Genomic DNA, 115,343 nt, shown 5'->3' with positions numbered 1-115,343 from the left:
GCAGTTGTTGATGTGCTTGCGCTGATAAGTGAAAGCCGCTCAATATTAAGCGGCTTGGTAGTTAGAGTTTGATATGTGCTGGTGGGGTTTTATTTTGTCTAATTGCAAGTATGGCTTGCGGCAGTAAAGACATGATGATCATGCCGATCATTAGGCTGTATTGGAAAGGCGTAAAACTTTCACCTAGCAACACTAAGCCAGACAGTATTCCTGCAATAGGGTTGGCAATCCCACCGAAGGTAAAATCCACCACCGACATGCGCTGCAGCAGCCATACATACATCCCATAACCTAGTGCAGTATTTAGTCCCACCACCCACAACAAGCCTGCTAAATTGGTTGAAGAGAAACCTTCAATCACCGTTAGGTATTTGTCTGGTTCGATAGCAGCATGCACGCTAGAAGCAATAAACAAGATGACGCCACCTAGAATCAGTTGCCATGTTAGCACCGTCCACCAATGCATACGGTTGCCAAGCGATTTGGTGATCGAGCTACCTATCACAATGCAAAGAATGGCGGCGAACATCGCACCAAGCCCAAGCGGGTTTAAGCTGATTGAACTTGGATCAAACAGCATCCATGCAAGTGCAATTAAAGCAGCTCCACATAGTGATTGAATGATCCCTGGGCGCTGTTTGTTGATCAGCCAGTTGTACAGCATGGCAAAGACAGGCACTGAGATCATCCCCACCCCTGAAATTGCAGAAGGTAAGGTCAATGCCATAACAAAAATCAGACCAAAGAAGGTGGCGATGTTAATTAGCCCCAGACCAAATAGAGTCTTCCAGTCATCCTTTTTAGGCAAGCTTGGTCTAAATGCCAACAACAGTAATCCCGCCGGCAATGCGCGAATCGCACCCAGTAATAATGGGGGCCAATCAGCAAGAGTAAACTGCGTCACTGCATAAGTGGTTCCCCAAAAGAACGCCGGAATCATGGCAAGTAGTATATTCATTGAATTTATCTTTACGTTAAGATACTTTTGTGTCAAAGGTACGCCTAAAATCTATGTTTGTAAAGTATCTTTATGTTAAGATATTTAATCAGCATTAGTACTGGAGAATAATATTCATGGACGCTATCGATAGAGTGGTAGAACAATGGGCAAGGGAAAAGCCGGATCTAGAAACTGAGCCAATGGCGATCATGGGTCGTTTGATGCGCATTGCTAAATATATGGAAACGGAAGTCGCTCGTCTGCATAAGAGTTACGATCTGAAGCTAGGTGAGTTTGACGTGCTGGCGTCTTTACGTCGAAGCGGCAAACCATATCGCTTAACCCCTTCAGAGTTAATTGATTCGATGATGCTCACCTCGGGCGCAATGACTAATCGCTTAGATAAATTGGAATCGAAAGGGTTAATTTGCCGTGAGCACAGCAAAGAAGATCGTCGCAGTGTCACCGTTGAACTGACAGAACAAGGCTTTACTTTGATTGATCAAATCATTGAAGAGCATGCCGCAGTACAAATTAAGCTAGTTAAAGGCATGAGTGCAAGTCAGAAGAAGCAAATGAATATGCTCCTAAAAGGCTGGTTAACTCAGTTCGAGTGATCCTCTTTAGTTCTAAGGATTGGCGTGCATCAATATTCACTTGAAATTTCCAACTTTATATAGCGGATTCCGGTATTGCTGAACCTTTGTATCGATAAAAAAAGGCCGCTTACTGAGGGTTTAAATGTAAGCGGCTATACCAATGGCAAGGTTTTAAAAATGGCCGAATTACCTTTGAGGAGTTTTCGGCAACAGGAACACCCCGTTAGGGTTAATAGTTAAGTAGGCATGGTCGGCGTAGCTCGCATCGAATTGCGATGAGTTAAGCTGCAGCAGCAATTCGTGGCCTTGCCACTGTACGACCACCTCATACATCGAGCCCATATACGCAAAGCTGCTGACTTGGCATTGCTGACAAGCGTCGCCTTCTTCCGTCAGTAGGATAGCTTCTGGTCGTACACCAATTTCGTAGTCACCAGCCTCAATACCTGTCACATTGTTTTGGTTGGCTGTTAAGCGATAGCCATGAATATCGATATATTCGCCATCGAACTCACCACTAAACATGTTGGCTTCACCCATGAAGTTTGCCATAAACATTGATGCAGGATGTTGATACAACTCTGTTGGTGTACCTTGCTGCATGATGTCACCGTCTTTCATTACGATAACCGTATCAGACACTGCGAACGCTTCCGCTTGGTCATGAGTCACGTAAAGTGAGGTGATATTAAAGCGCTGTTGCAGTTCACGGATGGTCTCACGCATATTGCGGCGCAAGTTAGCATCAAGGTTACTCAGCGGTTCGTCGAACAGCAGTACTTTTGGTTTGAGTACCAGCGCACGTGCAAGTGCGACACGCTGCTGTTGACCACCAGAGATTTGGTCAACGTAGCGTTCACCAAAACCTTCGAGATCGACCAGTTTTAGTGCATCATTGACGCGTTGCTTGATCTCGGCTTTTTCCATCCCGAGCATTTTAAGACCATAGCCGACGTTATCTGCCAGTGACATGTGCGGGAAGAGGGCATAGGACTGAAACACCATACAGATGTCACGGTGTTGAATCGAAGTGTTAGTGACATCTTCACCGTCGATAAAAATCTGTCCGCTGGTTGGTTTCTCAAGACCCGCGACCAAACGCAATACCGTGGTTTTACCGCAGCCAGAAGGACCTAATAGAGTGACGAGTGCGCCTTTTTTAATCTCAAGGTCTAAATCGCCGATAACGGTCTTATCCCCAAAGCGCTTGCAGACATTTTTAAGGACTACAAAGTTTTCTTTTTCCATGAGTTATATCTCCAATTGCTACTCTTGGTTATTGGCTTTGGAACGCGAGACGCGCGCTTCACCGACAAGAAAATCAAAAATTAAAATAATGGCTAACATGACAACAATCAGAATTGAGCCATAGGCGATGGCAATGCCGTATTCACCATCCTCAACACGGTTAAGAATGTATGAGGTTGCGACGCGAGTTTCTGGGGTCACCAAGAAAATGATCGCACTGACGGTCGTCATCGCTCGCACAAAGCTAAACACCAGGGTGGATAGAATCGCTGGGCGCAGTAGCGGCAATAGAATATGGGTAATAGTTTTGAGCGAGTTGGCGCGCAGACTGAGCGAGGCCTCATCTAGCGCTTTATCAAGCTGACCAAGCCCTGCAATGCCCGAACGAATACCGACAGGTACGTTACGCATTACCATTGAAATCACCACGATGGCTGCGGTACCAGTTAGATACATGGGCGCATCGTTAAACGCTAAGATGTATGACACACCTGCTACCGTTCCCGGGACAGCAAAACAAAGCATAGTGGCAAATTCGATAACCTTCTTACCATGGAACTGCTGACGCACCACGATGTAAGCGATAAGCAGACCAAAGAAAGCGGTCAGTGGCGCGGCGACACCAGCGTAAATCATAGTGGTGATAAGCGATGGCCATGCCCCTTCACTAAAGCCACTGCCGAATAGGTTGAGGTAGTTAGCGAACGTTAAGCTGTAATCCACCCCCCAGTTCACGGTGAAGCTGCCGTAGAAGATGCTGCCGTAAAGTAGGATGTTGAATGCCATCCAGAAGTAGAGCAAACCTGATACGGTGTGTTTTAAGGTCGTTGGCAATGGCTGTACGTCACCACGGTATGACTTACCCGAAATCGTCACGTATGAGCGTTTACCAATCCAGAGGTATTGAACAACGAAGATCGCTAATGAGAACAACAGCAAAACTGCGCCAAGTGTACTTGCTGAAGCATAGTCGAGCTGCGCACCGGCAATGTAGAAGTAGATTTGCGTCGCCAGCACGTCAAAGCTACCGCCAAGAACTAATGGGTTACTAAAGTCAGCCAGTGACTGAACAAAAATAATCAAGAAACTGTTGGCTAACGCTGGTTTAAGCAGCGGCATAACGATCTTGAAGAAAGTCTGATAGCGGTTGGCACGCAAGGTGTAAGATGCTTCTTCTAATGATGGGTGCAGTGATTTCATCGCGCCATCTAAGATCATAAATGACATCGGAGCAAATGCTAGCACTTGTGCCAGCCAAATCCCGGTAAAGCCATACAACCAGTTAGTTTGTTGTAAGCCAAACCAGTCAACCATCAGTTCAGTAATATAGCCGGAACGACCGAGCATTAAGGTTACACCCAGACCGACCACAAATGGTGGGGTAACAATAGGTAAAATTGAGAAAATACGCGCAATGAATGCACTGCGTTCAGCAATACGCGTAGTGTAAATTGCGAAAATCAAGCCGAAGAAGGTTGCACCAATACCCACCGCAACACCCAGACCAACCGAGTTAAATACGATACGGATAATATGGGAACTACTAAGAATATCGACAAACTGCCAGGCAACAAAATTGCCCATGTCATCTTCGAACATTGGCACGAAGATGGCGAAGCTAGGGTAGATGATAAAGACAGTGATGAGCAAAATGATCGAAATCAGCGAGCCAATAACAAAGACGTCACCGCCAAGGTATTCTAAGCGCGAGAAGGCGAGAGTCATCACGGCGCCAAGCACGATAAACAGGGCGATGGTCGCATACCCCATCCCTTGTTCGGTGTACCAAGATGAGATGACCACAAACAGCATACAAAATGCCGAATAGCCAATATCAAATTGATGACGAAGTTTTGCGTATTTGTTTTGCGCTTGAATCGGGCGCAGCAACAAGACTGCAGGTAGGGCGAACCATAACCACGAAATATTAAAACTGCTCCAACCCATGGCAGCACGAAACTCATCCGAAGTTGAGTCGAGCAATCCATAGTCGAGAGCGAAAACAGGAAGAAGGACGAAAGCTACTACTAAGCTCACTAGCCAGTAAAATACTGGATCGCGCTTAGTAGATTCAGGGCTAATGTGCGCGGTGAGTTCGTTCATAATAAATACCTAGATTCATGAGCGAGTAGGGTGATGGCGAATACCATCACCCACACAGTTGGATTATTGACCCATCTTGACGACGTTAACCCACTTGTTGATCAAGCGTTTACGTTCGTCTGATGAACCATATGTCTCCATGTCGTAGTCAATGAGCTCAAGTGTGTTTGGATCAAGAGCGTTTGGTGACTGTTCTGCGGTTGTATTGGTTAAGATTTGGAAAGATTTACCTTTTTTCCATGCAGTTTCCTGACCTTCTTTCGATAGCACGAAATCAAGGAATTTCTGTGCGTTGTCTAGGTTACGCGCACCTTTGATGATACTTACGCCACCAATTTCGTAGCCGGTACCTTCACAAGGTGAGATCAGCTCAAGTGGTGCACCTTTTGATTGCTCTAGAGAGTAGTCGTGTAAGAAGCCGATACCGATAGCCACTTCGCCACGCGCTGCGTTACGAGAAGGGGTAACACCAGATTTGGTGTATTGAGAAACGTTTTTGTCTAGATCTTTAAAGTAGTTAAACGCTTTGTCTTCATCCCAAAGTTGGATAAAGGTTGCGAGCGCAGTATAAGCAGTACCAGAGCTTTGTGGGTCAGAGATTTGGATTTCACCGGCGTATTCCGGCTTGGTTAGGTCGCTCCAACAGCGTGGAATTTCAAGCCCTTTTTCTGCCAAGCGGTCTTTATTGACACCAAAGCCAAGAATACCCATGTAAACTGCCGAAGAGTAGTTGCCCTTGCGTTTGGCTGGATCTTTGAAGTCATCCATGATGAATTCAAGTTGAGGAGATTTGTAAGCGTGTAACAGATCCATCTCACCACCTTGAGATTGAGGATCGAGTGTGCCGCCATACCATACGTCTGCACGTGGGTTCTTCTTCTCAGCGTCGATTTTTGCCAAGGTACTGCCAGAACCGTTACGGACAAATGATGTTTTTACATCGTATTTTTCAGAGAAAGCTTTGGTTGCTGCTTCACACATAGCATTGGTCGCACTGCAGTAAACGACCAAGCGACCATCTGCCATGGCTTGCGGAGTTGCCATTGCCGCACCAAGGATGCAGGCTGAGAGTAAGCTGCGTTTTGTTCCAACTTTCATGTTATTTCCTCTTGTTGTATCCAACTGTAGGGTTGGTAAGTCCTTGCGGTATAAAAACAACGAGAGGGAATTTATTAAGTTAGGTTATAGCTATCCCTGCCCGTTGCTGAGCTTTAACAAAAGGAAGGATCAACAAGCCAATTAGTGCTGCCGAGAGCGTAATTACGCTGAAAAATCCTTCCCAGTTAAACTGGTCAATTATCAGTGCGAGTGGGTAACCCGCTAGCGCAGCACCAATGTAGGCAAATAGACCTACAAAGCCTGTCGCGGTGCCAGCCGCATCTTTGTGTGAACACTCCGCCGCGGCCATACCAATCATCATCTGTGGGCCAAAGACAAAGAAACCAATCGCAAAAAAACAGCCTGACAAAATGACGAAATTGTCTAGTGGGGTGAGCCATAACGCGGCAACAGAAACAAAGATCCCCAGTGCGAACAACAAAATCATTGGTGCACGATTACCGTGAAAGAATTTGTCCGAACCCCAGCCACCAAACAGTGAGCCAAGAAATCCACCAATTTCAAACATGGCGACCACGCCATTGGCACTAAATAGCTGGTATTGGTGGCGCTGAGTTAGATAGAGGTTGCCCCAATCATTGATTGCAATGCGTACCACATATACCAGCAAGTAAGAGCTGCACAGTAACCAAATGTATTTGTTACCCAGTACGTAGGTTTTCACTACTTGCCAAAATGGCAGCCCTTTACCTTCAGCCTCATGCACTTTTTCCAATTGGTCGTCTCGCCATTCGCCAACGGTAGGTAACCCCATTGAACTGGGTTTATCCCGCAAGCGAAAACAGAGCACAATCCCCACTAGAATTGCCAACGAGCCGGGAAGAATAAAGCCAAAGCGCCAGCCCCAAGTGACCGCAGCGAAACCAATACTGATTGGAATGATCGCGCCACTCAAGTTGTGGCAAGTATTCCAAATTGACCACCAAAAACCCCGTTCAGAACGTGAGTACCAACTGGTCAGCAGCTTGGCACATGGTGGCCATCCCCAACCCTGAAAGAACGCGTTTAATGTCCAAAGCACCGCGAAGGCAAACAGGGAAGAACTCAGACCAAAAGCAATATTGATAACACCGGTAAAGATCAGCCCAAGCCCCATAAAATAAGCAGGCTTGGTCTGGTCACTTACCATGCCAGAGAGAAACTTAGACACGCCATAAGTGATGTAAAATAACGTTCCCAAAATACCAATATCGGCCGTGTCTAAACCTAAATCGGTGATCATACTTGGCATCGCAAAGTTCAGGCTCTTGCGAGTAAAGTAGAAAACGCCGTAGCCAACATACATCACCATCATTAAGTGAAGCCGCCAGTAACGGTAAGTTTCGTCAATCTGATTTAGGTTTTTGTTCGCTGTTAACACGAGCTCCTCTCCTTGGCATGAAAGAATGGTAACCAAGCCATAACTGAAATGAATTGGACGGTTTTATATATCACTAGGAAAATTTCCTAGTTTGGCGGAGGTGTTTTGTGTTTTGTGGGTAAGTTAACAAATATTCGGCTACCCAATGAGTTAGAAGTTATGCTCATGGTGCCACCGAGCGCACTAATTCGCTCTTCAATGCCTTTTAAGCCTTGCCCTTTGAGTCGCCAGTTATCAGGCAGACCAATGCCGTTGTCCCGCAGTTCGAGGCTAAAGCGATCGCCTGGCACTAATGACAGTTGCACTTGAGTCGCCTCTGCGTGCTTACAGGTGTTATTCAGTAGCTCTTGTACGATGCGGTAAAGTGTTACCGCAGTAATGTCATCGAGACGGTCGGCAAAGATGCCAAAATTGAGGCGAAAATCGATGCCGCGTTCATCAAAGCGCATTTCTGCTGCCAGTTGGCGAATAGCACTCTCGAGCCCGAGTTCATCGAGCGCGTGAGGACGAAGCTGCTTAAGCAGTTGCCGAGTGGAATTGTGAATTCGCAGCGCGAGTTCATTAGTGGTATTAGCGATGTTGATTTGCTGTTCATCTTTAGCAAGCCGTTTGGTCAGCATCGACTGAATTTGAATTGCTGTAATATTTTGCCCGATTTCATCATGCAGCTCACGGGCAACCGATTTGCGAATATCTTCTTCTACGTGAACCAATTGTCTGGCTAACTGTTGTTTGCTTGCCAGCTCTTGCTCTAACTTTTTATTGGCTCGGTGAAGCTGCTGGGCGAGGAAGTATTGTCTGCTGATAGCAATACCTAGCCCTAAGCCAATCAGAGCCTGAGTAGAGATAAAGGTTTGCAGTTCTAAATCACTGTCAAATGACCCAGTGACTTGGCGCGCAGTCGATAGGAGAATACTGTTCATCACGCTAGCAAGCACGCCACCTTGCCAGCCATAGCGATAAGCCATAAAGATATTGGGCAGTAAAAAGATCAGTAGTGCCAGCGGTTTCATCTGCTCAAGTAGGGTGAGCTCAGTAAACAGACCAATAGCGAAAAAGAGCAAACACCAAACCAATGCCGAAGCACGTAGCGACACCTCTTGATGAATTAGAGTTGGTGTAAGCGGTTGCCATACTTGGCGCAGTAAATAGTCATAGACGAGATAAATAAAGGGTGCGAGGAGTATGCCGCCAGTTAAGGCTGCGATGGCTCCTTGAAACGCATATACCGCGCCTAATCCAATTGGTTTAGTGAGCAGAAGCAGAGCGAAACCACACGCCAACGCATAGGCTATGGCGAGACCAGACAAGGCAAGCAGTCGTTGCCAATAGATCTGCAATGGTCGCCAAATGGTTTGGAATATAACTGCAATGGCGTGGTTAAAGCAGGCAAACAAGATCAACAAATAACTGTACGCAGCCTCATTGGTGAGTTGAATCAAACTCCATACGAGGATAATTTCAGCTGCGGTGAACCAAGGCCATAGCTTACGCGTGGTTAAAGTGTAAACGGCCAGTTTAAAACCGGTTGGCAACAATAAGCCGGCCAACAGAATGTCATGAGAAAGATAGAGGCTGACATTCCATAGGCAGAACCAACAAATTACGTAACCAAGAATCGCAAAAGAATAACTAAAACCATGAGTTAGAATCAGTTTCGGTAAATGTTTTCGCCGGGCGACTTCACTCATACTGCTTCATCACTCAGCAATTTGTGCTGCAGTGCAAAGCGAATTAGATCAACGTTATTGGACAGATTCAGCTTACTCAAAATATTGGCACGATGAACGTGAATGGTTTTGTGGCTAATCGAAAGTTTGTTACCGACCTCTTTAACATCGAGTCCCTGAATTAAATGGTCAAATACCTCACGTTCGCGCTTAGTCAGCTCTTTAAGTACCGAAGGCGAAGAAGAGGCGTTACTCAGATTGATGAGTGCATCAGTACATAAATAGTGATCGCCTGCCGCGACTTTGCGAATAGCGGTGACTAACTCTTCAGGTCCACAACGCTTTGATAAATAGCCAAACGCGCCCACCTCAATCGCTTTACTCACAAACGAAGCGGAATCATAAATGCTGAGAATAATCGCTTTTAATTCAGGCTGTTTTTTACGCAGTTTCTCTAATAGAACTAAACCACTTTCATCAGGCATTGAGATATCAATCACCGCGACGTCAATATTGGATGCCGATAGCACGCGATACGCCTCATGAGCGTTATCAAATTCACTGTGGATTTTTATGTCTGGTTCACATGCCAATAACTGGGCAAAACCTGAGCGAACCATAATATGGTCATCGACAAGAGAGACTGAAATCATAGCGACATCCTTGATGGGAACGCTTGATGATTACAAATCCTTACAGGTGTTTCAAAATCTACACCGAACAATGTGATGATGGTCTAGTATTGGACCTTCTAAATAAGTTGCTGATTTTTAGATAGTTCGCCAGTTCAATAGCGATTTCATGACTAACAATAGACGTGAGTTAATTCTCGTTTTGCCTAAATAGCCAGAGCTTGGGACAAATGTCCTATTTGTTCGACCAATGAGTTTCTAGCATCTGCCTCAGTTTAGGAGAACGCTATGAACCACTCACCAACCCATTGCCATGTAATGGCAAAGCCCAGTAGCTCAAAATGCAATATTGACTGTAGTTATTGTTTCTACTTGGAAAAGCATCATTTATATCCAGAGCCAAGTCAGCGGCAATATATGAGCCTCGAAACGCTCGACCTTTATGTCCAACAACATATCGAAGCGCAGGCAGGTGAGCAGGTGGTGTTTGCTTGGCAAGGTGGTGAGCCAACTTTGCTTGGATTGGCGTTTTATCAACAAGCCGTGAAATTGCAGCAACAATACAGCAAAGGTAAGGAGATAATTAACACCTTTCAAACCAATGGGATTTTACTTGATGATGAGTGGTGTCAGTTTTTTAAGCAAAACAACTTTTTAATAGGTATATCGATTGATGGACCTCGCGAGCTTCACGATCAGTATCGACGTACTAGGAGTGGTAAGCCAACTCACCATTTAGTTGAAGCGGCGATAGATATGCTTAAACGTCATCAAGTCGATTTTAATACCTTAACGGTGGTGAGCAACGTGAACGTTGAGCACCCGGAAGAAGTTTATGACTACCTAAAACAGTTGGGTAGCCAACATATGCAATTCATCCCTTTAGTTGAGCGCAAGGCAGAAGTGACGACCCAAGATGGTCTTACGTTGCTTCATCCTAAACGTTTAGAAGCGACTCGAGTGACGAGTTGGAGTGTAGATGGGGAAAAGTTTGGCCTGTTTATGTCCACAATTTTCCACCACTGGGTGCGTGCTGATGTTGGACGAGTTTGGGTGCAATGGTTCGAAAACACTTATGCCTTAACCGCTGGCGAGTCAGCGCAAATCTGTGTCTTTTCTCCAACCTGTGGTAGTGCGTTTGCCTTGGAGGCGAATGGCGATGTGTATGCTTGCGATCACTACGTTTACCCCGAGTTTAAGTTGGGTAATATCGGGCAAATTAGCTTATCTACTTTAAATCAAAGCCAAACTAATCGCACGTTTGCTCAAGCTAAGCAAACTCAGCTATCGGCGGAATGTCGTGGGTGCCAATACCTTTCGCTCTGCAACGGAGGCTGTCCTAAACACCGGTTTGCTTTGTCGAGAGCACAACGCGCTGAGCAAAATTATTTATGCAAAGGCTATAAGACTTTTTTCTCCTATAGCGCACCTTATCTTCAACTAATGAAACAATTACATGAGGCTGGCTACCCTGCATTTGCCATCATGGACATCATTGCACAAAAAGAAAAAACACGGAGTAAATCATGAAGTTTAAGCTCAATGCGATGACCAGTGCTTTTGCACTGGGCGCGCTGACATTAAGCTCTATTGCGGTTGCTGAACCAAAACAAGAACAGCCTAATATTATCGTTATTATGGCTGACGATCTTGGTGAGTGGGCATCTAGCTTACGCAATGAGAAATACATCGAAACACCAAACCTAGAATACCTAGCGGAAACTGGGGTGCGCTTTGAAAACGGCATGACGCCAGCACCAGTAAGTAGTGCGGCGAGGGCGTCATTCCACACCGGAAAAATGCCATCTCAACATGGTGTATATGACTTCTTAGCGGAAAATCCAGAATTTGATGCTAATTGGCTGGATGGTGAAAAACTGCTTTCTGAACGCATGCAAGATCTAGGTTATCGCACCGCGCTGATTGGAAAATGGCATGCTACAACAGATAGTAAATATCCAATTCGCGGTTTTGATCGTTGGTTAAGCTATGACGCACTGAAAAGTGGTTGGAAAAATCAATATCTACACAGTGGTACCGTACTCTTTTCAGATGATGGTCGAGAGGTTGAGCATACCGGTATCCAAGCTCAGTTTTTGACAAAAGAGACGCTTAAGTTTGTCGACCAACAGAGCGACAAGCCTTTTTTTGTTAGCTTGAACTACGTAGAGCCTCATTTCCCGTTCGAAGGTCTACCTGAGCGTTTGGTTGAAAAATATCGCCCGATTGCCCACAAAGTGGTTTCCTTCGGTGGCAACTCGGTATTGGACAACATGAGCGACTTTACCTTAACGCCAGACAACCACGAAGAGACGTTAGCGCAATACCTTGCGGCTGTTACACTGCTTGATGATCAGTTAGGCCAATTGCTTGATGGTTTAGAGGGACGTGGTGTGCTCGACAATACTATGATTGCATTTGTGTCAGATCACGGCTTGTTGATGGGGCAGTATGGTTTATACGGTAAAGTGAATGCGAGTTTCCCATATAACTATTATGAAGAAACAATCCGAATTCCCTTTGTGATAAAAGCGCCAGAGCATATGGCTCGTCCTAAACAGGTGCGTGGTGAATTTGTCAGTTTGCTCGATTTACACGCAACAATTTTAGATGCTGCGACGCCTGGCAAAGCGTACGATTATAGCTATGGCCCAGGCCAGTCATTACTTGATATGATGAAAGGGGAAAGAGTACGTAACTGGAAGGAATACCATATCGCTGAACGTGGTAATTCACGCATGATCACTAACGGTCACTGGAAACTGGTTCGTTACTACAAAAAAGATGGTACTCCTCAAGATAACTGGTATGACTTAAGTAACCCTATGGGTGAAAGATATCTGTCTGAGCCTCCTCAGCAAGCGCTACAAGATAAAATGTCACAAGAGCTGGATAACTTTTTTGCTCAATATTCAACCGATGAATATTCTGGTTTGAATACTTGGAAGATGGCTTACCCGAATTTTACCTCTGAAAACATTCTTAACCACGAACGCTGGAACTAAGAGCGAAAGCTCGTAGATTAGAGTGAAGCGACACCTTGAGTGTCGCTTTTATTTGTCTGCTTCTTCACTGAGAACCTGCTTGAGCGCATCAGTGTCTAATATTTCAATCTGCTTTCTATGTACTTTGATTGCCGAGCGTAACTCTAACTGTTTTAGTATTCGGTTGTAGACTCGCAAACTAGTACCAAGGCGTTCACACTCAAGGCTTTTGTTGATCACATAGGCTTGGTTTGGTGTCTGGTTCGCATAGTTTAGTAAATCATCAGCGACGCAATAGGTAATGGAATGAAGGATATTACGCGTCATCCTCTCAACTGATAAATACCATTTAGAGGTGAGATGCTTAAACGTATGAGCGGCAAGTTCTGGCGTGTGACAAACAAGATTATGAAATGCTTTGCCATCGAGAATATAAGCCTGACAGTCTGAATCAGCGATCACCGAATAGAAACACGGCTTGCCAGAAAATAGTTCCATTAGCCCCAGAAATCCGTTGTGTTTGAAGCTGCCTAACTGATAACGATGTCCACTCTCTGACGTTCGGGATAGAGAGATCGTGCCTTGGATAATAAACAACACTTCACCGATTTCGTCACCTTGATTCATGACTTTTTGTGCTTTGGATAAGCGTGTTTGACGAAACTTCAATGAATGAGCATTGCTTTGTAACAACGCTAGGATTTGGTCTGAATGATAGATATCAGAATCGATAGTCAGCAAGGTAAGTATGCTCCTGCACAAGGAAATGCTACGTTAATCGAGGCGGCAAGAGTATAACTTGGGTGGATAAAAGAGAAAAAGTTTGAGCTCTAATAGAGAGAGCCTGAGCAAAAAAACAGACTCTCAATGTGTTACTGGTTGCTTAGTCTTCCTGCGGTTCAGGACAACTAAAACCTCTAAAGATGTTGGCCAACGTAATGCTTGCGAATAGCACAATCACTAGCGATAAGTGCCACGCTTGGCTGAGGCCTAATTGGACTAACGCCATGCTGACAATTGACGATACCACCATTTGACCACCGCCCGACATGGCTGCGGCTGCGCCTGCGTGTTTTCGATACGGCAGCATGACCATCGCTTGGGCAGTCGGCATGGCAATACCGTTGCCAAGAATCATCATCAGTTGTCCCAGCATCAGATAAAGCGGCTCGACAGGGCAGAAGAATAGCCAAGTTGCGGCACATAAATGCAATACCGGCGTCCAAAACAGCATTTTTTTACTGCCAATAATGGGGCGGATGCGATTGCAAATACTGGTACCCGCAAGCATCCCAAGGGCTGGGATGATCGCCCACATCGCGTATTCGTCAGATGTCATGCCAATTTGGTTCTGCATAATGAATGGCATCACTGAAACCGTGGTGATCATCAAAGCGAAGTTGAGCCAACCAATGCTGGCAAAGCTCATGAAGTAACGCGAAGTGATAAGCTCACGGTACTGCAGCAGCATTTTCTTCGCAGAGGGTACTTTTGAACGTTGTGCAACGGTTTCTTGAAAGCGAAAAGCGATAATGATCCAAGCCAGCGACACATAGCAAAGCAATGAGATAAACACCATGCTCCAGCCGAAATGGAAGTTAATAAAACCGCCAATTACCGGTGCAAATAGCGGGGTAATCGAGGCTGCCATCGCAATGTAAGACATGGCTAGCGGTAGATCCGGTCCATTAAAGCGATCGCGGGTCGAGGCGCGAGCAAGCACAGCGCAGCAGCCAGTCCCTAACCCTTGTAGAAAACGACCGGCAATCATACCGGTAAATGAGTCACTCAAGCAGATGATCATCACCAAGCCAGTCATGGCGATCAGTAGCCCACTTAGCAGTACAACTTTGCGCCCCAGCGCATCAGATATAGGGCCATAGAGGAACTGCGATGGACCAAAGCCAAGTAAGTAGATACTCACTAACAACTGCGCTTGATCAAGTGAAATAGAGAAGTCTTTCGCGATCCAAGGCAGAGAAGGGAAAACTAAGCCCATGCTCAATTGCCCAACACTAATGATCAGGCAGGCGAGCAGTATGGTTTTGATATCGAAAGCTTTATTCACGATTCGTCACCACCACGCTGGTGGATGTGTCCACGGCGTCTCAGTCCGCCTTCATCATCAATTTGGTTAAGTTTGGCTTTCACTCGTTTCACCGTAGACAGGCTCACATCACACTGTTCGGCAATACTTTGTAGTGTGTGTCCCTCTAAGAGTAAGGTGGCGATTTGTTTGTGCTTAGCGCGATCCGCTGGACGTCCACGGAACTTTTTCTGCCAAAGCTGAGGATCATTTTTGATCGCTTGGCGTCCTTGTTCGGCAGCAAAAAGGCGATGCATGGTTTGTACTTTCTCATAGCCGAATAGCAAACTGAGTAGGGTCTCACTCTGTTGGGAATTTGGCTCAAAGCAAATGGGTTCACACATCAATTGCAGTGTTACCCCTTTGTTTAAAAGCAGCCTTACGGTTGCGTTCACTTGGCTAAAGTCTTTGCCAAATGCGGTTAGCCACCAGACGACGACTGTATCGCCATCCTGAAGGGCATCAAACATCTGCTTAAATGCTGGTCGCTCTAGTGGAGGGACAAATCCACGAACTTGGTCTTCGATGTGTTTAGCTTCAGGGGCAAACGCGCGCAGCGCGGCAACATGCTCTTGATAGGCTTGATTCTTGGGCGAAAAGCGGGTGTAGAGATACTGCGTCATCGTTATACCTCAACGACTAAAATGGGTCATATGCTGTTATGGGTCATAATATAGTCCGGCTCATAAATAATTACAACACCAAACGAGCCATTGAAGGACAAAATAAGAGCAGGTTAAGGATGATAAGTAGACAACTAAAGTATTTTGAATGGAAGTGTAAAGCTTGAGATAATCAACAAAAAGTTTTTGTAAAAACAATAACTTTGTACAGAGTTTACTCAAACTGTCGTGTGAGAAATTTCTTACGTCAGAACTGATTGGTAATGGTTAACTAATTGTGCGAACGCCAATACAATACGCGCGTTCTTATATTGGTTGTTATACATGAAGAAAATTTGTTTATTCCCGTTGTTGGCTCTTTCTTTGCCAGCTTTTGCTTCTCCATACGTTGGATTAGAAATGGGACGCGCAGTCCCTCACCATGATATCAAAGTCGTTGATAGCACGAAAAATGTTAGTGTTAGCCCAGACTCTGACGATATATTTTTAGGGCTAAATGCTGGTTATGTGTTGGATAAGAGTTGGGCGGTAGAATTTGGTTATCAGAAAAATCAATACACCGGTACTCACAATACACATTATCAAACGACGCTAGAGAGCACGCAGTTTGTCCTTGCTCCGGTATACAAAATGTCTTTGACTAACGATCGCGAATGGGATCTAAAAGTGAAAGTAGGCGCGACATACACTCAGTACGATTTCACCGGCAAGAATACCGTTGCTAGCGGTTCAAAAAGCAGTAATGAGCTTGGATTGATTGGTGCGGTTGGCGTAGAGTACGAGTTAATGCCAGAGCTTGGTGTTGGGGTTAACTATAAATACCAGTCTGACAGTTTCTCGAGTGCTAGTTACTGGACAGTTTCGACTAATTATTATTTCTAGTTCTTGTCCTCAATGTAAGAAAAGCCCGATCTGGGCTTTTCTTATTTCTTGTTGCAGGATTAGCCTTGAAGTTTAAACTCTCTTAGCATCCGACTTTGACTCTCAGACAACTCTGAAAGAAAACTTGATGCTTGGCTCGATTGTTCAATACCTGTGACGTTTTGTTCAATCACATCTTTGATGCCGTTGAGTGACGAACTTATCTCTTCTGCCGCATGGGCTTGTTGCTGTGCTGCGACCGACATTTCGGCTGCGCTGTTATTGATACCAGAGACCGAACTTTGAATCGATGCTAGCTTATCAACCGCTTCCTGTGATGATTGATGAACGGTAACCACTCGCTTCAAACAGCTGTTCACTCGTCCTTGCGCCAAATCTGAATTTTCTTGTAATTCGGAGATGATATTTTGGATACGCCCGGTTGATTGCTGTGTCTTAGCTGCTAAAGCGCGCACTTCATCGGCAACGACTGCAAACCCGCGACCATATTCACCGGCTCGGGCTGCTTCAATTGCGGCGTTCAGCGCAAGCAGGTTCGTTTGCTCAGAGATGCTGTTTATTACCCCAGCAACTTCGCCAATGCTATGACAGCGTTGTTTCAACTCTTCAACCACTTCCGCAGTTTCATTGAGTTCCGATGTTAGAACTTCGGCGTAGCGTTTGTTTTGCTCAACAATTTCATGTCCGTCATAACAAGCTTCAAGCGCAGACGATGCATTTGACTCAGTATGTTTAGCGGTTTTTGCTACCACACTTGATGACGTCGACATTTCAGTTACCGCAGTCGCAATTTGATCCACTTGGCTACTTTGTTCTTCGGCATTGGCGGATGCTTCAGTCATGACCGCGGCAAGTTGAGTCGAAGATGAAGAAACCTCATTGCTTTGGTCACGGACTTCGTTGATGACTTTCGACATAGTTAGAATCGATGCTTCCATATCTTGTGCCAGTTTGGCGAACTCATTACGTCCTTTAATTTGAGAGTGGACAGAGAGATCTTTTTTCGACATCGCACCAAGAGAGGCTGACAACCGTTTAAAAATATCAAGAATATGATGGGCCAAGTAGAGCGTCATAATAGTCGCGACGGTCGCAGCGAATAACCAAGCTGCGATTTGGATCAGGCGCAGTTGTTCAATTGCGTCGTTACTGGCCGTGGTTGCTGTTTGTCGATGTTCTAAACTGAGTTTAACGATATTATCGATCTGCTCTCTTACATTCGCAGCGTAATCTAGTCGACGGAGCTCAATTTGCGCATCTTGTTGCAATAACTCTATCGCACCATTCATGGTGTTGGAGAATTCATCAAAAGTAAACGCTTTGAAATCCGCAACTGCCGGCACATAGCTAAACTGATTTAATGTTTTTTCTGCATTAGTGTGGAACATCTTCATTAAGTCGATTTCCACTAACTGATGCATAGAGATGATTTGTGAAAGGCGAGAGTAGAAGTAGTCTAAGTTGTTGACAAGCTTTTGTCCTTCAACGGTCCAGGTAAAAGTCTCAAGGTCATCATTGTTTTCAGCGTACTCATCGACTTTGTTGACCATATAAAATAATGGTTTCCACATTTGTGGCGTCTCGAGCCACCAAAGGTCGTACACTTTTTGATAATTGTCCGAGGATTGTTCAAGTAAGTCTTTATACGCAGCCATTGACTCAGTGATTTGGGCAATAGCGACGCGCTCTTGTTGAGTTTCAAGCGTTGATTGAGAGAAATATTGTTCAATGATTACGTTGATGTTCTGAATTTCGCTATCGATCTTCTCCATTTGATCCGACATGCTATTTACATCTCCGCCGAACATATCGCGAGTCAGTATTCGAACATTTGCCCAACTCTCATCAAGTCTTGCCGCGGCTTCGGATCTTTCGACCTGCTGAGTCACAATGTCAGATTGGCTTTGTACGTGATTTAAGTTCATGTACATCAACACTAGAACGCCGGCAAAAAGAGTAAGAGTAAGAGCCAGAGGGATTAGCAGCAGCGATTTTAGCGAAAATGTGGTGACCCATTTGGGAATATGTTTAGTCATTTGTTTCTACATCCATATTTGTAACATATTGAATTTGAGTTCGTTCTTATGATCAAGATCTGCCTTCTTAAGGCTATGACGACTATTATTTTGTACTTCATGTCAGAAAATACTGACTGCATGAAACGAGAACCAACAATTAAAATTGTTCAAAACAATAACTATTTGAAGTGATAGCGTTTTGAAAGTTGAATGATAAATACTGTTTTCCCTTAAGATTTAAAACATCGATAGATATAAATATGCGTGTGATTTTATAGCGCTTTGATGCAATTTGGCTTTACTTGGGCTCAGCAATGATAAGGTGTCTGTCAGCGTAAGCTTATGGCTCTAACGGTGTTTTATATAAAACCGAGCGATTGAGCGTTGGTGCATATTGTGTTTTTTTTGTATCGATAAAATTTTTAAATAGCCTAAAAGCTGAATGATAGAGAGTTGCACTTCGTACGTGAATTCAAGGGCGAGTTTGTTTGGTTCGTACATCCCGTCAACGATTGTGGATTTAGAGCCATTAGATCTTCAAATCGTTGTCTTGTCTTCAAACCAAGCAATTCCAAGTATCTTGAGGTTACTTGAGTATATACATATGTGTAATTGAGCTAGTCATTGGAACGCAATATTTTTTCTTTGATTCAAAAATTAATATAGTAAATGACTTGTTCTTTTATATTGTTGATAACTAATCAAAAATATTATTTTGAATAAAAGAATAAATAATAGTGCGCAATATCACCAAAATGGCTTTAACTGTGATACTTACGACATCTTTAATTCATATTTAGGACGGTTTTTTATCCAGATCACATTTGCTGTTTATTTCAGTGTATTAATTACTCTGCTTGTATAATACTGAAACCGTCAACCCACTAATTGCTTTCAACGAAGGAACATAAGATGAAAATGTGCCTCAATATGCAATATGAAATATGGCTAACATCGTTAGCTTGGTACACACGCGACCACACGCTATCTATCTTACCTTCTTCTGATCACATCTAGGGCAGCCTTGCCTCGTCAGGCTTGTACTAGCTTGATGGTTCAACTACTCAAAATCTGAGCGCATTCAAAATACAATTTCCTCCAATTGATTGTATTCGGCTTTCTATTAGCTTTTGTTTTAGTTGTTTAAATTAAATCAGTTAAAATTTATCGCTAAATTAATATTTAATTAATTTGGTCTGAAACTCTACATCTTAATTTTAATAAAGATGCGAGTGATTATATTTAAAATAAAGTGCGTATGCACAATATAGAAATAAAAGGTATTATCATGGAAAACTTCAAACACCTACCAGAACCATTCCGTATTCGCGTTGTTGAGCCAGTAAAACGTACTACACGTGAGTACCGTGAAGAAGCGATCTTAAAAGCGGGTATGAACCCATTCTTGCTAGACAGTGAAGACGTGTTTATCGATTTGCTAACCGATAGTGGCACTGGTTCTATCACTCAACAAATGCAAGCAGCAATGTTACTTGGTGATGAAGCATACAGCGGCAGCCGCAGCTACTACGCGCTTTCTAATGCAGTGAAAGAGATCTTTGGTTACGAGCTAACCATCCCTACTCACCAAGGTCGTGGTGCGGAGCAGATCTACATCCCTGTGCTTATCAAGAAAGCGGAAAAAGAGCGCGGTCTAGATCGTTCTAAGATGGTTGCGCTATCTAACTACTTCTTCGACACCACTCAAGGTCATACTCAAGTTAACTGCTGTGTGGCGAAGAACGTATACACTGATGAAGCTTTTGATACTGCAGTAACAGCAGACTTTAAAGGTAACTTTGATTTAGAGAAGCTAGAAGCAGCAATTCTAGAAGCAGGTCCAAACAATGTACCTTACATTGTAAGTACTATCACATGTAACTCAGCAGGTGGTCAGCCGGTATCTATCGCTAACTTGAAAGCTGTGTACGAATTGGCGCAAAAACACGGCATTCCTGTGATTATGGACTCTGCACGTTTTGCAGAAAACGCATACTTCATCCAACAGCGTGAAGAAGGCTACAAAGATTGGACTATTGAGCAAATCACGTACGAAACATACAAGTATGCTGATGGCCTAGCAATGTCAGCTAAGAAAGATGCAATGGTACAGATGGGTGGTCTACTTTGTTTTAAAGATGAATCATTCATGGATGTGTACACTGAGTGTCGTACTCTTTGTGTGGTTCAAGAAGGCTTCCCAACGTACGGTGGCCTAGAAGGCGGCGCAATGGAGCGTCTAGCTGTTGGTCTACGTGATGGTATGCGTCAAGAATGGCTAGCTTACCGTATTAACCAAATCGAATACTTGGTAAATGGCCTAGAAGCGATCGGTGTAGTTTGTCAGCAAGCTGGTGGTCACGCAGCATTCGTTGATGCAGGTAAACTGCTTCCACATATCCCTGCGCACCAATTCCCAGCACACGCTTTGGCTTGTGAGCTATACAAAGTGGCAGGTATCCGTGCAGTAGAAATTGGCTCAATGCTACTAGGTCGCGACCCAGCAACTGGTAAGCAGCATCCGTGTCCAGCTGAACTGCTACGTCTAACAATTCCTCGTGCGACTTACACGCAAACGCACATGGATTTCGTTATCGAAGCATTCCAAAAAGTAAAAGAAAACGCGAAGAACGTGAAAGGTTTGGATTTCACATACGAACCAGCAGTACTTCGTCACTTTACTGCTCGCTTGAAAGAAGTTGAGGCAGAAGTAACAGCAGCTCCGGAAAACAAAGAGTTAGCTGAAGCGTAATGTCATTGGCGTGCCCAAATTGGGCACGCCATATCTTAAGCCCCATTATAAAAAATCACTTAGCTTAAGAGACAGTCTTATCCAATAACGTGAAATATAACAAAGAGAAATACATATGAAAGGATCTCCCTCACTATTAGGTGGCTCGTGTATTATCGCCAGTGTGTGTGTAGGCGCGGGTATGTTAGGGCTCCCAAGTGCAGGTGCTGGCGCATGGACTACTTGGTCTGTCATTGCAATTACATTAACAATGGCGATAATGACCATTTCTGGCTGGATGCTACTAGAAGCGTTTAAGCACTATGATTTAAAAGTTTCATTTAACACGGTAACCAAGGATATGCTTGGCTCAGGTGTTAACAACTTCAACAACTTAACTGTATATTTCGTTGGCGGCATCTTGTTGTACGCTTACATCACCTCTTCAGGTCTGATTCTGGAAGGGATGCTAGGTGTTAACAGCAAAATTGCGTCAATCTTGTTTGTATTAGTTTTCTCGACCTTTGTTTGGCACTCAACTCGAGCTGTGGATCGCATCTCCGTTGTTCTTATCGCTTTCATGATTTTTAGCTTCGTGTTTGGTGTGTCTGGCATGGCGCTAAACATCGACCTTGCCGTGTTATTTGATACCGCCAATAAACAAAGCAGTTATGCACCTTTTGCAATGGCGATGCTACCGGTAGCGCTAACCTCTTTTGGTTACCACCACTCGGTATCTTCAATGCGTGCATACTATGGTGAAGAGCGTCGTGCTAAATACGCGATTCTAGGCGGCACCGTTATCGCTTTGACACTATATCTACTTTGGATGGTTTCAATCTACGGTAACTTACCGCGTAACCAGTTTGGCCCTGTGATTGAGCAAGGCGGTAACGTAGATGTACTTCTATCTGCCTTAGGTTCAGTGATTGCTTCTGAGAATGTGGCTAACGCTATCAACAGTTTCTCAATGGCGGCGTTATTGTCATCATTTATCGGCGTAGGTTTAGGTGTTTTTGACTTTATTGCTGACTTATTTAGATTTGACGACACTAAGCAAGGTCGCACTAAGTCGTGGGCTGTGACATTCTTCCCACCACTAATCATGTCGCTACTGTTCCCATTCGGCTTTGTTATCGCGATTGGCTACGCAGGCGCAGCGGCGACCGTTTGGGCATGTATTGTCCCTGCGATGCTGGCGTACAAATCTCGTGCTCGCAAAGATGGTCATGAGGGCTTTATGGCGCCGGGCGGTAATGTAATGCTTGTTATCGTTATTGCCTTCGGTGTGCTAACTGCGATTTTCCACATCCTATCTATGCTCGGTATGTTGCCAGCCTTCCTGGGCTAAACCTTAGTAGGTGAAAAATAGACCCTAATGGGTTCTTGTGTGGAGTCGGGTACTTATCTCACGGTAAGTACCCTTTTTCATTTTAGAATCTACTTAAGCCGCAGAATCACTAGGCTGTTTAACACGTAACTTGTTGCGGTTATCACGGCTTGAGAGAATGAGTTCATCACCCATCACCATAGATTCTGATTTTGCTAAGCGGTCGTAAAGTAGAACATTCACAGAAGCGGCGAGGTTCATGCAGCCAACCGTTGGGACATATACGACGTGATCGGCGCGATCAGCAATCTCTTGAGGAATAGATCCATCTTCTGGGCCAAAAATATACACCGCTTTTTCTGGGTGTTGAAACTGAGGCAGTGGTGTCGCACCTAGCGCCAGTTCAACGCAGACAATTTGAGTATCTTGTGGAATTGCGTCCAGAATACAGTTTACGCCTTGTAGTGGCGTGTGTTCACGGACACTTTTTGTATCGGTCGCGAACTTTGCAGCACGATCATAGCGAGTACCTGTATAGAGTACTTCGTTAGCTTGATAACAACCTACCGCTCTCATTACCGCACCCACATTTTCGGGGCTTTTAGGGTTAATTAGCCCGATTATCGCTAGGTTGTCTTTCATTGGTTTTTCTCAAACAAGTGTGCAGTTTAGATCTGCGAAAGGGCGGCATTTTAGCAAAGCCAATCAGATTGCAAAAGCAAAAGCCTTCGCCTAACGTTTGTTACGCAAAGTCACTGGCTTTAATATAAAAAAAGCGATGCTTTGAGCATCGCTTGATAGAAGAGAATTGCAGCGCTTAACTACGTTCGCGCTTAACGATTTCAAATTCAAATTCATCTGGGTAAAGCACTACGCCTTCACCTTCTGCGTCAGGGAAAACGACGATAGAAAGGTCGTCTTGCTCTAGACCCATAGTCCAGCGGCTTTTCCATTTCGCGATTGAGATTGGCTCAGCAGTAAAGCCTTCCCATTCTTCAGTTGCCCACTGCAGAGCGTGCTCTTCAGTTGGCCATACTGGCACACATTCTTCATCATCGGTGTTGAGTAATACGCTGCCATGTTCATCGATTAACAACCAGATTTTCTTTGTTTCTGCAGATGTTTTGAAGAAGATATTAAAGCGTTCCATCGGATCGCGCGGAATGGTTACAGAAGCTGAATCACTCATAAATAGCCTTTTAGTCAAGATTGCCTTAGCAGTATATCTTGCTTTACTCAAAAGGGGCAGCGAAAGGCGAACCAATTGTGGATAACAACTGCAACTTATCGTTTCGACAATTATTACTTTCTGACTACTTGCGTTCTTTACGTATCGTAGTGAGGAAAGTGAAGAAATTGAGGCATTTCTAGCAAGAAAAAAGCCCCTTAACTGACGAATGGCGCTAAAAAGCAACGCCGTATCGTGATTGGGCGAAAAAATAAAGTGGAAATGCTTCGAGTAATTAAATGAGTGTGGGTTTGTTGTTGTTTTTCTGACCAGTTAAGTGTGTAGGATATTTCCTGCATAGACGGTGTTTTGAGAGGAACAGGGCTGTTTGTTTTTTGTACGGATACAAAGCTAAAGTGTCGTGAGCTAGTTTGAGATTGTCATAATACAAACTCGCGTTTTTGAGGCGACGAAAACGTGAATTTCAAAGTAATAGCAGTTCTCTTGATGATGGTTTCAGCAGCACCCATCTCAACTTATTACGCTGTATCAATTCTGGACGACAATTTAGTGCAACGCTTAGCCATAGTGATGTCATTCATTGCAATGTTGCTTTTCGCCTTATTGGTGCGAGCTAAACTTAAGCAAAAAGAACTCAATGATGATGTCGCTAACTTTCTGATGGAGCTTCATAGTTCTTATATCGCCTCATATGAAAGTTTAAAACGTAATGTGGCGAAGACAGAAGAGTGCTTCCTTGATTTAGAGCAGATCTCGGCCTCTACCGTTGAGCTCTCTTCAACATCGCAAAGTGTGAGTCATGAAGCGGCAGTTGCACATGAAGCAACGGAAGCAGTACTGAATAACCTACAAAGTGGCCGACGCTTAATGGAGTATGACAGTCAAATTGCTCAGCAGGTGTTTACATCGATCAGCGATTCTGCCCCTATTTTCAATCAGCTATTTGAGTGCTCTAACAACATTAATGGTGTGGTAGATACGATTAACCAGATCTCGAGCCAAACGGCATTGCTCGCATTAAATGCTTCAATAGAAGCAGCGCGAGCAGGGGAGCATGGTAAGGGGTTTTCGGTGGTAGCAAGCGAGGTGCGTAAGCTTTCGTTGCAAACACAGCAGAACACCTTGGCGATTAAAGAAGCTGTTGAAAGGCTAAATACTTTCAGTGGTAAAGCGCAAGATCATATCAATAAAAACCAAGCGATAATTAAGAAATCATTTGCTTTGTCCAAGCAGCTAAATGAGGCATTCGAAGTGATCAATAATAGCACTGAGAAGCTGGCTTCTATTAATGCAGTGGTTCATGAAACCTCGACCAGTCAAACTGTCGTTGCGACTGATCTTTCGCAGCGAATTGAAGATTTACATGGCAAACTCAATATGAATTTAGCTTCCGCTAAGACAATTCAAGATAAGAATGAGTACATTAAGTCTTTGGTCAAAGAAATGAAGCAATTTGCAATTGAGAACCGAGAAAATGCTTCGCTTTAGTGGTCGTAAAGGTGGGCAAACTGCCTGTCTTATCATTGGTGTTGCGCTCGCTATGCTTTGGACTCAACCGGCGCTAGCAAGTAACAATAACTGCGAAAACTTTACGGTTTTATTTGCTCAACGGGACTTTGCTAAAATTGAAGGGATGTTTAAGCGAGCGGCTCAAGAACTCGGATATCCTGACTCTTCAGTGTACTTAAATCAGTTTTATGCTAAATCGCCAAGAGAGCAGGTCATGGAATTGAGACGTGTCTATCGTGGCTGTTATTCACTGAAAAACAAAGATGAGTTATTGGTGAATTTGTTGAGGTAGTTAGATTAAGCGGAGCATATGCGTTTGCTCCGTTTCTTATAGCAATTAACACAAAAGCAGCCGTCTCAAACTGACTAATTTTTCCCACTGCCGCAAGACTGCCTGATCATCAATTTGGGAGGGTAAATTAAGCTTTTGATTTCATTGCTTTGCCCAGCCATCTTCGAAAGTATTAATTCTCCAGCTGCCACACCGATTTGCTGCGCCGACACTGAGACTGTGGTGAGGCTGGGGGATGTGTCAGCTGCATCTGGAACATCGTCAAAGCCTACTACCGCGATATTTTTCCCGACATCACGTCCCATCGCCTTCGCTGCGCGCATGACACCAAAAGCAACAATGTCTTGATACGCAATTACCGCACTAATCTCAGGGTGTTTTTGCAATAGCCGAGTCGTTGCGTTGGCGCCTTCTGCTCGGTTGGCACCACAACTGACAATATAGTTTTCGTTTGGAGAGATGCCGTATTCGATTAGTTTCGACATATACCCACCGAGTCTTTGCGAACGAGTTTGCGAATTTAGTGCGCCGCCAATAAAGGCGATGTTGCGATGCCCCAATCGCAACAGATGTTCAGTTGCCATTTGCACGCCCATGAAGCTATTCGTTCCGACATAATCGAATGATTCATCCATCATCGGCCTCACTGCCAATACGATAGGAATGCCTCGTTTTTTCACGGTACGCAGAAAACCCATATCGGTCTCCTTGGCGGCGCAAAGCACCAAACCTCCAGCATTTTGACTGATGAGTGAATCGATAAGCTTATTTTGTTTGGCGACGTTGTCTTCTGTGTTAGCTAAGAACAACAATGAATCATGGGCTTCAAGTAAGTGGCTGAGGCCTGCAATAAGTTCAGCATAGAAGGGGTTAGTGATATCAGGGATCAGTAAGCCAACCAAATTACTTCGTTTATGGCGCAAATTTGCTGCGGATTGGTTATAGATATAACCAAGTTCATCGATCGCATTTAAGACTTTTTCTCTTGTTTTTTCGGAGATACGCCCTTTGTTTGTTAGGACCATAGAAACGGTAGCGGTCGATACTTGGCAGTATTTTGCAACGTCGGAGATAGTGGCTTTTGACATAGGCGAACTCTAGGTTAATCGTTTAACCTATTTTTACTCGAATTTTCCCCGTTCCTGCTGTGATCATAGTAACAATTCAAGCTTTGTTGTCTGAAGTTAACTGCTTTTCGATAGGTTAACCACGTTAACCAATTTGAGGTTACTTATTAACCTTGATTACTATCGGGCTAGAAGCAGTAACCGGAAGATTTCAGATGTATTTAGACCGCACTCCCAACTATGACAAGTTTCCTCATGTAGAGGTTCTGGGATATGACGATCAAGCGTGGCAAGGTTGGACCGACGTCATCACCCAACTTCGATCTCGAGTGAAATCGAGTCGTCATGTGTTGATCATTGATACCTATCATGGCGTGGATCACCAAGAACTATTGGAACAGTTAATTGCTAAACTGGACTGTGAGCACGTGTTCTTTACTGACGATGCTAAGTTGAGTGAAGAAGAGATTGTTACCAAGCTTGATCGCCATATTACCGAAGATCGTGTTTTTGGTGTGATGGCTCCCCACAAGTTGGTAGAATTTTTCCATCCACACAAACTTGAACTAATAAGCCAGCAAATAGCAGCAATATCGACAGGCCTAGTGGTGGTTTATGGTCATGGTGCGTCGTTATTTGCGAAGGCCGATACTCATGTCTACGCTGATTTGGCTCGTTGGGAGATCCAACAGCGCTTTAGAAGTGGCAAGCTAGGTAACTGGGGCGCAGACAATACGTCTGAAGATATTTTGCGTCGCTACAAGCGAGCGTTCTTCATTGAATGGCGCGTCTTCGATCGCCATAAGGCTCAATTCTTACCGAAGACAGATTTTTTCCTCGATACCAACAATCCACAGAAGATAACACTGATTACCGGACAGGCTTTGAACGCCGGTCTTCAGCAAGTGACTGAGCAGCCATTTCGTGTTGTTCCCTTTTTTGACCCTGGCGTATGGGGTGGACAATGGATGAAAGAGGTCTGTGAGCTTGATGAAGATAAGCCGAACTATGCATGGTGTTTTGACTGCGTACCGGAAGAAAACAGCCTTGTTCTAAAGTTTGCCGATTTATTGGTTGAACTCCCTTCTCAAAACCTTGTACTTCTGCAACCGCAAGCCCTATTGGGTGAGGAAGTGCACGCAAGGTTTGGTGCTGAGTTTCCAATTCGTTTTGATTTTCTCGATACCATGCAAGGCCAGAACTTGAGTCTGCAAGTACACCCTCTAACCGAGTATATCCAGCAAGAATTTGGAATGCATTATACCCAAGATGAAAGCTACTACATGCTGGAGGCGGATGAAGATTCGTGTGTCTATCTAGGGACGAAAACGGGCGTGGATCCTGATGAAATGATGGACGCGCTGTATGAAGCACAGCGTGGTGGCCCAGCGTTTGACGATCAAAAATTCATCAATCAATTCCCAGCTAAAAAGCATGATCATTTCTTGATCCCTGCCGGTACGATTCACTGTTCAGGTAGCAATACCATGGTGCTTGAAATTAGCGCCACCCCTTACATCTTTACGTTTAAGTTATGGGACTGGGGGCGACTAGGTTTGGATGGATTACCAAGGCCTGTGCATTTAGATCATGGTAAAGAGGTTATTCAGTGGGACCGTGACACTCAGTGGGTAGAGCAAAATCTCGTCAATGCTATTACGCCGATCAATGAAGGTGATGGCTGGAAAGAAGAGCGTACCGGTTTACATCAACGTGAGTTTATTGAAACTCGCCGTCATTGGTTTACCAAGTCTGTTTGTCACAACACGGATGGCAAAGTCAATGTATTGAACTTAATTGAAGGACGTGAGGCGATTGTCACAAGTCCAGCCAATAAATTTAAACCTTTCGTTGTGCATTATGCCGAAACCTTTATTGTTCCAGCGAATGTGGGTGAGTACCACATTGCGCCTTATGGTGAGAGTGAAGGGTATGAAATTGCGACAATAAAAGCGTTTGTTAGAAGCTAGTTTTTCTATTTTAAAGAACAAGGAACCAGTATATGAATCATTCAATATGGGGATTTTTTCAATCTCTCGGTAAGACGTTCATGCTGCCAATTGCTTTGCTCGCATTCTCCGGTATTTTACTGGGTGTGGGAGCTGGCTTTGGTGGCTCTGCTGTTCAAGAAGCTTTGCCATTTTTAAGCGCGCCATGGCTACAAGCTATTTTCACCTTTATGGTCAAAATTGGTTTGGCGACGTTTATCTTTCTACCTATATTATTTGCAATGGCCATTCCACTAGGGTTGGTTAAAGAAGACAAAGGCGTTGCGGCACTATCTGGTTTCGTCGGTTACTCGGTCATGAACTTAGCGGTTAATACTTATTTAACTGTATCTGGAGGGATTGAAGGTGCGACTATCAAAACTATTCTCGGTATAGAGACGATAGATACGGGCGTATTAGGCGGCGTTATTACCGGTATTATCGTTTACAAGCTGCATGAGCGTTTCCGTGAGATCCAATTCCATGATGCTTTTGCATTTTGGAGCGGCGCGCGATTTGTACCCATTATTACCACCATCGTAATGTCTGTCGTTGGTCTGGCGGTACCATTTATTTGGCCACCAGTGCAGGCAGGTATCAACTCGATCGGACAATTGATTGCCGTATCAGGTCCATTTGGTCCATTCCTTTACGGAACGAGCGAAATGTTATTGCTTCCATTTGGATTGCATCACATCGTTTCTTCAATGGTGCGTTTTACCGAAATCGGTGGCTCGCAAGTTATTAATGGTGAAAGTGTTCACGGCGCACTAAACATATTTTACGCTCAGTTAGGTGCAGACTTACCAATCTCCTCGTCTGCGACTGCATTCTTGTCGGGCGGCAAGATGCCAGCAATGTTGTTTGGTTTACCGGGTGCGGCGTTCGCAATCTACAAATCGGCTCGATTAGAAAACCGACCAGCGATTAAGGGATTGATTATTTCAGGTATCATCGCGTGTGCGGTAGGTGGTATTACCGAACCGATTCTATTTATGTTCCTGTTTATCGCGCCTGCTTTGTACGTCGCACATGCCTGTTTTTACGGTCTAGGCTTCTTGGTCATGAACTTAGTTAACCATACTATCGGTAATACAGATGGCAACGTGATTGATCTGTTTACTTTTGGCATGCTGCAAGGAACACATACTGGATGGCTACATTTGTTGTGGATTGGTCCGTTGTTCTTCTCTCTTTACTACTTCACATTCCGTTGGGCAATTGAAAAGTGGGATATCATGACCCCAGGACGTGCGGCGGATGAAGATTGCAGCCAAATGGAAAAGGTCTCAACCACTAAACAGGCGGGTGAGTTGAAAGCAACACAGTTTATTGATGCGATGGGTGGTAAAGAGAATATTGCTTCACTCGACAACTGTATTACGCGTTTACGTATGACGGTACATGACATGGAGAAGGTCTCTGATCAGCAACTGAAAAAGTTAGGGGCGCTTGGTGTGATTAAACTTGATAGCCAGGCGATACAGGTGGTTATTGGACCTCAGGTGCATATGCTGAAAAATGCGATGGGTAAGTTGTTAGTCTAGTTTGTACTCAAGAGCCATAGTGATATGGCTCTTTTCTTTTAGAGTTTTGCTATGTTTGATAAAGAAATTGATCGACGAGGTACTTATTGTACTCAATGGGATTACGTGCAAGATAGATTTGGTGAAGCGGATCTATTGCCATTTACGATCTCTGATATGGATTTTGCTGCGCCTGAGTGTGTACTCAACGCGATTAATGAGCGAACAAAACACCCAGTTTGGGGCTACAGTCGTTGGAACCATGATGACTATAAAGATGCGGTAACGTACTGGTTTAAAAAACGTTTTGATGCTCAATTTGACCGTGAAACTTTGGTGTATGGTCCGTCAGTGATCTATATTATTTCACAACTGATCCGCCAATGGAGTGCGGAGCACCAAGGTGTGGTGATTCACACTCCAGCTTATGATGCATTTGGTCATATGCTCACGGGCTTGAATCGTCAGGCTGTGAAATGTGAACTGTTTAAGTCAGGGACAAAATATGAAAAGGATTGGCAACAATTTGAAGTATTGTTGGCTAAGCCTGAAAACACAATATTGCTACTGTGTAGCCCTCATAATCCGACTGGAAAAGTTTGGACTCGTGAAGAGCTACAACGCATTGCTTTGCTCTGTGAACGCCATCAAGTCGCAGTAATTAGTGATGAAATACATATGGATATCAGCTTTCAACCCCATACGCCATGGCAAGGATTTTCAACTAATGAACGGTGGGCATTAGTAAGTTCAGCATCGAAATCGTTCAATATTCCCGCCTTGAATGGTGCCTATGCTTTTATTGCTGATACGGAGTCTAGGGAGCGTTATCTTGTTAATTTAAAGCAAGTTGATGGATTGTCTTCCCCGCCTATTTTGGGCGTACTTGGTTTGATGGCGGCATATAATGATGGTGAGCAATGGCTAGACGAACTGAAAGATTATTTGTTGGATAACCACCAATATGTAAAGCGGACTCTTGAGCATAACTTCCCGCAACTGAGCTACGATATTCCAGAAGCGACCTATTTAGCGTGGATCAATTTAGCGCCGCTGAATATCGATATGGAGGAGCTAAACATACGCTTAGTGAAGCAGTACAAAGTGGCTATTATGCAAGGCTCTCACTATGGCGAGCAAGGGCAGAGCTATATTCGCATGAATTTAGGTTGCAGCCGCCGCAAAGTAGAGCGTGGCATTGAAGCCTTAATACAAGCAATTAACGATCTTATTCGTTAGGTTTGGTTAAACGAAAAGGCGAGTATAAGTTACTCGCCTTTTCGACATTCTAGAGGATTTACTTATCACTCAGCGCAATTTTGCCCGCTAAACCAATCAGTAATACCCCAGACACACTTTCAAGCGCGCGCGAGTAGCGCATCGAGTTATTGGTGAATTTGTTGAGACAGTTCAACTGCTGAGTGAACAATGAAGCTATTGCGAAAGCGGATAAAAGTAGAATTGTGATCAGGGTTACATCATCGACACGAGTTTATATGCGGTGAGATCGACAAACGCTATACAGACGTATGTTTGTGGATATATTTTGATTGGGGAAGTCCGGTGCAGCAACAAAAGCACTTTGATAGATTTGAACAACATATGCGTCAACGCTTCGTTATTAGTGATGAAGAGTGGCAGGCTTTTGTTGAACAAGGTTCGCCGAAATCTTTTTTGAAAGGGGATTCCCTTTTTATCGCAGGCGAAGTTGTCGACAAGGTACGTTTTGTCTTTCAAGGCACTTTATGTAATTTCTACCTTACATCTGAAGGAAATCGTCGCAATAAATCTTTTCTCCAACAGGGGGACATTTCTGCATGCCTTTCTTCTTTTGCACGAGATTTACCTGCGCGTTTTTATTGCGAAGCTCTCTCTGATGGTGAGTGCTTCGAAATATCGGCAAAAGCGTTAAAAACACTGAGTGGAAGCTGTGTTGGGTGGCAGAATGCTTTCTCTTCCATGGTTACGGATTTGGCATTGAAAAAAGAGGCACGTGAAGCCGATTTACTTCTACTATCTCCAACAGAATTGTATCTACAATTTATTTTCGATTCACCCAAATTGGCGCAATCATTAACCAATTATCATATTGCTTCCTACTTGGGGATTACCGAAGTCTCTCTTTCTCGCATTCGCGCCAAACTCGGCGTACAAAACGCCTATCAGCGGCAACCGCACAAAGATGTTTGACTTTAACGTTTGTTAAAGTTTTGTCGATCTAAGCTCGCTATTCTTCCTTTCTATACAGAGGAATAGGGAGTCAACATGGAACTTTCGAACAAATACATCGTGCTTACAGGGGGGACGTCAGGGGTAGGGCGACAACTCGTCGCACAACTGGCTCGTGACAATCAGTTGATCGTTTTAGGTAGAGATCAAAAGAAGCTGCATGCTCTCAAAGATCAATATCCAACGATCATGACTTATCAAGTTGATTTGGAAAGTGTCAGACATGTCCACCAACTAGGCCAAGAACTTGCACAAGATCTGCCGAAAGTTGATGTATTAATCAACAATGCCGCAGTGCAGTTTATGCCACAAATTCATGAAGATACCTTTGTTTTCGCCACAGTAGAGCGGGAAATAAACACCAACTTCACCTCTGTTTGTGCCTTGATTCATGGGTTACTCCCCGCTCTAAGTAAGTCTAAACCGGCTCGAATCGTTAACGTGAATTCGGCGCTGGGTCTTGTACCTAAAACCTCCTCGGCTGTGTATTGCGCCAGCAAAGGCGCACTCAATATCTTTTCACAAAGTTTGCGCTATCAATTTGAGAACTCGGCAATTCGAGTTCAGCAAGCATTTTTGCCCTTGGTGGACACTGATATGACGAAAGGCAGAGGGAAGAATAAGATGTCCCCTGAATCGGCTGCGTCCGCCATCATTAATGGTATTGAGAAAAGTGAGAAAGATTTTGATATCGGTGCGATTCGTTTTTTACGCGTATTGCTCGCTTTTGCACCGAATGTGGCGCGCCGGATCCTCAAGAGAACATAGCAAGCGCTAAAAGTTAAGCGCTGCAGCACCAAGTTTTTCTAGTGCGAGTGTCAGTGCACAGGCACCTCTTTTCCTCACTAAATCAAGATTCGTTATCCTTAAGGAGTAAATATGGCACCTTTACTTAAACTGATGGGCATTATGGCGTTATGCTTTGCTTCCACCTTCATTTTAGCCAATGCGATGGGTTGGCTGACATTAGATCAGATCGAAGTTTGGTTAACAGAAGCCAATACGTTGAGTATTGGTACAGTCGCTTTGGTGGTTGTCTTCCTGTTGTTTCTCGACTTGTTTATTGCCGTTCCCACGCTTTCTATCATGATGTTAGGTGGTTATTTTGCTGGTGTTTATATCGGAGGCTTGGCGGCTTTCACTGGGACTTTACTCGCGGGCGCTGGTGGCTATATTTTGAGTGACCTGTTTGGTGAGAAGATCGTCAACATAGTAGTAAAAGATGTGCAGCAACGTAAGGAACTACGAGAAAAATTCAATCGTCACGGTGTTTTGATGATTCTTCTTTCTAGAGCAATGCCAATTCTTCCTGAAGTCACTGCGTGTATGTCTGGGATAAGCCGAATGTCATTTATTAAGTTCATGCTCGCGTGGTGTACGGTCAATTTACCCTACAGCTTTATTGCCGCTTATGCAGGTTCAATTAGTTCACTGGAAAATCCGACGCCAGCAATCATTACCGCAATTTCTTTGACTGTATTTTTTTGGTTAGGTTGGGGATTGCTTGATCGTTATGCTTTGAAGCGCAGTTCGATACCGTAAACCATGGCGCATTCCCTAGTGCCTTGGGGGTATTCGAGTGTCAGTGCATCGCTGGGGATCGTTAGCATTTATGATCACTTATCACTCAGCGCAATTTTGCCCGCTAAACCAATCAGTAATACCCCAGAAACACTTTCAAGCGCGCGCGAGTAGCGCATCGAGTTGGGGTGGCTGAATAGCCAACTGCCTAATGTCGCGTAGAGCAAATTGCAACCCGTTGCCAGAGCGCTAAAAATTAGCCCGAGCATCAGCAGTTGTGTCGATGTTGCCCCTGCTGATATATCGATAAACTGCGGTAAAAAAGAGAGAAAGAATAAGGCGACTTTCGGGTTGAGTACACTAACTACAACACCTTGCATAAACACGTTTCGGTTGGATTCTGTTGATTGGTTCATCTGTAAACTGCTGTCACCACGCCAAGCGGACAGCAGAGCTTGCACACCTAAGTAAACGAGATAAGCGGCGCCGAGCCACTTCACCGCAGTAAAAGCCAATGCCGAGCTAACAATAATCGCCGAAAGCCCGAGGCATGCGGCGAGCGTGTGGACAAAATAGCCAGCACCCAAACCAAGTGCGGCTTTGATGCCTGTGGTCATTTTGCCTTTCATCGTATTCGAGACAATGTAGACGACATCAGGACCTGGAATAAGGTTGATCGTCAAACAGGCCACGGCAAATAAAAGTAGTGTGTTGATATCCATATATAACCTTCCTTGCACTGCTATCATAGGGTTTGATTAAAAAACAATCAACCTATCCAGTTCTCTACTATTTCTCATTGATGAAGAGAGTATTACTTAACGTTATTGATGATTTAACCAATTAATAGATGCCTGTACTTTGTTGGTAGTTATATTAATAGTTGGGGAGGGAATTAATCATGCTGGAAGACTAGGTATTTAAGTTTGGTGAACTACTATTGGATTGATGGGCGCTGAGTAAAGGGGTGAATCGTAGTGAAAGCACCGAGCGTAAAGTTATGGGTGATGGCAAGTAACATAATGCTATATGTCTCTTCATTACGCGCGGGAACAGCACTGATACTGCCGGGGCAACATCAAGATGGTGTGGATTTAAGCGGGCGCCCAATCACAGCCAGTGAGGTGATTAAGTGGGAGTTGCGACATGCAGATATCGTGTTTGGCTCATATGCGAACAAAAGTGATAACGAGCGCACCAAGGCGGTTGGTTACATGTACAACCAGAAGCTTGAATTAAACAGTGGAAAGCTAGAGAACGACTTGCGCAACTATGCGGAGTTAAACGGTCTCAATTATGAAGACTTCTTCCTCCATTTCTCTGAAGATACGGTTTTAGCGGAAATTGAGCCTTCTCATGGTGAGAAAACCATTCTAAATCGTAAGCCGATGATCGTTGGCTATACCACGAGCAGTGATCACGCCGGTTTTTGGCTATATCAGCAATCACCATGGGATGCGGATGTGTTCGAGCATCATAGCAAGGGAGGCGCGCTGTATATCTATCATGCAGAGATGTTTGATCAAATCGAGCTTAATTTTAGCCAGCTTGGCAGTGGTGGTTCATTTATCGTCGAGTACCCCTCACGAGTTGATGCGCGCGGACAAGTGTCGGCTTGGTCACGATTCGATCTCCGTCATGATAGTACGCAAACCATGACTCAAAATGGCAATCTTGTATGGCAATTGCCCAGCGACTGGGCGCGAGCGAGCACTCATGATGGCAGTGGAGCCAGTTATGGTAGCGGGCAATATTTTGGTTCTACGTTTCTGCGAGATGGTGGTCGGCTCTATGCGGTGAGAATTACTTGGCAAGGTAGTGAGCAAGATGTGCGCCCAAGGCTTAAAGAAGTCAAACTCAAAAATAGTTTCCCTGTGGTTAAACTCACTGATGCACCCACACATACACCAAGTGGCAGTGAGATCAAAACGTGGCGCAAGGTGCGTGGTTTTGATGTCTCAGCGGATCTCAATCAAGACAACTACCTTTCTTGGAATGAATACAAAAATCGCAGTAATAAAAATGCTACGGCGCGCTTTAGATGGGAATCTCGGGTGATTCCATTTGGACGAATGTGGAGCCAGAACTCATCATGGGCAATCACCAATATAGCCAGTTTAGGCTTCCTTGATGCGATGTATGATTTCTACTCAGTTGAGTGGGCGGAGCAAGGGCTTAATGGTGCATACAATGATGATACCAATAAGTTAATTGGTGCTAATCAGTTTACGGTTTACTCCGGCGGGACGGTGACTGAGCTCGGTCTGGTAGTTGATAGCGATGCGGCGGACTCTCTGTATAAGCAGCAGTTTTCTTCTTTTCTCAATCGTCTCGCACAGAGAGAAGCCGAAGCGTTGATTGGGTTGAATATCGGTGCTGCCAACCTTTATGGACGTAATGGTCAAAATCATTTGGTGGATGCGGGCTCACTCTATTTACGAGAGCATTACTTGTTTCCATCTACAGGATTTACCGGTTACGCAGGCATCGCTAAGTTTTGGGACAACTCAGCACTGGCTGAGCAGGGAAATAGCGTAATTTTTCAAGCGACGACCCGCTACGGAAGAGTTCAATATTTTGGTAACAGCCAAGAGAACTGGCAGCAAGATCAATACTCAAGCTTGGCGGCGTTTTATCTTAATTTTTACCCACAATACAGCTATTTCAATCAGTGGAATAACGACTTTATTTATGGCAGTGACAACACCACCGAGAGTAATTTCTGGCAGGCTGGTGTTGCGAAAAACGTTGCCTATCAGCCAGCGGCGCTGCAAGCGATTGATATTGGTGAGCCCGCCAATACAATTCCGGATGGATACCAAGCTATTCCATTGATGATGTCTACACTGACTCCTACGCCTGCCGATTACACAATTGTCGGAGATTCGACCGCAACGTCTGTTGTGCATGCTGATCTACCTAATGGCGCGACGCAGTTGCTTCCTACCTACACTTACTTTGCCTATCAATCTGAGCGTCAAGTGGTGACTGGGGCACCCGAAGAGATGGTGCTTGCACGCGAATTCAGCAAAGGAAGAGTGCTTTATCGTACCGACTTTTCTGGACGTAATGCCGATTACTACTCAGCAGAGCCAATCACGATTACCTTGCCACAACCGATGCGCGTGGTCGATAGCCAAGGCAACATAGGCGATTATGTTTCACAGGTAGAGATTGGTGGTTATCAGGGGATGATATTGCTCTATTAACGCTAGTGTTTTCAAATGGGCTCTCCGATGAGCCCGTCACAGTATGCTTTAACGCTATATTAAGCTGAAATTTGGTTAAACAATCGGACTAGCGAGAAGGTTAAAAAATCTGGTCGAGCAATAAGTTTGTTTCGGTTTGCACAATGCCTTTGATTGAGCGAATCCGCACTAATAATCCACCAAGCACCGAGAGGTTTTCCGCTTGGACTTCAGCTATCAAATCCCAATGGCCATTGGTGTGATAAACCGAAATGACTTCATGGAAGGCTTCTAACTCTTTGAGTACGTTAGCTTCATCTTTAGCTTCAACAGAAATACTCATAATGATCTTTACTGTGTTCGCTTCCACTTCCGCCTCATGTTTGAGTTTGACGGTATAACCGAGGATCACCTCTTCTTTCTCTAACTTGTTAATTCGGTTTTGCACCGTCGCTCGCGAGACTTTGAGTTTATTAGCCAGATTCACAACTGACATGCGGGCATTTTTTCTCAATAGAGCCAATAGTTGGCGATCAATATCATCTAGGTTACTCATTGCAAAACTCAAAATAGAAAGCGGTTTTAGCATAATGCCACTTTTACCTATCAAAATGCTAATTATGCTTAAACATTTGTGCATTAGTCTGTCTTTTTGTTGGCTCTACTTAGACTTAAAATGGTGGTGAACCATATAAAAACAGCAACAATTTTCCCTTGTCATCAGAGTCGTGCCTGCGTATCTGCACTGTGATGCGACCATATTTAGCAAGGGAACAGTGAGACTTAAGATGACATTATTTCTAGATGTAGATGCACTATCCAAATTAGTAAAAGCTCAAGGTTGTGAAACCTTTATGGGCGGTTTACTTGAGTACATGCAACAGGACTTTTCTCGTTGGGAAGAGTTCGATAAATCTGCTCGCACGGCGGCGCACAGTGAAGTGGGCGTGATTGAGCTTATGCCAGTAGCTGACCATCAAAACTACGGCTTTAAATTTGTAAATGGTCACCCATCAAATCCGAAGCATGGCTTATCCACGGTGATGGCGTTTGGCGCATTAGCCGATGTGGCGACAGGCTACCCTCGTTTATTGTGTGAGATGACCATTTCGACCGGTCTTCGCACTGCGGTTACTTCGGTAATGGCGGCGAAAGCGTTAGCTCGCCCTGATTCTAAAGTGATGGGGTTGATTGGTTGTGGCGCACAAAGCGAGTTTCAATCGATCGCTTTTCATAAATTACTTGGCATCACTGAGCTACGTATCTTTGATATTGATAGCGCAGCGATGGATAAATTGGCGAATCACTTACTAGCATACCCAGAGCTTAAAGTGGTTGCGGCAAACTCAGCTAAAGAGTGTGTTCAAGGTGCAGATATCGTCACAACCGTAACGGCGGACAAAGCTTACGCAACTATTCTGACACCAGATATGGTCGAGGCGGGCATGCACATTAACGGTGTGGGTGGTGATTGTCCGGGCAAAACTGAGCTGCATATTGATGTACTGCGTGCAGGCAAAATCTTTGTTGAGCATGAGCCACAAACTCGTGTTGAAGGAGATATTCAACAACTGCCTGCCGAGCATAAGGTGAATCCATTGTGGGAAGTAATTGCAGGCAAAGCACAAGGGCGTGATAGCGCTGAGCAAATTACCATTTTTGATTCAGTAGGCTTCGCACTCGAAGATCTTTCGGTACTGCGTTACACCTATGATTTGGCAACTGAGCTAAATATCGGCGAGCAGATCGAAATTGTGCCGCGCATGGCAAACCCGAAAGATCTGTTTGGCTTGATGATGAGCCGCTAGACCTAATGATTGCTGAATTGAAGTTATAACCAAGGCGAACTGAAAAGTTCGCCTTTGCTTTTATAAGCGCTGACAAGTTAGTATGGAAAATTGCATCAGCCCGCGATGGACCGCCAAATGACACCTCAAATCAAACATGAAATGACCTCGACCGTTTGGGGTATGCTTATACTGCTTTCAATATTGTGGGGCGGGTCCTTTTTCTTTGTCGGCGTCGCAGTCAATGAATTGCCACCGTTGATTATTGTCACGTTGCGCGTGAGTTTAGCCGCACTGACGCTTTGGGTAATCGCACTGCTCACGGGGCATCGCCCGCCTAAAGATTACCGTGTATGGGCAGCCTTTCTTGGTATGGGGCTTCTCAATAATGTGATTCCATTTCTGCTGATTGTTTGGGGGCAAACTCAGATTGCTTCTGGTTTAGCGTCAATTCTAAACGCCGCGACGCCAATATTTGGCGTGGTGGTCGCAGGTCTCTTTTTACCGGATGAAAAGCCCACACCGCTGAAAGTATTGGGGGTGGTGATTGGCTTTATTGGTGTGGTGACCATGATAGGTTTACCGGCGTTGGGCGGCGAAAGTCCTTTGCTGGCACAATTGGCGATATTAGGCGCAAGTACCAGTTACGCGTTTGCCAGTGTGCATGGTCGACGCTTTAAAGCGATGAAGATCAGCTTAATTATGTTGGCAGCCGGGCAGGTGACCGCATCCAGTCTGGTTTTATTGCCTGTCGCACTGGTGGTAGAAAGCCCAAGTTTGTTTGCCAATGTAAGCTTGCATACTTGGTTGTCAATTTTGGGTCTTGCTGTGGTCTCGACCGCGTTGGCTTACATGCTGTACTTTAAAATCTTAGAGCTTGCTGGTGCGACGAATGTTTTATTGGTAACGCTATTAGTGCCAGTTTCTGCAATTTTACTTGGCGTCGTATTTTTGGATGAATCCTTGCAGCCAATCCACTTAATTGGCATGGCGCTCATCGCGCTGGGCTTGTCAGCTATTGACGGGCGACTTTGGCAAAAGCTGCGGAATTGAGCGCGAGCAAACTAGCCTTGGTTACAACGTCATGACTCATGATGTTGTCAGTCAGGCATGTTAATAGGTAATGCGCTGGTATGTTTGACCTCATCCAAGACAAATAAAGTCTGTGCTTCCCTGACCTCGGGGAAGCTACGCAGCTCTTTTAAGATAAACTGTGATAACTCTTTGTTCGTACGAGCGACCACTTTCATTAGGTGGTCATAAGGACCAGATAGTGAGTAACACTCTAAGATGAGTGGGTGTTCGCACGCCGCTTTTTTAAACTCATCAAATGCGGCTTCATTTCGCTGATCGATACTGACCTGAATAAAAGCCGTGACACCAAATCCTGCTTTCTCGGCATCCAACATTGCACCGTACTGTTTGATCACTCCGGTTTCTTCTAATTGCTTGGTGCGTCTTAAACACGTGGATTCAGACATATCCGTGGCTTTAGCCAATTCAACAATGGATTTTCTACCATTCTCTTGCAGATGAGAGAGTATCTTTTTGTCTTGTTTAGTTAGCATGACGTAATCCTTCAAAATGACAGGTGGATATGAATGAAGCCACCATAATAGCTTGAATTAGAGGCGACTTTGACGACTAAATTCACATCTTTTCGCATAAAATCTATTCAGCGTTACGGATTAAACAAGGAACAATTAATGGCAACAGAAAAGTTTTTCCACGTGGGTGAATTAAACGCAGAGCAACCACAACCGACTCAATATGAACCATCAAAGTTTGCGAAAGCGCGCCATCCAGAGCCTTATCGTTTTGAAGTAAACTTAACCGCTGAAGCGGGTGATATGCAGAAAAAAACCGGCGTCGTGTCCGTCAATATTCCCGGTTTTAGCCCAGTAAAGCTCTATTGTGATGAACAGCCACCAGTGGGTAATGATACCGCGCCGCCACCGCTTGCATTCTTTTCTGCCGGGATTGGTTTCTGTTTGATGACACATTTAACCGACATTCTGAATGCGCGTAAAATCCAAGTGGATTCACTGAAGTTAGAGCAACGTATTGTGTTTAAAACTAATCTAGGTCACATGCGCGACCACGGTTACATGACCGATGGTGGTTGTGACATCGTAGAAACACACGTGATCATTGAAAGCCCTGAGCCAGAAGAGAAGATCAAAGATTTGCTCAATGAAGCGGAAAATGGCTGCATGGCACACTATGCATTGAGAAATCCAATTCCTTGGTCAACTAGATTGGTTTATAACGGAGAAGAAGTGATTAGCCGTAGTGGTAATTAGCCACGATTTTGTTGGTTTTTATTAATCGTAGTTATGGACGTTTGCGCAAATATTTACGTTAGGTATTTGCGCTTTTTTATATTTTTCAGGAGGCGTTATTTAAATTACGTCGCTCAGTTTCAGCTTGAGCATGTACTGTTTGGCAATACTAAATGTGCGTAATGTCACATATTTGATGGTGACTGTAATTTACCTATTCCATAGTTCTTTCCACTGAAGTTATTGGTGTGGTGGGCAGAGGTTTATGGGGTTTTGCGTTAATTAATTTTATTAATATCAATGTTTTAATGTGGAAATTGTCTTGGATAATAGAGTGTTCCAACTGTTTCTTAGAGTTTGCCGATGCGTTAAATAATGTATCAATCATGCAGCAACAAATAAGTTAATGCGCATTGAGCATAGTAAAAATGCAAACTATTCATTTTACTCATAATGTTAAAGGACTAGTATTTTTGGAGTCTTCAGAGTGCCTATTTGGTTCTCATATCAAAAATACTTCCGCCACGTAAAACTGAACGATAAGTACGTTTCATATGAGAATTAATCTGTATAAGGAAACTACCTATGGCTCAGTTAGTCGATGAAATCGTATTTCAGTCCGGGGTCAAGCTAAATAACCGTATCGTGATGGCGCCGATGACCATCCAATCTGCGTTTTTTGATGGTGGCGTTACTCAAGAAATGATCAATTACTACGCGGCTCGTTCAGGTGATGCGGCGGCGATCATTGTCGAGAGTGCGTTTGTTGAAAACTATGGTCGAGCATTTCCAGGTGCGCTAGGTATCGACACCGACAGTAAAATTGCGGGTTTAGCGAAATTGGCAGCGGCAATCAAAGCCAAAGGTTCAAAAGCGATTTTGCAGATCTACCATGCTGGTCGTATGGCAAACCCTGAATTTAACGGTGGTCATCAGCCAATTTCTGCCAGTCCTGTAGCGGCCTTGCGCGACAATGCTGAAACGCCACTTGAGATGACTAAAGATCAAGTCGAAGCGATGATCGAAAAGTTCGGTGACGCGGTAAGACGCGCTATCATCGCGGGCTTTGATGGTGTCGAAATCCATGGCGCTAATACCTACCTCATTCAGCAGTTCTTTTCTCCACACTCAAACCGTCGCCGCGATAAGTGGGGCGGTAATATCGAAAAACGCACTAGGTTCCCACTAGAAATATTGGCGAAGACTAAGCAAGTTGTCGCTGAGCACAATAAAACCGAGTTTGTCATTGGTTACCGATTCTCACCGGAAGAAATTGAGCAGCCGGGTATTCGCTTTGACGACACCATGTTCTTACTTGATAAGCTTGCCGCGCACGGTTTGGACTACTTCCATTTCTCAATGGGCAGTTGGCTGCGTAATTCGATTGTTACGCCAGAAGATCAACAGCCTTTGATTGATAAATACCGTCAGATGCAATCTGAGCACGTCGCGAAAGTGCCAGTGATTGGTGTGGGTGGTATTGCCCAGCGCGCGGATGCTGATAAAGCCCTAGAGCAGGGCTACGATATGGTGAGTATCGGTAAAGGCTACTTAGTTGAGCCAACTTGGGCTGGTAAAGTTCTGCGTGATGAGCCTTGCGCTGAGTTTGCGGACATTGCCCAGCAAGAAGCATTGCAAATTCCAACTCCGCTATGGGAAATCATGGATTACATGATTGTCGACAGTGCGGCAGAAGCGTTGAAACACCAACGCATTAAAGAACTGCAAAATGTGCCAATCAAGTTTAATTCTGGTCAATATACAGCCTATGGACGTGGTCACAATGGTGACTTACCGGTTACGGTAACCTTCTCTGAGGATCAAATCCTTGAAATCGTTGTCGATTCTTCAAAAGAGTCGGATGGTATCGCAAACCCAGCGTTCGAGCGTATTCCACAGCAGATCCTTGATGGACAGACGCTTAACATCGATGTGATTTCAGGGGCGACAGTAAGTAGCCAAGCGGTATTAGATGGGGTGTCTAATGCGGTTGATTTAGCTGGTGGTAACTCAGAAGCATTGCGCTGCAAGGCAAAAGAAGCGGTGGTATGGTCTTCGAAAACCATTAAAGAAACGGTGGATGTCGTCGTCGTCGGCGGCGGTGGTGCGGGTTTAAGTGCAGCACTGACAGCACTTGATAAAGGCAAGTCTGTTATCTTGCTGGAAAAATTCCCAGCGATTGGCGGTAACACGGTTCGTACCGGTGGTTGGGTCAACGCTGCAGAGCCTGCATGGCAAAATGATTTCCCAGCCCTGCCGGGTGAAAAAGAGACCTTAATGCTTTTGGCGAAAACGCCAGAATCTGAGTTTGTTGGTCAGTACCTTGAAGATTTCCGCGTACTAAAATCTCAGCTTGATGATTACTTTACCGCTTTGGCTAATGGTGAGCAGTACTTGTTTGACTCTGTTGAACTGCACCGTATTCAAACCTATCTAGGTGGTAAGCGTACCGACTTAAATGGCGAGGCGATTTTTGGTCAATATGATTTGGTTGAGACGCTGACTTCTCGCTCGATGGAATCTATCGATTGGTTGAGTGACAAAGGTATCGACTTTGACCGCAGTGTGGTTGAAATCCCTGTAGGGGCATTGTGGCGTCGTGCTCATAAACCAAAACGTCCTAAAGGTGTCGAGTTTGTCGATAAACTGCAAAAACGCATTCAAGAGCAAAATGGTCGCATCATTACCGATACGCGCGCGACAGATTTGATTGTTGAAGAGGGCAAAGTCGTTGGTATCAATGCGGTTCAAGCGAACGGGACTCAATTAGAACTGCGCGTTAACCATGGTGTAGTGCTGGCGTCTGGCGGTTTTGGTGCAAATACGCAGATGATCAAAAAGTACAATACCTATTGGAAAGAGATCGCCGATGATATCAAAACCACCAACTCTCCAGCACTCGTAGGCGATGGCATTGAAATCGGCGAGAAAGCGGGTGCAGAATTGGTGGGTATGGGCTTTGTGCAATTGATGCCAGTGGGCGATCCTAAATCAGGCGCTCTGCTAACAGGTTTGATCGTTCCGCCAGAGAACTTTGTCTTTGTTAACCAACAAGGTAAGCGTTTTGTTGATGAATGTGGCAGCCGTGATGTGTTGTCATCCGCCTTCTTTGACAATGGTGGTCTGATTTACATGATTGCCGATGAGAATATCCGCCAAACTGCGGCGAATACATCTGATGAAACCATTGAGCGCGAAATCAAAGAGGGCATCATCATTCAAGCCGATACGCTTGAAGAGCTAGCCGAAAAGATTGGCGTTCCGGCAGAGCAGTTAACCGAGACGATTGCACAGTACAATCACTGTGTTGAACAAGGGCAAGATCCAGAGTTCCATAAGAGTGCGTTTGGTTTGAAAGTCCAGCAGGCACCATTCTACGCCACACCACGCCAACCATCGGTTCATCACACCATGGGTGGTTTGAAGATTGACACCAAGGCGCGTGTTATTGGCACTGATGGTCATGCGATTCAAGGTCTATACGCGGCAGGTGAGGTGACTGGGGGTATCCACGCGGGTAACCGTTTGGGTGGTAACGCACTTATTGATATCTTCACTTACGGTCGTATTGCTGGTGAGAGCGCTGCGGATTCAATTTAATTATCTGAATTTGTAGCGAGATAGGGGGGAGCGACGCTTCCCTCTTTTTCATTTTAGTCAGTGATTTAGTAGAAAGTAGGAGCCGTATGACCAATTACCGCGCCAGTTTTCAGATGATGGGGACCATTATTGAATTATTGGTTTATCACCCAAATGGTGAGCAACTGATTCGACAGGCTTACCAACAACTTCAGAATTATGCCCAGCGTTTTACCGTGAATCAGCCGAACTCTGAATTGATGGCGGTGAATCATAATGCGGGTATCGCTTCAGTTAGGGTCAAAGATGATCTGTTCCAATTGATTAAATTGGCAAAAGCGCACAGCCAAGATCTCAATAACCCTTTCAATATTGCGATCGGTCCATTAGTCAAAGCATGGCGAATCGGTTTTAACGACGCCAAAGTGCCGAGTCAAAATGACATTAAAGCCAAGCTTGGTTTGGTCGACCCAACGAATATCTTGCTGGATGAAGCGAATAAGTCCGTCTATTTAAGCCAAGTCGGGATGGAGATTGACCTTGGAGCAATCGCCAAAGGTTACTTCGCTGATCAAGTAAAACGTATGTTAGTTGATGCGGGTGTCGAGCATGGTTTTATTAGTCTTGGTGGCAATGTGCTGACTATTGGCTATTCACCGAAAAACAGCAACCACGCTTGGAATGTCGGCATTCAGAATCCACTCGCCGCACGTGGCGATGTGTTACGTGTGGTGCCTTTGAAAGGTATGTCTATGGTCACTTCGGGTATTAACGAGCGCTATTTTGATGTTGATGGTCAGCGCTATCATCATCTGTTGGATGCAAGGACAGGCATGCCAATTACCACTGAAATTGCCAGTTTGACCATCATTTCCGAGCAATCAGTCGATGGCGAAATATGGAGTACAGCAGGCTTTTTACCGAGTGTGGCTGAGGCAATGGATTACATTAATGTGCAAGCAGGAATTGAAGCAGTCGCAGTATCAAAGCTGGGAGAAGTGTCAGTGACGAACGGTTTAGTGGATCAAGGCGGGATGATTGTTCCCGCCTGATATTGTTAGGTTTAGCTAGAGAGCGGAGTCTGGGAGGTCGAGCTTATTCAAACGATGGTTCTGAATTTGTAGGGTTTTCTTCGCTTCCCAATGGGTGATGAACACAACAGAAGCAATGATAATTGTCGCTCCGATCCACAGCCTGCCTGGGGGAACCCAGCCAAACATCATCCATCCAGCTAGAACATTGAGCGGCAGTTTGGCATGGTCAAAAGGTTGGATAAACGACGCTTCGGCAATGGAATAGGCTTTTACAATTGACCACTGTGCCAAAGCAGTGGCGACGCCAGCCAAAAACAGTAAACACCAAACCTCGATGCCTTGTGGCATCTGCCATTCTGGTATTGCGACCACAATATTAAATGGGGTGATGAGCATCAGTAGGTAGATCACCATTGTAGAAGGTGGTTCGTCGCAAGAGAGTTTTTTAACAATGAGTGAATAACAAGCCCAAAAGAAAGCCGCACAGACTGGAAGTAGCGCAGCCCAGCTAAAAGCATCACTCCATGGTTCAAGGATGATCATCGCACCAATAAACCCAGTCAGTGTTGCTACCCACCTCGCTGAACCAACCGTCTCTTTGAGGATCAGCCCACAACCTAAGGTAGTAAACAAAGGTGAAATCATCAGCAGGGCGATACCTTGCCAAATTGGTACAGGATAGGCTAACGCCCACATCCATAGCTGAATACCAATTACCGATAGAAAGACGCGAAAGATATGCCAACCTAACTTTTTGGTCGTTAAGGAACGACGAATACCTAAGCTTTTTAGGTAGGGTAGGATCACAACAAGCGCAATCGCATATTGGATAAAAGTGATGGTGGTTGAGCTAAGCCCGTAATGGATACTCAGCCATTGAGCTAATGTATTGACTAGCGCGAAAGAAACTCCCGCGACTAGCATCCATCCAGCCCCAAATACAGAATGATTATTATGGTACATAGATTGATGTGCTCTAAATAAATATACCCGTCCTACTTGAAGTCGCAGCGGTGTCGCCTACCTGCATCTCCAAGTTGTTTGGGTATAGACGAAAACAGCTATGGAAATGATTGAATTTAATTATTAATAACTGCTATTTATAGTTATGAATAATTTATTTATAGCGTTTTCGTCAGAAGTGGCGTAGATGGAAATATTATTATGCGAAAATAAAATTAATTCTTGTTATTTCATTATCTAGGCTAAGTAAAGTTTGTTTAGCCTAGATAACTGACGTTGTTATAAATTGGAAAATCAGTAGATGATTGATGACACTAATTATTAGTGTTCTTTAACTACGTCACTTAAATCTACACGCAGGCGAGGGCCATAAACACCCTCAGGCAGGCGTTTACCACAACTCACAACCATACAAACTTCAGCCTCTTTAGGCAGGTTAAGTAGTGATTTGATTGCGTTTTCCTCAAACCCTTCCATTGGGCAGGTATCGTACTCTTTTTCAGCCAGCGCATACATGAAAGTCATTGCGGCTAAAGCAGCACTTTTATTAAGAATGACACGTACGTCATTACGACGCAGTTCTTGTCCCGCCTCACCATCTAAGCCTTTGTATTCAATCAGACCCTCGCCGCCATATAGGAATGGCATATCTTTCTCATAGTAAGCAAATACATGCTCTGGCGTGTTTGGTTTACTAGCAAAAGCATTGCGAATCACTTTGGCATTCATCTCTGCGCGTTGACGCCATTTCTGTGGTGCCGTAACAAAAACAATCAGTTCGTTGGCTGTTTTAGCTGCATTTTGACCAAGGCAACACGCTTTCATTTTCTCAAGCATCTCAGGGCTTCTTACGCGGTGGAATTCCCATAGCTGCATGTTAGAGCTATTTGGTGCCATAGTGGCTAACTCAAGAGCTTGTGTCACTACATCGGCATCATATGCATAGTCTTTATCGTATTTACGTACTGCGCGGCGGTAATTCACCACATCACTAAAAGCTTTCATAGATATTTCCTATATTTCAATTTGAATTTAATCGACGAGTGCAATTTATCAGGATGACAGTGTCAAAATGAAATATTTTTCGATGTTTCATAAATGAAACGTTTTGAAATGGTGAAATATTCAAAATGACATTTTTGACCTCAAATAACGTGACTAATACGAGATAGATCACAATTGAATATGGCAAATAAATGTTCAAAGTGGCTTTTTGAGCATTCAATCAAGATTCAAAATTTCATTTTGTCATATTCCTATTGAAAATTTTGGTTTTCCATAATGATTCATTCATCAAGTCCACATTCAAAACCAAAGGTAATTAACGATGAATCAAAATGAAAAAGTTCCCGCAAGGGGATGGGCGATAGTATGGATAGCTTGGCTTGCTTTCATGGTTGCTAACTTATCAAACTTCGCTTTTGGTGTAATTTTGCCAGATATGCGTGCAGATATTGCATTTGACTTAGAAACGGCAGGCTGGCTCAGCGCTATCGCCTGGATTGGTAAAGGTCTACTGACGATTCCAATCATTTGTTTCATTAGTAAAGGAAAACCTAAGACTGTTTTATTTTGCATTTTCTTAATCTTAGGTATCGGCATGCTGCTACAAGGCTTCGCCACTAACGTCACCATGCTGTTTATCGGTCGTCTATTTGTTATGGGCGTCGCTGCGGGCATCGTTTCGGTACTGGTTGTCTTTAAGATTCAATGGTTTCCTAAGGAAAGACTGGGCTCTATTAACGGTATCGAAATGTTCACCGGCCCTGCGGGTCAAATGTTAGGTACTGCTGCATTTCCTATGTTCCTTGCCATGATGACAGGTTGGCGTGAAGTGATGAACGTAATGGGTGTGTTCTCGTTAATTCTTGCTTTTGCATGGTTATTTGTCGCAAAAGATAAAGGTGAGACGCAATCTAACTACGAAAAAGTACCAGTTCTACAACCGCTTAAAGAGGCGTTAACCTACAAGAATACTTGGATCTTAGCCATTGCATGGCCAATGACGTCACTGACTTGGATTGCGGTATATACCTTCTGGCCAACTTACGCGGTAGAGAGTTTGAATCTATCCATTGCTCAAGCAGGTATGGTTCTCGGTTTCTTGCCAATCGGCTCTGCAATCGCTTGTTTAGTCTCGCCAATCTTGGCGCAGAAATGGGGCTATGACAAACCGCTAATCGTTGCTTCTGGTGTGGTTCTGCCAATCGCCTATTACAGCTTGATGCTTACCGCGAGTGTGCCTCTGTTAGCTATTGCAACCTTTATTGCTGGCTATGCTGCCTACAACTTTGTTCCGCTTGCGTTCACCACGCTTTACAAAACGGATATGTCACCACGTGCAGTATCAATGGGTACAGGTTTTATCTTCTCACTCGTGGGCCTTGGTGGTGCCGCTGGTGGTGCCGCGACCGGTTGGCTAGGTACTCAATACGGTTTGGAAACAGCGCTCTCTTTAACCTGTATTACTCCAGCGCTATTCGCGGTTCTAACCATGTTTTTAACTGAAACGGGCTGGAAAGCTGAACAGAAGAAAGAACAAAACTTAGAAACGCCATTAGAAAAGAAACCAGCTTAATAATCTGATAACGAATAATTACGAATTAAAGGTGTGAAATGAACTTCCTACTCGATAAAGAACATCAAGCAATCTTTGAAAAAGCAAAAGCGTACAGCTTGGAATGCTTGGCTCCATTCGCTTCTCAACTAGAAAACGATCGTGAGCTGTTAAAAGCCAAAATGAAAGAAATGGCTGAGCAAGGCTTCTACGGCTTAGGCATTCCGAAAGAAATGGGCGGCCACAGCTACAACTACCTGCAAATGTCTTTGGTTTATGAAGGCTTAGCACATGGCAGCGGCATCATGTCATTCCTGTTGCAACTGCAAAACAACATCAACATGGAAATCGCAACCTTCTATGAAGATATCGATCCTGAGTTGCTAAAAGTTGTACCAGACCTAGCAAACGGTACTAAAACCACCGCTTTTGTTCTGACTGAAAGTGCATCAGGTTGCGATCCATCGGCAACGAACGCATACGCAGAATTGGTTGGTGACGAATACATCATCCGCGGTCAGAAAGATTGGATCACCAATGCGCAAGATGCTGATTACTTCAACGTGATGGTGAAAGACGGTAAAGACAGCCAAAACATGATCATGTTGTTTGTACCAAATGGCGTTGCTGGTCTCCGTTACATCGCAAACCGTGAGCGCATGATTGGTAACGGCATCGTAGTGGGTAGCTTAGAGTTTGATAACTGTGTGGTACCAAAGCGCAACCTTCTTTCTGCCAATGGTTTTAAAGAAGCGTTGAAAGCGATTGATGTTGCTCGTGTATTTACACCAGCAATTGCCATCGGTGTTGCTCAACAAGCTGTTGACTCGGTAGCGGAATACCTAGGTCAGCGTGAATCGTTCGGTAAGCCAATTCTGACTAACCAAGGTATCCAATGGCAGTTGGCTGAGATGAACACCAAAATCGAAGCTGCGCGTTGCCTGCTTTACAAAACAGCAGCGGTGATGGATAGCGGTGAGCCAGTTGCCAATATCGCGGCAATGAACAAGTTGTTCGCGACTGACGTAGCGATGGAAGTCACAGTGAAGTGTGCTCAATTGTTTGGTGCAGAAGGCTTTATGAAAGATGCGCCAATCGGTAAAGCAATGGCCGTAGCGAAGATGCTACAGATTGTTGATGGCACGACTGAAATTCAAAAAATCGTGGTAGGACGTGGCATCGCACGCCAATACCTACCACGCCGTTAAGAGCATTTTAGACAGATATTAGATGGCTAGTTTCAATAGCGACCAAACTCTGAAGCTAGCCAGTTTTAGCCTGAATTGATACCCAAATTTAAATAATAGGAATATTTAACATGTCACTAAATAACAAAATTATGGATGTAAAAGAAGCAATCGACCTAATTAAATCTGGAGATTGCGTTGCAATTAACGGTTTTGGTTCTCTTTGTTTCCCAGAGACAGTTGCTATCGCTCTTGGCCAAAAATTCCTTGAACAAGGTCAGCCACGTGATCTGAGCTACTACTTTGGTGCTGGCTTAGGTGAATCTCAAGAAGGTCGTCTAATTGACGCTATCTCTCACGAAGGCATGGTTCGTCGCGTTGTTGCTTCTCACTTCATCAAAATGTTGGGTCTGAAAAAGCTTGCTGCTGAAAACAAAATTGAAGCTTACAACCTACCATATGGTCCTATCAGCCACTCATTCCGCGCGGCTGCTGCAAAGCAACCAGGTGTCCTGACTAAAGTAGGTCTAAAAACATTCGTTGACCCTCGTAACAGCCGTGGTGCATTGAACGAGCGTTCAACCGATACACTAGCAGAACTGATGGAAATCGGCGGCGAAGAGTTCTTGTTCTACAAAGCACCAAAAGTCGATGTGGCAATCATCCGTGGTACTACAGTGGATGTGAACGGTAACGTATCATTTGAACACGAAGCGTTCTACCTAGACCCATACAGCACAGCAATGGCAGCAAAAGCGAATGGCGGTAAGGTTATCGTTCAAGTAGAGCGCGTTTCTGCAACGGCATCGCACCCTCGTACAGTTAAACTTCCAGCAGCAATTATCGATGCGGTTGTTGTTGATGGCGAGCAAATGCAAACCATGATCGAGAAGTACGAACCAGCATACACGGGTGAGTTCGTCATGCCTGCGGCTGACATTCCTAAAAAGCATGAAAATATTGCTCACCTAACATCGGGTAGCGGTAAGAAACCTCGTGAACTTCTACATAAAGTTATTGCACGTCGTGCGGCGATGGAACTGGCTGATGGCGCAGTAGTTAACTTGGGTATCGGTGTTCCTGAGTTGGTGCCAAGTGCAGCTAAAGAAATCGGTATGTCGACCAACATGTACCTAACCATTGAAGCGGGTCTGATCGGTGGCACACCAGTTGGCGGTCTATCGTTTGGTGCGGTTCTAAACCCAGAAATGTGTCAAGAAACGGCTAGCCAGTTTGACCTATACGACAGCGGTATGTTGGACATCACATTCGTAGGCGCGATGCAAGTGGATGGCGCGGGTAACGTTAACGTAAGCCGTGCAGGTGACAAGATCATTGGTGTGGGTGGCTTCGTGAACCTAACAGCAAGTGCGAAAAAAGCTGTGTTCTGTTTCCCATTCTCAGGCGGCGGTCTGAAAACTGAGATTGCAAACGGCAAGCTAACTATCCACCAAGAAGGTATGTACCCTAAATTTGTTGCTGAAGTGGATGAGATTTCAGCAAGTGGCGACTTCCGTGCAGAAGAAGGCGGCGTAACTATCTACGTAACAGAGCGTTGTGTATTTGAACGTACTCGTGACGGCATGGTTCTGACTGAAATCGCACCGGGTGTGGATCTACAGAAAGATATCCTTGACCAACTTCCATTTGCACCAATCGTGCTACCAACATTGAAAGAGATGGATGCACGCTTCTTCCAAGAAGAGTTGTAATTCCAAGCAAGACCCGGCTCGCAAGGGCCGGGTAACTTCACAAGATAGAGTGCTCTTAACAGAGGTGAAGTCATTCAGCGGCTCATAGAGGTGCTAGCGTATGAAAAACAATTGTTGTTATGAAATGGCGAAGGACATTTTTATTTATCACTTGGGCATGAGCGAGATAGAAGCGAAAAAGCAATTAGCCTCGATGTTTCCAAATGGTCAATTCGAATCACTACTTCATCAAGTTGGCGAAAGTAAAGAACAACACTATTCAGAATTTAAAAAGGTGTAATTGTGGCTGAACTAATTATTAATAAGAAAGAATCTTGGGTGTCGGACTCTATTGACGGCACGCTTTATACTCAACGCTTGGGTAATTTAGTTAAGTTGGATTTTAACAACGACATCAAAGTGATTACTCGTAAAGACTGGAAAAAAGACAAAGTCGCGATTATTTGTGGTGGTGGCTCAGGTCACGAGCCAGCGCACGCAGGGTTTGTTGGTAAAGGCATGCTAACTGCTGCAGTTTGTGGTGACTTATTCGCAGCACCAAGTGTTGATGCTGTACTAAACGCTATTGTCCATGTCACTGGTGAAAAAGGCTGCCTAGTTATCATCAAAAACTACACCGGTGACCGTTTAAACTTTGGCCTAGCGTGTGAAAAAGCCAAAGAGATGGGATACAAAGTCGAGCTCGTTATCGTGAATGACGACATCTCTATCCCTAACAACCCTAAACCTCGTGGTATCGCAGGAACACTTTTTGTTCATAAAGTGGCGGGCTATGTTGCAGAGCAAGGCGCGTCATTAGAAGAAGTTAAAGCAGCAGCGCAAAACACCATCGATAACACGGCCAGTATTGGTATTGCACTGACAAGCTGTTCACTACCAGGTGCGACAGGCGAAGAACGTATTGCTCGCGGTAAAGCGGAACTTGGCTTAGGTATTCACGGTGAAGCGGGTATCGAAACTATCGATGTGGCTGAATGTCGTGAGTTTGTTGAACTTATGTCGAGCAAACTGCTAGAAGCGCGTCCAAGTCAAAAACACGCAGTACTGATCAATAACCTAGGTGGGTTATCACCAATCGAAATGAACGTGGTTGCTAAAGCCGTAGTTGAATCAAAACTGGGTGAAGGCACAGAGTGTTTTGTTGGCCCTGCAGCACTGATGACGGCTATCGACATGAAAGGTTTCTCACTTTCATTGCTTCGTCTTGATGACGCAACGCGCACTGCGCTATTTGCAGAATCTGCCACAGAAGCATGGCCTGGCGCTTTTGAAGTGAGTAAAGAGGCTGTGGTCGCGTGTGAAAACCGCGCAGCTAAAATTGAATATACCCCAAGCCAAAACGATGCAGTAGCAACGGCAATCCGCCAAGTATGTGGAACTCTAATTGATCTAGAGCCAGAGCTGAACCGCCTAGACGCAATTGTTGGTGATGGCGATACTGGCTCAACGTTCGCAGCCGGCGCGCGCAAAGTATTGGCTGAACTTGATGCCAACAATCTACCACTGAATGAACCAGCAACACTGCTGAACGTTGTTGGTGAAAAGTTGACCACGGTAATGGGCGGTTCGTCAGGCGTTCTCCTATCAATCTTCTTTACCGCGGCAGGCCGCCATTTGAGCAGCAGCAATGATTTAGTCGCGGCGCTGCAAGATGGCCTAGCTCGCATGATGCAATACGGCGGTGCGAAGCCGGGTGACCGTACCATGATTGATGCACTTTACCCTGCACTTGATTCATGGGCAGGACACGGATTAGCACAAGCAGCGAAGGCTGCTCAAGAAGGGGCAGAAGCTACAGCAACAATGCTAAAAGCGAACGCAGGCCGCTCTTCTTACTTAAATAGCGACAGTTTAAACGGCACTAAAGATCCAGGCGCATACGCGGTGGAACGTGTTTTTGCCTCTTTATCTCAAGCATAACGAATGATTAATAAGGTAGTTATCATGGACAAAATTATTATCTCTCCAAGCAAGTATATCCAAGGTGAAGGCGCGCTAGCTAACATCGGCAAATATGTGTCGGCCTTTGGTAGTAAGCCATTTTCTATTGCTGACGATTTCGTTATGGGGCTAACACAGGATACCGTCGCAACGAGTTTTGCCGCAGACGAAATTCCAGTGACTTTCGAGCGTTTTAACGGAGAATGTTCTCGCCCTGAGATTGAGCGTTTGATCACGCTAGCTCAAGGTGTGAATGCTGACGTAATCATTGGTATCGGTGGTGGTAAAACACTGGATACTGCTAAAGCGATTGCTTTCTACACTAAGTTACCAGTTGTTATCGTACCGACGATTGCATCAACAGATGCGCCAACTTCTGCGCTAGCGGTTATCTACACGCCAGAAGGTGAGTTCTCTGAGTACCTACTGTTCCCATCGAACCCAAATATGGTCATCATGGATACCGCAATCATCGCAAAAGCACCGGCACGTCTGATTGTTGCTGGTATGGGTGATGCGCTATCTACTTGGTTTGAAGCTCGCGCAAACATGATTTCAGGCAAAGCAACCATGGCTGGTGGTGCACCAACTCGTTCGGCACAAGCATTAGCGAAGTTGTGTTACGAAACGCTGTTGGCTGATGGTCTAAAAGCAAAAGCGGCGGTTGAAAATGGTGTATCCACTCAAGCGGTTGAAAACATCATTGAAGCCAATACTTACTTAAGTGGTATTGGTTTTGAATCGAGCGGTCTAGCAGGGGCACACGCGATTCATAACGGTTTAACCAAACTGGAAGAGTGTCACCACCTATTACATGGTGAAAAAGTGGCATTTGGTACTCTAGTGCAATTGGTATTGGAAAACGCTGACTATGAAGAGATTCAAACCGTAATCGGCTTCTGCCGCAGCGTAGGTCTACCAACCAACTTACATGATATGGGTGTAAAAGAGCTTAACCATGACAAGCTAATGGACGTTGCCATTGCGTCATGTGCAGAGGGCGAAACTATCCACAATATGCCTTTTACTGTGACAGCAGAAAAAGTGTTTGCAGCGATTTTAACCGCGCACCAATTGGGTCAGTAATTATCTGATTAGACGATAAAACCTCAGCAGGGAGTGATTACCTTGCTGGGGTTTTTGACCCTAATCAACTTAGCGGTATTTAACGAGTTTAGTATCTCAATATCGGATCAAAGAGATACCGTTAATACCACTCAAATCTACAATAGGTTGTTAGCATTTTTTTGAGTTGTAAATATGCGTTCCTCCAGTGAAAAGTACAAAAAGTGGTTACTCCACGTTCAAAATAATTGGCCGAGTCAAGACAGCACTAAAGACCCTTTGGTGTGCTCATGGCTGGACGATAAACATCTTTGTGCTTTTGACTGGGACACCCAACCAACTCCGAGAAAATCGTTATTAGCCAACGCATCCTATGCAACTAACTATATCGACCACTTACAAAGTACCAATCTACTTGCCGTATTAGGCGCGGGTGGTGCTTGGTGCTTGCTCGATCCCCAAGGGGTAGTACTGGCGATTCAAACCTCGCCAGAATTAAAAATACCACTGACAGAATTAGGTATTGGCGAGGGGTTTTGTTTTGCCAAATCGCTGATTGGTACCACCGCTTTTTCACTCGCTCAAGAGAGCCTTAATGTTGCTACGACAGGCTGTCATGAAACCTATAAAAAGGTACTTCACGAAATCGCATTTGCTTGCGTGACTGTGCGCAATGATCATCATGGTTTATTTTTGATGGCTCTGTATGACAAGCCGCATGAAAAATCGCTACCTTTTGCTAAGCGCCATCTCGAGGCATTGACGCACTATCCAGCGAAAAGCTTAAGCAACGTAATGCTGTTTGAAGATATTTTGGATTCAATGTCCGAAATGGTGTTTGTATTTGGTCACGATCGCCAATTGCAATACAGCAATGATAAAGCTCGTCAACACATTCAGCGTGGTATGGTACATCTTGACGGACTGCCGGTATTGGCGGTTTCCGCAATACCGGGTGAGATGGAGCTAGAGAGCGTCAACATTGAAGTCGAGCAAGTACAAGTGACCGGGCATATACGCCGTCAGCGCGTGCGCGGCAAATATATCTGTTTCGTGAAATTATCCAGTCAAGCTAGCGTCAGTGGCAATTGGCGTGATGTTGTGTTGTCACAATGCTTGGCTAAAGACAACTACATCGACCGTTTCTTAACCAAAGGTAACAAAGGTGGATTACGTCTGTTTATCACCTCATCCGTTGGGGCGGGTGAGCATTATGTGGTGGACTACATAGCCAAACAATTAGCGCATAAGCAGCGTTTCAAGATTGATTGTATGGCTGGTTTTATGGGGCATGGCGGCAATTTAGAGGCAATGGAAGTCAGTAAGCAGCAGTTTCTCAGTGTATTGAATGATGCCAATGGTCACATTTTGTGTATCGAGAACATCGATTTACTGTGCGCTGAATTGCAAAGCACGCTACTCAAAGTGTTGTCGACTGGCTTCATTAGTGATGCTGCGGGTCACTATCAAACCTTCAATATTGAGCTGATCTGTTGTGCTTCGGCGGGGTATGACTGGGAAACCTCGCGCCTTAATCGCTTACTGTATATGAAACTCTCTTTAGCGGAACTCACATTAAGACCTTTAACCCAAGATCTCTCTCGCTTACAGCGCGTGCTTGATATGACTCTTGAGCAACTGAGTTTACGTGAAAGAGCCAATATTCAATTTGAAAGTGAGGCCCTGAGTGTTTTGATGAATTATCACTGGCCGGGAAACTTTTTAGAACTATTTCAGACGCTTGAAAATGCGACTCAGTTATGTGGCAACGGACTTATCACCTTGGATACCTTGCCGGAACGAATGAAAAAGCGCAAAGCGGATGAGAAAAAAATTGTCAACATAGCGGATGCAGAACGCAACGTCATTCTCAATGCTTGGCAAGAGAATGGCGGCCGAGCAACAAGTGTAGCGGACGCATTAGGCATGAGCCGAACAACGTTGTGGCGAAAGATGAAAAAACACGGCTTAACCTGCCAATTAATGACAGTGAAAGCGTAAAAAGGATATTACTATGGGTACATTACATTACGGTATTCAAGACGTTCGATTGGAAGGGCTAAAATCGCCAGGATTAATCAAAGATTTTGTGCAATTAATGGCAAAGGTTAGTCAATCTTCAATGAGTACTGACGGTATTTTTTTGCTGTTTAGCCATGATTTTGTATGCTTATCGCAACGAGGAAACAAGACCTTAAAGTCCTTACTTGAGGAACATGGGTTTGTTGTTGGTCAATATTGGTCACCAGAAAAGCTTGGTATACAAGAAATCTATGACTGGCGTATTAGCGGCAAGCAGTATCTTCATGTTAAGAGCCAGCCGATTACCGATAGTGAGCTTGGTGTATTAGGTTATGCTACGTATATTCATCTTAATAAAGAGATGTTAAGTCATGTCGATATTAGTTTAATGACCATGGCAACGTGTTTGAATGAAATGAGCCGATGCCGTATTCAGCAACAAGCTGAAGGGTTTAATCGCCATTATATTGAAACAAGTAGAGCTTGTTTTCTGGTGGTCGATAACGACGGTTTTATCACTTACGGTAGCCCAGAGTTTTTTGCTCAGTTTGAAACCGCGCCGAATGAAATTATTAATGGTAATCTTTTCGAATACTTCTTATTTCCTCCTAAGATCAAATCTTTAATTTGTGATAATCAGGTGGTGAATGGTGACAATGTTGATTTCGATTTTGCTGGTCAATTGAAACAATATAAGCTTAATTTCCAACCAATCGATGATAGTCACAGAATTTTGGATTTTGCATCAATAGAGGCAGCCACAGACAAACAAGAGAAAAGCCATCGACTGATCTCAACACTGGATCGGTACACCACGGACTCGCCGCTGATGCAGCGCGTGATTTCTGCCGCGAAAGAATCGGTGAAAAATACCTCGCCAATCTACATCTTAGGTGAAGAGGGAACGGGTAAGCGCAGCTTAGCTTTGACAATTCATAACTCTTGCGAGCGCTTTAGTGAAGGGCCGTTTATCGCTGTGAACTTGCACTCGGTGAAACCGGAAGATTTATCGGCGCTGCTACTCGGCACCGATGATGGCGAAGGTGCAAAATCGAAGTTTGAGTTGGCCAATGGTGGCACCTTGTATATCGAGCGAATTGATCTGTTGCCAGGGGTACTACAGGCGGCGCTAACGCACATCATTTTGACCAAAACGCTGTTTGATATTAATACCAATAAGTCGGTCGATCTTAACTTCCGCTTAATCACCAGCTCAATTAAGCCGTTAGAAGATTTGGTTCATGAACGTCGTTTCTGCCCTTCACTCTATTACTACCTCACTGGTGCGTCGTTGGTTTTACCTAATCTTCAAAAACGTACCGAAGACATTCCGATGATTGTCGAGCGTAAACTTAGCGAGTTGTATGGCGGCCGAGATGCGGTGGATGAAAATTTACTCGGTTTCTTGCTGGAATATGCCAGTAATCGAATCTGGTCAGGAAATATATCTGAGTTAGCCAAGTGGATTGAGCACACGTTTTTACACCGCGATAGTATGCTGCTTGATGCCTCGGCTGCTGGGATGATGTCTTGTGTAGCCACGCCGATACAGCCGCTAGAGGAAATCGAAAAACGTGAAATCGCTAATGCCTTGGTAGTGCTCAATCGACAGTATGTCGATGTGTCGAATCAACTCGGAATTAGCTTATCTACGCTTCGACGTAAAATTGCCAAGTATTCGTTGTAGCTACTCTTATGGAGAGTCAAATAGCAAAACGCCTCAAGATTGACTTTGAGGCGTTTTATTTTTAGTCAGTCACTAATACTCAATAACAACTGGCATTAATCATCCGCACCGCATTTGGCGCATTCTTGGTAGGTGCGTTCACCTTCGCTGATCACCACATAGCTACTGACGCACTTGTCGCACAAAGCCAGTTTTGGGTAGGCAATCTTCTCTTTCTTAGAGCTGGTATCGCCTTCGGTAACGTAAAATTGTCTCATGGATAGCAATTCTAGTTGAGAGAAAGGGCGGAGTATAACTGGCTTGATGAGCTTTGTCTTGCTGGTAGCTGCTCCCTTTAAATTCGATATATTGGGGAAGCAGTACCAAGATGCTAGAGGGAATTAGGTCTGCGTTAAAGATGATTAGCTAATTATGTCATCGACGCTTTGCAGTTGGGCGATGTTAGCCACTTCAGCCAATGCTGTTTGATGTACCACTTCAGCAGGGACTACTTGGTCAAAAATCGGCAGTGCACAAGTAGCACAGGCATCATGGGCGATGGTCGCTTTAAGACCATATTCGATCGTAGCTCGTGCTGTGCTACTCACACACATATGAGTCATCATGCCTGCTAGAATAACGCTAGTCACGCCAAGTTCACTTAATACAGTGCTTAAGTTAGTCGCTGCGAATGCGTTTGGGTAATGCTTAACAATCACCGTTTCGCTGTCTGTTGGCGCAACCAGTGGATGAATTTGTTGGCCTTCAGTGCCTTCTAACATAAACCCAAGCTCAGGGCTGGCTGCGAGGTGCTGAATGTGTACCACCGGCTGACCGGTTTGGCGAAAATGAGCTAACAGTTTTTGTGCGTTCAGTGCGGCTTTTGTTGGCTCAAATAACGTCATAGCGCCGCCTTCAAAATAGTCATTTTGAATGTCGATGATAATTAGTGCTTGTTTAGTCATAGGTACTCTCCTTGATTTGATGTGGCTACTTTACACTCTGTATCAGCAAGTTATAATGTCCCAAATGGACAATTAAAGGTCGAATATGGACGGCAAGATAATTAAGGTTGTGATCCTAGAAACGGAGCACGTGATGGAGTCAGCGGCTGCAGGGATCAGCGATATTTTATCGGTAGCGAACTACGTGCTAGACACGCCATTATTTATGGTGACTAAGGTTAATTGTTCAGAATTACCGATTGAGACTGTGCCAGATGTGGTTTTTATTCCGCCGCGAAGAATTGGTGCGGATATCCATTACGACTCAACCTTACTGACAACGCTAAAACAATGGCATGGACAAGGGTGCACAGTGGCAGCCAACTGCGCAAGTGTGTTTTGGTTGGGGCATGCGGGGCTATTAGACAATAGAGCCGCCACTACCCATTGGAAGTTGTGTGATCAGCTGGCTAGTGATTTTCCACTCTTGGCGGATGTAAAACGCCATGAAATGGTGGTCGACGAGGGGAGTGTGGTGACGGGGTCGGGGTTATTTGCATTCCAAGATTTAGCGTTGCACCTTATTGCGCGTTACGGTGGTTTTGAGCTTGCTAAGGAGGTGGCGGATATTTGTCTACTGGACTTCTCGGGGCGCCTACAAGCCTATTATGAACGTTTTATACCTGATTTTAGCCACGGCAATGAATTGGTGTTAAAAGCACAACAATATTGTGAGAGAACACCGCTAGAAGAGCAGAGCAATAAGGCGATGGCAGAGCTTTGCTGTGTCAGTGAAAAAACATTAACCCGAGCGTTTAAAAAGGCGTTGAATCTCACTCCACAACAGTACCGTTTGAACTACAAAATGGATGTTGCCAAGCGAGAAATGAACATCAATAAATCGACGGTAGAACAGGTGGCTTTTCTGTTGGGCTATAACGATGTCAGCAACTTTACCCGTGTCTTTAAGAAGGTGGTGGGAATTACTCCGACTCATTACCGTTCGCGATTTGCCTAAAGTTCAGTCGGTTAATAAAATACTCAGCTGGGTAATCTAGTAGTTGTCCATTCCAATACTCTCTGTTAGTGTGAACAACATGAATACGAAAATAACACGCACTATTATGACTCTAGCTCCTGCAGCTAACATGATGAACATGCCTTCTCAGCGAATGCTGCGAGGGATGGTTTGCGTGTTCTAAATTTATTAATCACAGCATCACCATTCCGAAACTCTCGATTGGAAGGTGATGTATTTAGATGACTTGTATCAGTCTCTTTTCAATCGATAGTTCGGATGTAAAGGAGACGAAATATGACAATTAATCAAACAGTTGCTTCTGCATATCCATCTGTTCCTCGCGCGACTTTTTATACCACACCCATTTTCTACGCCAATGGTGAACCTCATTTAGGTCATGCTTACACGGCGATCATAACAGATGTATTCCATCGATTTTTTTCACTACTTGGTTCACATAGTCAATTGATTACTGGTACTGACGAGCATGGTCAAAAAATTGCGGGCACAGCTCAATCGAGCGGAAAACTGCCGCAAGAGTTTGTTGACCAGCTTTCTCAGACTTTCAGCTCGTTATGGCCAAAGCTGACGATTGAACCTGATGTATTTATTCGCACCACTGACCAAGATCACAAGGCGCATATTCAAACCTTATGGCAACAGTTACAGCAGCAAGGTGATATCTATTTGGGTAATTATAGCGGTGATTACTGCGTGGCTTGTGAGCAATACTATCCCAAACGTGAACTGATTGATGGCTCGCTTTGCCCAATCCACAAGCAGCCAATCGAGCATGTTGAAGAACAAACCTACCTATTTAGATTAGAGAAATACCGCCAAGCTCTACTTGATTACTATAAAAGCAACGCTGATGTGATTGTGCCAAGCCATTTCCAGAAAACCTTGATTGAACAACTAGAATCTTCGCCATTGGAAGATTTGTCAGTCTCGAGAGTGAATAACCAATGGGGAATTCAAGTGCCGAGCGATCCTGAGCATACCGTGTATGTTTGGATTGATGCCTTATTTAGCTATATCAGTGCGATACAGCGCTCGGGCTCAAATGAGCAGGCGATTGCGAATACTGAGCACGTCATTGGTAAAGATATCCTTCAGTTTCATGCTGTTTATTGGCCTGCATTCCTGCTCGCGTTAGATCTGCCTTTGCCGAGAAAGTTGATTGTGCATGGCTGGTGGACGATCAACGGTGAAAAGATTTCAAAATCAAATCCAGAGACAACCGTAAACCCGAGCCAGTTTGCTGAGCGACTCACTGTTGATGGACTGAGGTATGCACTAGTGAGGCAGAAACCACTGTACCGCGATGGCAACGTTGTGTTGGATGAGTTTGCCGAACTGATTAATGCCGATCTTCTTAATAACTTTGCCAATTTAGTTAAGCGTAATCACACCTTGATCGATAAGCTGTTCGCTGGCGAGATTAGTTTGGATAAAGCGGGATGCTTAGATGAAGAATGCCAAGCGCAGTTAAGTTTATCTGCGATAGCATTGAGTGACATTGTTGATGCTTATTTTCAACGCGATTTGTATCGAGTCACTAAGGAAGTGAATACATTGCTTTCTGAGCTGAATGCTTTCTTCCATCACCGCGCTCCTTGGTTAGCAAGCAATGCGGCAAATGGGGAGCATTCTGAACTGCATGCCGCTCAAACTTGTTTGCTCGTGAGTAATATTGTCACAGAGCTAACTTGGTTGCTGAGCCCTATTGTCCCTGAACTGGCGAATCGCATTTTAGGAGAATTGAATACGCCAGCGAGTTCGATTTTGACACAAGGTCGCTTATCTTTGCGGGATATACATATTCAATCGGCACAGAGCCATTGGCAACGCGTTTAAACATAAGTCTTAGTCGCCTTTATAAACGCTGCTTATCCGTAAGAACAGATGCTATAACTTGTATAGCGAGTGTTATGGTGTCTGTCCTTTTAAGTCGAGCCGTAGGTGGCAAGTGACCCTATAGGAAGCAATAGAATCCACTGTGGTAGTGTAAAAAAGACACGAAGTTTAAATAAGTACCAGCCAACACTGATGAAAACTAAAGTAAATAAGAGATTAAGCAGACCAAGGAGTAGTGTGGTCGTATAGAGTTGGCTGAAGCTAAACCAACCTGTGTATGTAAGAATTAAGGAGTTAAAAAGCAGAGTGGCTGAAACTAAATGCCAACATGCTAGCAGTGTCGCTTTAGGTATTGGATCAAGATTCGACTTGAGGAAGGGTTTCACTGGGTCCACCTGACCAGCAAATACATGTACTAATGTGGTAAATAGGCCAAGTATGCCTGCGCTCAATATCCAGATATTCATATTGCGTCCATTTTGCTGGGAGGTGTTTTTATTACCTTAAGTTATTAAGTGCTATTGTTAGTATCAATGGTGGCGCGATACATAAATGTTGTGTGATAAAACTGGAGGTACGTCGCATCTATGGTTCTGACATCGTTAGATTTATTTGTAACGAGAGCCTTGCTAGAATGTGCCAGACATGTCACCGAACTGAACTCATTATCTAGAAAGTTTATTGGGCAGTTTGATGATGCAAAAAAATCTACTAATTACTCTCTATAAAATGACAATGACCTATCGCTTAATTCAAAAACATGAATTTGCCATGATGGCGCAAGTAGAGCAGCAATGCTTTGGCGCTCACGCGTTGCCAGATTTCTTTTTCCGCCAAGCTTATGATTGCTGGCCAAAAGGCTGTTTTGCCGCTTTTAAAGAGGAGCAAATGCAAGCGTTTTTGATTCTGGCGCAAAGCGAAACGCCTGACATTGGTTGGATTCTTTCTGTGGCCGTTGCCCCTGAAGCGCAAGGCCAAGGCATTGGACGAAATTTGCTTTCTCGTCTGCTTGAACAAAAGCGCTATGAACGCGTGCGATTGACGGTTGATCCTGAAAACCCTGCGGCACTGCGTTTATACCAATCATTAGGTTTTAGCAAAATTGCAGAAGAGGCAGATTATTTTGGCCCTAATCAAGCGCGCTGGGTGATGGAGTATCGATAGTGGAACAGATACCAACCAGAATAAATATTTTATCTATTCCAATTGGTATTTGACCAAAGTTTGACCTCAGGTTTAGCGTGCGGTCAGTACCTAATCCGTTGCCATCGTTACTGGTTGTTCTGTTTGCTTATGGGTAACGATACCCAAAACAACCATGGCGACAGTTGGCACAATCCAGCTGGCAAAGTAGTGGTATAGCGGCATATTGCTCTCTAACCATTGGTTTGCCGCTTCTGGCATGTAACCCAGAATGTGTAAAGCATCAACACAGCCAAAACTCAGCGCGGTAAACGCGGTTGTGACCACCATAACTTGCGACAACTTATAGCGCACAGGTGCCATGATCATTAGTGCAATCGCTACTGGGTGAAGCGCGACAACGGCTGGTAATGTAATAGCAAGTAACTGCTCCAAACCCACATTTGCAATCAAACCAGCCAGTACCATTGTCGTTACTACGCACCCTTTGTAGTTCACTTTGCTAAAGGTGTTGTCATAGAACTCGCTACCAGCGGTCGTGACACCAATTGCTGTAGTCAAACACGCCAATATCATCACAGCCCCAAGCAATAGCGAGCCAAACGCGCCGAAGTGATTAAAAGTGAACGCAGTTAAGATATCGCCACCGTTACTAAAATCAGACCCTAGGTATGAGCTGGTTGAGCCAATGTAAGCCAACGAAATGTAGACAAATGCCATCGCGACGGCGTACATCAGCGCCGCAATCAATGTGTACTTCGCGGTGGTCTTGCGGCAAGTCACGCCCATGCTGCGAATCGCGCGGAAGATGATCCAACCAAAACCGATAGAGCCTAGCGCATCCATCGTCATGTAGCCTTGCGTCAAACCCTCTGCAAAAGCACCAGATACGTAAGGGCCCGTTGCGGTGGTGAGCTCGCCTGCTGGGTAAAGCAAAGCCGTGACAGACATTACCATCAAGATAGCCATTAATGCTGGAGTCAAAATCTTGCCTAGATTGTCGATTAACTTGCCGGGATACAGGGCAAACAAAATGGTGCCAACACAGAAAACCAGCGTGAAAGGGATCAAAGCAGCATCACCAAGCATCGGCGCAAAGCTAAATTGGTAAGCGACGGTAATCGCGCGTGGGATCACGAACGCAGGACCAATCACGATAAAGACCATCACCCAAAAACTAGTCGCCAAAGGCTTAGGAAGGGCGGCGGTTAACTTGTCTGAACCGTTGACAATAGCCACCATCACCAGTGCCATCGCAGGCAGACCTACGCCAGTTAAGAGGAAACCAGACATTCCGCTAAGAAAGTTCTCACCAGCTTGGTAGCCCAAAAAGGGAGGGAAGATCAGGTTGCCTGCGCCTAGATACATGGCAAAAGTCATGAAGCCCAAAGCGGCGATATTGCGTGCGCTTAACATTGTTATTCCTCTTATGTTTCGCTTGAAAGAAACTGAAAGGAATAGGAAAAGTATGTGGCAATCCCGTCAGCTTCTTTTCAAGCTGACAGAAAGTTTAGATGTAGCCTGTCAGCCCTGAATCAGTTTCAGAGAGAGCAGGAGGATCGCAGCAGCAACGCCAGATGGGCGTTTTAAAGCGAATTGTGATTGCGCAGTTGCTGACATGAGTCGTGATCCTTAACAATAAAAAAACACCAAGCAATACGTTTGCCTTGGTGTGCTTTTACCCTAACTAACATAGGGCTATTGGCACAACCCCAAGACAGGAAATAAGTGGATACGAATAATCTATGTGTTTTTGATAGTGGATTAGGCTGGAATTAAAGTTGCAAAGCAGAATAAATGACTTTCCATTTTGTTAACAATGCCTGTTTTGATTTATTTTTGTTCAAGTGAGCAAGAGAAAATGTGCCATTTCCGATTTGGAGGAAATCAATGTTTTGATAAACAACTAGTTAGTTAAATTAAAATGGGGACTATCTTTAGATTACCTTCTCGATATGAGAGCTTACTAACACGCTGTTCGTGACACTTGAGGTATTCTTAATCCAAGTGAAGGAAGAGGATTCTATTAATGTCAAAAAGCTCCAAGCTTCATAATGAAGACAAACTGGTTAAGAAGGCGCTTGAGATTGGCGGGAAGATGGCAAAGATGCAAGGCTTTGAGCTTCCACAGTCACCGCAACCCTTAAGAGTAAAAGCAATTTATCTATTCTTGGTTGATGCCAAACAAATCACACCACTACCTGACAGCAAACTCGATGGGGCGAATATTAAACATAGGCTGGCACTTTGGATTCATAGCGCGTTACCAGATAACGATCCTTTGAAATAGACATTCTGATTCTATGATTCAGTGAGCGCAAGGCGAATCGGATGGTTCGCCTTGTTTGATCTTGATAGCAGCCTTTTAGGTATCAGGAATACCTGATACCTAAAAACTATGGTCGACGTGTTTAAAGCTTTCGGTATTATTGATTTACAAAACAGAGCCGAAATTGTTAATGATATGCCGAGAGAAGCGATACAATGTTTGTGTTGCTAGAGAGCAACATGGAAGACTAATTCACAGAAACGTTAAAGTAACCCTACATGTCTAAAGATTTCGATTTCACCACAGAATACACACTCGACAAGCCTTTCTTTGCTGAGTGTTATGACCAAACGAGCCAACCAGCTAAGTTCCCACAAGCGTATTTAAAAGGGATACTGTTTCTAATTTTTGGTGTGGTTTTACTCGAGTTTGAGCTGTTACCGAACGGTTATGTCGGCTGGTTCTTTATCGTATTGAGTGTGGTTGAAGCCTTCAGTGTGTATTGCAAGAGAACTTGGTGGCTATGGCGACAAACCATTAGTTCAAGCCGTGGCAACAAAGTGACGCTTCAAATCAACACTGACGGTGTGCGTTATAAAAGCGGCAAAATTGATCGTCAAATCGCTTGGCGTGAAATCGACCAACTAGAACAGAGCGAGCTAGGTTTAATTCTTCATCTGGGCAAACAGCGCCAATATGTGAGTAAATCTTGCCTAAACGAAGAGGTGGTCGCGTTTATGGTTGAGCAGCACGCAGCAGCGAAATCTAGTTAACGTTATTAGGACATGCTCGTAAGCGACATTCAGCAAACAAAGGCGAATCGATAGGTTCGCTTTTTTTGATCTATTGAGTTTGGTTATAGTTTTGGATTGTTGCCGACCCCTATCTATGCGTCACTTTGACGTCCGGCTTACTTAAAGATATGTCATCCTCGCGAAAGCGGGGGACCATTATGCTATATGTTTACACCGTTTATCTAAACGTTGGCTTTAGCTCTTTGTTTATAAGAGAAAATTTTGTTTAAAATTAGCGTGATAAAGGAATTTTGCGGTCTAAGAACTGTTATGCGTCAGGGCTAAAATTGGACTAAGAAAATGAAGTAATTTCATGGTATGTTTGCCACTTATAACATCTATTAACGGAAAATTTCATGTTAAATCGAGCCGCATTATTACTCCGATATACTCAAGAAGCAGTGGATTGGTTGAACAAAGTTGATCCAACCGGAGTTTCTGACTTGACGGTAGAGTCTGCAAATGAAGATCGCACTGTATATTTAGTTAGTAGTGAAGTTGCTGATTCACCTGATACAGTCAAAGAGTGGGTGAAATTGAACTGCGATGTACTTTTTGAGGGTGAACTGTTTGAGTGGTATGTAGACCAATCACTTTGGCCGCAAAAACGTAACTGGGCGTTGTTTCAAAAGTGGTTCAAAATTGAGTGCCACTCAGTCATTGAAGATACCATGTTAGGCTCTCCGATCGTGGATGAAGACGCATAACACATACGAGCCTTTTGCCTGTCAATAGGCAATAACATCTTGTTGGCTGCGTGAGCAGCCAATGCCCTTTGAACAACAAAGTTATCTACTTCGCTTTGTCATTTTGGTCATTAAGCATTGCTTACGACAAACACATATAAAAGCTGTCTTATTGCGGTTTCTCCGCTGAGGGCATCATACCCAAGTTTGCGTAATGTTCTCATCCAACAGTGTGCACCACTACACGCTTCGACATCTATTCGCATAGGTGGCATATTTGCTATTGTGGTCAGCAGTTAGAGCGAGTGACTGATTTATGGAGTAAAACTTTGCCATGCTGGTCAACAGCATGAATGCTGAAGTGGTTTTTAGCTAAATCAATCCCGCAAAAATAAGAGTAATCAGACATGGTGCCTCCGGTGCGAATGGTACCACTTAAGTGTGGCAGTTCCTCGGGAGGGGGAATCCATGTTATTTGTTATGTTTTTGCGGCGAGTTTTAATTCGCCGCAAATCAAAACTAGTTCAATAATGGGACTCCATTATTGGCGATAAATGCGATAGCGCCGGTTGCAGCTGTTGCAATAGTTACAACGTTTGCTAAATCGCCAAGAACCTCTCGTATCTTGCTACCTGTTTCTGTTTCCTTTAAGTCTTCTTTGAATTCCGGGTCAAGAACAGCGTGACCAAGAGTTGCTTCAAGAGCATCTAGAATAGGTTGTGCGCCAGAGATTAAATAATCGTCAATAGCAGTAAGGATTTTTTGCATATAGTGTTGTATATACTTCTTAAACTCCATATTTAGATTCGATTGAATCGACGTATCCAGAATATCTTGAATTTTTGTTTTGAAGCCTTGCAGTTGCTCACTCTCTATTAATTTTGTATCTAATTTATGGTCTAGTAATGCAGCAGCCATTGAAAGGGTGGACAAGCTATGTTGATCGACATGACCTGAAAATGAGGTCCATTGTCCACTTAGGTTCTGTCCTAAAACAGCACTTTGTAGCTTATCCATTGAATACCGGAGATTTTCAGATAGCTCTGGATAATGCTCCGCTATGAGCTTTTCAACCTGATGTGGTAGTAATACAAATTGGCTTAGCTTTGCCATAAGTAATGACTCTTTTCCGACACCTTGCTCGTCAATACCTAATATTTTCTCCCATACATCTTTAGTTGGTGTTGTGGCAGGGAACGTTTTGCCTTGTTGTAGTATTGCCAATAAGCGTGCTGCTGGATTATCTGTAGTCATAGGTCTTTGTTTGTATGAATTAAATTGGGCATATTATATCAATGTAGGCTCATAAAAACATAACACATATGAGCATTCTGCCTGCCAATAGGCAATAACATCCTGTTGGCTGCGTGAGCAGCCAAAGCTCATCGAAAAACTAAGTTATCTACTTTGTTATGTCATTTCGGTCATTAAGCATTGCTTACGACAAATCCATATTGAGTCTCTTACTTAGTTTTTACGCTGCCACTCGAAGTTCTCATACCTGGTTTGCGCAATGTTCTCATCCAACAGTGTGCGCCACCACACGCTTCGACACCTATTCGTATAGGTGGCATATTTGCTATTTTAGTCAGAAGTTTAGAGCGAGTGACAGATTTATGAAGTGAAATTTTGCCACGCTGTTCAACTGTAGAATGCTGAAGTGTGGCAGTCCTCGGGAGGGGGAATCCATGTTATTCGTTATGTTCTAGGAGGGATTATGGAGACGAAATATATCAAAACTGGACTTATAGATATTGATAGTGTTCAGGACAATGTCGTTCGGCAATCCGAGTTTCTTAACTCAGTATTAGGTATATTGGCTTTTACATTGGGATTGAGTTGCCTGAGTTTTCAAGATCCACAATCTGCTGCATTTACTTGTTTAGGAATACTTATTCCTATCTATATCAAGGCAATAAATATGACCCATCCAGATATTTTAGCTTTGCGTAAATTAGTAAAAGAAACGCAAGATGCTCACGCTAAGGCAGTGCTAGCTCACTTGGAAGACAATTTTATTGGTTTTAGAGTGTTTTTGACACGGAATGTTGTATTTTGGTATGGAGTTGGGTTCTTTTTAGTTGTTCTCCATAATCCAGATTGGCTATTTTGGCTTCGAACATAACACATATGAGCCTTATGCCTTTCAATAGGTAATAACATCCTGTTGGCTGCGTGAGCAGCCAATATTCTTCGAACAACAAAGTTATTTACTTCGTTTTATTATTTCGGTGTTTCAGTTTAGCAGACATCATATCCAAGTTAGCGTAATGTTCTCGACCAATAATGTGCACCACCACACGCTTCGACACCTATTCGTATCGGTGGCATATTTGCTATTGAGGTCAGCAGTTTAGAGCGAGTGACTGATTTATGAAGTAGAACTTTGCCATGCTGGTCAACAGCATGAATGCTGAAGTGGTTTTTAGCTAAATCAATTCGTAGGGAATTTTTGCTTTTGGTGGAGTACACGCATAACTCGGATGATATCGCCCTCGACCCAGTAAGAGACAATCATTGAAATCTCGGGAATAATGAGTAATCGTCCGCGGATGCGATCTCGTTGTACACCCATTAAAGGTTGTTCAAGTAAGTTTTCTACTTTTGCTTCAATGAGGTTATCAGTTTTTTCTGCCGCATCAGGGTTGAAGTCGTAAAGAAACTCAAAGATCTTTTCACGATCATTAAGTGACTCTTCTTCCCATAAAATCATTGCTTACCTCGGTTACGGATTCTGGCTTTGCGTTCTTCCATTCGAGATTTGGCTGTTTGGTGCTCAACGAAATTGGATTGTCCTGAGTCAAACTTCTCAAATGCTAGGTTTACTTGTTCAGTTAGCCATGCATCGTGAGATAATGTTTTTCTTTGTTGTTCAGCGAGTTGCTCAGTAAGCTCACGGCATGCGTCACTCAGAGTGCGACCTTGGCTCTCTGCCATTTGTTGAGCTAGGCGTTTTGTTTCTTCATCAACACGAAATTGAATTCTAGTGTCCATGATGTATTCCTTTGTTGGTGTGTGTACAAATGTTAGCACTGGGCTTTGAGATGGGCAACTAACACATAAGCTTTCTATCAGTCAATAGGCAATAACATCCTGTTGCCTGCACAAGCAGCCAATGCTCTTCGAACAACAAAGTTATCTACTTCGTTTTGTTATTTCGAACTCTCCACTAGCTGGTATTTTAACCAAGTTTACGTAATGTTCTCGCCCTATAATGTGCACCCCTTAAGTGTGGCAGTTCCTCGAGAAGGTGAATTCATGTCATTCGTTAGGCGAATTGTTAGATCTGCTTCCTAGAACCTATGCAATAACTAATTGATAATATGCCGATATATTTCGATTATAAGGTATAGGTATGGAGTCGAAAGCACAGTTATTAGCGATAATTACTCAAGAATATGGTGATTATTGCGAAATCCCGGCAAGTGAGGTGCAACAAAAGCGTGACAAGAAGTCATTTATTAATGGTCTTATGACAGCAGCAAGAGCCATAGGCGTTAGCTTTGATGAACTAAACGAAATCATTGGTACTAATACCAAGTCCAAGTTTAAAAGTTTAGACGACAAGCTTGCTATTCCTACTTACTTACGAAATAACATTGAGCTAACCAATAGCGCACAAAACTAACGCTTTAACTTGACTGTCAATCTGTAGCAGTTTTGGGTTCGGTTTGTCTTATGTCATTACGTTGTTCTGTTTGGTAGCGGTTGGCAGCAAGTTAAGCAGGAGTTAGATGAATGGAGGTCCAGTGATTTTATACAAATATGTTAGTCTTTCTGGTGCGCGAGCAATTATAGGTTCATCATCTCTTGGTTTTAGTCGAGTCAATGATTTGAATGATCCTTTTGAGTGTTCAAGTTTAGTGTTTGATGAAAATTCTAGTCTTACTAGTAAACAGATTGCGATGGGGCTGAAAAATAGGCTTTCTACTAAGTTTGGTGTTCTATCGCTTACGCGACAACCTCTGAACCCACTTATGTGGTCGCATTATGGTGATTCACATAAAGGCGTGGTTATCGGTATTGATGTTGATGTTGCTGGTTTAAACTGTTCTTCAACTTCGTTAATACCTGCGCAGTATGGAGATGTACGGTATACCGCCACTCAGCCAACAAACCCAATCGTATTTAATGATTTTAATCGACTTATGATCGAAGACTTTGAGCTTGAGTTGTTTGAAGCTCATTCATCGAATTTTATATCGAGAAGTTATTTATATAAATCACTAGAATGGGCTTATGAAGAAGAAGTGCGTGTGGTAAAAGATATACGTTCCTCAACTCAAGTTAGCATCCCGAAAAGAAAAGAGTGTGAGTATAGTAATGACCAAGGTGATTGGAATAAAATAGCAATAGATGGTCGCCCGATTCACTGCTTGAAAATACCACAGAATGCATTCTGCAAAGTTTATCTAGGGCATCATATTTGGAAGAATGTTTCTGAAAGAGGGCTAGACCAAAATGATCTCGTTAGCATATTGGAGAACTGGGCCTCTAAAGGTATTCAGGTGCTCAAATGCGAACCTGAATATAATTCTTGGTCATTGGCTAGTAATGTACTTGAAAAATTCAGTTAACACATATGTGCCTTCTAGCAGTCAATAGGCAATAACATCCTGTTGGCTGCGTGAGCAGCCAATGCTCTTCGAACAACAAAGTTATCTACTTCGCTTTGTCATTTTGGTCATTAAGCATTGGTTACGATAAATACATATTGAGGATCTCTTATTGCGTCTCGGCCTCGCCGTTATCAGCAATCATCCCCAAGTTTACGTCATATTCTCTGCTTGTTGAGTGTTTTCACATCGTCCCTTGTTAGTTAACGTAGTGGAAATTACCTCAAAAATGGATTTCACATGAACTTGAAAGATCCAGATATCGAATTTTCCGAGTGGAAACTAGAGCGAAAAAAGGGGCGTTTTAGTTTTGTTGTCCGCACTTCGTTTCCTGCTATTGTAGGCGTGATGATAGGTCGAAGTATTGACCCGATATTTATATCAGAAGCTGCGTGGGGTTGGTCGCAAGTTACCGTAATACTAATGAGCGGACTTTGGGCATCGGTTGGTGCGTTCCCTTTGAGTTTGGTGATTTGGTGGTGGCGCGAGAAGAAATATAAACGTCATATCGCTCGGTTTGAATAACACTCATCGTGTCCCCCTTGAACTCAGGTCAATGATAACGCCCTGAACCCTGCGTTTTGAAGTTACTTGGGTATATGCCTCATCAATAATATGTTTTCATCTATAAGTATTGGAGATATACGTCGTTTTTTTGGGATTTTCTACCACTGGTTTTCGATAGCTTACGGTAGTATTTGAATGTTGCACATCATTCGGTATTCCTAGTCATTTCACCAGGTGTGTATCCTTTACAAATTATGGTGAAATGCATTCGAACAGAATGAGCGATGTGTATCGTATCTACCCACTGTTTTCTAAATTATTATGAGCAGGTTCGTAAGAATGCAGCGGTATGTTTGTTGGGGGCAGTATGCAATATGGAAGTATCAATATCGATGGAAACCAGCTTTATACATCGGGAAGTCGGCGTCTGATCGATATTAACAATATCGAGTACATGTACGTGAAACATCATGATAATCGTTCCAAAGCCCAACGTGCTGCGTTAATTAGTCTCGCATTTTCGGCTATCTTTCTTATCTTGAACCCTCTGCTGGGTTTGGCTGTTTTTGCGCTGATATTTCTCCCTTTTTATTTTCGAACCTCAGATTATGACTTACGTGTTTTTGTGACCAACAGTTCCGGTTTTCGTGCAAAAGAAGTAGGTCTGCATAGTTCAAATCACCGTGATGAATACGACAAAGTGATCGAGCAAGTAAAGGCATTAAAGCAAACAGAATGAGTATGACACTCAACGTTCACTATTCCGCGGCGTCGTTTTCCTTGAAAAGCGCCTAAGCATGCGCAGTGTTTTCGCTCAATAATACGCATCACCACACGCTTCGACATCTATTCGTATCGGTGCCCATTTGCTATTGTAGTCAGCAGTCTAGAGTGAGTGATTATTTAATGGAGAGCGAATGGAAGTCGTTGAAGTAAAAGGTTTTGAAATCCAAGGTTTAATCTTAAGAACCCGCAATGAAATTGAAATGAACCCCGAGACGGCTAAAATTCCACAGCACGTTGAGTTTGTCGACTCCAATCTAGTTATTGATTATCAGGCTGGGGCCAGAGCATATAGCGTTTACTATAATTATGAGTCAGACGTTAATGGTCATTTTGACGTTCTAATGGGCTCAAATGAAGTATCTTCGTCTAACATTGAGCTGTCATCTGTATCCGTAGTGCCGGGTTCTTACCTGAAGTTTGAATCTGAAGGCGAGTTTCCTACAGCGGTTATTGCTGCTTGGCAGTCAGCTTGGTCTTACTTTGCCTCTCCAAATTGTGAGCATGAAAGGGCATATACAACCGATATTGAATATTACGAAAGTGCTAGCAAAGTGAGCGTCTACATCGCGCTGAAGTAGTTTATTTAACGAGAGTTCAAGTTGTCCTGAAACACGTAGCATTTTAGTTTGTAGACACTTCGGTGGTGTTGGTTTTGTTGAGTATGGATATTTTGATTGGGGTGATCTTGCGGCCAAAATGGAATTTAAATAGCGTTCTATTTAAAGAGAGATAACTTGGCAAAATATAGGAACGCCTATGAGCCCCGAGCTTGTAGAACGCTCTTATTCAATAATGTACACCCACAGATAATTTCATGTCTTTATGTACGTTTTTGGTAATTAAACCAGTGGTTTAGACCGAGTGGCAGAGTTATGAAGTAAAGTTTGCCACGCTGAATTTCTGTTATTCGATGTGTTCAATGGAGGAAACGGTGGTTTTAGGGCTCAATCATATTACTATTGCAGTTAGTGACTTAGAACGCTCCCTTAGGTTCTATCGAGATACGTTGGGTTTTATAGCTCATGTTAAGTGGGACAGTGGGGCTTATCTATCAGTAGGCGAATTATGGTTTTGTCTCTCTCTTGATGACCCATGCCCAAAAAGCGATTATACCCACGTAGCTTTTGATATTTCGTCTAAAGAATTTGAAGCTTTTACAAAGCGCGTTATTTCATTGGGTGCGGAAATTTGGAAAGAAAACAAGAGTGAAGGGCAGTCTCTTTATATTTTGGATCCTGACGGTCACAAATTAGAGATCCACACCGGTTCGCTAGAAAGCAGGTTAGAGTCCCTAAGAGCTAAACCGTATAGTGGGCTTATTTGGCTGTAAACATAACAATTACGCTCCTTCCACTCTGCACACTATAAGAACCAAACAAAAAGCGAACCCCAAGGTTCGCTTTTGAACTATACTCAAAGATAACTAATTTACTGAATTTTAAGTTAAAAATTAATCTTCATAGTTATCAATGCTAGGGCACGAGCAGATCAAATTACGGTCCCCATAGACGTTATCTACGCGGTTAACTGTCGGCCAGTATTTCCATTGCTTAGTCGCTTTAGAAGGGAAACAACCAATTTCACGTGAGTATGGACGCGTCCACTCGTCAGCTGATAGGTCAACTTGAGTGTGTGGCGCTTTTACTAGTGGGTTGTTATCCAGTGGCCATTCGCCGTTTTTCACTTTGTCCATCTCGTGGCGAATCGCAATCATCGCGTCACAGAAGCGATCTAGTTCTTCCAAATCTTCCGATTCAGTTGGCTCTACCATTAGTGTGCCCGCGACTGGGAAAGACATGGTTGGCGCGTGGAAACCGTAGTCCATTAAGCGCTTAGCAATGTCTTCTTCGCTGATGCCAATCTCTTCTTTAAGTGGGCGAATATCAATGATGCACTCATGTGCGATGCGACCATTGGTGCCACGGTATAGCACAGGGTAGTGCGGGCGCAGGCGCTCCATCACATAGTTAGCGTTAAGAATCGCTACTTTGGTTGCTTCGGTTAAGCCAACTTCACCCATCATCGCGATGTATGCCCACGAGATAGGTAGGATAGAAGCGCTGCCTAAATCGGCGGCTGATACCGCAAAGTCTTCGCCTTCTACGCCATTTACAATGTGACCTGGTAGGAAAGGCGCAAGGTGCGATTTTACACCGATAGGTCCCATACCTGGGCCGCCACCGCCGTGTGGAATACAGAAGGTTTTGTGCAGGTTAAGGTGCGAAACGTCAGAGCCAATTAGCCCTGGTGTAGTCAAACCTACTTGCGCATTCATGTTCGCACCATCTAGATAGACCTGACCGCCTGCCTCGTGGACCATCTCACACACTTGTTTCACTTGCTCTTCGTACACGCCGTGCGTTGAAGGGTAAGTGATCATGATGCTAGATAGGTTTTCACGGTGCTTTTCAATTTTGTCAGCTAGGTCAACAAGGTCGATGTTGCCGTCGTTGTCACACTTAACCACCACCACTTTCATGGAAACCATAGATGCGGTTGCTGGGTTAGTACCGTGCGCAGAGCTTGGGATCAAACAAACGTTACGGTGCGCATCGCCACGGCTTTCATGGTAACGCTGAATCGCAATAAGACCGGCGTATTCGCCAGAGGCACCTGAGTTAGGTTGTAGCGAGAAATCATCATAACCGGTGATCTCACACAGCTTCTCTTTAAGATCTTTCGCCAGTGCGCTGTAACCTGCGGCTTGCTCGATAGGGGCGAATGGGTGAAGTGCACCAAATTCAGGCCAAGTTACCGGGATCATCTCAGCGGCGGCATTCAGCTTCATAGTACAGCTGCCTAGTGGGATCATACCGTGAGTCAGCGAGAAGTCTTTATTCTCTAGCTGTTTTAGGTAACGCATCATCTGAGTTTCACTGTGGTGCGTGTTAAACACAGGGTGCGTTAGGTAATCTGAAGTGCGACGGCAAGATTCAGGAATCGCTGCGAACTCGTTGTTCTCGATATCTGCTGATAGGCTGGCAACGTTCTCTTGCACATCGAAGATCGCAAATAGGGCTGCCACATCGCTGATGGTAGTGGTTTCGTCAAAACTTACGCCAAGCTGTTGGCTCGCTTTTAACAAACGTAGGTTAATACCTGCAGATTGTGCTTTTTGATACAGCGCTTCGGTATTACCCGCCGTGTTAACGGCGATGGTATCGAAGAAGCTGTTGTGCGCTAGCTCATAACCAGCCTTGGTTAAGCCTGCTGCTAGAATTGCTGTCATGTGGTGTGTGCGACGCGCGATGGTACGCAAGCCTTCTGCGCCGTGGTAAACGGCGAAAAATGACGCCATATTGGCAAGCAGCGCTTGAGCAGTACAGATGTTAGAGGTCGCTTTCTCGCGGCGAATGTGTTGTTCGCGAGTTTGCATTGCCATGCGCAGTGCTTGGTTGCCGTTGACATCGATTGAAACACCAATGACGCGACCAGGCATAGTGCGCTTGTGCTTGTCTTTGGTTGCCATAAACGCAGCGTGTGGACCGCCGTAACCCATAGGCACACCGAAGCGTTGAGCTGATCCAATCACTACATCAGCGCCCATTTCACCCGCAGGTTTGATGAGTGCACTGGCGAGAAGATCGGTCGCAACCGCCACGACGGTTTTGTTGGCTTGCGCTTTGGCGATTAGGTCTGTGATGTCACGTACTTCACCCGTGGTTGACGGGTATTGTACCAACGCGCCAAACACATCGTGGTTTGGTAGTGAGTCTAGCTCATCAACTAAAACTTCAAAGCCGATAAATTTAGCACGCGTTTTCACTACTTCAATGGTTTGTGGGTGCACGTCAGCAGCGACAAAAAATACGTTGCTTTTACTCTTACCTGCACGCTTACATAAGGTCATCGCTTCAGCGGCTGCGGTGGCTTCATCAAGCAATGAGGCGTTGGCGATTTCCATGCCGGTGAGGTCCATCACCATCTGTTGGAAGTTCAGCAGTGCTTCTAGACGACCTTGAGAAATTTCTGGTTGGTAAGGCGTATAAGCCGTGTACCAACCTGGGTTTTCCATCACGTTACGCAGAATAACGTTAGGCGTAAAGGTGTTGTAGTAACCTTGGCCGATGAAAGTGCGCTTAAGTTCGTTTTGATCGGCGAACTGTCTCATCGCGGTGAGCATATCGGCTTCGCTTTGCGCTTCGGCAAGTTTAAGTGGTTGCTCAAGACGAATTTGTGCAGGTACTGTTTGGGCGATTAGTTCGTCCAAGCTGCTTACATTGATTGCTGCCAGCATGCTTTGCTGGTCGGCTTGATTTGGTCCATTGTGGCGAGCCACAAATTCATGTTGAGTGCTGAGGCTTTGAAGTAGTGTTGTCATTGTCCTTTACCTTTTCGAAAGGTCCATACTCTGCGAAAGAGTTGAGTGACCCTCGCGACGACTTATACCCAAGTGAATTCAAGATGCTTGGGTATATACGAACCTTTAAAAAAAGCTGCCCACTTTCACGGGCAGCTTTTTGCTGTTTCCTTAATTACTCTTCTTCAATAGAGCTTAGATATTCGTCGGCGTCTTTTAGATCGTCGAGCTCTGCTGGATCAGAAAGCTTCACTTTCGCGATCCAACCACCTTCATAAGGCTCTTCGTTGATAAGCTCTGGACTGTCTTCCAACTCTTCGTTTATTTCTACGATTTCACCGGTTACTGGTGCGTAGATATCTGAAGCGGCTTTTACCGACTCAACCAGTGAGAAGCTTTCGCCTGCATCAATTGAATCTTCAACGTCTGGTAGGTCAACGAATACAACGTCGCCTAACATTTCTTGTGCATGTTCAGAAATACCGATTGTGACGGTACCGTCACCATTGTCACGTACCCATTCGTGGCTATCAGTAAACTTGAGGGTTTTGTCCATTGCTAAATCTCCAAATTTAATTTTATTGGTAAAGTGGGTAGCGAGCGCAGAGCTCTTTAACTTGCTTGCGGACACGTTGTTCCACTTCTGCATTGCCTTCTGGGTTCTCAACTAACCCGTCTAGCACATCGCCAATCCAATTACCGATCAGTCTAAATTCTTCTACGCCAAAGCCGCGGCTTGTACCAGCTGGGGTACCTAAACGGATCCCCGATGTAATCATAGGCTTCTCTGTATCGAACGGGATGCCATTTTTATTACATGTGATACCTGCACGCTCTAACGCGTGTTCTGCCTGATTGCCTTTAAGACCTTTTGGTCTTAAATCAACCAGCATTAAGTGTGTATCGGTACCGCCGGTTACAATGTCGCACCCGCGAGTTTGCAATACTTCAGCGAGAACTTTTGCGTTACCGATCACCGAATCGATATAAGTATTAAACTCAGGTCCCAACGCTTCGCCAAATGCGACCGCTTTGGCAGCGATAACGTGCATCAGTGGACCGCCTTGCAGGCCAGGGAAAACCGCAGAGTTAATCTTTTTAATGATCGCTTCATCGTTAGTGAGGATCATGCCGCCGCGAGGGCCGCGTAAGGTTTTGTGTGTGGTGGTTGTGACCACATGCGCGTGTGGCAGTGGGCTAGGGTGTGCGCCAGTGGCAATAAGGCCGGCGATGTGCGCCATATCGACCATCAATAAGGCATCCACCTCATCGGCAATGGTACGGAACTTGGCGAAATCAAGAGTACGAGGAATCGCACTGCCGCCCGCGATGATCATTTTAGGCTTATGTTCTAATGCGAGTTGGCGAACGGCTTCGTAATCTACTTCTAATGTGTCACGGTCGACACCGTATTGAACGGCGTTGAACCATTTACCCGATAGAGCAGGTTTTGCGCCGTGGGTAAGGTGGCCGCCCGCATCCAATGACATACCTAAAATGGTATCGCCCGGTTGCAGTAGTGCCAGTTTGACCGCGCCGTTTGCTTGTGCGCCAGAGTGAGGTTGCACGTTGGCGAACTCGCAGTTGAAAAGCTTTTTAGCACGCTCAATCGCAATAGCCTCAACGGTATCCACGTGCTCACAGCCACCGTAATAACGACGACCCGGATAACCTTCGGCGTATTTATTGGTTAGGCAGGTGCCTTGCGCCTGCATCACCGCTTTTGAAACGATGTTTTCAGAAGCGATTAATTCAATTTGTTCATTTTGGCGAGTGTACTCTGCTTGGATGCCGGCAAAAACGGCGTCATCAGTGGCGGAGAGTTGAGTGGAGAAGAAGTTCTCTAGATGATGATTTTGATATCGATGGTTCATAATCAGTGACCTTCCTTAATGGTCGACAAGGCATAACCTTGCATCTGTAAATGACTTTATTCCTTTCTCACTTGCAGTTGCCGGGAAGTTTTCCACCAACAAATTCAAGTTGTTTTGGATACTCGGTTGCTCAAACGAGTTTGGCGCACGATCAATTTCATCCCAATATGGGTAAACCCATTTCCACTGGCCCTTTATGCGGCTCTAGCATCAATGGCAAAAGCATCTCGCTAACTAACAAGTTGGTAACATAGCGGCTGGCGCAAAAACAATCAACCAAAAATTTCCTATAGGAAACATAGTTTCTAATTTTGTTAACAGCAACACGTATTGGTCAACTTTTATCCTTTTTAATTGACGGTGGTTCATGCACAATGAAGTCAAAGACAGGAAGTTAAGACTGCATGGGGGATATATGGCAGAAGAGATCTACGATGAATATCCATCGTTGACCTTGGCGAAAGAGAGCCAAGAGCAATCTATCGCGCCGTTGAAATTAGGCGAACGGATTAAATCGATCCGCAGCCGGCTAGGGATTACCTTAGAAGAGGCAAGCCAGCGCACGGGGTTAGCGCGTTCAACGTTAAGTAAGATTGAAAACGAGCAAATTTCGCCTACATTTCAAGCCATGCAGAAATTGGCTCATGGCCTACAGATAGATATGCCGCAGCTGTTTGAACCGCCAAAGAAAAAGGTAGCAACAGGGCGAAGAGATCTAACTCGCGCAGGCGAGGGCAAGCCTCACCCTACCCAAACCTATGAGCATGAACTGCTGGCGACTCAACTGCTTAATAAGAAAATGATGCCATTTAAAAGCCGCGTTCGTGCGCGTAATTTTGAAGAGTACAACGACTGGGTTAGGCACGATGGTGAAGAATTTCTTTTGATTATATCCGGAGCGGTGACTTTCTTTTCCGAGTTCTATGAACCAGTAGAAATGGTAGAAGGTGACAGTGCCTACTACGATGCCAATATGGGGCATATGTTAGTTTCTGTCAGTGAGGAAGATGCATTAATTCTGTGGGTGACAGCAAAGTAATCTCATCAATAGTTTCCGATTGGAAATCTTCAGTACTTTCCATTTCAATCGAGTCGGTGTAACCCGGCTCTTTTTGTTGTAGAGCGCAAGCTTTACGTACGGTTTTGCATATGGGTTCATGTTCTAAAAATGTTAAATGTCACACTTTGATACGGCGATGAAAGTTTAATCGTGCAAAGATTGCCCTATCATGTTTATTATCGGAAACATGTTTTCTTAAGCAGAACTCGAAACGGATATTTGGAGACATCACATGAACGAAGCGCTACTGATAACACCACTGCATGCTCTGCATATTGAAGCGGGGGCCAAAATGGTGCCGTTTGCGGGCTATGATATGCCTGTGCAATACAAACTAGGTGTTAAGAAGGAGCATTTACATACCCGTGAACACGCAGGTTTATTTGATGTTTCGCACATGGGACAGCTACGACTCAAAGGTGAGGGTGCGGCTGCATTTCTTGAAACGCTCGTACCAGTAGATATTGTTGATCTGCCATCGGGCAATCAACGTTATGCGTTTTTTACAAACCCGCAAGGCGGCATCATGGATGACTTGATGGTGGCGAATTTAGGCGATCATCTATTCGTGGTAGTGAATGCGGCGTGTAAGAAGCAAGATATCGCTCACCTTGAAGCCAACCTTCCGCAAGGTGTGGAGCTAGAAGTGATTAATGATCGCGCGCTATTGGCTCTGCAAGGTCCGCAAGCGGTTGAAGTACTTAAGCGCTTCCAACCCGCTGTGGCTGATATGGTGTTTATGGATGTGGCGAAGCTTGAGTTGCTTGGCGTTGAGTGCATCATTTCGCGCAGTGGCTATACCGGTGAGGATGGCTACGAAATTTCAGTGCCGAATGAGCAAGCTGAGGAGCTCGCTAAGCGTTTAATCACTGAAGAAGAGGTCGAGTGGATTGGTTTAGGCGCGCGTGACTCACTGCGCCTAGAGTGTGGCTTATGTCTTTACGGTCATGATCTTGATGAGACAACCACGCCAGTTGAAGCCAGCTTGCTTTGGGGCATCCAAAAGGTTCGCCGTGCGGGAGGTGAGCGTGAGGGAGGCTTCCCTGGTGCAGAGATTATCCTAGAACAAATTGAAACTAAGCAGGTGTCGCGTAAGCGTATTGGTTTAGTAGGTGAAACTAAAGCACCCGTTCGTGAAGGTGCTAAATTGTTTGATGCTGATGGGAATAAGATTGGTGTCGTGACCAGTGGTACTGCTGGGCCAAATGCAGGCAAGCCAGTTTCTATGGGCTATATCGCAACAGAGCATGCTACGGTGGGTACAAATGTCTTTGCTGAAGTGCGCGGTAAGATGCTACCTATGACAGTAGAAAAGATGCCTTTTGTACCACAGCGCTATTTCCGTGGTTAACCGATACCGCGGTTCACCGATAACATGATTAACGAATACCGTGACTAAAAAAACGGACGCTTAAACGTTTAATAGCCAAAGTTTACAATAGTAACCCTTAGCCCCTTACCGAAAATTTGGTTTGGGGCTTTTTTATGACTTTAATTCCCACGAAATCAATCATGTACCATTGAATTTTATAGAATCATGGCGCTTCAATTGTGATACAAATAACTCAAAATTAAGACTTTCTATTTAGACAGTTACACTCGGAAGGGATCTAGAAGGCTGTTCAGATTTGATCAAACAGTAATCCACATGGTTCTCAAAATTAAGAAACGTAATCTATGCTATTGTTATATAAAAGGATAATATTAGTTGGTGCAAAAGTGTGATCTGCATTCATGTTGACTATTTATGACTAAACGATAGTTTTAAATGAGCACCTGAGCAAAGTTGGAGAAACAAAACATGAACCCTGAACAAAATTGTAAAATTACCTTGCTGTCTGATGTAAGCATGCAGTCGAAGTTATTTAAAGACTCTCTAGAGCGAGGAATTGAACTGGATGTTCATTTGGCTTCATTGGATGAGCTGACAAGAGTCGCCGATGAAGATGATTCTGTTTTAGGTGATTATGTATTGATCGATTTCAACTACTTCGATGACGCTAATTTTGAGCAGTATAACCAAGTACGCTTGGCCTCAAATATGAGTGTGAAAGAAATCGTGATTAACTGCCCGACGGATGTAGCGTCGTCGCAGCTGTTTAAGTGGCGAAACTTAGTCGGTGTTTTTTACGTTGATGATGAAATCAGTTTATTGCTTAAAGGCATGCAGAAAATCATGCAAGATGAGATGTGGTTGTCTCGCCGTGTTGCACAAGATTATATAGAGCATTTCCGCTGCGCGAACTCTGTGACTACTTCGCAAGCTTATGCCAATCTGACTAAACGAGAAAAAGAGATTATGCGTTTGCTTGGTCATGGCGCATCAAACCTGCAGATCGCAGATGAATTGTTTGTAAGTGAGAATACCGTTAAAACTCACCTACATAATATCTTTAAGAAGATTAATGCTAAAAATCGTCTACAAGCCTTGCTATGGGCAAACAATAACATTGGTTTAGAAGAGCGAGTTTAAGCGTCGTTCAAAAGGTGCAAAATCAAGGGAGCCGATTGGCTCCCTTGATTGTTTATCGTAACTAATTACTCAGTTAATCATAAATTGTCGGAATAGGTTGGCGCTTGTGTTGAGTCATCTGATAGATTTTTACCAAACGTTCAGAGACTTCCGCTGATACAGGTTTACCTTCCAAGAAATCGTCGATTTGTTCATAAGTGAGATTTAACGCATCTTCGTCCGCTTTTTGTGGGGCAAGCTCTTCAAGATCGGCGGTTGGTACTTTCTGTACAAGTTGTTCAGGAGCGCCAAGCGTTGCCGCAACATCACGCACTTGGCGTTTGCTTAGGCCAAACAGAGGCGCCATATCGCACGCACCATCACCAAATTTGGTGTAAAAACCCGTGATGTTTTCTGCTGAGTGGTCAGTACCAAGCACCAAGCCACCTACGTAGCCAGCAATCTCGTACTGAGCGACCATACGCGCGCGCGCCTTTACGTTGCCCTTAACAAAGTCGACTTTCGCTTTGTCTTGAGGTATTAGGCCAGTGCCTTCAAGCGCAACGTGAGAGGCAGCATGTAGTCCATCTACACCGTGTTTAATATTGACGGAAACAGAATGAGTGGGTTTGATAAACTGCAGAGCAAGCTGCGCTTCGTCTTCATCTTGCTGTTCACCGTAAGGTAGGCGAACGGCAATAAATTGGTAACCACCACCTTGTTCTTCGTTCAACTGGTCTACTGCCAGTTGTGCTAGGCGACCACATGTGGTTGAGTCAACGCCACCACTGATACCAAGTACAAGTGACTTACAACCAGCTTCGGTTAGTTTGCGTTTGATGAAATCAACACGGCGAGTGATTTCAAAATGAGGGTCAATCGACGGTAGAACGCGCATTTCATCGCGAATCAACTGTTCCATTAGTATTCTTCCTGCAGCATTGTTATATAAATCATAAGGTATAGTTAGTATCATACCTAAAACCAGTAAATAGAAAACCGAGATCACGGATTTCATCTCATACAAGGATAAAAAATGACAAAAATCGCTGTATTTGGTAGCGCGTTTAACCCACCAAGCATCGGGCACCGCAGCGTATTAGAATCTCTTGGGCATTTTGAACGAGTGTTCCTACTACCGAGTATTGCTCATGCTTGGGGAAAAGAGATGTTAGATTTCCCGCATAGAGTGGAGCTTATCCAAGCATTTATCGAAGATCTTTCATTACCTAATCTTGAGTGCTGCACAATAGAACAGGAGCTGTTTCAAGAAAGCGCTCAAGCTGTGACAACCTTTGCAGTACTGTCAGCCCTGCAAGATAAATACCCTGAAGCCGAGCTTACTTTTGTTATGGGGCCTGATAATTTTTTCAACTTTAGTAAGTTCTATAATGCACAAGAAATTGTTAAACGTTGGAATGTAATGGCTTGCCCTGAGAAAGTGGCAGTAAGAAGCACGGATATACGCTTGGCTTTACAGCAAAAGCAGTCTATAAAACACCTAACAACAGAAAGAGTTTGCACAATCCTGACTGAGAATCAGTACTACTAACTATACTTGGATCAGTAAACCTATAAGTAACAATAAAATAAATTTGAGGTAGATATGACAAAGATGAGCTTTGCGCTTGTTTTTTGCCTCCTTTCAACAAGCACGTTTGCTTGTGAGAACCAATATTATGGCGTAACAAATGATGTGACTCTACCGGAGTCTTATTCATTGTTTCTTGACTGTACGGAAAAAATGCCCGAACTCGTGCTTTCTGAAAACGACGAGTATAACTATGAGACTTTGAGTCAGCCTGACTCTCACAGCTACAGTGACTACTGGTCTGACTGGGTGTTAAAAACGGACTCGAATCCTCTTGTAAGTCAGAATTTTTCTGATAGCTACTTTGGTATCGGTGTTTGGTCACCTACTGAACTCAACGAGGACGATGAAATCACAACCCAAGAGTGGTTGATGAACCATGGTTTGCAATTTAGTGTTGGTTTCGGCGAGAAAAAACTCGGTGAGCCAAGGTTTAGACTCGACTATATGTGGCATGAAGACGAAAAAGATAACGTCATGATGCAGGTGGAGTTACCGTTTTAACCGCATCCGTTACCTAGCGGATTGGATCGCCCCAAGAGCAGATTGCTTGCAGTGTAAATCCAAAGAGAGGCCGTTTTCGATGCCTCTCTTATCGCCATTCTTAAATCTTATCTATTATCTCAACTCTCATCTCAACGCTCACCACTTTTCATCACCGCATTATGTGCAGTGCCTTGCACCTGTGAAATAATGACTTCTGGGCTTTCCGGTCTAGAAAAGTAGTAACCTTGAATCTGCTTACACCCCATAGTGACTAATTTATTTAACTCATCTTCGGTTTCAACACCTTCCGCAATAAGATTTACTTTGAGTTGTTGAGCTAATTGAATAATCAGGTTTACTACTCGCTCAGCGGTTTCATTAAATAATATGTTTCGCACAAATGTCGCATCAATTTTGATCGTATCGATCGGGTAACTGTGGATGTAGTTCAAACTTGAATAGCCTGTGCCGAAGTCATCAAGTGCAACGGTGTAACCTTGAGATCTTAGCGTGTCTAGGATGTAACGTACTTCATTGGTTCGAGAGAGTAACACGGTCTCAGTTAACTCAATCGTAAACTCATCGGGATGAAAGCTATATTTGGATATCGAGTTGTTTAAGTGGCGCATGTAGCGTTCAGAGTCTGCGAGTTCATGTGCCGAGCAGTTGAGGCTTAATCGAATCTTGTAGCCTAAGCCTTGTTCTACTTCGTATTTGGCTTTGCATGCCAGTTCAACGATACGTTGGCCCAATTCAACAATTAATCCAGATTGTTCGGCAGCTTCAATAAACTCTTGCGGTGAGATAGTACCCAGAGTCTTACTGTTCCAACGCGCCAACGTTTCAAAATAGTCCCAAGATTGATTTTCCATCGAGACAATCGGCTGTAGAAGTACATATATCTCGCTATCATTGGTATTGAGATTGTCTAACTCATTTCTTAGTGCATCAATCACCATCGTGCGGCGATAGTATTGATTACTTAGATGAATATCGAAGCTTTGAATATAGTTATTGTGCGTCTGTTTACAATCTTTGAGGGCTAGAGATGTATTTAGCATGAGTTGATCAGCGGACAGATGCTGATCTGATTTGCACGCGAGTCCTATGCTTGCACTAATTTTTATGTTGTGTGATGAATCTTGATAGCCTTGCTGCAGCTTGACGATAATATTCTGGCAAATAGTAAAAGGCTCGCTTGAGAAGGTTATAAAAGCGAATTCGTCGCCGGAAATACGAAAGGCATGTTTTTTTTCAGGCACACATTCTTCAATAGTCGTACCAACAAATTTCAGTACTTGGTCTCCGATATAGTTGCCATAGAGGTTGTTGATTGATTTAAAACTATCGATATCGATGTACACCAGCGTGATAGCTTCACTCGTCGTATCAGCATAGTGCTCTAACATATCAGCAAGACGCCTGCGGTTGAGTAAGCCAGTTAAAGCATCATGGGATATTTCGTGACTGAGTTGATTTACAAGACTGTCAGATCGAGCCGAGAACCATTTCGCACGCAGGCTATGAACGATGATATTGGCAAAGAAGGTGTGGTAATAAATGAGTTTGCTTCTGCTTTCTTCGTCCATTTCACTGAGTGATTTTGTGTAAGTAGAGAGCAAAATACCAAGGTTTTCACCATTGTTTGACTGAAGCGGGATGCCTAAATAGGCCTCTATATCGTTTTCAATGAGAAAAGTATCTTGAGGAAAATCTTGAGCAACATTTTCACTAAACAAACAGAAAAGTTTATTAGACTTGCTTACTTCATAGCAGGGCGTACCAACCAATGAGTAGCAAAACGGAGTTTGGATCCTTTGTTGGCATGAAAACGAAAGCGTTTGGGCAAAAAAGTTAAGTTTATCTAACTCAACGATACAAGTGCACTGGCTACCAAACTCATTGTGTAGCAGCATAGTGACTTGATGTAAAAGCTCATGCCCATTGAGAGCAACGATGCGATTGATGGTTTCTACGTCAATAAAATGCGATTGTGGTATGTTTTTTCCTGCCACCTGACATCTCCTTTCACACGTGATCTTTGTCACTTACTCTTGTATGTCTTAGATGTAAATATGGTACAGGTGGCATATTTTTTCAAACTGCGTCGTGTTTTTATATCGAACGAAGTGTTTTTCAATCAAAAGTATTGGATTGGCATGTAAATCAAAAGTTGACTCGCGAGGAAACTAGCGTCAAGCGAGGAGTTAGGTATACAATGCCGCCAACTAAGATGAACAAAGCCAATTAGGTGACACAATGGAACATAAAGAGTTCGAAGCTTTGGTTAAAGACGCTTGCCAGCAAGAAAATCTTCCTCAAGCTTTAGCGATTTTAAAAGCAAGTGACGATCAGGAAGTGGCAGAAGTTGCCGAATCTCTTACTGGTCAATTTGCATTAGCAGAAGTGGATGACGAGAAGCGTATTTATCACGTTACGATGCAGGAAAATGAACAAGGCGAAGAGCAAGAGTTTGTTGAGCACGTAATGAATGAAGGCGACGACGTAATTCGCTTTGTAGCATGGTTCTTTGATGCGATGTTTGAAGTGAAGCGTAAAGATACCTACCAAGCAGCAGGTAAGACTTACCAGCAGCCAAAGCGTAGCTAGTCGTCGCGTTACGTGATTCGTTAAACAAACAACCCCAGTTTTGGCTGGGGTTGTTTGTTTATGGTATTTGACACAGAGGTATTAGTAATAACGCTGCTTAACCTTGATTCGCCTCGAGATTGACGACATTGTCAGGCACTTTATTCAGTCCCTTTTTTTCGATCCACGCTTCTAGATTATCTGCACCACCAATATATTGCCCATCGAGCCAAATTTGCGGCACAGTTACCGGTGTTTTCATGCCAATGATGGCTTTTACTTCAGGGATCATGCGATACAGCGCCGCGCTATCTTTGACCACATCGTGGTATTGATATTCAATCCCCGCATCATCAAGCATTTTTTTAGCTTTTACGCAGAATGGGCAAGTCGCTTTGCCATAAACAATATTGCCTTTGAGCGTATCTTGCTTGGTCCAGTTTTGAATGACTGATTGAACAAGGACCCCTCGGTTAAGCGCTTCGCCTTGGCTTATCACTTTGCCTTCAACCACAAGAATAGGGGCGTGCCATGCGCCAAGTTTTAATGGTTCCCACCAATGCGAAAGCCAATCTTTTACTTCGAGTTCGATAGGAATACCTGCGAGTTCGTTATCGAAAGTATCTTGAAGAATGTCTTTCGTCAAAGTGCATTCGCCACAAGGAATGTTGACTTTAAATGGTCCCCAACTACCAGCCCAGCGATAAAGCGTAATTTTAATTGGTGTTGTCATGGTGATCTCCCTAAAGGTTCTTTAGCGAGGCGCTTGGATGGAATCTCTCGCCTTAGCCAAACTGCAGTTAGTTCGTTTACTGGTTTGAGGTGAGTTTGGTTCACTTTGATGAATTATGCATCACCCCAAAAGTATTTGTTATTAAAGTAGAACGACCCGCGAGAGATTTTCTTTCAACATTGAATTCGTTATTTAGAATGAGTCACTCGCACTTTTCTTGCTTCCCATTGTGTAATAAAGGCAACTGAAGCAATGATAATAGCCGCGCCAAGCCATAAACGGCCTGGTGGAACCCAGCCAAAAACTACCCAACCAGCCAATACGTTGAGCGGCAGTTTTGCGTGGTCAAATGGTTGTACAAAAGACGCATCAGCCACTGAATAAGCTTTGACGATAGCCCATTGAGCTAGAGCTGTCGCCGCACCAGCAGCAAGCAAAATCAACCAAACGTTGAGTCCTGAAGGCGTGGTCCACTCTGGAATAGCCAATAAGATATTGAATGGTGTGATCAAGATCAGCAGGTAAACCACCATGGTCGATGGTGAGTCATCCGAAGAGAGTTTTTTGACCATCAGAGAGTAGCAAGCCCAGAAAAAAGCCGCCCCGACAGGTAGCAGTGTTGCCCAGCTAAAATTATCAGCCCAAGGCTCAAGAATGATCATTGCGCCAATAAAACCGGTTAAGGTTGCTCCCCAGCGAGCTTTACCGACTTTCTCTTTTAGGAATAATCCTGAACCAATGGTAGCGAAAAGTGGTGATGTCATGAGTAGCGCGATACCTTGCCAAATTGGTACCGGATAAGCCAAAGCCCACAGCCAAAGTTGAATACCAATTACTGACAAAAATACGCGGAACACATGCCAGCCCAGCTTTTGGGTTCTGAGTGATTGGCGAATACCGAGTGTTTTTAAATATGGCAAGATCACCACGAGCGCAATAGCATATTGAACCAAAGCGACTGTCGTAGAAGAAAGACCATGATTGATACTGGCTACTTGAGCCAAGCTGTTAACAATGGCGAAAGCCAGACCTGCGGTCAGCATCCAGCTTGCGCCTTTAATTGGGTGGTGATTACTGCTCATAAAAACGGATACTCGAAAAAGGTTTGTGGATCATACGACTTAATGGTTTAGAACTCTCTAACTTTTTGAACGATTTATCATAATCACTGAGAATATGACCAAAACAAGACCAATTCCGTGCCAAATTGTGAATAATTCTCCTAATATTAGTACGGCAAATATCGCCGTAATCGCCGGGCCTGCGTTATTGGTTAAACTCAGTTGGGTTGGTGAAAGTCTTGCCATGCCTGCCGCCACAAAGTAAGAAGGCAAAACGGTACAGACAATGCCTAGTATTACGCCAATGACGATCAATTCGGACGACCACTCGGTGACTTGTGCGCCGCTGATATATAGGTGAATCAAAATAGCGATACCCGCACTTCCCATACCAATACTGGTAAATAGTGAGCTCCCTAAATGACCAATTAAGGGCTTGCTTGCGACTAAGTAAATCGCAAATACAAACGCAGACGCGACGGCCAATACTGCGCCTAACGTTACTGAGCTTCCTAATGTTTGGAAGTCGTGGGCAAGGATAAGGGCAGTGCCAGCATAACCGACTATCGTCGCACCTACCGCGGCTTTAGTCGGTACTTGTTTGTAAACCACCCAGCTAATCAAAACCACGAAAGAGGGGAACAAGAAGATCAATAAGCGTTCCAATTGCGCGGAGATAAATGCCAGCGCAGAGATATCAAGATAGCTGGCGACGTAATAACCGAGAATACCGATACCTGCGGCGGCAAAGCCAGACTGTCGAATTTTGCTGCGATTCGCAGCTTTACGGCATAGATAAATTAGGGTGAATAAATAGAGAGGCAGAGAGCTTAACGCGCGCAAAGCCATAATAGAGGTAGCATCCCCGCCGGCTTGATAGGCGAGCTTGACCAAGATAGGTTTTAGTGAAAACAACAGGCAACCAATAAAGGCACACAATAAGCCAATTTGATGATCGGAATTGAACTTGGATAAAAATAAGCTTTGCTGTTGTTGGGTCATTAACTCGTTCCTTGTTTAAATGGGATGCTACGAGTTAATGCAAGCTGGCTACATACTCGTAGCCAGGCACAGGTTCACCTACCGGCTACAGGCATTGAGGAGAAGGAGCCACAGGTAAGTAAACGAAAATTGCATAGTAAATATCCTAATTTGCGAAAATTTAGGTTAACGTTTGGTTAAAAATAATGCAACCTATTTTGCTTCAACTCGTTGCTCAACTTGAGAGACCGCATTTTGGTACATAAACCAAGCGCAAGTGCCAGCGGCAATATTACCAATAAGTGCTCCCCAGAAGATGCCTTCAATACCGCCAAGTGTCGAACCCACCCAGAGGCAGGGTAAGAAGAAAGCAAATAAGCGCAAAGCAGAGATGGTGAGCGCGGTATAGGACTTACCAAGCGCATTGTTAATTGAAACCATTAACATACAAATACCGAGTGGGCCTAAACTGAATGGCACAATCATCAAATGCCAATCTAAGATCTGTTCGACTTTGATATCACTGGTCATCAAGCGGGCTAGGAAGCCGCTGCTCACAAATGTTATTAGCGCGATGACGAGTTGAGATGCCAGCACATATTTACAGGCGATGATCACCAGTTGGCGGATCTCGTTGATCTTATTTGCACCTAAAAGGCGCCCAACCATCGGTGGCATCGACATAGTCAGCGCTAGCACTGCTACGATGGCGAAAAACTCATAACGTGAGCCTAACGCCCATGCCGCGACAGCAGCCGTGCCATATCCCGCAAGCAATTTGGTGGCTAACATTGAAGAGAGCGGTGGCAGCAATTGGCTTATCATTGCAGGGCCCATGATGTTGCCAATCGATTTTAAGCTGGCAGGTAGATCGAGGTCATGCCAATCAAAGCATATCCATTGTTTGCGAGTCACTTTTGGCGCGACGATAAGAATACCAATCCCAAAGGCCACGATAGTCGCGATTGCTGCACCATTGATCCCTAGATCAAAAGTGAAAATGAATAACGGATCGAGTGCAAGGTTGATAAGGCTAGTTACCATCATCAAAGTGCCTGGGAGCATGGTGTTGCCATTGGCACGACAAACACTGTAGAAGAAATAGAGTAATGCCCCTGTCCATGAACTGATCAACCAGTAAACCCAGTAGCTATCAATAATTGGAAAAACAGTTTCAGGTGCACTGAGGAGCGATAGTAGAGGTTCACGCAATAGGTAGATAAGGACCCCAAATAACGCGACACCCACTGAACCCATTGCGATAACCAGTCCACCAAGTTGTTGCGCATAGCGAGTTTTGTTCGCACCAATCGCCTTGGCAATTACAGCGGTGGTTGCAATACCTAGCCCAACTTGAATACCAATAATGATCATTTGAATTGGTAAGGTGAAGCCTTGGGCTGCAAGGGGCAATATACCTAGCTGACCGATGAAAGCACTGTCGACAAGCTGGAAGCTCATCAAAGAGAGTACGCCAAATAGCATTGGCCAAGTCATATTAAATAACTGTCTTGCTAGTGATGTGTTTTGGGTGGTTGTCATAATTACTTGCGCGCTAGTTATAAATAAGCCGAGGAAGACCTCGGCTTAGGATGTGGCTAGTTTACTCGATATCGATTTTTATTCGAGTAGCTAGCAGTTAAAACACTTTAAAGATTTTCTTTAAAATCTTCAGCATACCCTTTTGGTGGGGGCGTCCAACCTCGTTCATCATTGTTGTGTTTATCGGCTCGATCGGTCGCGAGAGCCAGTTTTATCTGTTCTTCAAGATGAATAAACAGCTGACGATAGTTGTTGTCGAAACGTTCACCAGACGCATCATCAAGCCATGCTTGGTACAGCATGTCTGACTTTTTATCTTCTACACGTTTATAGCTGGCTTTTTGTTGCTCAACATGGAATGGGTGTTGGCCCAATTCACGCAGAGCATGTGCACCCAGCTCAATAGCGGAGTGGTAGGTTTCAGATTCAATGATATCTGCGCCCGCTTGGCGAAGTAAGTAACTGTCACCACGGTCAAATGCACGCGCAAGGATCTTTACTTTTGGATAAGTGTGCTTGATGTGTTTCACCAAGGCGAGTGAAGCGTCTCGGTTATCCATCGCTACTACGACCATGGCGGCTTCTTCAATCCCCGCTGTGTGGAGAAGATCTGGACGCGTGGCATCGCCAAAGTAAGCTTTTGTATTGATTTGACGTACCATATCTACTTGATCTGCTTGGTGGTCGAGCACAACCGTTTTAATACCATTGGCAACCAATAGACGATTGATTATCTGACCAAAACGACCAATACCCGCAATAATCACTGTGCCTTTCTCATCAATTTCATCCGCTTCACCTTCATTAGACGCCTGTTGGTAGCGCGGCAGAATCACCTTATCAAATAAGATAAAGAGTCCAGGAGTGAGGAACATCGACAGCGCCACGACTAAAGAAAGTGTTTGTGCAATATCGAGCGGAATGACGTGGTTTTGCGTGGTAAAGCTCAAGAGCACAAAACCAAATTCACCGGCTTGCGCCAAGCTGAGCGTGAATAACCAACGGTTGCTCTTACGAATTCTAAAGCAAAATGCCAGTACGTAGAGTATTGATGCTTTGAGTAACATCACGCCAAGGGTTAAACCGATGATAAGGAAGAAATCATCAAATAGAATGCCGAAGTTGATTCCTGCGCCCACAGTAATGAAGAACAAGCCGAGTAATAGCCCTTTAAATGGGTCAATATTGGACTCTAGCTCATGGCGGAATTCACTGTTTGCCAGTACAACACCTGCGAGGAATGTGCCTAAAGCAGGAGAAAGACCCACTAGGCTCATCAGTGCCGCAATGCCGACGACTAGCATTAGTGCGGTAGCGGTAAAGATCTCACGCAAACCTGAGCTAGCAACAAAGCGAAATAGTGGGCGGCTGAGGTAGTGGCCCCCAACAACTAAGCCCGCAATAGAGATAACGATGACGAGTGCATAGCCCCAACCAGGTAAACCTGCCACGAGGCTTAATTCTTCGTGATGTTCTGCGGCGCTAGAAGCGGCTGTTTGTGCTTTTTCGACCAGTTCAGGTAATGCCAATAGCGGAATAAACGCCAGCATTGGGATAACGGCAATGTCTTGGAATAGCAAGACTGAGAAGGCATTTTGCCCACCTTCGGTTCGTGTTAATCCTTTTTCATTAAAGGTTTGCAATACAATCGCCGTTGAAGAAAGGGCGAAAATCAAACCAATCGCTAGGGCGATGGTCCATGGCTGCTCAAAGACTAACGCGATGCCCATTACGGCTGCTGTTGTTGCGCCAACTTGTAAACCGCCTAAACCCAATAGGCGATTGCGCATGTTCCACAGCATTTTTGGCTCGAGTTCTAAGCCAACCAAGAACAGCATCATTACCACGCCAAATTCAGCAAAATGTTGAATAGTAGTGGTTTCTTCACCGACTAAACCAATGATTGGGCCGATCACGACACCTGCAATCAAGTAGCCCAATACCGAGCCTAACCCGAGGCGTTTGGCGATTGGCACGGCAATCACGGCTGCAACGAGGTAGATAAAGGCTTGCAGAAAATAACCTGTCATTATTTATCTCCTAAGATCAGCTGCTTGAGGTATGGATTGAGCTTTTCAACTTCATAAGCGCGTTTGTAGTCAAACTGATCGTTGACTAACGCGTTGAGTAATTTTTTCCAACGCTCGACATGCTGTGTGATGCGACCTTCTTCTTTCGCGGTACGAGCGCCAAAAAGGGCAAGAGGCGCCATATACTTCATGCCAGTGAGTGCGGCCATTTGCTCCATAGGGTAGAGCAGCTCGCGAATGGTGAAGTGGTTGTAACCCTCAGTTTGATAGGCATCAGCTCGGCCGCCAGCTGATAAAGCGCATAAGAAGTGTTTTCCTTTGAGCGCAGTACCTTGGCTGCCATAGGCAAAACCATACTCTAATACCAAGTCTTGCCACTCTTTAAGCATTGCTGGTGTGGAGTACCAGTAGAGTGGAAATTGAAAAATGATCACATCGTGTTCCACTAAACGCTTTTGTTCGCGGTCGATATTGATGTTGTAGCTTGGGTATTCGTAATAAAGATCAACGGTGGTAACACCTTCAATATTTTTGGCAGCATCGAAGAGTGGCTGGTTTACTTCCGAACGATGTTGGGACGGATGAGCGTATAAAACCAGCACTTTATTTTTAGGCATTGTTGGCTTCCTACCATATTATTGAAATTGTTACCTATTGTTACTCGGATTGTCTAAATTTAGCAACACGGTTAAGTCATTTAAGTGTGGAACCACAACAGAAGCTTGGTGCTCAAAAGGCTTTTCAACACCGTGATTGACTAGGCAGGAGGGCATATTGGCGTTATAAGCGGCTTGCAAATCATAAAGGTAGTCACCGACATACAGGACTTCTTTAGGGGCAAGTTGCCATTCATCGGCGAGAGAGTTGAGTGCATCAGGAGCGGGTTTAGGGGCGAAATGCTCACGACTGATGATGCGTTCGATATTGAGGTTATTGTGTTTTACTTTAGCCGAAGCGGCTTCAAAACAATTGCGGGTAATGATTGCCGTGTGCAGATCTTTAAACTCGATATAACGTAGTATCGTGACACATCCGGGCATTGGATAAGAACTTCTAGCATCTTCCAGTTCATGGTCGAGGATTCTCTGCTCTGCGTTTGCGCGCTGGTTAGGGCACGTTATCTCTTCGGTGAAAGTCAGTAGATCCCTGTCGGCTGGGCAACCGAGTTCATCGCGTAGCCAGAAAAAGTCCATATCTGAGCTGACTAGCGTGTTATCGAGGTCAAATACAATCGCTTTGATGTTTTGTGGTTCAAATGGTACTACGGTGAATTTATCCATAAAATCACGCTCCTTATCCCATCTGCTCCTCAACATTTGAGGCGCTTTCAATTGAGAGTAGTGGCTGCTATTCCACTTGCTTAACCCACGTCACAGTGTCCATTTACTGTGTGCTGCTTATAGGTGAGGTAAGCACTGGTCATTGATTTATCCTTCCTACTTTATGCGGTAGAAAGGATATATCTATATGATTTTAAGATAGTTGCTTGCGAGGGTTTTAGGCAAACTCTTTTTCTAAATAAGCGACGATGTCCGAAGATTCATACATCCACTTAACGCCGTTTTCGCTTTCAATTCTGAGGCACGGTACTTTGACTTTACCGCCACCAGTTTCAAGCTCAGTTCGGTGTTGCGGATCGTTTTTGGCGTCTCTCAAATCAAACTTTACTGATTGGCGTTTCATCGAGCGACGTACTTTGACGCAAAAAGGACATGCTTCAAATTGATACAGTGCCAATTGCTCTGCTTTTTGATCGACTAATTGTTGAGCTTCAGCTGAACGTTTTACGCCACGAGGAGAGAAGACAAAATCTAATACAAGAATAATGCGGCCCAAGATCCAACGGATGACTTTCATAACATTCCTTTCTAGTTCATATAATTATATCTGCCATTGTAACAACTAAGCTACATCGTATAAACAATAACATTTCGATCAGTAATCAATCTTGTGTTGTTTGGTCACTTGTATACCCAATCTTTTTGCTAAGCGAACTAGGTTTGCTCGATCGACTTTAAGTTCTCTCGCTGCTTGAGCCCAGTTAAATTTCGCTTGCTCTAGAGCGGCAATAATCAACTTCGCCTGATACTCATCTGTCGCTTGGCGTAGATCTTTCACTGCGACAGTGTGGGTAATAACATCTTTAGCGGATGGCTTTGATGGGGCGATGGTAACGTCATGATGATCTAATGCGAGATCAATAGCACTGACAGAGATGGTGCCTGCTCGGCTACTTTTTGCTCGTGCTTTTAGTGCCGCACGATTGATCACATGTTCCAGTTCGCGTACGTTGCCTGGCCAGTCATAACGGGGTAATTGTACCAGAGCATCTCTGCTGAATTTAAGTTGAATAATGCCTAGTTTTTTGCGTGCTTGCTCAAGAAAGTAACCCGCTAATAGCACCGCATCCTCTTCACGTTCACGCAAGGGTGGGACATGCAAAGGGTAAACACTCAGGCGATGGTAAAGGTCGGCACGAAAATGACCTTGCTCTACCTCATTTTTGAGGTTGCGATTAGTTGCAGCCAGAACTCTGACATTAATGCTTTGCACCGAGTCTTGACCCACCGGTTGGATTTCATTGTTCTGTAAAGCACGTAATAGCTTACTCTGTGCCGTTAAGCTTAACTCGCCAATTTCGTCGAGAAATAGAGTACCACCATCGGCGAGAGCAAATTTGCCTAAGCGAGATTTGTCGGCTCCAGTAAAGGCGCCTTTGACGTGGCCAAACAGCTCACTCTCAATCAGGGACTCAGCGATGGCAGCACAGTTAACATAAATTAACGGCTGGTGGCTGCGAGACGATTGATGATGAAGGCTGCGGGCAACGAGCTCTTTACCCACCCCGGTTTCGCCGTGGATAAGAATGGTAAAGTCAGATGGAGCGACGACGGAAATATCGTCTTTGAGGTTTTGCATTGCACTGCTGTTACCAATAATTTCGCCACCATCCCGTTCCCATACTTCTTGGTTTAATTCTTCCAATTTTTGTTGGGTCTGTTTGGCTTGTTGTTCAAGTTGAGAAACGGTTAACGCCACCTTAAGGTGTGAGGCAACAATTGCCGAGAGTGCGTCTAAGCTACGTTCAGGAATCGCATCAAATATATTTGGTGTGAGGCTGTCAAAGGTGAGTACGCCAAGTAGCTGGTCAGCATAGATGAGCGGCAAGCCCATACAAGCGTGCATTGGCAATTCACCGTCGTAATCGAGTAGTAAACCATCAAAGGGATCTGGTAAGTCTGAGTCCGCATCAAAGCGTACCACGCCTTCCGCTAGGCAAATCTGCTCAAAACGGGGATGGTCGCTGACTTTAAAACGGCGACCTAGCGTATCACGAGTAACACCTTGGATAGCGAGAGGGACTAAGGTATCTCCCTGCAAGCCTAAGAGAGCGACGCAATCACACTGGACTGCTTTACGGATCGCATCGAGCAACTTATTGAAGCGGTCTTGATCGTTGTGACCACTGGCTAATCCTGCTGTCATATCCAGCAAGGTTGAAATCGAAATATCTTGCATGAGCTAACCTTAAATGAGTGCATTTATTATTGTAGTGTCATTTTGACTTGAAATAAAGATGTCTTTTTGACCTGAAATTTAAGGCTAACTTGCTGAAAATTAGTTGAATTAAGGATTTATCAACTTGGCATTGTTCCTGCTTATAGAGCATGAGTTCTCAAAATAGAGAATCATGCTCAAGTAGTTTGTCGTGACTTGGGTATAACAATATCAGGAGAAAAACTCTTATGCTCAACGAAAACCATATTGCTGTTGTTAAAAGTACAATTCCTTTGCTTGAAGGTGCCGGTCCTGCTTTAACGCAACATTTTTATCAACGCATGTTTAGCCACAACCCAGAGCTAAAAGACATCTTCAATATGACTCACCAACAAACGGGGCGTCAGAGTGTTGCGCTGTTTGAGGCTATTGCTGCTTACGCCAAAAATATCGAAAACCTTTCTGCGCTAACTCAAGCGGTAGAGCGCATCGCTCATAAACACACCAGCTTCAATATTCAAGCTGAGCACTATCAGATTGTTGGTCATCATCTTATCGAGACCCTTCGCGAACTCGCACCAGAGGCCTTTACTCAAGAAGTCGAAGAGGCTTGGACTGCTGCCTATCTATTCTTGGCACAAGTGTTTATTAACCGTGAAGAAGAGATCTATCAGGCAAATGAGAGTACTAATGGTGGCTGGCGTGGCGCACGTGAGTTTGTCATTTACAAAAAAACGCCTGAGTCTGATTTGGTCACCAGTTTTGAATTGCGCCCAGCAGATGGCGAAGCAATTGCTGATTTTCAACCAGGACAGTATTTGGGTATTGAAGTAAAACCTAGTAATGGTGAACATGTAGAGATCCGCCAATATTCTTTGTCACAAGCGCCTAATGGCACAAGTTACCGCATCTCGGTGAAACGCGAAGGCACGCAAGATGCGGAAGGTTCATACCAAGGGCTAGTCTCTCATTACCTACATAACGAGTTACAAGCAGGCGACTCATTAATGGTTTACCCACCAGCGGGTGAGTTTTTCTATAAAGTAACCGATAAGCCAGTAGTACTCATTGCTGCGGGTGTGGGTGCGACACCAATTCAAGCTATGGCGCAGACTTTAGCTACTGAAGGTAAACAAAACGTTAGCTACTACTATGCTTGTGAGACTAAGTCACAGCATACTTTTGCTCAAGAAACAGAGGCTTTAATTGGCCAGCATGGTTGGCAGCATCAAGTTTGGTTGCGTGACCAAGATGGCATGATGGACCTTACGCAGGTTGATTCATTACCGCTAGCTGACGGTGAGTTTTATCTTTGTGGCCCCGTGGCTTTTATGGAATTTGCCGTAAAACAGCTCGATCAAATGGGTGTTTCTCGTGACCGCATCCACTATGAGGTGTTTGGTCCACACGCGTACTTATAAGTGAATCTTTAAGCTATGACAAAGCTCCCTGAGTGGGAGCTTTGACGTTATTGACGTTTAAAGTTTTACAACACTACCAAAATAAGATGGCAATTGCGGTTAGTATCGCAATACAAACCACGTTCAGAATAAAGCCAACTCGCATCATTTCATTTTGCTTGATCTTACCTGTGCCAAACACGATGGCATTGGGTGGTGTCGCGACCGGCATCATAAAGGCGCAAGACGCTGCGAGCGCAATTAACACTGATAACATAATCGGCGACATACCGAATGCTTCTGCGACACTTGCAAACAGTGGGATAAATAACGCAGACAGAGCGGTATTACTCACAAACTCAGTGAGAAAAACGACGAATGCGGTCACCAACATCACCACCAATACGATGCCTAAATCGGCAACAATTTGACTCAATGCTGTCGCCAGAAACGCGCTGGTCTCGGTAGTTTTTAAAATATTGCTTAAGCAGATACCACCACCAAACAGCAACAAAACGCCCCAGTCGGTGGTCTTTTCAATGTCTTCCCAGTGCACTACTCGGCAAAAACTCACAGCGATAATGGCGCCGAGTGCGATTACGGTATCAAAGCTTTTTAGCCCGCCAATCATGGCGTTAATTGGGGTGCTGAAAATCCAGAAAGTAACTGTGGTGAGAAAGATGCCCAGTGTAACCACTTTGCCTTTATCCCAATCGATCGCCGCCGTGTTTAACTCAAAGTCGCCCTTTAGATCCGGTTTAAGTAAGAAATAAAGTACCGCGATAGAAACCGGTAGCAGCAATGCTGCGATAGGTAAACCAAAGCTCATCCATTCAGTGAAGGTTAAGCCGACTTCAGCTGCCGCGATAGCATTGGGCGGGCTCCCGACGATGGTGCCCATACCGCCTATACTTGCGCTGTAAGCAATACCGAGGAGAACAAAGACGTGGGTGCTGTGACCGCTCTTTTCATTCACTTTATTCAGTATGCCTAATGCCAACGGTAACATCATGGCGGTGGTAGCGGTGTTGCTGATCCACATCGATAGAATGGCGGTGACACCAAACAGCATAAAGACAGCAACACTCAGTTGCCCTTTGGCGATAATCAGTACTTTATCGGCAATGACTTGATCAAGACCTTGTCTATGCATTGCTGCGGCGAGGGCAAAACCACCAAGGAAGAGAAAGATAATCGAGTTGGCGAAACTGTTTAATGCGGTTTGGGTATTAAACACTCCGAATATAATCGCTAAAACAGGGACTAATATGGCGGTAATCGTGACGTGTAGCGCTTCAGTTAGCCACAATATGGCGATAAAGACGAGGATACTTAAACCTAGTACGACGTTAGGTTCAAAAGGGAGGGTCAGGTACATCACGGCAAATAGGATAATATCGGCAATGATGATTAGGCTATTGCGATTGATCAACCATTCCCGCGTATTGGTCGGTAGCGGTACGCTATCGTTCTTATTCATTATACGTTTCCTTTCTAGGCTTTTATTGAGCTGACGATATTGTTGTACTTATTTTTGTAGGGCTTCTTTGTTTCGCTTGTGCTGGCGAGACATGAAAACATTCAACCAATCTAAAATGAAGATGTTGTTGAATTGTATCTATTTAACAATAAATTAAACTCGCCGTAGCTAAGCGTTGTGTAAAGAAATTGCAGGTAGGTATAAAGAAAGTATAAAGATTTGTTTAGTATCACTAATGCTTATGATAAGCATCAATGAGGGTTGTTGTTACCTTGTCATGTTGATCTTTGTGGTTAGCCAATAACAGCAGTAATAGCGTTTACTATGACGAGGTTCATTATGACGATAGCAAAAAAAAACCAGTAACTGGCTACAATTACTGGCGGAACGCGATGACATGCATCGGGAATAAATTTCTTACGAAATAATAGTGACACCTTAATTGACAAGGGACACCGCATCAGAAGGTTAGCAGTGCTTTACTCAACTAGGTTGCAAGTATGTTAACTAGTCCTAACTAAAGTTGTTGTATGGATTTTCGTGCTAGATATAAAGATTTTATATAGACAACCTCGCTAGAGAAGTGGATTCAAATTGCTATTTGCTCAATCGGCTACTAGCTCGTTCAGTCGATAACCAATACCCGTCTCGGTGACAATGTGTTTGGGTTGCGCAGGGTCGCGTTCTAGCTTTCTTCGCAGCTGTGCAATATGGATACGAACGTAGTGCGTATGTTCGGTGTAATTGTTCCCCCATACTTCTTTTAATATCTGCTTATGAGTGAGCACCTTACCTGCATTCTTACATAAGTATTTCAGTATGTTGTACTCGGTTTTGGTTAGTTTAATGCTCTCACTATCGCGCGTGACTTGTTTTAACGCGAGATCAATCGTGATGTCTGACATTTGAAAGCGCAGCGGTGCAGTGACGGAGTCTTGATTGGCTAATCTAAGTGCCACGCGAACTCGAGCAAGGAGCTCTTCACGGCCAAAAGGTTTGGTTAAATAGTCATTTGCTCCTGCGTCTAGCGATGCGACTTTATCAGACTCTAGTTCTCGAGCTGAGATCACAATGATCGGTGTATTGGTCCATGAGCGCAGTTCGTGGATTAGGTTGATTCCATCTAAATCAGGTAATCCAAGGTCGAGCAGGATCAAGTGTGGTGACCAATTTGCTGTGATTTGTAACCCTTGCTTGGCAGTGTCTGCGGTTTTGACTTGGTAATCATGCCCACCAATTAATACGTTAAGAAATCGGCAAATAGGCTGCTCGTCTTCAATGATTAATATTTTCGTTTCGCTATTCATCGGTAACGCACCTCTGTAGATCAAATAAGCGGCAAGGAATGGTGACATGAAACTGCACGCCATCGTCTGCGATATTGTGCACGGTGATTTGCCCGCCATGTGCGGAGACAATCACATCGCAAATGGCTAAGCCTAGCCCAGTTCCATCAACATGATTGTTTTCGAGTCGGTAGAAACGGTCGAAAATCTTGCTAAGTTCATTGTCGGGGATTGGGTCACTGGTGTTGGTGATCACAAAGTGAAAGCCACCATCGCAGTAATAGAATTGAATCCATATTTCGCTATTTTCCGGGCTATATTTCGCAGCATTCTCAATCAGGTTGCCGATCACTTGCTCGATAAGTAGGGCATCAATATCAACCAACATAGGGGCGCCTTCGAGTCTTAATTGATGAGAGGTTAATTGGTGTTTAAATTGAGCTAATACGCTACCAATGAGCTCTTCGGGCTCTGTCCAATCGCGTTTAATCTCGCAGGAGCCAGTGGTGTAGCGAGTAATATCGAGCAGTTTGGTTAAACTTTGATTTAAGCGTTCCCCTTGATTGGCAATGGAGTGCAGTAACTCCCGCTGGACTTCATCGCTTAAATGTAAGTGTTGATCACATAAGGTTGTCGCTGAACCAATGATCGCCCCAAGTGGCGTTTTTAAGTCATGTGACACAGAGGCGAGTAGCGTGGTACGTACTTGCTCCACCTGATGGTTGGCTTCGGCTTGCGACAGTGCGGATATTGCGTCTGCTCGCCCAAGTGACACCGCGACTAACGAGATGAACCAGTCGTCGATTCGTTCTGCCTGCTGCTTATCTAGCACCAATACCGCAAGCTGTTTGGCGTCATTGGTAAAGCTTAGATAAGTGAAGTTGTCAGGTAAGGTATCGATTGTCTGCGCGCCTAATTGGGCGGATAAATTACCGCTACTCCTTGCAAGACATTGTGCATTATTGCCACAGCTCAAAATTGCCGATTCGATTTGATAGTTGTGATGTAAAAAGTTCACCGCTTGATTCGCCACTTGCTCTGCCTTGGTTGAGCAAGAGAGTTGCCGAGACAGCGCATTTTGCGCTTCGAGCTTTTTCCGTAAGCGCTGATTTTTGGCGAGCTGCTTACGCTGTGACTGCGTTAAGTGGACAACAAAGATCCCGCTCAACGCCAGGACCAAATAGGTGATGAGGTAATGGCTATCTTGAAACTTAAACGAGTTGAAATCAGGTAGAAAGAAGTAATGGAAGCTCGCGATATTGATAATACAGATGGTGTAAGCATGGCTTGGCTTGAGAATAAAACCGCAGACAATATTGATCAGCAAAAACAGCATTGCCACATCTGTCTCTATTAACGCCTTTCGGCTCAATAGACCAATCATTGTCAGCAGGGCGCTGAGAAATAGCGCAAAAAATAGGTTGTAATGCTCTTTTGTTTTCATAATTAACACATTAACAACAAGTGTATTTACTTAATACTTGATAGGCATTATTTGCGCAATAGGGGTGTTGTGAAATTGATTATGAAGTCGTGCTAGCTAGGCAGTGAATTTACAATTAAATCTTTATAAAACAGTTTGTTATTTATTTTATTAGACTCGATTAGGATTTATTGTGTTGTCAATTAAAAACAGCAATGAGAGGGCTTGTTGCGGTGATAAAGCAATAAAAAAGGTCTGACATCGCTGTCAGACCTGATTATCAATTTGCACTAAGAAGGTTATTTAACCGTCCAAGTCACTTGCTCGCCCGCTTTAATTGGTACCACGATATCGGCGCCAAATGGCATGCTTGCGGGTACGTCCCATGACTCTTTGGTGAGTGTCACGGTATCAGTGTTACGCGGCACACCGTAAAAATCAGGACCATTGTGGCTTGCGAATGCTTCTAGGTGCTCTAGCTTACCTTCTTGTTCGAACACTTCTGCATACAACTCGAGTGCTGCGTGAGCCGTGTAAGAGCCTGCACAGCCACAAGCGGCTTCTTTTTTTTCTTTTGCGTGAGGCGCAGAGTCAGTACCTAGGAAGAACTTCTTGCTGCCGCTGGTTGCTGCTGCCACAAGCGCTTGCTGGTGGGTGTTGCGCTTAAGGATTGGCAAGCAGTAGAAGTGAGGCTTAATACCGCCGACTAACATGTGGTTGCGGTTGTACATCAGGTGATGTGCCGTAATAGTTGCCGCGACATTGTCGTTAGCGTTAGCAACAAAGTTGGCTGCATCGGCAGTGGTGATGTGCTCTAGAACGATCTTTAGGTTCGGGAAGTCATTGACGATTGGTGCAAGTACGGTTTCTAGGAATTGCTTTTCACGGTCAAAGATGTCGACATCATGATGAGTGACCTCGCCGTGCACCAGTAGCAACATGCCCACTTCTTCCATCGCTTCTAAAACGTGGTAGATGTTTTTCGCTGACGTTACACCTGAATCAGAGTTGGTTGTGGCACCAGCAGGGTAAAGCTTAGCAGCGACTACATTGCCAGATGCTTTCGCTTTGCGGATTTCATCAGGAGTGGTGTTATCAGTGAGGTAAAGTGCCATCAGTGGCTCGAATTGCTCGCTTGGCTTTTCTGCCATAATGCGTTCGCGGTAGGCAAGGGCAAGTTCAGTATTGGTAATCGGTGGGATGGTGTTCGGCATGATCAGCGCGCGACCGTTATAGCGGCTAATGTCTCGCACGGTATCCTTTAATACTTCGCCATCGCGAAGGTGTACGTGCCAGTCATCCGGACGAGTAATCGTAATAGTTGTCATGTTAGCTCCCACCATGAGTAAGTTGTCTGATTGGAGCCTAAGCAATTGTTTCTATGCAAAACGCATAGGCTTAGGCGACAGGATGATAGAGGAAAGCGATGAGGATTTCACCCCATTTTTTGTTCTAGTAGTCCGTTTGTTGAACAAATAGCCAAACGTTTGCTTTTTTCTTGCCGTGGTTCCGTACTATGATAGCCAAGCTCAAAAACCAAATATAATGGGCAAGACATACTTGGAAGGAATAGCAATGACAGCCTCTACACTCTCTCAAATCAACGTCTATCCAGTGAAATCTGTCGGTGGGGTTTCTCTCTCTACTGCTTGGGTTGAAAAGCAGGGGCTGATGTTTGATCGCCGCTTTATGTTGGCACTTGCTGACGGCTCTATGGTAACCGCACGTAAGTATCCGCATATGGTGAAAGTGAGCTCGGTATTAACACCAGATGGATTGATTTTTACCGCGCCTAATCAAGCGCCACTTAAGATTCGCTATACGGACTTTAAGATGCAGCCAACACCAGCAACCGTATGGAGCGACACTTTTGAAGCGTTTACTACGCATGATGAAGCGGATGATTGGTTTAGCGAAGTGTTGGGTAAGCGTGTTGAATTGCTCTTTACCGGTGAGCAATCGCAACGTGTGCGTGACAAACTTGGTCACAATGTCAGTTTTGCCGATGGCTACCCATTACTGCTGATCAGCCAAGGATCACTGGATGAATTGAACCGACGTAGCCAAGAAGTGCATGCGATGGATCAGTTCCGCACCAACTTGGTTGCTTCAAGTACAGAACCTTTCGTTGAAGACAGCTGGAAGCGCATTCGTATCGGTGAAGTTGAGTTTGAAGCGGTTAAACCTTGTGAGCGCTGCATTTTGACCACTGTTGATGTCAGAACTGGTGAACTTAGACCAAGCAAAGAGCCGTTGAAGACCTTATCGGAGTTCCGCGCGAATGAATTTGGCGGTGTGTTTTTCGGACAAAATCTAGTGGCGAAAAATGAGGGTATGATCCGTGCAGGTGATGAAATCGAAGTATTGGAATACAAGGACAAAGAGTTTTATCCGGATAACTCACCAAAACAACACGTACTTAAATGTATTGAACGTGAAGATATTGCTCGAGATTTTACGACGTTCTGGTTAGAAAATTCGGCAACCTTGCCATATAAGCCGGGGCAACATTTGCCGATTGAGGTAGAAGTTGATGGGCAAAAAATCGCTCGTCGCTATACCTTGTCTTCATCGCCATCTCGACCAGACAAGCTGGCGATTTCGGTGAAACGCATTGCCGATGGTCGAGTCTCTAATTGGTTAGCCGATCATCTCCAAGTGGGCGATGAGTTAGTGTGCCAAACTCCGGATGGTGCATTCCACATCGAAGAACACCACCAAACGCCAACATTGCTACTTTCTGCTGGTAGTGGTGTCACGCCGATGCTGTCAATGCTGCGTTTTATGGCAGATAAGAATCAGTTGGACGACGTGGTGTTTTATCATCAATGTCGTGCAGAAGAAGATATTCCTTGCCGCGATGAGTTAGAAACCTTAGCCAGAGAACATCAAGGTTTAACGCTACTCATCTCGCTGTCTCAAGCGCCACTAAACTGGTTCGGTTTGAAAGGACGGTTGAGTGCAATGCACTTGAAACAAGTGAAAGATCTTACGCGTCGTGACGTATACGTTTGTGGTCCAGATGGCTTTATGCAGCAGGCGAAATCACTGCTATTGCAAGCCGGCTTAGATGAGTCGAAATACCATCAAGAAGCCTTTACCGCAGTAAAAGTGGCTAGCCAAGTGAAGCAAGAAGTCAGTGTTACGGTAAATAGCCAGAGTTTTGCCGGTGACAACCAGCGCTCTCTATTGGAGCAAGCAGAAGATGCGGGGATTAATATTCCAAACAGTTGCCGAGCTGGTTTGTGCGGTGCGTGCCGTGTCAAAGTGGTGCAGGGGCAAGTTAATCACCCTGATGTACCTGCTTACGAGCATATTGATGCAGCAGGTGGTGAAGTCTTGGCTTGTTGTGCAGTACCGAAGACGGATGTTGAAATCGCCTATTAGAGTTTTATACGCGGGGCGTGTTAGTTATTGAGAGAAAGGCTGCTTATGGAATAGAGCAGCCTTTTTTGTCATTTTATTTAGACGATGACGTCCCCCTCTTTATGTCATTTCCGCGAAGGCGGAAATCTCGCTTTTGAATTTGATTATGTGGATGAGTGAGTTGATTTTGTATGTCCCGCTCAAAGCAGCGAGTGTTTGTTTTAGTTTACTGCAAGCGGTCCAATTACTCTTTGCTGCGCCAAAGAGTAATCAGAAAGGCGCTTTAATTATCATGCGCTGACCAGCCGGTTTTAGGCGTTCCCGACGCCGAAAACCTAAAAATGCTGTCCTGCATTTTTGCCTAGTTGAGTGCTGTTCTGGAATATTGTCATTGTCTTGGAGGCGGAAATCTCGCTGTTGATCCTTGATGGTGTGGGTAAGTGAGTCGAGTTGGTATGTCCCGCCTAGAAGTTTTCGGATTTGTTTACCTTTTGTGTAAGCGGTCCAATTACTCTTTGCTGCGCCAAAGAGTAATCAGAAAGGCGCTTTAATTTATCATCCGCTGACCAGCCGGTTTTAGGCGTTCCCGACGCCGAAAACCTAAAAATGCTCTCCTGCATTTTTGCTTAGTCGAGTGCTGTTCTGGAATATTGTCATTGTAGTGAAGGCGGAATCCCGCATTTCTATTTCAGGGTAATGGATTTGAATTGTTAGTTACGATAAAAATATTTAATCGAGCAAACGTTTGCGCAACGCAAATATTACGTTAGAATCAGCCGCACATCAAAAACGGTGATGCTGATAACACTTTTCGTCTCATTTGCATCCCATCGACTCAATTTTTGAAACACCAAAACTAAAAAAACAAACTCACGGTTTGCGTCGCTTATTAGCGTATGCAGGCTTTGTACAACCTAAATTTGCCGTTGATAACTTTGTTAAGTGAAAAGTTACCAATCGCTAAGTACTCAAGTTTTTATGAATACTCACCAAGCTAATCAATCAACCACGAACATTGATGAAAAAATTTCTATCCCTCGCTCGCTCTCTTTGGGTGCTCAGCACGTACTGGCGATGGATCTCTACATTGTGCCAATTATTCTTGCGAGTTTGCTGTCGTTAACGGTCGCGGATACTTCATCTTTGATTCAGATGACGTTTGTTGTCGCCGGTCTTGCTACCATTATTCAATCACGCGGTTTATTAAAGCTACCGGTGATGCAAGGACCTTCTTACATTCCTATTGGTGCCGTCGCTGCGATTGGTAAAACTCTCGGAATGGGCGCAGTGTATGGTGCCTTGATTCCAGTGGCGATTTTCGTGGCTCTGTTAGGTAAGCCTCTGAACATATTTAGTAAACTGGTACGTAAATTTGTTCCCCCTATTGTTGGTGGCACGGTGATTATCGTTGTGGGAATTTCACTGCTACCCGTTGCTTTTAATGGCATTTATAGCGGCGAGCAGGCGAACCAAAACATTGTTATTGCCTTAGTGAGCATTGTTTCACTGTGTAGCTTTATCCTACTTGGTTGTATGCACAAGCGTTTGCATTGGCTGCGTTTAACTTCGGTCTTGGGTGCGATTATTCTGGGTACGATTGCAGCGACCTTCTACGGTATGAGTGACTTTTCATCGGTAGCTAAAGCGGCGTGGGTACAATTGCCGACTCTGCTACCATTTGGCGAACTGACGTTTGATCCTATTGCGATCATGACCATGCTATTTATCTCAATGATTGTTCTGGTTGAGACAACCGGTACTTGGTGTGCGGTGAGTGCTGTAACTGGCGTTGAGCTTGAAGATGAGCGTCTTAACCGTGGTGCAACGGGCGAAGCGGCAGGTCATTTCCTTTGCTCACTGCTAGGTGGTAGCCCAGTGACTGGTTACTCAACGAATGCGGGCATTATTGCTGTAACGGGTGTTGCTTCACGCCGCGCGATTATTGCGGGTGGTTTTATCCTGTTGGTGTTGGGTTTAATGCCAAAACTGACTAGCTTAATTGCTTCGATTCCTCATGCGGTTATCTCAGGGATCTTCTCGGTGATCTGTGTGGTGATAGCGATGAATGGCTTCCGTGTTATCCAAAACATTCAGTTGTCTGAGCGCAATATGCTGGTAGTAGGTTTGCCAATTATGCTGTCACTTGGCGCCGTTTTAATGCCGCGTGAGCTGGTTTATGCCTTGCCGGAGTTGGTGGGTTACCTGGTTAACTCGGGTATTGCGATCGGTGCTTTAGCCGCGGTAATCCTGAACTTTGTTCTTCCTGAAGATCGCGTAGTAAATGAAACGCCAGTTGAGAGTGAAGCATAATAATGAACACACCAATCTATAACATTGATAATATCCAGTTTGCGATTGTCGGCGATACGTTTCATACACCGATTAAAGGCGAGTTTGAGTTCATTCGTGATTACCTCATTTTGGTTAATCTGGATGGTGATATTGATGCCACCTTCACGACTGAACACCCTTCGTATCAAACACTGCTGAACGTATTAGCAGAACAAGGCAAACTGCAAACATTACGTCAAGGTCAATATTTGATGCCGGGCTTAGTGGACCTGCATTGTCACGCGCCACAATGGCCGCAAGCAGGTAAAGGGTTAGACTTGCCGCTCTATGATTGGTTACAAAACTACACGTTCCCGTTGGAAAATCGTTATCAAGACGTCGAGTTTGCGCAGTCTATCTATCAAGATGTGACCAAAACTTTGTTGGCAAACGGAACGACTAGTGCGGTTTATTTCGCGTCGATTCATCGCGAATCGACCGAGTTGCTGGCAAAAACCTGTTTGGACCTTGGTCAACGCGCCTATGTCGGTAAAATCAACATGGATAATGTTGAGCAGTGCCCAGATTTTTATCGTGAAAATGACATTGCTCAAGCGTTTGCTGAGACTGAAGCCTTTGTTAGTAACGTATTTACCCTGCAAGGTAATGATAGTGGTCTGGTCAGCCCGGTGATTACGCCGCGTTTCGTACCAAGCTGCACTCCTGAGATGCTCAATAAGCTTGGATCTTTAGTACAAAAATACGATCTGCACATGCAAACCCATTGCTCTGAAAGTGATTGGGCGCGTGATTATGCCTTACAGCACTATGGCATGAGTGATGTTCAAATCTATGCGGATGCGGGTTTGTTAAATAACAAATCAGTGTTGGCACATTCGATCTTTTTAACCGAGCAAGATGTTGAGTTGATCAAGCAATTTAACGCGGGTATCGCTCACTGCCCACTCTCTAACATGTTCTTTGCTAATGCAGCAATGCGAACCCGAGAACTGCTCGATAGCGGTGTACAAATTGGTTTGGGAAGCGACATTGCTGGCGCACCATCGCCTTCTATTTTCCGCGCAGCCTTTGACGCGGTCGCTCATTCACGTGTGCGTGAAGAGGGTGTTGATGTCAATTTGGCGGCAGGTGAGCGTGGTACCGCTAACGCTCGCATCAGTTTTGTTGAAGCGTTCTGGATGGCAACCGCTGGTGGTGCGAAAGTGCTTGATGCCAGAACAGGCGTATTGAGCGCCAAGCATCATTTTGATGCTCTCGTGCTTGAAGCGAGCCCATTGATTGGCAACCTACGCATTTGGCCGGAGTTTGACACGCCACGTGATATTCTAGAAAAAATCGTCTGCTTAGCGCAAAAAGAGAATATCCAGCAAGTTTGGGTGCAAGGGAAACGCGTTATATAACGACAAAGGTCTAGCCATTGGGCTAGACCTTTGTGAATAGGCCCAATGAAATTGGGCACTCCTAGTCACTCACGTCAAGATGATGACTCTACAGACTTAATTGCTTCCATCAGAGTTTCGTTGAACTCATTCGGTTTTTCTAGCATAGGGAAGTGCCCAGAGTCTTCAATATAATAGATGCTGTAGTCTTTAATGTGTTTGCTATTTTCTTCCGAATTCGTCGGCCACAACCGAGCATTCACAAGGACTACGGGCACATTAACACTTTCATACACTCGGCTTGCTTCACCGCTGACATATTGACCTAAGTAATGACGAAATTGGTTAATGGCGATAGTGGGTGGTGCAGACGCCATATCTTCCGTTACCCAATAAAGTAACTTTTCATCGACGTCTGGTGGTAACGCGCCTTTGACGAATGCGGTCATTCCATCGTGAAAGTTATCTTCAAACGGTTTGGTCATTAGGTCAAGGTCGGCTTGTGACAGCTCTATTCCCACGTTCTGTGAGGTATCGACACCAATAATACCAATCACTTTATTCGGCATTAATTTGGCTGCTTCAGCGATAACTCCGCCTGCCATCGAGTGCCCAACCAAGATGACAGAGTCGAGCTTTTCTTTTTCAATAACCGCTTTAATGTCATTCGCAAAAGAGAGCATAGTGAACTCTTCTCGGTTGAATGATGAATTTCCATGCCCAGCTAAATCCATGGTGATTACTTTGTATTTTTTTGTAAAGTAGCCAATCTGGTTTTGCCAAAGTCTGCTATCTAAACTCCAGCCGTGAATGAAGATAAGCGCCGTCTCGCCGCCCTCAGTCACGCTATAAGCGATTCTTTCACCATCATTCGCAATCGCCGCTCCATACCTAATGGCAGTATTGCTCGCTAAAGCCATCATGCTATTTAATGACATGATTACGAATAATGTCACCGCTAAAATTAAACGTTTCATAGTTTCTCTCTGCTAACTTATGAGGGCTCATATCAAGCCCCTTTCTATCAATATAGTCACTATAAACTGTGAAGTTATAGACAGGTCAACATTGATTTTGAGAGATGTTGAGTCACGATAGTTAACCTTAAATTATTGGTCATGCAGGTTAAGCTAAATTGCTTACGTATTCCAACAAGGAGTAGTGGTTTATTGCCCTGCGGTTAGTCGAGTTGTCTAAAAATAACGAGCGTGAGTTAATCTTTTTCACTAAGCGGAATAATTCTGTATTTTAATTAAGAAATTTTCGGTCTAAGAACTCAGTCAGAAGTAATAAGGATGTATAAATTGGAATTAAAGTATCGTTCAGCTGAATTTGATGATTTGGAAAGTCTTGTGGCTTTGCTTTCAAATGACCCACTTGGTAGCAAAAGAGAAGATGCATCTGTTCCGTTGAATAGTGCATATGTTGAAGCGTTCGAAGCGATTGTACAAGACTCAAACAACGAGTTACTTGTTGCAGAACTGGAAAACGCTCTAGTCGGAATGCTTCAAATAACCTTTATTCCTTACCTGACGCATATTGGTAGTTGGCGCTGTCTTATCGAAGGTGTTCGAATCCATAGTGACTATCGAGGGCAAGGTTTCGGCGAGCAAATGTTTGCACATGCTATCGAGCTAGCAAAAAGCAAAGGCTGTACAATCGCTCAGTTAACAAGTGACAAGCAGCGTCCTGATGCAATCAGGTTCTACGAAAAACTTGGATTCAAAGCAACACATGAAGGGTTTAAACTTGCGTTGTCGGCTGTGTGCTAACAAACATTTAAGTAAATTAGATGAGTTTAAAAAAGCAGTAAGTCAGTGTTTGCAGGACTAATAGCTAAAGCGTTGAAAAAATGGGAAAGTCTTCTCTATTAAATACCATCTGAGTTGAAGGAATTGGGTCTCAGGTTTTTTAGTTACTTAGTTTAGCGTATGGCTGCATAAGTCAGCGAACGCAGAAATAAAGGTAGTTTGTACTTGATTTGCGGTATCATGTGCAATTCTCCAAACTGTAGCTACTTATGAACATACCCATCACCACATTACCCACTTCGTCCTCAAATGTATCTTGCTCAAACTGTAAAGCATGCTGTTGTCGCCTTGAAGTGATGATTATTTCTGACACGGGAGTGCCAGAACACTTTATCAAACGTGATGAGTACGGTGGTGAGACAATGATGCGTTTAAATGATGGTTGGTGTGCTGCTTTAGATAGAGACAGTTTAATGTGTACAATTTATGAAAATCGTCCTTGGATATGTCGTGAATTTGAAATGGCTTCGTATGAATGTTTAGATGAGCGCGATAAATATATCAGTCCAGTTATTAAGGGGTGATTTGCCTGTGGGTTGTAATTTACTGTAAGCCCGGTGAATGCCGCACTGATATCTAATGGCACCTAAAATTACAACCGAAAGAAGCGATTGACGACGTTATAATAAGCAAAGATTATTGTCTTTATTGCGTCAGATTGGGGTGAGTTTTCAATCAAAGTTTCGCGTACGTTGAATTAAATTTATAAAACGTTTAGATTGGACTGATAAACATTCGGCATTTTTGGTTGGTTTTGTTGAGCGTTTAAGGTGGCTAATTAAGTTGACTGGTCGGCTTGTTCACCACTTGACTGGCGTATGCGAAATTTGCACTCAAAAAACTTAAGTCGCAGACTCATATGGCTACGATTTCTAGAGTGGTTTATAAACAGTAATAGAAATCAACATTTAAATTCTTACGTAGAATCAAATATTTAATAAGGAAATTTCAATGAGATTACTACTAGCGTTACTTCTTCCTTGGTTTCAATTTTTCACAATTGGAAGACCGATAGCAGGGATTGTATGTTTGGTGCTTCAAATTACATTGATAGGCTGGATACCAGCAGCGATTTGGTCGGTATATGCTTTAAGCCAATATAAGACAGATCAGAAAATTAAAAATGCAATAGGCGAAGATTAATTCGCATTTAAGAGTGACTCCCAACGTTTGGTTCTTTGCCATACGTTGGTTTAATCGTTTTAAGTACCAACTGGCTCGCACAAAAAAATATTGGGTTCAATAGTGTTCATTACTTGGCTATCAGCGGGCAATCAGCGCTTTTGAGGAAAAAACTCAGCATTGTAGGAACAAAATCTAAAGCTGCTTAAACATACTCATCAATACGGTGCATTTTACGCACGACATTTTCACCTTGGTAGGTTTTTACTACCACACCGTCCTCGTTGCGTATTTGAATTTGGTTGTGTTGATTTAAAGATGCCGTTAGGTGTCCGCCTTGATTTTGCAAGCTTTGATCAATGAACTTAGTTGCCGCTTTCAAATTTTGCTGAATATGAGGCTGGTAGATCGCGTTTTCAATTCTCATGACACTTCACCTTCAGTCGGCGGATTCGCTACTATTGGGCAAAATAGCATCAAAATGGTTTTGGTTCTATGGCCCCAAGTCACAGAAATTTCTGGTGATTATGGTTGGCAGCTGCCAAAAAAAAGACCCCGCACGGAGCGGGGAAGAAGGTTGTTGTATATATTTAAAGCCAATCTGACGTAGTTAGAACGCGAGGAGTTATTCTTGAACTTCTTTAAAGGTAGAAACAAAGTTATTTTCTTGCCAATTTTTATATGCATTTAGTTGTGTTTCTTTCTGCGGTGTGATCGTGATTCCATAAATTTTGCAATCGGCCAATAAATAGACAAACGTTTGCTTGTTTAATTAATGAACGCTTGAACGTTTGCGTAAAAATATGTGATGAATGTCTCGTATCTATCGCTATACTTGCCGCCCGGTTATGGGCAAAAACCCTACCAATACAAGCCGTCACATGGACGAGTGAATGACCCCAAGGACAGGACCAGCTGTTAATTCAATGCTTGTAAAGGTGATCTTTAGTGAATGTGATTTTTGGTTTAATCGGTATCCTCGTTCTTGTTGGATGTGCAGTACTGTTGTCAGAGAGCCGTAAGGCGATCAATTGGAAAACGGTATCGCGAGCGATGCTATTACAGGTTGGTTTCGCCGCCTTGGTTCTTTATTTCCCGTGGGGGCAAGCAGCGTTAGCCAGTTTAAGTGGTGGTGTTGCCAGTCTTCTCTCTTTTGCCGATGAAGGCATCAAATTTCTTTTTGGCGATCTCGCTAATACTGGTTTTATCTTCGCTGTCCGCGTCCTTCCTATTATTATCTTCTTTAGTGCGGTTATCTCAGCGCTTTACTACCTCGGTATCATGCAACGCGTTATCGAATTCATCGGTGGTGCTATTCAAAAATTCCTCGGCACGAGTAAAGCAGAATCTTTAGTTGCTACGGGCAATATCTTCCTTTCTCAAGGTGAATCACCTCTTTTAGTTCGTCCTTTTCTTTCTCGTATGACTCGCTCTGAATTGTTCGCTGTTATGGCTGGTGGCATGGCGTCAGTAGCGGGTAGTGTACTAGGCGGTTATGCAGGTCTTGGTGTCGATCTGAAATACCTAATCGCAGCAAGTTTTATGGCAGCGCCAGGTAGCTTGATGATGGCGAAAATCATCGTTCCTGAACGTGGTACGCCAGTCGACCAATCCGATATTGAAATGGATAAAGCTCAAGACTCTAATGTCATCGATGCATTAGCAAGCGGTGCAATGAACGGTATGAAAGTAGCCGTCGCAGTAGGTACTATGCTGATTGCATTCGTGTCTGTGATTGCGATGGTGAATACCGGTCTTGAGAGCTTAGGTGAGTTAGTTGGTCTTACAGGCATCACACTACAAGGTGTGTTCGGTTACTTGTTTGCTCCTTTGGCTTGGGTAATTGGTGTTCCTTCAAATGAAGTGCTTATGGCGGGCTCGTATATTGGTCAAAAAGTGGTGATGAATGAGTTTGTGGCGTTCATCGACTTTGTTGAACATAAACAACTGCTATCAGAGCACTCACAAGTCATCATCACGTTTGCACTGTGTGGTTTTGCCAATATTGGTTCCATTGCGATTCAGCTAGGTTCAATTGGTGTCATTGCACCAGAACGTCGCTCTGAAGTGGCGAACTTAGGTCTTAAAGCGGTAGCTGCTGGTACACTAGCTAACTTAATGAGTGCTTGTTTAGCGGGCATCTTTATTCTTTTATAAGCTCGTGAATGAGTATTTATCAAAAGCGCCATCACTGATGGCGCTTCAGACTGCTGACAAAGGTCTAGCTTTTGAGCTAGACCTTTGATCTAATAGGAGTATCGAAATATGGATACTCCGATATGCTTCAAGAACCGACTCCGCAACAATACGAACTGGAAATGGTAACGATGGAACA

At 44.3% G+C, this 115,343-nt stretch carries 101 protein-coding genes and 3 pseudogenes; 55 read left to right on the top strand and 49 right to left on the bottom strand.

What is annotated here, in order from left to right; genetic code table 11:
- Positions 1-61 precede the first annotated feature (61 nt).
- Positions 62-958 (bottom strand): DMT family transporter, encoded by an 897-nt coding sequence (locus IRQ95_RS04290; protein WP_194435767.1) that lies wholly within the window; start codon positions 956-958, stop codon positions 62-64.
- Positions 959-1,074: 116 nt separating this feature from the next.
- On the opposite strand from IRQ95_RS04290, the gene IRQ95_RS04285 reads away from it, so the two are divergent.
- Positions 1,075-1,557: a MarR family winged helix-turn-helix transcriptional regulator gene (locus IRQ95_RS04285; RefSeq protein ID WP_194435766.1), complete on the top strand. Its 483-nt coding sequence runs from the start codon at positions 1,075-1,077 to the stop codon at positions 1,555-1,557.
- Positions 1,558-1,725: 168 nt separating this feature from the next.
- On the opposite strand, the gene fbpC is transcribed toward IRQ95_RS04285, so the two are convergent.
- The 6 genes from fbpC to IRQ95_RS04255 all read right to left on the bottom strand — a co-directional run bounded on the left by fbpC (position 1,726) and on the right by IRQ95_RS04255 (position 9,692).
- Positions 1,726-2,787 (bottom strand): ferric ABC transporter ATP-binding protein, encoded by a 1,062-nt coding sequence (fbpC, locus tag IRQ95_RS04280; protein WP_194435765.1) that lies wholly within the window; start codon positions 2,785-2,787, stop codon positions 1,726-1,728.
- A gap of 18 nt (positions 2,788-2,805) precedes the next feature.
- A complete protein-coding gene (locus IRQ95_RS04275) occupies positions 2,806-4,890 on the bottom strand; it encodes an ABC transporter permease (RefSeq protein WP_194435764.1) in 2,085 nt (694 codons plus the stop codon).
- Between the two features lie 63 nt (positions 4,891-4,953).
- A complete protein-coding gene (locus IRQ95_RS04270; protein WP_194435763.1) occupies positions 4,954-5,988 on the bottom strand; it encodes an ABC transporter substrate-binding protein in 1,035 nt (344 codons plus the stop codon).
- Between the two features lie 79 nt (positions 5,989-6,067).
- Positions 6,068-7,369, bottom strand: coding sequence for an MFS transporter family glucose-6-phosphate receptor UhpC (gene uhpC, locus IRQ95_RS04265; protein ID WP_194435762.1), 1,302 nt, complete (start codon positions 7,367-7,369; stop codon positions 6,068-6,070).
- Between the two features lie 86 nt (positions 7,370-7,455).
- A complete protein-coding gene (uhpB, locus tag IRQ95_RS04260) occupies positions 7,456-9,060 on the bottom strand; it encodes a signal transduction histidine-protein kinase/phosphatase UhpB (RefSeq protein ID WP_194435760.1) in 1,605 nt (534 codons plus the stop codon).
- Positions 9,057-9,692: a response regulator gene (locus tag IRQ95_RS04255; protein WP_123783488.1), complete on the bottom strand. Its 636-nt coding sequence runs from the start codon at positions 9,690-9,692 to the stop codon at positions 9,057-9,059. Before IRQ95_RS04255 ends, uhpB begins: the two co-directional genes overlap by 4 nt.
- Before the next feature lie 267 nt (positions 9,693-9,959).
- Between IRQ95_RS04255 and IRQ95_RS04250 the strand changes: the two genes are divergently transcribed.
- Both IRQ95_RS04250 and IRQ95_RS04245 read left to right on the top strand, forming a co-directional pair.
- Positions 9,960-11,201 carry an anaerobic sulfatase maturase gene (locus tag IRQ95_RS04250; RefSeq protein ID WP_194435758.1) on the top strand — a complete coding sequence of 414 codons (1,242 nt, stop codon included), beginning with the start codon at positions 9,960-9,962 and terminating at the stop codon, positions 11,199-11,201.
- A complete protein-coding gene (locus IRQ95_RS04245; protein WP_228481259.1) occupies positions 11,198-12,676 on the top strand; it encodes a sulfatase family protein in 1,479 nt (492 codons plus the stop codon). The genes IRQ95_RS04250 and IRQ95_RS04245 overlap by 4 nt, the downstream gene beginning before the upstream one ends.
- A 48-nt stretch (positions 12,677-12,724) precedes the next feature.
- Here the strand turns inward: IRQ95_RS04245 and IRQ95_RS04240 are convergent, their stop codons facing one another.
- The 3 genes from IRQ95_RS04240 to IRQ95_RS04230 form a co-directional block, all read right to left on the bottom strand.
- The gene (locus tag IRQ95_RS04240; protein WP_194435756.1) at positions 12,725-13,396 is read right to left on the bottom strand and encodes a Crp/Fnr family transcriptional regulator; all 672 of its coding nucleotides are present in this window, start codon (positions 13,394-13,396) and stop codon (positions 12,725-12,727) included.
- A gap of 142 nt (positions 13,397-13,538) precedes the next feature.
- Positions 13,539-14,723 carry an MFS transporter gene (locus IRQ95_RS04235; protein WP_194435754.1) on the bottom strand — a complete coding sequence of 395 codons (1,185 nt, stop codon included), beginning with the start codon at positions 14,721-14,723 and terminating at the stop codon, positions 13,539-13,541.
- On the bottom strand, positions 14,720-15,364 hold the full coding sequence (locus tag IRQ95_RS04230) for a recombinase family protein (RefSeq protein WP_194435753.1): 645 nt from the start codon (positions 15,362-15,364) through the stop codon (positions 14,720-14,722). The genes IRQ95_RS04235 and IRQ95_RS04230 overlap by 4 nt, the downstream gene beginning before the upstream one ends.
- Before the next feature lie 324 nt (positions 15,365-15,688).
- Here IRQ95_RS04230 and IRQ95_RS04225 point away from each other — a divergent pair, with 324 nt between their 5' ends.
- Positions 15,689-16,246, top strand: a complete 558-nt coding sequence (locus IRQ95_RS04225) for an AcfA family outer membrane beta-barrel protein (RefSeq protein ID WP_194435751.1) — start codon at positions 15,689-15,691, stop codon at positions 16,244-16,246.
- Positions 16,247-16,305: 59 nt separating this feature from the next.
- Here the strand turns inward: IRQ95_RS04225 and IRQ95_RS04220 are convergent, their stop codons facing one another.
- Positions 16,306-18,282 carry a methyl-accepting chemotaxis protein gene (locus IRQ95_RS04220; protein WP_194435750.1) on the bottom strand — a complete coding sequence of 659 codons (1,977 nt, stop codon included), beginning with the start codon at positions 18,280-18,282 and terminating at the stop codon, positions 16,306-16,308.
- A gap of 1,270 nt (positions 18,283-19,552) precedes the next feature.
- On the opposite strand from IRQ95_RS04220, the gene tnaA reads away from it, so the two are divergent.
- Together tnaA and IRQ95_RS04210 are read left to right on the top strand one after the other, a co-directional pair.
- A complete protein-coding gene (gene tnaA / locus IRQ95_RS04215) occupies positions 19,553-21,016 on the top strand; it encodes a tryptophanase (protein WP_194435748.1) in 1,464 nt (487 codons plus the stop codon).
- 115 nt (positions 21,017-21,131) lie between these two features.
- On the top strand, positions 21,132-22,346 hold the full coding sequence (locus tag IRQ95_RS04210) for an aromatic amino acid transport family protein (protein ID WP_194435747.1): 1,215 nt from the start codon (positions 21,132-21,134) through the stop codon (positions 22,344-22,346).
- A gap of 93 nt (positions 22,347-22,439) precedes the next feature.
- Here the strand turns inward: IRQ95_RS04210 and IRQ95_RS04205 are convergent, their stop codons facing one another.
- Both IRQ95_RS04205 and IRQ95_RS04200 read right to left on the bottom strand, forming a co-directional pair.
- Positions 22,440-22,967 (bottom strand): RNA methyltransferase, encoded by a 528-nt coding sequence (locus IRQ95_RS04205; protein WP_194435746.1) that lies wholly within the window; start codon positions 22,965-22,967, stop codon positions 22,440-22,442.
- A 175-nt stretch (positions 22,968-23,142) separates the two neighbouring features.
- Positions 23,143-23,514, bottom strand: coding sequence for a DUF2750 domain-containing protein (locus tag IRQ95_RS04200; protein WP_194435745.1), 372 nt, complete (start codon positions 23,512-23,514; stop codon positions 23,143-23,145).
- Positions 23,515-23,970: 456 nt separating this feature from the next.
- On the opposite strand from IRQ95_RS04200, the gene IRQ95_RS04195 reads away from it, so the two are divergent.
- Together IRQ95_RS04195 and IRQ95_RS04190 are read left to right on the top strand one after the other, a co-directional pair.
- Positions 23,971-25,002, top strand: coding sequence for a methyl-accepting chemotaxis protein (locus IRQ95_RS04195; RefSeq protein WP_194435744.1), 1,032 nt, complete (start codon positions 23,971-23,973; stop codon positions 25,000-25,002).
- Positions 24,989-25,315, top strand: a complete 327-nt coding sequence (locus IRQ95_RS04190) for a hypothetical protein (protein ID WP_194435743.1) — start codon at positions 24,989-24,991, stop codon at positions 25,313-25,315. The genes IRQ95_RS04195 and IRQ95_RS04190 overlap by 14 nt, the downstream gene beginning before the upstream one ends.
- A gap of 74 nt (positions 25,316-25,389) precedes the next feature.
- Here IRQ95_RS04190 and IRQ95_RS04185 read toward each other — a convergent pair whose 3' ends face one another.
- On the bottom strand, positions 25,390-26,403 hold the full coding sequence (locus IRQ95_RS04185) for a LacI family DNA-binding transcriptional regulator (protein WP_194435742.1): 1,014 nt from the start codon (positions 26,401-26,403) through the stop codon (positions 25,390-25,392).
- A gap of 194 nt (positions 26,404-26,597) precedes the next feature.
- Here IRQ95_RS04185 and IRQ95_RS04180 point away from each other — a divergent pair, with 194 nt between their 5' ends.
- The 6 genes from IRQ95_RS04180 (at position 26,598) to IRQ95_RS04150 (ending at position 33,667) form a co-directional block, all read left to right on the top strand.
- Positions 26,598-28,352: a class I mannose-6-phosphate isomerase gene (locus tag IRQ95_RS04180; RefSeq protein ID WP_194435741.1), complete on the top strand. Its 1,755-nt coding sequence runs from the start codon at positions 26,598-26,600 to the stop codon at positions 28,350-28,352.
- A gap of 32 nt (positions 28,353-28,384) precedes the next feature.
- The gene (gene malX, locus IRQ95_RS04175) at positions 28,385-29,917 is read left to right on the top strand and encodes a maltose/glucose-specific PTS transporter subunit IIBC (RefSeq protein WP_194435740.1); all 1,533 of its coding nucleotides are present in this window, start codon (positions 28,385-28,387) and stop codon (positions 29,915-29,917) included.
- Positions 29,918-29,968: 51 nt separating this feature from the next.
- Positions 29,969-31,135: a MalY/PatB family protein gene (locus IRQ95_RS04170; RefSeq protein ID WP_194435739.1), complete on the top strand. Its 1,167-nt coding sequence runs from the start codon at positions 29,969-29,971 to the stop codon at positions 31,133-31,135.
- 324 nt (positions 31,136-31,459) lie between these two features.
- The gene (locus IRQ95_RS04160) at positions 31,460-32,086 is read left to right on the top strand and encodes a Crp/Fnr family transcriptional regulator (RefSeq protein ID WP_348541578.1); all 627 of its coding nucleotides are present in this window, start codon (positions 31,460-31,462) and stop codon (positions 32,084-32,086) included.
- Positions 32,087-32,161: 75 nt separating this feature from the next.
- Complete coding sequence (locus IRQ95_RS04155) at positions 32,162-32,893, top strand: SDR family oxidoreductase (protein WP_194435738.1); 732 nt, start codon at positions 32,162-32,164, stop codon at positions 32,891-32,893.
- Positions 32,894-33,004: 111 nt separating this feature from the next.
- Complete coding sequence (locus tag IRQ95_RS04150) at positions 33,005-33,667, top strand: TVP38/TMEM64 family protein (protein WP_194435737.1); 663 nt, start codon at positions 33,005-33,007, stop codon at positions 33,665-33,667.
- A gap of 74 nt (positions 33,668-33,741) precedes the next feature.
- On the opposite strand, the gene IRQ95_RS04145 is transcribed toward IRQ95_RS04150, so the two are convergent.
- Entirely contained in the window at positions 33,742-34,368 is a 627-nt protein-coding gene (locus IRQ95_RS04145; protein ID WP_194435736.1) for a LysE family translocator, read from the bottom strand.
- A 285-nt stretch (positions 34,369-34,653) separates the two neighbouring features.
- Between IRQ95_RS04145 and IRQ95_RS04140 the strand changes: the two genes are divergently transcribed.
- A complete protein-coding gene (locus IRQ95_RS04140; RefSeq protein WP_194435735.1) occupies positions 34,654-36,855 on the top strand; it encodes a hypothetical protein in 2,202 nt (733 codons plus the stop codon).
- Between the two features lie 100 nt (positions 36,856-36,955).
- On the opposite strand, the gene IRQ95_RS04135 is transcribed toward IRQ95_RS04140, so the two are convergent.
- Positions 36,956-37,390 carry an Lrp/AsnC family transcriptional regulator gene (locus IRQ95_RS04135; RefSeq protein ID WP_123782664.1) on the bottom strand — a complete coding sequence of 145 codons (435 nt, stop codon included), beginning with the start codon at positions 37,388-37,390 and terminating at the stop codon, positions 36,956-36,958.
- Positions 37,391-37,622: 232 nt separating this feature from the next.
- Between IRQ95_RS04135 and ocd the strand changes: the two genes are divergently transcribed.
- Both ocd and IRQ95_RS04125 read left to right on the top strand, forming a co-directional pair.
- A complete protein-coding gene (gene ocd / locus IRQ95_RS04130) occupies positions 37,623-38,642 on the top strand; it encodes an ornithine cyclodeaminase (protein ID WP_194435734.1) in 1,020 nt (339 codons plus the stop codon).
- A 117-nt stretch (positions 38,643-38,759) separates the two neighbouring features.
- The gene (locus IRQ95_RS04125) at positions 38,760-39,674 is read left to right on the top strand and encodes a DMT family transporter (RefSeq protein ID WP_228481257.1); all 915 of its coding nucleotides are present in this window, start codon (positions 38,760-38,762) and stop codon (positions 39,672-39,674) included.
- Between the two features lie 47 nt (positions 39,675-39,721).
- Here IRQ95_RS04125 and IRQ95_RS04120 read toward each other — a convergent pair whose 3' ends face one another.
- Positions 39,722-40,189: an Lrp/AsnC family transcriptional regulator gene (locus IRQ95_RS04120; protein WP_194435733.1), complete on the bottom strand. Its 468-nt coding sequence runs from the start codon at positions 40,187-40,189 to the stop codon at positions 39,722-39,724.
- A gap of 138 nt (positions 40,190-40,327) precedes the next feature.
- On the opposite strand from IRQ95_RS04120, the gene IRQ95_RS04115 reads away from it, so the two are divergent.
- From IRQ95_RS04115 to IRQ95_RS04105, 3 genes are all read left to right on the top strand, one after another.
- Positions 40,328-40,924: an OsmC family protein gene (locus tag IRQ95_RS04115; protein WP_075648331.1), complete on the top strand. Its 597-nt coding sequence runs from the start codon at positions 40,328-40,330 to the stop codon at positions 40,922-40,924.
- A 564-nt stretch (positions 40,925-41,488) separates the two neighbouring features.
- The gene (locus IRQ95_RS04110; RefSeq protein ID WP_194435732.1) at positions 41,489-44,503 is read left to right on the top strand and encodes an NADH-dependent flavin oxidoreductase; all 3,015 of its coding nucleotides are present in this window, start codon (positions 41,489-41,491) and stop codon (positions 44,501-44,503) included.
- An 86-nt stretch (positions 44,504-44,589) separates the two neighbouring features.
- Positions 44,590-45,534 carry an FAD:protein FMN transferase gene (locus IRQ95_RS04105; RefSeq protein ID WP_194435731.1) on the top strand — a complete coding sequence of 315 codons (945 nt, stop codon included), beginning with the start codon at positions 44,590-44,592 and terminating at the stop codon, positions 45,532-45,534.
- A gap of 15 nt (positions 45,535-45,549) precedes the next feature.
- Here IRQ95_RS04105 and IRQ95_RS04100 read toward each other — a convergent pair whose 3' ends face one another.
- Positions 45,550-46,479 (bottom strand): DMT family transporter, encoded by a 930-nt coding sequence (locus IRQ95_RS04100; RefSeq protein ID WP_194435730.1) that lies wholly within the window; start codon positions 46,477-46,479, stop codon positions 45,550-45,552.
- A 321-nt stretch (positions 46,480-46,800) separates the two neighbouring features.
- Positions 46,801-47,484, bottom strand: coding sequence for a nitroreductase family protein (locus IRQ95_RS04095; RefSeq protein ID WP_228481255.1), 684 nt, complete (start codon positions 47,482-47,484; stop codon positions 46,801-46,803).
- A gap of 322 nt (positions 47,485-47,806) precedes the next feature.
- Between IRQ95_RS04095 and IRQ95_RS04090 the strand changes: the two genes are divergently transcribed.
- From IRQ95_RS04090 to IRQ95_RS04055, 8 genes are all read left to right on the top strand, one after another.
- Complete coding sequence (locus tag IRQ95_RS04090; protein WP_194435729.1) at positions 47,807-49,057, top strand: MFS transporter; 1,251 nt, start codon at positions 47,807-47,809, stop codon at positions 49,055-49,057.
- A gap of 38 nt (positions 49,058-49,095) precedes the next feature.
- Complete coding sequence (locus tag IRQ95_RS04085) at positions 49,096-50,244, top strand: acyl-CoA dehydrogenase family protein (protein ID WP_194435728.1); 1,149 nt, start codon at positions 49,096-49,098, stop codon at positions 50,242-50,244.
- Between the two features lie 110 nt (positions 50,245-50,354).
- Positions 50,355-51,935 (top strand): acyl CoA:acetate/3-ketoacid CoA transferase, encoded by a 1,581-nt coding sequence (locus IRQ95_RS04080; RefSeq protein ID WP_194435727.1) that lies wholly within the window; start codon positions 50,355-50,357, stop codon positions 51,933-51,935.
- Between the two features lie 100 nt (positions 51,936-52,035).
- Entirely contained in the window at positions 52,036-52,215 is a 180-nt protein-coding gene (locus IRQ95_RS04075) for a hypothetical protein (protein WP_194435726.1), read from the top strand.
- Positions 52,216-52,217: 2 nt separating this feature from the next.
- The gene (locus IRQ95_RS04070; RefSeq protein ID WP_194435725.1) at positions 52,218-53,855 is read left to right on the top strand and encodes a dihydroxyacetone kinase subunit DhaK; all 1,638 of its coding nucleotides are present in this window, start codon (positions 52,218-52,220) and stop codon (positions 53,853-53,855) included.
- 24 nt (positions 53,856-53,879) lie between these two features.
- Positions 53,880-54,962 (top strand): glycerol dehydrogenase, encoded by a 1,083-nt coding sequence (locus tag IRQ95_RS04065; RefSeq protein ID WP_194435724.1) that lies wholly within the window; start codon positions 53,880-53,882, stop codon positions 54,960-54,962.
- Positions 54,963-55,136: 174 nt separating this feature from the next.
- Positions 55,137-56,942, top strand: coding sequence for an AAA-type ATPase lid domain-containing protein (locus tag IRQ95_RS04060; RefSeq protein ID WP_194435723.1), 1,806 nt, complete (start codon positions 55,137-55,139; stop codon positions 56,940-56,942).
- A 13-nt stretch (positions 56,943-56,955) separates the two neighbouring features.
- Entirely contained in the window at positions 56,956-58,650 is a 1,695-nt protein-coding gene (locus IRQ95_RS04055) for a sigma 54-interacting transcriptional regulator (RefSeq protein ID WP_194435722.1), read from the top strand.
- A 95-nt stretch (positions 58,651-58,745) separates the two neighbouring features.
- On the opposite strand, the gene IRQ95_RS04050 is transcribed toward IRQ95_RS04055, so the two are convergent.
- On the bottom strand, positions 58,746-58,907 hold the full coding sequence (locus tag IRQ95_RS04050; protein ID WP_123781725.1) for a hypothetical protein: 162 nt from the start codon (positions 58,905-58,907) through the stop codon (positions 58,746-58,748).
- A 144-nt stretch (positions 58,908-59,051) separates the two neighbouring features.
- Positions 59,052-59,594: a cysteine hydrolase family protein gene (locus IRQ95_RS04045; protein WP_194435721.1), complete on the bottom strand. Its 543-nt coding sequence runs from the start codon at positions 59,592-59,594 to the stop codon at positions 59,052-59,054.
- Positions 59,595-59,679: 85 nt separating this feature from the next.
- On the opposite strand from IRQ95_RS04045, the gene IRQ95_RS04040 reads away from it, so the two are divergent.
- Together IRQ95_RS04040 and metG are read left to right on the top strand one after the other, a co-directional pair.
- Positions 59,680-60,591 (top strand): GlxA family transcriptional regulator, encoded by a 912-nt coding sequence (locus IRQ95_RS04040; protein WP_194435720.1) that lies wholly within the window; start codon positions 59,680-59,682, stop codon positions 60,589-60,591.
- 297 nt (positions 60,592-60,888) lie between these two features.
- Positions 60,889-62,451 (top strand): methionine--tRNA ligase, encoded by a 1,563-nt coding sequence (metG, locus tag IRQ95_RS04035; RefSeq protein WP_194435719.1) that lies wholly within the window; start codon positions 60,889-60,891, stop codon positions 62,449-62,451.
- A gap of 89 nt (positions 62,452-62,540) precedes the next feature.
- Here the strand turns inward: metG and IRQ95_RS04030 are convergent, their stop codons facing one another.
- Positions 62,541-62,918 (bottom strand): hypothetical protein, encoded by a 378-nt coding sequence (locus tag IRQ95_RS04030; protein WP_194435718.1) that lies wholly within the window; start codon positions 62,916-62,918, stop codon positions 62,541-62,543.
- A gap of 226 nt (positions 62,919-63,144) precedes the next feature.
- Between IRQ95_RS04030 and IRQ95_RS04025 the strand changes: the two genes are divergently transcribed.
- Positions 63,145-63,615: a GNAT family N-acetyltransferase gene (locus IRQ95_RS04025; protein WP_228481253.1), complete on the top strand. Its 471-nt coding sequence runs from the start codon at positions 63,145-63,147 to the stop codon at positions 63,613-63,615.
- A 90-nt stretch (positions 63,616-63,705) separates the two neighbouring features.
- Here the strand turns inward: IRQ95_RS04025 and brnQ are convergent, their stop codons facing one another.
- Entirely contained in the window at positions 63,706-65,010 is a 1,305-nt protein-coding gene (brnQ, locus tag IRQ95_RS04020; RefSeq protein ID WP_194435717.1) for a branched-chain amino acid transport system II carrier protein, read from the bottom strand.
- Positions 65,011-65,623: 613 nt separating this feature from the next.
- On the opposite strand from brnQ, the gene IRQ95_RS04015 reads away from it, so the two are divergent.
- The 3 genes from IRQ95_RS04015 (at position 65,624) to IRQ95_RS04005 (ending at position 67,364) form a co-directional block, all read left to right on the top strand.
- The gene (locus tag IRQ95_RS04015) at positions 65,624-65,884 is read left to right on the top strand and encodes a DUF5062 family protein (RefSeq protein WP_194435716.1); all 261 of its coding nucleotides are present in this window, start codon (positions 65,624-65,626) and stop codon (positions 65,882-65,884) included.
- 257 nt (positions 65,885-66,141) lie between these two features.
- Complete coding sequence (locus IRQ95_RS04010; protein ID WP_194435715.1) at positions 66,142-66,636, top strand: YcxB family protein; 495 nt, start codon at positions 66,142-66,144, stop codon at positions 66,634-66,636.
- Positions 66,637-67,013: 377 nt separating this feature from the next.
- The gene (locus tag IRQ95_RS04005; protein WP_194435714.1) at positions 67,014-67,364 is read left to right on the top strand and encodes a PH domain-containing protein; all 351 of its coding nucleotides are present in this window, start codon (positions 67,014-67,016) and stop codon (positions 67,362-67,364) included.
- Between the two features lie 170 nt (positions 67,365-67,534).
- Here the strand turns inward: IRQ95_RS04005 and IRQ95_RS04000 are convergent.
- The 3 genes and pseudogenes from IRQ95_RS04000 to IRQ95_RS03990 form a co-directional block, all read right to left on the bottom strand.
- Positions 67,535-67,752, bottom strand: a pseudogene (locus tag IRQ95_RS04000) (IS110 family transposase); the annotation flags it as partial.
- Positions 67,753-67,862: 110 nt separating this feature from the next.
- Positions 67,863-68,597, bottom strand: coding sequence for a hypothetical protein (locus IRQ95_RS03995; RefSeq protein WP_194435713.1), 735 nt, complete (start codon positions 68,595-68,597; stop codon positions 67,863-67,865).
- Between the two features lie 245 nt (positions 68,598-68,842).
- Positions 68,843-68,989: pseudogene (locus tag IRQ95_RS03990) on the bottom strand (IS110 family transposase); the annotation flags it as partial.
- A 71-nt stretch (positions 68,990-69,060) separates the two neighbouring features.
- On the opposite strand from IRQ95_RS03990, the gene IRQ95_RS03985 reads away from it, so the two are divergent.
- Positions 69,061-69,468, top strand: coding sequence for a hypothetical protein (locus tag IRQ95_RS03985; protein WP_194435712.1), 408 nt, complete (start codon positions 69,061-69,063; stop codon positions 69,466-69,468).
- Positions 69,469-69,611: 143 nt separating this feature from the next.
- Here IRQ95_RS03985 and IRQ95_RS03980 read toward each other — a convergent pair.
- The 3 genes and pseudogenes from IRQ95_RS03980 to IRQ95_RS03970 all read right to left on the bottom strand — a co-directional run.
- Positions 69,612-69,782 (bottom strand): annotated as a pseudogene (locus tag IRQ95_RS03980) (IS110 family transposase); the annotation flags it as partial.
- The gene (locus IRQ95_RS03975) at positions 69,778-70,056 is read right to left on the bottom strand and encodes a type II toxin-antitoxin system RelE/ParE family toxin (RefSeq protein ID WP_194435711.1); all 279 of its coding nucleotides are present in this window, start codon (positions 70,054-70,056) and stop codon (positions 69,778-69,780) included. The gene IRQ95_RS03975 and the pseudogene IRQ95_RS03980, both read right to left, overlap by 5 nt.
- Complete coding sequence (locus IRQ95_RS03970; RefSeq protein ID WP_194435710.1) at positions 70,053-70,337, bottom strand: type II toxin-antitoxin system TacA family antitoxin; 285 nt, start codon at positions 70,335-70,337, stop codon at positions 70,053-70,055. The genes IRQ95_RS03975 and IRQ95_RS03970 overlap by 4 nt, the downstream gene beginning before the upstream one ends.
- A gap of 361 nt (positions 70,338-70,698) precedes the next feature.
- On the opposite strand from IRQ95_RS03970, the gene IRQ95_RS03965 reads away from it, so the two are divergent.
- The 6 genes from IRQ95_RS03965 to fos all read left to right on the top strand — a co-directional run bounded on the left by IRQ95_RS03965 (position 70,699) and on the right by fos (position 74,582).
- Complete coding sequence (locus IRQ95_RS03965; RefSeq protein WP_194435709.1) at positions 70,699-70,971, top strand: hypothetical protein; 273 nt, start codon at positions 70,699-70,701, stop codon at positions 70,969-70,971.
- A 106-nt stretch (positions 70,972-71,077) separates the two neighbouring features.
- The gene (locus IRQ95_RS03960; protein ID WP_228481251.1) at positions 71,078-71,920 is read left to right on the top strand and encodes a DUF2971 domain-containing protein; all 843 of its coding nucleotides are present in this window, start codon (positions 71,078-71,080) and stop codon (positions 71,918-71,920) included.
- A gap of 279 nt (positions 71,921-72,199) precedes the next feature.
- Positions 72,200-72,484: a hypothetical protein gene (locus tag IRQ95_RS03955; RefSeq protein ID WP_194435708.1), complete on the top strand. Its 285-nt coding sequence runs from the start codon at positions 72,200-72,202 to the stop codon at positions 72,482-72,484.
- Between the two features lie 349 nt (positions 72,485-72,833).
- On the top strand, positions 72,834-73,205 hold the full coding sequence (locus IRQ95_RS03950; RefSeq protein ID WP_194435707.1) for a hypothetical protein: 372 nt from the start codon (positions 72,834-72,836) through the stop codon (positions 73,203-73,205).
- A gap of 178 nt (positions 73,206-73,383) precedes the next feature.
- Positions 73,384-73,830, top strand: coding sequence for a GyrI-like domain-containing protein (locus IRQ95_RS03945; RefSeq protein WP_194435706.1), 447 nt, complete (start codon positions 73,384-73,386; stop codon positions 73,828-73,830).
- Positions 73,831-74,183: 353 nt separating this feature from the next.
- Positions 74,184-74,582, top strand: a complete 399-nt coding sequence (fos, locus tag IRQ95_RS03940) for a FosG/FosC2-related fosfomycin resistance glutathione transferase (RefSeq protein WP_194435848.1) — start codon at positions 74,184-74,186, stop codon at positions 74,580-74,582.
- Positions 74,583-74,702: 120 nt separating this feature from the next.
- On the opposite strand, the gene gcvP is transcribed toward fos, so the two are convergent.
- From gcvP to IRQ95_RS03925, 3 genes are all read right to left on the bottom strand, one after another.
- Positions 74,703-77,573: an aminomethyl-transferring glycine dehydrogenase gene (gene gcvP / locus IRQ95_RS03935; RefSeq protein ID WP_194435705.1), complete on the bottom strand. Its 2,871-nt coding sequence runs from the start codon at positions 77,571-77,573 to the stop codon at positions 74,703-74,705.
- Between the two features lie 154 nt (positions 77,574-77,727).
- Positions 77,728-78,108 (bottom strand): glycine cleavage system protein GcvH, encoded by a 381-nt coding sequence (gene gcvH, locus IRQ95_RS03930; protein WP_194435704.1) that lies wholly within the window; start codon positions 78,106-78,108, stop codon positions 77,728-77,730.
- Between the two features lie 22 nt (positions 78,109-78,130).
- Positions 78,131-79,426 (bottom strand): serine hydroxymethyltransferase, encoded by a 1,296-nt coding sequence (locus tag IRQ95_RS03925; protein WP_194435703.1) that lies wholly within the window; start codon positions 79,424-79,426, stop codon positions 78,131-78,133.
- A 415-nt stretch (positions 79,427-79,841) separates the two neighbouring features.
- Here IRQ95_RS03925 and IRQ95_RS03920 point away from each other — a divergent pair, with 415 nt between their 5' ends.
- The 3 genes from IRQ95_RS03920 to IRQ95_RS03910 all read left to right on the top strand — a co-directional run bounded on the left by IRQ95_RS03920 (position 79,842) and on the right by IRQ95_RS03910 (position 82,959).
- Positions 79,842-80,465: a helix-turn-helix domain-containing protein gene (locus IRQ95_RS03920; RefSeq protein WP_194435702.1), complete on the top strand. Its 624-nt coding sequence runs from the start codon at positions 79,842-79,844 to the stop codon at positions 80,463-80,465.
- Positions 80,466-80,718: 253 nt separating this feature from the next.
- Positions 80,719-81,837: a glycine cleavage system aminomethyltransferase GcvT gene (gcvT, locus tag IRQ95_RS03915; RefSeq protein ID WP_194435701.1), complete on the top strand. Its 1,119-nt coding sequence runs from the start codon at positions 80,719-80,721 to the stop codon at positions 81,835-81,837.
- Positions 81,838-82,287: 450 nt separating this feature from the next.
- A complete protein-coding gene (locus IRQ95_RS03910) occupies positions 82,288-82,959 on the top strand; it encodes a LuxR C-terminal-related transcriptional regulator (RefSeq protein WP_194435700.1) in 672 nt (223 codons plus the stop codon).
- Between the two features lie 73 nt (positions 82,960-83,032).
- Here the strand turns inward: IRQ95_RS03910 and nadE are convergent, their stop codons facing one another.
- Positions 83,033-83,860 (bottom strand): NAD(+) synthase, encoded by an 828-nt coding sequence (gene nadE / locus IRQ95_RS03905; RefSeq protein ID WP_194435699.1) that lies wholly within the window; start codon positions 83,858-83,860, stop codon positions 83,033-83,035.
- A gap of 114 nt (positions 83,861-83,974) precedes the next feature.
- Between nadE and IRQ95_RS03900 the strand changes: the two genes are divergently transcribed.
- Positions 83,975-84,490, top strand: a complete 516-nt coding sequence (locus tag IRQ95_RS03900) for a nicotinate-nicotinamide nucleotide adenylyltransferase (protein ID WP_194435698.1) — start codon at positions 83,975-83,977, stop codon at positions 84,488-84,490.
- Positions 84,491-84,682: 192 nt separating this feature from the next.
- Entirely contained in the window at positions 84,683-85,033 is a 351-nt protein-coding gene (locus tag IRQ95_RS03895) for a hypothetical protein (RefSeq protein ID WP_228481247.1), read from the top strand.
- Positions 85,034-85,164: 131 nt separating this feature from the next.
- Here the strand turns inward: IRQ95_RS03895 and IRQ95_RS03890 are convergent, their stop codons facing one another.
- A complete protein-coding gene (locus IRQ95_RS03890) occupies positions 85,165-87,030 on the bottom strand; it encodes a putative bifunctional diguanylate cyclase/phosphodiesterase (RefSeq protein WP_431358047.1) in 1,866 nt (621 codons plus the stop codon).
- A 244-nt stretch (positions 87,031-87,274) separates the two neighbouring features.
- On the opposite strand from IRQ95_RS03890, the gene IRQ95_RS03885 reads away from it, so the two are divergent.
- A complete protein-coding gene (locus IRQ95_RS03885) occupies positions 87,275-87,625 on the top strand; it encodes a hypothetical protein (RefSeq protein ID WP_194435696.1) in 351 nt (116 codons plus the stop codon).
- 97 nt (positions 87,626-87,722) lie between these two features.
- Here IRQ95_RS03885 and IRQ95_RS03880 read toward each other — a convergent pair whose 3' ends face one another.
- The 9 genes from IRQ95_RS03880 to norR all read right to left on the bottom strand — a co-directional run bounded on the left by IRQ95_RS03880 (position 87,723) and on the right by norR (position 97,470).
- Complete coding sequence (locus IRQ95_RS03880) at positions 87,723-88,337, bottom strand: glutaredoxin domain-containing protein (protein ID WP_194435695.1); 615 nt, start codon at positions 88,335-88,337, stop codon at positions 87,723-87,725.
- A gap of 188 nt (positions 88,338-88,525) precedes the next feature.
- The gene (locus IRQ95_RS03875) at positions 88,526-89,419 is read right to left on the bottom strand and encodes a DMT family transporter (RefSeq protein WP_194435694.1); all 894 of its coding nucleotides are present in this window, start codon (positions 89,417-89,419) and stop codon (positions 88,526-88,528) included.
- A gap of 57 nt (positions 89,420-89,476) precedes the next feature.
- Positions 89,477-90,400, bottom strand: a complete 924-nt coding sequence (locus IRQ95_RS03870) for a DMT family transporter (protein ID WP_194435693.1) — start codon at positions 90,398-90,400, stop codon at positions 89,477-89,479.
- A gap of 192 nt (positions 90,401-90,592) precedes the next feature.
- Entirely contained in the window at positions 90,593-91,921 is a 1,329-nt protein-coding gene (locus IRQ95_RS03865) for an MATE family efflux transporter (RefSeq protein WP_194435692.1), read from the bottom strand.
- Between the two features lie 107 nt (positions 91,922-92,028).
- Complete coding sequence (locus IRQ95_RS03860) at positions 92,029-93,951, bottom strand: monovalent cation:proton antiporter-2 (CPA2) family protein (RefSeq protein ID WP_194435691.1); 1,923 nt, start codon at positions 93,949-93,951, stop codon at positions 92,029-92,031.
- On the bottom strand, positions 93,951-94,568 hold the full coding sequence (locus IRQ95_RS03855; protein WP_194435690.1) for an NAD(P)H-dependent oxidoreductase: 618 nt from the start codon (positions 94,566-94,568) through the stop codon (positions 93,951-93,953). Before IRQ95_RS03855 ends, IRQ95_RS03860 begins: the two co-directional genes overlap by 1 nt.
- 30 nt (positions 94,569-94,598) lie before the next feature.
- On the bottom strand, positions 94,599-95,231 hold the full coding sequence (locus tag IRQ95_RS03850; protein WP_194435689.1) for an HAD family hydrolase: 633 nt from the start codon (positions 95,229-95,231) through the stop codon (positions 94,599-94,601).
- A gap of 217 nt (positions 95,232-95,448) precedes the next feature.
- Entirely contained in the window at positions 95,449-95,808 is a 360-nt protein-coding gene (locus IRQ95_RS03845) for a glutaredoxin family protein (protein WP_194435688.1), read from the bottom strand.
- Positions 95,809-95,886: 78 nt separating this feature from the next.
- Positions 95,887-97,470: a nitric oxide reductase transcriptional regulator NorR gene (norR, locus tag IRQ95_RS03840; RefSeq protein WP_194435687.1), complete on the bottom strand. Its 1,584-nt coding sequence runs from the start codon at positions 97,468-97,470 to the stop codon at positions 95,887-95,889.
- Positions 97,471-97,697: 227 nt separating this feature from the next.
- Here norR and hmpA point away from each other — a divergent pair, with 227 nt between their 5' ends.
- Positions 97,698-98,870: an NO-inducible flavohemoprotein gene (gene hmpA, locus IRQ95_RS03835; protein ID WP_194435686.1), complete on the top strand. Its 1,173-nt coding sequence runs from the start codon at positions 97,698-97,700 to the stop codon at positions 98,868-98,870.
- 73 nt (positions 98,871-98,943) lie between these two features.
- Here hmpA and IRQ95_RS03830 read toward each other — a convergent pair whose 3' ends face one another.
- From IRQ95_RS03830 to pyrC, 4 genes are all read right to left on the bottom strand, one after another.
- Positions 98,944-100,329: an SLC13 family permease gene (locus IRQ95_RS03830; RefSeq protein WP_194435685.1), complete on the bottom strand. Its 1,386-nt coding sequence runs from the start codon at positions 100,327-100,329 to the stop codon at positions 98,944-98,946.
- A 605-nt stretch (positions 100,330-100,934) separates the two neighbouring features.
- The gene (locus IRQ95_RS03825; protein ID WP_194435684.1) at positions 100,935-101,636 is read right to left on the bottom strand and encodes a response regulator; all 702 of its coding nucleotides are present in this window, start codon (positions 101,634-101,636) and stop codon (positions 100,935-100,937) included.
- Positions 101,629-103,059: a sensor histidine kinase gene (locus IRQ95_RS03820; protein WP_194435683.1), complete on the bottom strand. Its 1,431-nt coding sequence runs from the start codon at positions 103,057-103,059 to the stop codon at positions 101,629-101,631. The genes IRQ95_RS03825 and IRQ95_RS03820 overlap by 8 nt, the downstream gene beginning before the upstream one ends.
- 278 nt (positions 103,060-103,337) lie before the next feature.
- Positions 103,338-104,366, bottom strand: a complete 1,029-nt coding sequence (gene pyrC / locus IRQ95_RS03815; protein WP_194435682.1) for a dihydroorotase — start codon at positions 104,364-104,366, stop codon at positions 103,338-103,340.
- Between the two features lie 247 nt (positions 104,367-104,613).
- Here pyrC and IRQ95_RS03810 point away from each other — a divergent pair, with 247 nt between their 5' ends.
- From IRQ95_RS03810 to IRQ95_RS03800, 3 genes are all read left to right on the top strand, one after another.
- Positions 104,614-106,425, top strand: a complete 1,812-nt coding sequence (locus IRQ95_RS03810) for a hybrid-cluster NAD(P)-dependent oxidoreductase (protein WP_194435681.1) — start codon at positions 104,614-104,616, stop codon at positions 106,423-106,425.
- 957 nt (positions 106,426-107,382) lie between these two features.
- Positions 107,383-108,714 carry a nucleobase:cation symporter-2 family protein gene (locus tag IRQ95_RS03805; RefSeq protein WP_194435680.1) on the top strand — a complete coding sequence of 444 codons (1,332 nt, stop codon included), beginning with the start codon at positions 107,383-107,385 and terminating at the stop codon, positions 108,712-108,714.
- 2 nt (positions 108,715-108,716) lie between these two features.
- Positions 108,717-110,096 (top strand): amidohydrolase family protein, encoded by a 1,380-nt coding sequence (locus IRQ95_RS03800; protein ID WP_194435679.1) that lies wholly within the window; start codon positions 108,717-108,719, stop codon positions 110,094-110,096.
- Positions 110,097-110,170: 74 nt separating this feature from the next.
- Here IRQ95_RS03800 and IRQ95_RS03795 read toward each other — a convergent pair whose 3' ends face one another.
- Complete coding sequence (locus tag IRQ95_RS03795) at positions 110,171-111,052, bottom strand: alpha/beta fold hydrolase (RefSeq protein WP_194435678.1); 882 nt, start codon at positions 111,050-111,052, stop codon at positions 110,171-110,173.
- A 327-nt stretch (positions 111,053-111,379) separates the two neighbouring features.
- On the opposite strand from IRQ95_RS03795, the gene IRQ95_RS03790 reads away from it, so the two are divergent.
- The 3 genes from IRQ95_RS03790 (at position 111,380) to IRQ95_RS03780 (ending at position 113,029) form a co-directional block, all read left to right on the top strand.
- Positions 111,380-111,847 (top strand): GNAT family N-acetyltransferase, encoded by a 468-nt coding sequence (locus tag IRQ95_RS03790; protein WP_194435846.1) that lies wholly within the window; start codon positions 111,380-111,382, stop codon positions 111,845-111,847.
- 248 nt (positions 111,848-112,095) lie between these two features.
- Positions 112,096-112,410 (top strand): YkgJ family cysteine cluster protein, encoded by a 315-nt coding sequence (locus tag IRQ95_RS03785; protein ID WP_194435677.1) that lies wholly within the window; start codon positions 112,096-112,098, stop codon positions 112,408-112,410.
- Between the two features lie 427 nt (positions 112,411-112,837).
- The gene (locus IRQ95_RS03780; RefSeq protein ID WP_194435676.1) at positions 112,838-113,029 is read left to right on the top strand and encodes a YqaE/Pmp3 family membrane protein; all 192 of its coding nucleotides are present in this window, start codon (positions 112,838-112,840) and stop codon (positions 113,027-113,029) included.
- Positions 113,030-113,213: 184 nt separating this feature from the next.
- Here the strand turns inward: IRQ95_RS03780 and IRQ95_RS03775 are convergent, their stop codons facing one another.
- Positions 113,214-113,435 carry a hypothetical protein gene (locus tag IRQ95_RS03775; RefSeq protein WP_194435675.1) on the bottom strand — a complete coding sequence of 74 codons (222 nt, stop codon included), beginning with the start codon at positions 113,433-113,435 and terminating at the stop codon, positions 113,214-113,216.
- Positions 113,436-113,956: 521 nt separating this feature from the next.
- On the opposite strand from IRQ95_RS03775, the gene IRQ95_RS03770 reads away from it, so the two are divergent.
- Positions 113,957-115,165 (top strand): NupC/NupG family nucleoside CNT transporter, encoded by a 1,209-nt coding sequence (locus IRQ95_RS03770; protein ID WP_194435674.1) that lies wholly within the window; start codon positions 113,957-113,959, stop codon positions 115,163-115,165.
- The last annotated feature ends 178 nt before the right edge of the window (positions 115,166-115,343 follow it).

The organism is Vibrio fluminensis (assembly GCF_015278125.1).
Taxonomy (GTDB): Bacteria; Pseudomonadota; Gammaproteobacteria; order Enterobacterales; family Vibrionaceae; genus Vibrio; species Vibrio fluminensis.
This window is presented reverse-complemented; position numbering and strand designations above follow the sequence as displayed.

Excerpts from the sequence above, each read along its gene's own strand:
- IRQ95_RS04080 (WP_194435727.1), top strand. The coding sequence starts at position 50,355 with ATGTCACTAAATAACAAAATTATGGATGTAAAAGAAGCAATCGACCTA.
- IRQ95_RS03875 (WP_194435694.1), bottom strand. The coding sequence starts at position 89,419 with ATGAGCAGTAATCACCACCCAATTAAAGGCGCAAGCTGGATGCTGACC.
- gcvP (WP_194435705.1), bottom strand. The coding sequence starts at position 77,573 with ATGACAACACTACTTCAAAGCCTCAGCACTCAACATGAATTTGTGGCT.
- nadE (WP_194435699.1), bottom strand. The coding sequence starts at position 83,860 with ATGGAACAGTTGATTCGCGATGAAATGCGCGTTCTACCGTCGATTGAC.
- IRQ95_RS03795 (WP_194435678.1), bottom strand. The coding sequence starts at position 111,052 with ATGAAACGTTTAATTTTAGCGGTGACATTATTCGTAATCATGTCATTA.
- hmpA (WP_194435686.1), top strand. The coding sequence starts at position 97,698 with ATGCTCAACGAAAACCATATTGCTGTTGTTAAAAGTACAATTCCTTTG.
- IRQ95_RS03805 (WP_194435680.1), top strand. The coding sequence starts at position 107,383 with ATGAATACTCACCAAGCTAATCAATCAACCACGAACATTGATGAAAAA.
- IRQ95_RS04025 (WP_228481253.1), top strand. The coding sequence starts at position 63,145 with ATGATGCAAAAAAATCTACTAATTACTCTCTATAAAATGACAATGACC.
- IRQ95_RS03975 (WP_194435711.1), bottom strand. The coding sequence starts at position 70,056 with ATGATTTTATGGGAAGAAGAGTCACTTAATGATCGTGAAAAGATCTTT.
- fbpC (WP_194435765.1), bottom strand. The coding sequence starts at position 2,787 with ATGGAAAAAGAAAACTTTGTAGTCCTTAAAAATGTCTGCAAGCGCTTT.
- IRQ95_RS03780 (WP_194435676.1), top strand. The coding sequence starts at position 112,838 with ATGAGATTACTACTAGCGTTACTTCTTCCTTGGTTTCAATTTTTCACA.
- pyrC (WP_194435682.1), bottom strand. The coding sequence starts at position 104,366 with ATGACAACTATTACGATTACTCGTCCGGATGACTGGCACGTACACCTT.
- IRQ95_RS04230 (WP_194435753.1), bottom strand. The coding sequence starts at position 15,364 with ATGACGCAGTATCTCTACACCCGCTTTTCGCCCAAGAATCAAGCCTAT.
- IRQ95_RS03850 (WP_194435689.1), bottom strand. The coding sequence starts at position 95,231 with ATGGATAAATTCACCGTAGTACCATTTGAACCACAAAACATCAAAGCG.
- IRQ95_RS04225 (WP_194435751.1), top strand. The coding sequence starts at position 15,689 with ATGAAGAAAATTTGTTTATTCCCGTTGTTGGCTCTTTCTTTGCCAGCT.
- IRQ95_RS04180 (WP_194435741.1), top strand. The coding sequence starts at position 26,598 with ATGTATTTAGACCGCACTCCCAACTATGACAAGTTTCCTCATGTAGAG.
- IRQ95_RS04285 (WP_194435766.1), top strand. The coding sequence starts at position 1,075 with ATGGACGCTATCGATAGAGTGGTAGAACAATGGGCAAGGGAAAAGCCG.
- IRQ95_RS04105 (WP_194435731.1), top strand. The coding sequence starts at position 44,590 with ATGACCAATTACCGCGCCAGTTTTCAGATGATGGGGACCATTATTGAA.
- IRQ95_RS03810 (WP_194435681.1), top strand. The coding sequence starts at position 104,614 with ATGACAGCCTCTACACTCTCTCAAATCAACGTCTATCCAGTGAAATCT.
- IRQ95_RS03855 (WP_194435690.1), bottom strand. The coding sequence starts at position 94,568 with ATGCCTAAAAATAAAGTGCTGGTTTTATACGCTCATCCGTCCCAACAT.
- IRQ95_RS04095 (WP_228481255.1), bottom strand. The coding sequence starts at position 47,484 with ATGAAAGCTTTTAGTGATGTGGTGAATTACCGCCGCGCAGTACGTAAA.
- norR (WP_194435687.1), bottom strand. The coding sequence starts at position 97,470 with ATGCAAGATATTTCGATTTCAACCTTGCTGGATATGACAGCAGGATTA.
- IRQ95_RS03945 (WP_194435706.1), top strand. The coding sequence starts at position 73,384 with ATGGAAGTCGTTGAAGTAAAAGGTTTTGAAATCCAAGGTTTAATCTTA.
- IRQ95_RS03920 (WP_194435702.1), top strand. The coding sequence starts at position 79,842 with ATGGCAGAAGAGATCTACGATGAATATCCATCGTTGACCTTGGCGAAA.
- IRQ95_RS04135 (WP_123782664.1), bottom strand. The coding sequence starts at position 37,390 with ATGAGTAACCTAGATGATATTGATCGCCAACTATTGGCTCTATTGAGA.
- IRQ95_RS04170 (WP_194435739.1), top strand. The coding sequence starts at position 29,969 with ATGTTTGATAAAGAAATTGATCGACGAGGTACTTATTGTACTCAATGG.
- IRQ95_RS03895 (WP_228481247.1), top strand. The coding sequence starts at position 84,683 with ATGCCCGAACTCGTGCTTTCTGAAAACGACGAGTATAACTATGAGACT.
- IRQ95_RS04150 (WP_194435737.1), top strand. The coding sequence starts at position 33,005 with ATGGCACCTTTACTTAAACTGATGGGCATTATGGCGTTATGCTTTGCT.
- IRQ95_RS03885 (WP_194435696.1), top strand. The coding sequence starts at position 87,275 with ATGGAACATAAAGAGTTCGAAGCTTTGGTTAAAGACGCTTGCCAGCAA.
- IRQ95_RS04140 (WP_194435735.1), top strand. The coding sequence starts at position 34,654 with ATGGCAAGTAACATAATGCTATATGTCTCTTCATTACGCGCGGGAACA.
- IRQ95_RS04100 (WP_194435730.1), bottom strand. The coding sequence starts at position 46,479 with ATGTACCATAATAATCATTCTGTATTTGGGGCTGGATGGATGCTAGTC.
- IRQ95_RS03865 (WP_194435692.1), bottom strand. The coding sequence starts at position 91,921 with ATGACAACCACCCAAAACACATCACTAGCAAGACAGTTATTTAATATG.
- IRQ95_RS04220 (WP_194435750.1), bottom strand. The coding sequence starts at position 18,282 with ATGACTAAACATATTCCCAAATGGGTCACCACATTTTCGCTAAAATCG.
- IRQ95_RS03910 (WP_194435700.1), top strand. The coding sequence starts at position 82,288 with ATGAACCCTGAACAAAATTGTAAAATTACCTTGCTGTCTGATGTAAGC.
- tnaA (WP_194435748.1), top strand. The coding sequence starts at position 19,553 with ATGGAAAACTTCAAACACCTACCAGAACCATTCCGTATTCGCGTTGTT.
- IRQ95_RS04210 (WP_194435747.1), top strand. The coding sequence starts at position 21,132 with ATGAAAGGATCTCCCTCACTATTAGGTGGCTCGTGTATTATCGCCAGT.
- IRQ95_RS04115 (WP_075648331.1), top strand. The coding sequence starts at position 40,328 with ATGGCAACAGAAAAGTTTTTCCACGTGGGTGAATTAAACGCAGAGCAA.
- IRQ95_RS03775 (WP_194435675.1), bottom strand. The coding sequence starts at position 113,435 with ATGAGAATTGAAAACGCGATCTACCAGCCTCATATTCAGCAAAATTTG.
- IRQ95_RS03995 (WP_194435713.1), bottom strand. The coding sequence starts at position 68,597 with ATGACTACAGATAATCCAGCAGCACGCTTATTGGCAATACTACAACAA.
- malX (WP_194435740.1), top strand. The coding sequence starts at position 28,385 with ATGAATCATTCAATATGGGGATTTTTTCAATCTCTCGGTAAGACGTTC.
- IRQ95_RS04255 (WP_123783488.1), bottom strand. The coding sequence starts at position 9,692 with ATGATTTCAGTCTCTCTTGTCGATGACCATATTATGGTTCGCTCAGGT.
- IRQ95_RS03825 (WP_194435684.1), bottom strand. The coding sequence starts at position 101,636 with ATGAATAGCGAAACGAAAATATTAATCATTGAAGACGAGCAGCCTATT.
- metG (WP_194435719.1), top strand. The coding sequence starts at position 60,889 with ATGACAATTAATCAAACAGTTGCTTCTGCATATCCATCTGTTCCTCGC.
- IRQ95_RS04055 (WP_194435722.1), top strand. The coding sequence starts at position 56,956 with ATGGGTACATTACATTACGGTATTCAAGACGTTCGATTGGAAGGGCTA.
- IRQ95_RS04015 (WP_194435716.1), top strand. The coding sequence starts at position 65,624 with ATGTCAAAAAGCTCCAAGCTTCATAATGAAGACAAACTGGTTAAGAAG.
- IRQ95_RS03860 (WP_194435691.1), bottom strand. The coding sequence starts at position 93,951 with ATGACAGGTTATTTTCTGCAAGCCTTTATCTACCTCGTTGCAGCCGTG.
- IRQ95_RS03925 (WP_194435703.1), bottom strand. The coding sequence starts at position 79,426 with ATGAACCATCGATATCAAAATCATCATCTAGAGAACTTCTTCTCCACT.
- IRQ95_RS04120 (WP_194435733.1), bottom strand. The coding sequence starts at position 40,189 with ATGCTAACTAAACAAGACAAAAAGATACTCTCTCATCTGCAAGAGAAT.
- IRQ95_RS03820 (WP_194435683.1), bottom strand. The coding sequence starts at position 103,059 with ATGAAAACAAAAGAGCATTACAACCTATTTTTTGCGCTATTTCTCAGC.
- IRQ95_RS04145 (WP_194435736.1), bottom strand. The coding sequence starts at position 34,368 with ATGGATATCAACACACTACTTTTATTTGCCGTGGCCTGTTTGACGATC.
- IRQ95_RS03985 (WP_194435712.1), top strand. The coding sequence starts at position 69,061 with ATGGAGACGAAATATATCAAAACTGGACTTATAGATATTGATAGTGTT.
- IRQ95_RS04125 (WP_228481257.1), top strand. The coding sequence starts at position 38,760 with ATGACACCTCAAATCAAACATGAAATGACCTCGACCGTTTGGGGTATG.
- IRQ95_RS04090 (WP_194435729.1), top strand. The coding sequence starts at position 47,807 with ATGAATCAAAATGAAAAAGTTCCCGCAAGGGGATGGGCGATAGTATGG.
- ocd (WP_194435734.1), top strand. The coding sequence starts at position 37,623 with ATGACATTATTTCTAGATGTAGATGCACTATCCAAATTAGTAAAAGCT.
- IRQ95_RS03965 (WP_194435709.1), top strand. The coding sequence starts at position 70,699 with ATGGAGTCGAAAGCACAGTTATTAGCGATAATTACTCAAGAATATGGT.
- IRQ95_RS04040 (WP_194435720.1), top strand. The coding sequence starts at position 59,680 with ATGGACGGCAAGATAATTAAGGTTGTGATCCTAGAAACGGAGCACGTG.
- IRQ95_RS04110 (WP_194435732.1), top strand. The coding sequence starts at position 41,489 with ATGGCTCAGTTAGTCGATGAAATCGTATTTCAGTCCGGGGTCAAGCTA.
- IRQ95_RS04010 (WP_194435715.1), top strand. The coding sequence starts at position 66,142 with ATGTCTAAAGATTTCGATTTCACCACAGAATACACACTCGACAAGCCT.
- IRQ95_RS04185 (WP_194435742.1), bottom strand. The coding sequence starts at position 26,403 with ATGTCAAAAGCCACTATCTCCGACGTTGCAAAATACTGCCAAGTATCG.
- IRQ95_RS04205 (WP_194435746.1), bottom strand. The coding sequence starts at position 22,967 with ATGAAAGACAACCTAGCGATAATCGGGCTAATTAACCCTAAAAGCCCC.
- IRQ95_RS04245 (WP_228481259.1), top strand. The coding sequence starts at position 11,198 with ATGAAGTTTAAGCTCAATGCGATGACCAGTGCTTTTGCACTGGGCGCG.
- gcvH (WP_194435704.1), bottom strand. The coding sequence starts at position 78,108 with ATGGACAAAACCCTCAAGTTTACTGATAGCCACGAATGGGTACGTGAC.
- IRQ95_RS03955 (WP_194435708.1), top strand. The coding sequence starts at position 72,200 with ATGAACTTGAAAGATCCAGATATCGAATTTTCCGAGTGGAAACTAGAG.
- IRQ95_RS04200 (WP_194435745.1), bottom strand. The coding sequence starts at position 23,514 with ATGAGTGATTCAGCTTCTGTAACCATTCCGCGCGATCCGATGGAACGC.
- IRQ95_RS04050 (WP_123781725.1), bottom strand. The coding sequence starts at position 58,907 with ATGAGACAATTTTACGTTACCGAAGGCGATACCAGCTCTAAGAAAGAG.
- IRQ95_RS04190 (WP_194435743.1), top strand. The coding sequence starts at position 24,989 with ATGCTTCGCTTTAGTGGTCGTAAAGGTGGGCAAACTGCCTGTCTTATC.
- IRQ95_RS04030 (WP_194435718.1), bottom strand. The coding sequence starts at position 62,918 with ATGAATATCTGGATATTGAGCGCAGGCATACTTGGCCTATTTACCACA.
- IRQ95_RS03900 (WP_194435698.1), top strand. The coding sequence starts at position 83,975 with ATGACAAAAATCGCTGTATTTGGTAGCGCGTTTAACCCACCAAGCATC.
- IRQ95_RS03880 (WP_194435695.1), bottom strand. The coding sequence starts at position 88,337 with ATGACAACACCAATTAAAATTACGCTTTATCGCTGGGCTGGTAGTTGG.
- IRQ95_RS03870 (WP_194435693.1), bottom strand. The coding sequence starts at position 90,400 with ATGACCCAACAACAGCAAAGCTTATTTTTATCCAAGTTCAATTCCGAT.
- IRQ95_RS03845 (WP_194435688.1), bottom strand. The coding sequence starts at position 95,808 with ATGAAAGTCATCCGTTGGATCTTGGGCCGCATTATTCTTGTATTAGAT.
- IRQ95_RS04290 (WP_194435767.1), bottom strand. The coding sequence starts at position 958 with ATGAATATACTACTTGCCATGATTCCGGCGTTCTTTTGGGGAACCACT.
- IRQ95_RS03830 (WP_194435685.1), bottom strand. The coding sequence starts at position 100,329 with ATGAATAAGAACGATAGCGTACCGCTACCGACCAATACGCGGGAATGG.
- IRQ95_RS04275 (WP_194435764.1), bottom strand. The coding sequence starts at position 4,890 with ATGAACGAACTCACCGCGCACATTAGCCCTGAATCTACTAAGCGCGAT.
- IRQ95_RS04075 (WP_194435726.1), top strand. The coding sequence starts at position 52,036 with ATGAAAAACAATTGTTGTTATGAAATGGCGAAGGACATTTTTATTTAT.
- IRQ95_RS04060 (WP_194435723.1), top strand. The coding sequence starts at position 55,137 with ATGCGTTCCTCCAGTGAAAAGTACAAAAAGTGGTTACTCCACGTTCAA.
- brnQ (WP_194435717.1), bottom strand. The coding sequence starts at position 65,010 with ATGTTAAGCGCACGCAATATCGCCGCTTTGGGCTTCATGACTTTTGCC.
- IRQ95_RS03970 (WP_194435710.1), bottom strand. The coding sequence starts at position 70,337 with ATGGACACTAGAATTCAATTTCGTGTTGATGAAGAAACAAAACGCCTA.
- uhpB (WP_194435760.1), bottom strand. The coding sequence starts at position 9,060 with ATGAGTGAAGTCGCCCGGCGAAAACATTTACCGAAACTGATTCTAACT.
- IRQ95_RS04005 (WP_194435714.1), top strand. The coding sequence starts at position 67,014 with ATGTTAAATCGAGCCGCATTATTACTCCGATATACTCAAGAAGCAGTG.
- IRQ95_RS04085 (WP_194435728.1), top strand. The coding sequence starts at position 49,096 with ATGAACTTCCTACTCGATAAAGAACATCAAGCAATCTTTGAAAAAGCA.
- IRQ95_RS04155 (WP_194435738.1), top strand. The coding sequence starts at position 32,162 with ATGGAACTTTCGAACAAATACATCGTGCTTACAGGGGGGACGTCAGGG.
- IRQ95_RS04270 (WP_194435763.1), bottom strand. The coding sequence starts at position 5,988 with ATGAAAGTTGGAACAAAACGCAGCTTACTCTCAGCCTGCATCCTTGGT.
- IRQ95_RS04045 (WP_194435721.1), bottom strand. The coding sequence starts at position 59,594 with ATGACTAAACAAGCACTAATTATCATCGACATTCAAAATGACTATTTT.
- IRQ95_RS03800 (WP_194435679.1), top strand. The coding sequence starts at position 108,717 with ATGAACACACCAATCTATAACATTGATAATATCCAGTTTGCGATTGTC.
- IRQ95_RS03960 (WP_228481251.1), top strand. The coding sequence starts at position 71,078 with ATGAATGGAGGTCCAGTGATTTTATACAAATATGTTAGTCTTTCTGGT.
- IRQ95_RS04250 (WP_194435758.1), top strand. The coding sequence starts at position 9,960 with ATGAACCACTCACCAACCCATTGCCATGTAATGGCAAAGCCCAGTAGC.
- IRQ95_RS03785 (WP_194435677.1), top strand. The coding sequence starts at position 112,096 with ATGAACATACCCATCACCACATTACCCACTTCGTCCTCAAATGTATCT.
- IRQ95_RS03950 (WP_194435707.1), top strand. The coding sequence starts at position 72,834 with ATGCAATATGGAAGTATCAATATCGATGGAAACCAGCTTTATACATCG.
- IRQ95_RS04065 (WP_194435724.1), top strand. The coding sequence starts at position 53,880 with ATGGACAAAATTATTATCTCTCCAAGCAAGTATATCCAAGGTGAAGGC.
- gcvT (WP_194435701.1), top strand. The coding sequence starts at position 80,719 with ATGAACGAAGCGCTACTGATAACACCACTGCATGCTCTGCATATTGAA.